General features: G+C 71.2%; 93 protein-coding genes and 4 pseudogenes (2 of these 97 running past the window's edge). 35 read left to right on the forward strand and 62 right to left on the reverse strand.

The window, feature by feature from the left end:
* The 4 genes from ACIF83_RS07565 to ACIF83_RS07580 form a co-directional block, all read right to left on the reverse strand.
* Window positions 1-127, reverse strand: the start of a protein-coding gene (locus ACIF83_RS07565) for a GH92 family glycosyl hydrolase (protein ID WP_398137905.1). The gene continues 2,195 nt to the left of window position 1, outside the view; 127 of the gene's 2,322 nt are visible here — the first part of the coding sequence; the start codon lies at window positions 125-127; its stop codon lies off the left edge, out of view.
* Between the two features lie 165 nt (window positions 128-292).
* The gene (gene glgC / locus ACIF83_RS07570) at window positions 293-1,513 is read right to left on the reverse strand and encodes a glucose-1-phosphate adenylyltransferase (protein WP_399724336.1); all 1,221 of its coding nucleotides are present in this window, start codon (window positions 1,511-1,513) and stop codon (window positions 293-295) included.
* 50 nt (window positions 1,514-1,563) lie between these two features.
* Window positions 1,564-2,715, reverse strand: a complete 1,152-nt coding sequence (glgA, locus tag ACIF83_RS07575) for a glycogen synthase (RefSeq protein ID WP_399724339.1) — start codon at window positions 2,713-2,715, stop codon at window positions 1,564-1,566.
* A gap of 40 nt (window positions 2,716-2,755) precedes the next feature.
* Window positions 2,756-3,505: a (2Fe-2S)-binding protein gene (locus ACIF83_RS07580; RefSeq protein ID WP_399725177.1), complete on the reverse strand. Its 750-nt coding sequence runs from the start codon at window positions 3,503-3,505 to the stop codon at window positions 2,756-2,758.
* 229 nt (window positions 3,506-3,734) lie between these two features.
* On the opposite strand from ACIF83_RS07580, the gene ACIF83_RS07585 reads away from it, so the two are divergent.
* A complete protein-coding gene (locus tag ACIF83_RS07585) occupies window positions 3,735-4,937 on the forward strand; it encodes a DMT family transporter (RefSeq protein ID WP_393470887.1) in 1,203 nt (400 codons plus the stop codon).
* Here the strand turns inward: ACIF83_RS07585 and ACIF83_RS07590 are convergent.
* Window positions 4,927-6,093 (reverse strand): transglycosylase family protein, encoded by a 1,167-nt coding sequence (locus ACIF83_RS07590; RefSeq protein ID WP_399724342.1) that lies wholly within the window; start codon window positions 6,091-6,093, stop codon window positions 4,927-4,929. The genes ACIF83_RS07585 and ACIF83_RS07590 overlap by 11 nt on opposite strands.
* A gap of 282 nt (window positions 6,094-6,375) precedes the next feature.
* Here ACIF83_RS07590 and gndA point away from each other — a divergent pair, with 282 nt between their 5' ends.
* Window positions 6,376-7,815, forward strand: a complete 1,440-nt coding sequence (gene gndA, locus ACIF83_RS07595) for an NADP-dependent phosphogluconate dehydrogenase (protein WP_393470882.1) — start codon at window positions 6,376-6,378, stop codon at window positions 7,813-7,815.
* Between the two features lie 490 nt (window positions 7,816-8,305).
* On the opposite strand, the gene ACIF83_RS07600 is transcribed toward gndA, so the two are convergent.
* The 3 genes from ACIF83_RS07600 to ACIF83_RS07610 all read right to left on the reverse strand — a co-directional run bounded on the left by ACIF83_RS07600 (window position 8,306) and on the right by ACIF83_RS07610 (window position 10,959).
* Window positions 8,306-8,650, reverse strand: coding sequence for a GNAT family N-acetyltransferase (locus tag ACIF83_RS07600; protein WP_393470879.1), 345 nt, complete (start codon window positions 8,648-8,650; stop codon window positions 8,306-8,308).
* Between the two features lie 32 nt (window positions 8,651-8,682).
* Window positions 8,683-9,102: an aspartate 1-decarboxylase gene (panD, locus tag ACIF83_RS07605; protein WP_189870787.1), complete on the reverse strand. Its 420-nt coding sequence runs from the start codon at window positions 9,100-9,102 to the stop codon at window positions 8,683-8,685.
* A 390-nt stretch (window positions 9,103-9,492) separates the two neighbouring features.
* Window positions 9,493-10,959, reverse strand: a complete 1,467-nt coding sequence (locus tag ACIF83_RS07610; RefSeq protein ID WP_399724347.1) for a DUF1254 domain-containing protein — start codon at window positions 10,957-10,959, stop codon at window positions 9,493-9,495.
* A 307-nt stretch (window positions 10,960-11,266) separates the two neighbouring features.
* Here ACIF83_RS07610 and ACIF83_RS07615 point away from each other — a divergent pair, with 307 nt between their 5' ends.
* Both ACIF83_RS07615 and ACIF83_RS07620 read left to right on the forward strand, forming a co-directional pair.
* Entirely contained in the window at window positions 11,267-11,911 is a 645-nt protein-coding gene (locus ACIF83_RS07615; RefSeq protein WP_399724350.1) for a hypothetical protein, read from the forward strand.
* Window positions 11,912-12,137: 226 nt separating this feature from the next.
* The gene (locus ACIF83_RS07620; RefSeq protein ID WP_393470869.1) at window positions 12,138-12,716 is read left to right on the forward strand and encodes a fasciclin domain-containing protein; all 579 of its coding nucleotides are present in this window, start codon (window positions 12,138-12,140) and stop codon (window positions 12,714-12,716) included.
* Window position 12,717: 1 nt separating this feature from the next.
* Here ACIF83_RS07620 and ACIF83_RS07625 read toward each other — a convergent pair whose 3' ends face one another.
* Entirely contained in the window at window positions 12,718-14,031 is a 1,314-nt protein-coding gene (locus ACIF83_RS07625) for a cation:proton antiporter (protein ID WP_399724353.1), read from the reverse strand.
* A 1,035-nt stretch (window positions 14,032-15,066) separates the two neighbouring features.
* Between ACIF83_RS07625 and ACIF83_RS07630 the strand changes: the two genes are divergently transcribed.
* From ACIF83_RS07630 to ACIF83_RS07640, 3 genes and pseudogenes are all read left to right on the forward strand, one after another.
* Window positions 15,067-17,847 carry a SpoIIE family protein phosphatase gene (locus ACIF83_RS07630; protein ID WP_399724355.1) on the forward strand — a complete coding sequence of 927 codons (2,781 nt, stop codon included), beginning with the start codon at window positions 15,067-15,069 and terminating at the stop codon, window positions 17,845-17,847.
* 301 nt (window positions 17,848-18,148) lie between these two features.
* Window positions 18,149-19,288, forward strand: coding sequence for an ABC transporter substrate-binding protein (locus tag ACIF83_RS07635; protein WP_393471324.1), 1,140 nt, complete (start codon window positions 18,149-18,151; stop codon window positions 19,286-19,288).
* Window positions 19,289-19,436: 148 nt separating this feature from the next.
* Window positions 19,437-19,676 (forward strand): annotated as a pseudogene (locus ACIF83_RS07640) (UTRA domain-containing protein); the annotation flags it as partial.
* 8 nt (window positions 19,677-19,684) lie between these two features.
* Here the strand turns inward: ACIF83_RS07640 and ACIF83_RS07645 are convergent.
* From ACIF83_RS07645 to ACIF83_RS07685, 9 genes are read right to left on the reverse strand one after another with little or no spacing between them, the layout of a single operon-like run.
* Complete coding sequence (locus ACIF83_RS07645; protein ID WP_393470861.1) at window positions 19,685-20,158, reverse strand: HIT family protein; 474 nt, start codon at window positions 20,156-20,158, stop codon at window positions 19,685-19,687.
* A gap of 1 nt (window position 20,159) precedes the next feature.
* Window positions 20,160-20,864, reverse strand: a complete 705-nt coding sequence (locus ACIF83_RS07650; protein ID WP_399724357.1) for a copper homeostasis protein CutC — start codon at window positions 20,862-20,864, stop codon at window positions 20,160-20,162.
* Window positions 20,865-20,867: 3 nt separating this feature from the next.
* On the reverse strand, window positions 20,868-21,536 hold the full coding sequence (locus tag ACIF83_RS07655) for an HAD family hydrolase (RefSeq protein ID WP_399724359.1): 669 nt from the start codon (window positions 21,534-21,536) through the stop codon (window positions 20,868-20,870).
* A 37-nt stretch (window positions 21,537-21,573) separates the two neighbouring features.
* Window positions 21,574-22,674 carry a glycosyltransferase family 4 protein gene (locus tag ACIF83_RS07660; protein WP_399724361.1) on the reverse strand — a complete coding sequence of 367 codons (1,101 nt, stop codon included), beginning with the start codon at window positions 22,672-22,674 and terminating at the stop codon, window positions 21,574-21,576.
* A complete protein-coding gene (locus ACIF83_RS07665) occupies window positions 22,671-23,198 on the reverse strand; it encodes a dCTP deaminase domain-containing protein (RefSeq protein ID WP_393470849.1) in 528 nt (175 codons plus the stop codon). The genes ACIF83_RS07660 and ACIF83_RS07665 overlap by 4 nt, the downstream gene beginning before the upstream one ends.
* A complete protein-coding gene (dcd, locus tag ACIF83_RS07670) occupies window positions 23,195-23,725 on the reverse strand; it encodes a dCTP deaminase (protein ID WP_393470846.1) in 531 nt (176 codons plus the stop codon). Before dcd ends, ACIF83_RS07665 begins: the two co-directional genes overlap by 4 nt.
* Window positions 23,722-24,699: a diiron oxygenase gene (locus tag ACIF83_RS07675; protein ID WP_399724364.1), complete on the reverse strand. Its 978-nt coding sequence runs from the start codon at window positions 24,697-24,699 to the stop codon at window positions 23,722-23,724. Before ACIF83_RS07675 ends, dcd begins: the two co-directional genes overlap by 4 nt.
* Before the next feature lie 29 nt (window positions 24,700-24,728).
* Entirely contained in the window at window positions 24,729-25,766 is a 1,038-nt protein-coding gene (locus ACIF83_RS07680; protein WP_399725181.1) for a methyltransferase, read from the reverse strand.
* Between the two features lie 2 nt (window positions 25,767-25,768).
* Window positions 25,769-27,010, reverse strand: a complete 1,242-nt coding sequence (locus tag ACIF83_RS07685; RefSeq protein ID WP_399724366.1) for a cytochrome P450 — start codon at window positions 27,008-27,010, stop codon at window positions 25,769-25,771.
* A 281-nt stretch (window positions 27,011-27,291) separates the two neighbouring features.
* Between ACIF83_RS07685 and ACIF83_RS07690 the strand changes: the two genes are divergently transcribed.
* Window positions 27,292-27,984: a LuxR C-terminal-related transcriptional regulator gene (locus tag ACIF83_RS07690; RefSeq protein ID WP_399724368.1), complete on the forward strand. Its 693-nt coding sequence runs from the start codon at window positions 27,292-27,294 to the stop codon at window positions 27,982-27,984.
* Window positions 27,985-28,036: 52 nt separating this feature from the next.
* On the opposite strand, the gene ACIF83_RS07695 is transcribed toward ACIF83_RS07690, so the two are convergent.
* The 12 genes from ACIF83_RS07695 to ACIF83_RS07750 all read right to left on the reverse strand — a co-directional run bounded on the left by ACIF83_RS07695 (window position 28,037) and on the right by ACIF83_RS07750 (window position 44,201).
* Entirely contained in the window at window positions 28,037-29,212 is a 1,176-nt protein-coding gene (locus ACIF83_RS07695) for an NAD(P)/FAD-dependent oxidoreductase (RefSeq protein ID WP_393470835.1), read from the reverse strand.
* A 43-nt stretch (window positions 29,213-29,255) separates the two neighbouring features.
* Window positions 29,256-30,806, reverse strand: coding sequence for a SagB family peptide dehydrogenase (locus ACIF83_RS07700; protein WP_399724371.1), 1,551 nt, complete (start codon window positions 30,804-30,806; stop codon window positions 29,256-29,258).
* Complete coding sequence (locus tag ACIF83_RS07705) at window positions 30,803-32,449, reverse strand: SagB family peptide dehydrogenase (RefSeq protein ID WP_399724373.1); 1,647 nt, start codon at window positions 32,447-32,449, stop codon at window positions 30,803-30,805. Before ACIF83_RS07705 ends, ACIF83_RS07700 begins: the two co-directional genes overlap by 4 nt.
* A 55-nt stretch (window positions 32,450-32,504) precedes the next feature.
* Window positions 32,505-34,541 (reverse strand): TOMM precursor leader peptide-binding protein, encoded by a 2,037-nt coding sequence (locus ACIF83_RS07710; RefSeq protein WP_399724375.1) that lies wholly within the window; start codon window positions 34,539-34,541, stop codon window positions 32,505-32,507.
* Complete coding sequence (locus ACIF83_RS07715) at window positions 34,534-36,504, reverse strand: hypothetical protein (RefSeq protein ID WP_399724377.1); 1,971 nt, start codon at window positions 36,502-36,504, stop codon at window positions 34,534-34,536. The genes ACIF83_RS07710 and ACIF83_RS07715 overlap by 8 nt, the downstream gene beginning before the upstream one ends.
* A 168-nt stretch (window positions 36,505-36,672) precedes the next feature.
* Entirely contained in the window at window positions 36,673-37,878 is a 1,206-nt protein-coding gene (locus ACIF83_RS07720) for a nucleotide disphospho-sugar-binding domain-containing protein (protein WP_399725184.1), read from the reverse strand.
* Window positions 37,797-38,483, reverse strand: a complete 687-nt coding sequence (locus ACIF83_RS07725) for an NAD-dependent epimerase/dehydratase family protein (protein WP_399724379.1) — start codon at window positions 38,481-38,483, stop codon at window positions 37,797-37,799. The genes ACIF83_RS07720 and ACIF83_RS07725 overlap by 82 nt, the downstream gene beginning before the upstream one ends.
* A gap of 17 nt (window positions 38,484-38,500) precedes the next feature.
* On the reverse strand, window positions 38,501-39,367 hold the full coding sequence (locus tag ACIF83_RS07730) for an ABC transporter permease (RefSeq protein ID WP_393470820.1): 867 nt from the start codon (window positions 39,365-39,367) through the stop codon (window positions 38,501-38,503).
* Window positions 39,364-40,365 (reverse strand): ATP-binding cassette domain-containing protein, encoded by a 1,002-nt coding sequence (locus tag ACIF83_RS07735; protein WP_399724383.1) that lies wholly within the window; start codon window positions 40,363-40,365, stop codon window positions 39,364-39,366. The genes ACIF83_RS07730 and ACIF83_RS07735 overlap by 4 nt, the downstream gene beginning before the upstream one ends.
* A 65-nt stretch (window positions 40,366-40,430) precedes the next feature.
* Entirely contained in the window at window positions 40,431-41,729 is a 1,299-nt protein-coding gene (locus ACIF83_RS07740; RefSeq protein ID WP_399724386.1) for a cytochrome P450, read from the reverse strand.
* Window positions 41,730-41,736: 7 nt separating this feature from the next.
* Window positions 41,737-42,972 carry a macrolide family glycosyltransferase gene (locus ACIF83_RS07745; protein ID WP_399724389.1) on the reverse strand — a complete coding sequence of 412 codons (1,236 nt, stop codon included), beginning with the start codon at window positions 42,970-42,972 and terminating at the stop codon, window positions 41,737-41,739.
* Window positions 42,969-44,201, reverse strand: coding sequence for a macrolide family glycosyltransferase (locus ACIF83_RS07750; RefSeq protein WP_399724392.1), 1,233 nt, complete (start codon window positions 44,199-44,201; stop codon window positions 42,969-42,971). Before ACIF83_RS07750 ends, ACIF83_RS07745 begins: the two co-directional genes overlap by 4 nt.
* A 309-nt stretch (window positions 44,202-44,510) precedes the next feature.
* Here ACIF83_RS07750 and ACIF83_RS07755 point away from each other — a divergent pair, with 309 nt between their 5' ends.
* From ACIF83_RS07755 to ACIF83_RS07770, 4 genes are all read left to right on the forward strand, one after another.
* Window positions 44,511-44,651 (forward strand): hypothetical protein, encoded by a 141-nt coding sequence (locus tag ACIF83_RS07755; RefSeq protein ID WP_393470807.1) that lies wholly within the window; start codon window positions 44,511-44,513, stop codon window positions 44,649-44,651.
* A 93-nt stretch (window positions 44,652-44,744) separates the two neighbouring features.
* Window positions 44,745-45,374 carry a flavoprotein gene (locus ACIF83_RS07760; protein WP_399725187.1) on the forward strand — a complete coding sequence of 210 codons (630 nt, stop codon included), beginning with the start codon at window positions 44,745-44,747 and terminating at the stop codon, window positions 45,372-45,374.
* On the forward strand, window positions 45,358-46,551 hold the full coding sequence (locus ACIF83_RS07765) for a macrolide family glycosyltransferase (protein WP_399724395.1): 1,194 nt from the start codon (window positions 45,358-45,360) through the stop codon (window positions 46,549-46,551). Before ACIF83_RS07760 ends, ACIF83_RS07765 begins: the two co-directional genes overlap by 17 nt.
* Entirely contained in the window at window positions 46,548-47,315 is a 768-nt protein-coding gene (locus ACIF83_RS07770) for an NAD-dependent epimerase/dehydratase family protein (protein WP_399724398.1), read from the forward strand. The genes ACIF83_RS07765 and ACIF83_RS07770 overlap by 4 nt, the downstream gene beginning before the upstream one ends.
* Window position 47,316: 1 nt before the next feature.
* On the opposite strand, the gene ACIF83_RS07775 is transcribed toward ACIF83_RS07770, so the two are convergent.
* Window positions 47,317-47,772 (reverse strand): hypothetical protein, encoded by a 456-nt coding sequence (locus ACIF83_RS07775; RefSeq protein ID WP_393470795.1) that lies wholly within the window; start codon window positions 47,770-47,772, stop codon window positions 47,317-47,319.
* Window positions 47,773-48,205: 433 nt separating this feature from the next.
* Here ACIF83_RS07775 and ACIF83_RS07780 point away from each other — a divergent pair, with 433 nt between their 5' ends.
* Window positions 48,206-48,904: an NADPH-dependent F420 reductase gene (locus ACIF83_RS07780; RefSeq protein ID WP_399724401.1), complete on the forward strand. Its 699-nt coding sequence runs from the start codon at window positions 48,206-48,208 to the stop codon at window positions 48,902-48,904.
* 273 nt (window positions 48,905-49,177) lie between these two features.
* A complete protein-coding gene (locus ACIF83_RS07785) occupies window positions 49,178-49,768 on the forward strand; it encodes a TetR/AcrR family transcriptional regulator (protein ID WP_399724404.1) in 591 nt (196 codons plus the stop codon).
* A gap of 140 nt (window positions 49,769-49,908) precedes the next feature.
* Here ACIF83_RS07785 and ACIF83_RS07790 read toward each other — a convergent pair.
* Window positions 49,909-50,181: pseudogene (locus tag ACIF83_RS07790) on the reverse strand (ATP-binding protein); the annotation flags it as partial.
* 420 nt (window positions 50,182-50,601) lie between these two features.
* Here ACIF83_RS07790 and mgtA point away from each other — a divergent pair.
* Window positions 50,602-53,283 carry a magnesium-translocating P-type ATPase gene (gene mgtA / locus ACIF83_RS07795; RefSeq protein ID WP_399724407.1) on the forward strand — a complete coding sequence of 894 codons (2,682 nt, stop codon included), beginning with the start codon at window positions 50,602-50,604 and terminating at the stop codon, window positions 53,281-53,283.
* Between the two features lie 275 nt (window positions 53,284-53,558).
* Here the strand turns inward: mgtA and ACIF83_RS07800 are convergent, their stop codons facing one another.
* The 13 genes and pseudogenes from ACIF83_RS07800 to ACIF83_RS07860 form a co-directional block, all read right to left on the reverse strand.
* On the reverse strand, window positions 53,559-55,943 hold the full coding sequence (locus ACIF83_RS07800) for a phosphoketolase (protein ID WP_399724410.1): 2,385 nt from the start codon (window positions 55,941-55,943) through the stop codon (window positions 53,559-53,561).
* Window positions 55,944-56,169: 226 nt separating this feature from the next.
* Window positions 56,170-57,759, reverse strand: a complete 1,590-nt coding sequence (locus ACIF83_RS07805; RefSeq protein ID WP_399724413.1) for an oleate hydratase — start codon at window positions 57,757-57,759, stop codon at window positions 56,170-56,172.
* Window positions 57,760-58,038: 279 nt separating this feature from the next.
* Window positions 58,039-58,789, reverse strand: a pseudogene (locus tag ACIF83_RS07810) (nitroreductase); the annotation flags it as partial.
* A 183-nt stretch (window positions 58,790-58,972) separates the two neighbouring features.
* The gene (ppdK, locus tag ACIF83_RS07815; protein ID WP_399725190.1) at window positions 58,973-61,606 is read right to left on the reverse strand and encodes a pyruvate, phosphate dikinase; all 2,634 of its coding nucleotides are present in this window, start codon (window positions 61,604-61,606) and stop codon (window positions 58,973-58,975) included.
* 66 nt (window positions 61,607-61,672) lie between these two features.
* A complete protein-coding gene (locus ACIF83_RS07820; RefSeq protein ID WP_393470778.1) occupies window positions 61,673-62,575 on the reverse strand; it encodes a universal stress protein in 903 nt (300 codons plus the stop codon).
* A 137-nt stretch (window positions 62,576-62,712) separates the two neighbouring features.
* Window positions 62,713-63,210: a flavodoxin domain-containing protein gene (locus tag ACIF83_RS07825; RefSeq protein ID WP_399724416.1), complete on the reverse strand. Its 498-nt coding sequence runs from the start codon at window positions 63,208-63,210 to the stop codon at window positions 62,713-62,715.
* A 16-nt stretch (window positions 63,211-63,226) separates the two neighbouring features.
* Window positions 63,227-63,958, reverse strand: a complete 732-nt coding sequence (locus ACIF83_RS07830; RefSeq protein WP_393470773.1) for a CBS domain-containing protein — start codon at window positions 63,956-63,958, stop codon at window positions 63,227-63,229.
* Between the two features lie 14 nt (window positions 63,959-63,972).
* Complete coding sequence (locus ACIF83_RS07835) at window positions 63,973-66,666, reverse strand: GNAT family N-acetyltransferase (protein WP_399724419.1); 2,694 nt, start codon at window positions 66,664-66,666, stop codon at window positions 63,973-63,975.
* Between the two features lie 220 nt (window positions 66,667-66,886).
* Window positions 66,887-67,900 carry a type I glyceraldehyde-3-phosphate dehydrogenase gene (gene gap / locus ACIF83_RS07840; protein WP_399724422.1) on the reverse strand — a complete coding sequence of 338 codons (1,014 nt, stop codon included), beginning with the start codon at window positions 67,898-67,900 and terminating at the stop codon, window positions 66,887-66,889.
* Between the two features lie 267 nt (window positions 67,901-68,167).
* Window positions 68,168-69,091: a carbamate kinase gene (locus ACIF83_RS07845; protein WP_399724425.1), complete on the reverse strand. Its 924-nt coding sequence runs from the start codon at window positions 69,089-69,091 to the stop codon at window positions 68,168-68,170.
* A gap of 4 nt (window positions 69,092-69,095) precedes the next feature.
* Window positions 69,096-70,097: an ornithine carbamoyltransferase gene (argF, locus tag ACIF83_RS07850; RefSeq protein ID WP_393470762.1), complete on the reverse strand. Its 1,002-nt coding sequence runs from the start codon at window positions 70,095-70,097 to the stop codon at window positions 69,096-69,098.
* Window positions 70,098-70,116: 19 nt separating this feature from the next.
* On the reverse strand, window positions 70,117-71,331 hold the full coding sequence (locus ACIF83_RS07855; protein WP_399724428.1) for an arginine deiminase: 1,215 nt from the start codon (window positions 71,329-71,331) through the stop codon (window positions 70,117-70,119).
* A gap of 45 nt (window positions 71,332-71,376) precedes the next feature.
* Window positions 71,377-72,792, reverse strand: coding sequence for an APC family permease (locus ACIF83_RS07860; RefSeq protein WP_398137999.1), 1,416 nt, complete (start codon window positions 72,790-72,792; stop codon window positions 71,377-71,379).
* A 764-nt stretch (window positions 72,793-73,556) separates the two neighbouring features.
* On the opposite strand from ACIF83_RS07860, the pseudogene ACIF83_RS07865 reads away from it, so the two are divergent.
* Window positions 73,557-73,927, forward strand: a pseudogene (locus tag ACIF83_RS07865) (CBS domain-containing protein); the annotation flags it as partial.
* 127 nt (window positions 73,928-74,054) lie between these two features.
* Here the strand turns inward: ACIF83_RS07865 and ACIF83_RS07870 are convergent.
* Window positions 74,055-74,750 (reverse strand): response regulator, encoded by a 696-nt coding sequence (locus ACIF83_RS07870; RefSeq protein WP_393470751.1) that lies wholly within the window; start codon window positions 74,748-74,750, stop codon window positions 74,055-74,057.
* A 288-nt stretch (window positions 74,751-75,038) separates the two neighbouring features.
* On the opposite strand from ACIF83_RS07870, the gene ACIF83_RS07875 reads away from it, so the two are divergent.
* The 3 genes from ACIF83_RS07875 (at window position 75,039) to ACIF83_RS07885 (ending at window position 78,978) form a co-directional block, all read left to right on the forward strand.
* Complete coding sequence (locus ACIF83_RS07875; RefSeq protein WP_399724433.1) at window positions 75,039-75,437, forward strand: hypothetical protein; 399 nt, start codon at window positions 75,039-75,041, stop codon at window positions 75,435-75,437.
* A gap of 217 nt (window positions 75,438-75,654) precedes the next feature.
* Window positions 75,655-78,345 (forward strand): bifunctional acetaldehyde-CoA/alcohol dehydrogenase, encoded by a 2,691-nt coding sequence (gene adhE / locus ACIF83_RS07880; RefSeq protein WP_399724434.1) that lies wholly within the window; start codon window positions 75,655-75,657, stop codon window positions 78,343-78,345.
* Between the two features lie 147 nt (window positions 78,346-78,492).
* Window positions 78,493-78,978 carry a pyridoxamine 5'-phosphate oxidase family protein gene (locus tag ACIF83_RS07885; RefSeq protein WP_399725193.1) on the forward strand — a complete coding sequence of 162 codons (486 nt, stop codon included), beginning with the start codon at window positions 78,493-78,495 and terminating at the stop codon, window positions 78,976-78,978.
* 85 nt (window positions 78,979-79,063) lie between these two features.
* Here ACIF83_RS07885 and ACIF83_RS07890 read toward each other — a convergent pair whose 3' ends face one another.
* The 3 genes from ACIF83_RS07890 to pflB all read right to left on the reverse strand — a co-directional run bounded on the left by ACIF83_RS07890 (window position 79,064) and on the right by pflB (window position 83,024).
* Window positions 79,064-79,915, reverse strand: a complete 852-nt coding sequence (locus tag ACIF83_RS07890) for a universal stress protein (RefSeq protein WP_399724437.1) — start codon at window positions 79,913-79,915, stop codon at window positions 79,064-79,066.
* A 101-nt stretch (window positions 79,916-80,016) separates the two neighbouring features.
* Complete coding sequence (pflA, locus tag ACIF83_RS07895; RefSeq protein WP_393470741.1) at window positions 80,017-80,742, reverse strand: pyruvate formate-lyase-activating protein; 726 nt, start codon at window positions 80,740-80,742, stop codon at window positions 80,017-80,019.
* Between the two features lie 20 nt (window positions 80,743-80,762).
* A complete protein-coding gene (gene pflB, locus ACIF83_RS07900) occupies window positions 80,763-83,024 on the reverse strand; it encodes a formate C-acetyltransferase (protein ID WP_399724441.1) in 2,262 nt (753 codons plus the stop codon).
* Between the two features lie 279 nt (window positions 83,025-83,303).
* On the opposite strand from pflB, the gene ACIF83_RS07905 reads away from it, so the two are divergent.
* On the forward strand, window positions 83,304-83,693 hold the full coding sequence (locus ACIF83_RS07905; protein ID WP_393470735.1) for an STAS domain-containing protein: 390 nt from the start codon (window positions 83,304-83,306) through the stop codon (window positions 83,691-83,693).
* Window positions 83,694-83,912: 219 nt separating this feature from the next.
* On the opposite strand, the gene ACIF83_RS07910 is transcribed toward ACIF83_RS07905, so the two are convergent.
* The gene (locus tag ACIF83_RS07910) at window positions 83,913-85,661 is read right to left on the reverse strand and encodes a GAF domain-containing protein (RefSeq protein WP_399725196.1); all 1,749 of its coding nucleotides are present in this window, start codon (window positions 85,659-85,661) and stop codon (window positions 83,913-83,915) included.
* Between the two features lie 310 nt (window positions 85,662-85,971).
* The gene (locus ACIF83_RS07915; protein WP_399724445.1) at window positions 85,972-86,394 is read right to left on the reverse strand and encodes a pyridoxamine 5'-phosphate oxidase family protein; all 423 of its coding nucleotides are present in this window, start codon (window positions 86,392-86,394) and stop codon (window positions 85,972-85,974) included.
* A gap of 350 nt (window positions 86,395-86,744) precedes the next feature.
* Here ACIF83_RS07915 and ACIF83_RS07920 point away from each other — a divergent pair, with 350 nt between their 5' ends.
* On the forward strand, window positions 86,745-87,251 hold the full coding sequence (locus ACIF83_RS07920) for a hypothetical protein (protein ID WP_398137860.1): 507 nt from the start codon (window positions 86,745-86,747) through the stop codon (window positions 87,249-87,251).
* Between the two features lie 55 nt (window positions 87,252-87,306).
* Here ACIF83_RS07920 and ACIF83_RS07925 read toward each other — a convergent pair whose 3' ends face one another.
* Genes ACIF83_RS07925 through ACIF83_RS07935 form a run of 3 tightly spaced genes read right to left on the reverse strand, consistent with a single transcriptional unit; the run spans window position 87,307 to window position 89,537 of the window.
* On the reverse strand, window positions 87,307-87,987 hold the full coding sequence (locus tag ACIF83_RS07925; protein ID WP_399724448.1) for a lysoplasmalogenase family protein: 681 nt from the start codon (window positions 87,985-87,987) through the stop codon (window positions 87,307-87,309).
* Window position 87,988: 1 nt separating this feature from the next.
* Window positions 87,989-88,822 carry a sterol desaturase family protein gene (locus ACIF83_RS07930; RefSeq protein WP_399724451.1) on the reverse strand — a complete coding sequence of 278 codons (834 nt, stop codon included), beginning with the start codon at window positions 88,820-88,822 and terminating at the stop codon, window positions 87,989-87,991.
* 1 nt (window position 88,823) lies between these two features.
* Window positions 88,824-89,537 (reverse strand): FadR/GntR family transcriptional regulator, encoded by a 714-nt coding sequence (locus tag ACIF83_RS07935; protein WP_393470722.1) that lies wholly within the window; start codon window positions 89,535-89,537, stop codon window positions 88,824-88,826.
* 314 nt (window positions 89,538-89,851) lie between these two features.
* On the opposite strand from ACIF83_RS07935, the gene ACIF83_RS07940 reads away from it, so the two are divergent.
* Window positions 89,852-92,950: an AfsR/SARP family transcriptional regulator gene (locus tag ACIF83_RS07940; RefSeq protein WP_399724454.1), complete on the forward strand. Its 3,099-nt coding sequence runs from the start codon at window positions 89,852-89,854 to the stop codon at window positions 92,948-92,950.
* Between the two features lie 39 nt (window positions 92,951-92,989).
* Here ACIF83_RS07940 and ACIF83_RS07945 read toward each other — a convergent pair whose 3' ends face one another.
* Window positions 92,990-93,181, reverse strand: coding sequence for a hypothetical protein (locus tag ACIF83_RS07945; RefSeq protein WP_393470718.1), 192 nt, complete (start codon window positions 93,179-93,181; stop codon window positions 92,990-92,992).
* A gap of 414 nt (window positions 93,182-93,595) precedes the next feature.
* Between ACIF83_RS07945 and ACIF83_RS07950 the strand changes: the two genes are divergently transcribed.
* The 11 genes from ACIF83_RS07950 to ACIF83_RS08000 all read left to right on the forward strand — a co-directional run bounded on the left by ACIF83_RS07950 (window position 93,596) and on the right by ACIF83_RS08000 (window position 105,709).
* Entirely contained in the window at window positions 93,596-94,837 is a 1,242-nt protein-coding gene (locus ACIF83_RS07950) for a M16 family metallopeptidase (protein WP_399724457.1), read from the forward strand.
* Window positions 94,834-95,658: a hypothetical protein gene (locus ACIF83_RS07955; protein WP_399724459.1), complete on the forward strand. Its 825-nt coding sequence runs from the start codon at window positions 94,834-94,836 to the stop codon at window positions 95,656-95,658. The genes ACIF83_RS07950 and ACIF83_RS07955 overlap by 4 nt, the downstream gene beginning before the upstream one ends.
* Window positions 95,655-96,728, forward strand: coding sequence for a hypothetical protein (locus ACIF83_RS07960; protein WP_399724462.1), 1,074 nt, complete (start codon window positions 95,655-95,657; stop codon window positions 96,726-96,728). Before ACIF83_RS07955 ends, ACIF83_RS07960 begins: the two co-directional genes overlap by 4 nt.
* On the forward strand, window positions 96,725-97,696 hold the full coding sequence (locus ACIF83_RS07965) for an ABC transporter ATP-binding protein (RefSeq protein WP_399724465.1): 972 nt from the start codon (window positions 96,725-96,727) through the stop codon (window positions 97,694-97,696). The genes ACIF83_RS07960 and ACIF83_RS07965 overlap by 4 nt, the downstream gene beginning before the upstream one ends.
* A complete protein-coding gene (locus ACIF83_RS07970) occupies window positions 97,693-98,466 on the forward strand; it encodes an ABC transporter permease (protein WP_399724468.1) in 774 nt (257 codons plus the stop codon). The genes ACIF83_RS07965 and ACIF83_RS07970 overlap by 4 nt, the downstream gene beginning before the upstream one ends.
* A 6-nt stretch (window positions 98,467-98,472) precedes the next feature.
* Window positions 98,473-99,288, forward strand: coding sequence for an ABC transporter permease (locus tag ACIF83_RS07975; RefSeq protein ID WP_399724471.1), 816 nt, complete (start codon window positions 98,473-98,475; stop codon window positions 99,286-99,288).
* Between the two features lie 32 nt (window positions 99,289-99,320).
* Complete coding sequence (locus ACIF83_RS07980) at window positions 99,321-100,133, forward strand: hypothetical protein (protein WP_399724474.1); 813 nt, start codon at window positions 99,321-99,323, stop codon at window positions 100,131-100,133.
* Window positions 100,134-100,211: 78 nt separating this feature from the next.
* Window positions 100,212-101,519, forward strand: coding sequence for an aspartate aminotransferase family protein (locus ACIF83_RS07985; protein WP_393470695.1), 1,308 nt, complete (start codon window positions 100,212-100,214; stop codon window positions 101,517-101,519).
* Complete coding sequence (locus tag ACIF83_RS07990; RefSeq protein ID WP_399724477.1) at window positions 101,519-102,778, forward strand: hypothetical protein; 1,260 nt, start codon at window positions 101,519-101,521, stop codon at window positions 102,776-102,778. The genes ACIF83_RS07985 and ACIF83_RS07990 overlap by 1 nt, the downstream gene beginning before the upstream one ends.
* Entirely contained in the window at window positions 102,775-104,106 is a 1,332-nt protein-coding gene (locus ACIF83_RS07995) for an HAD-IA family hydrolase (protein ID WP_399724480.1), read from the forward strand. The genes ACIF83_RS07990 and ACIF83_RS07995 overlap by 4 nt, the downstream gene beginning before the upstream one ends.
* A gap of 10 nt (window positions 104,107-104,116) precedes the next feature.
* Window positions 104,117-105,709 carry a class I tRNA ligase family protein gene (locus tag ACIF83_RS08000; RefSeq protein WP_399724483.1) on the forward strand — a complete coding sequence of 531 codons (1,593 nt, stop codon included), beginning with the start codon at window positions 104,117-104,119 and terminating at the stop codon, window positions 105,707-105,709.
* Window positions 105,710-105,742: 33 nt separating this feature from the next.
* On the opposite strand, the gene ACIF83_RS08005 is transcribed toward ACIF83_RS08000, so the two are convergent.
* Genes ACIF83_RS08005 through ACIF83_RS08030 form a run of 6 tightly spaced genes read right to left on the reverse strand, consistent with a single transcriptional unit; the run spans window position 105,743 to window position 112,510 of the window.
* A complete protein-coding gene (locus ACIF83_RS08005; RefSeq protein WP_399724486.1) occupies window positions 105,743-106,894 on the reverse strand; it encodes a VWA domain-containing protein in 1,152 nt (383 codons plus the stop codon).
* Window positions 106,884-107,795 carry an AAA family ATPase gene (locus tag ACIF83_RS08010; RefSeq protein ID WP_398137847.1) on the reverse strand — a complete coding sequence of 304 codons (912 nt, stop codon included), beginning with the start codon at window positions 107,793-107,795 and terminating at the stop codon, window positions 106,884-106,886. The genes ACIF83_RS08005 and ACIF83_RS08010 overlap by 11 nt, the downstream gene beginning before the upstream one ends.
* Window positions 107,788-108,714 (reverse strand): XdhC family protein, encoded by a 927-nt coding sequence (locus tag ACIF83_RS08015; RefSeq protein ID WP_399724489.1) that lies wholly within the window; start codon window positions 108,712-108,714, stop codon window positions 107,788-107,790. Before ACIF83_RS08015 ends, ACIF83_RS08010 begins: the two co-directional genes overlap by 8 nt.
* Before the next feature lie 10 nt (window positions 108,715-108,724).
* Window positions 108,725-111,097 (reverse strand): aerobic carbon-monoxide dehydrogenase large subunit, encoded by a 2,373-nt coding sequence (locus tag ACIF83_RS08020; protein WP_399724492.1) that lies wholly within the window; start codon window positions 111,095-111,097, stop codon window positions 108,725-108,727.
* The gene (locus tag ACIF83_RS08025) at window positions 111,094-111,636 is read right to left on the reverse strand and encodes a (2Fe-2S)-binding protein (RefSeq protein ID WP_398137844.1); all 543 of its coding nucleotides are present in this window, start codon (window positions 111,634-111,636) and stop codon (window positions 111,094-111,096) included. The genes ACIF83_RS08020 and ACIF83_RS08025 overlap by 4 nt, the downstream gene beginning before the upstream one ends.
* Before the next feature lies 1 nt (window position 111,637).
* Complete coding sequence (locus ACIF83_RS08030; protein ID WP_393470670.1) at window positions 111,638-112,510, reverse strand: FAD binding domain-containing protein; 873 nt, start codon at window positions 112,508-112,510, stop codon at window positions 111,638-111,640.
* A 116-nt stretch (window positions 112,511-112,626) separates the two neighbouring features.
* On the opposite strand from ACIF83_RS08030, the gene ACIF83_RS08035 reads away from it, so the two are divergent.
* Together ACIF83_RS08035 and ACIF83_RS08040 are read left to right on the forward strand one after the other, a co-directional pair.
* Complete coding sequence (locus tag ACIF83_RS08035) at window positions 112,627-113,583, forward strand: LysR family transcriptional regulator (protein ID WP_393470667.1); 957 nt, start codon at window positions 112,627-112,629, stop codon at window positions 113,581-113,583.
* 102 nt (window positions 113,584-113,685) lie between these two features.
* Window positions 113,686-114,648 carry an alpha/beta fold hydrolase gene (locus ACIF83_RS08040; protein WP_399724497.1) on the forward strand — a complete coding sequence of 321 codons (963 nt, stop codon included), beginning with the start codon at window positions 113,686-113,688 and terminating at the stop codon, window positions 114,646-114,648.
* A gap of 246 nt (window positions 114,649-114,894) precedes the next feature.
* Here ACIF83_RS08040 and ACIF83_RS08045 read toward each other — a convergent pair whose 3' ends face one another.
* On the reverse strand, window positions 114,895-115,343 hold the end of the coding sequence (locus ACIF83_RS08045) for a 2-hydroxyacid dehydrogenase (protein WP_393470661.1). Its footprint extends 526 nt past the window's final position; 449 of the gene's 975 nt are visible here — the last part of the coding sequence; the start codon falls outside the window, past its right edge — the gene reads right to left on this strand; the stop codon is at window positions 114,895-114,897.

Below are 115,343 nucleotides of genomic sequence, written 5' to 3' on the forward strand. Positions count from 1 at the left end.
AGGGGTTGACCAGGTCGGTGAGGTGGCCGTCGGTCCGCTCGGCGGCCCGTGCGGCGGGGGTGGCGATCAGCGTGGACGCTGCCAGCACCCCGGCCAGGCACAGCCGCGTGCGCCGGGTCCCTCTCATGTCGGATGACCTCCGAAGGTTCGACATCGTTGCCTGCATCGTGAAGGCCGAACGAGGCGAACCCCGGCATTCCGGGAGGGTGATGACAAACGCGTCGCGATCGGAGGCGGTCTGACGGCGCGTCCGCCTGGGGTCAGGAGCTCAGGAGGTCAAGGGGTCAGGAGCTCAGGAGACCCGCTGTCCCTTCCCCAGGGCGATCACCCCGCCCTTGGAGACGGTGTACAGCTCGGCGTCCCGCTCCGGGTTGACGCCGATCGTCGCGCCGGGCGGCACCTCGACGTTCTTGTCCAGGACGGCACCGCGGACGACCGCGCCCCGGCCGATGTGCACGTTGTCGTGCAGCACCGAGCCCTGCACGACCGCGCCCGGGTCGACCCGCACCCCCGGCGACAGCACGGACCGGGTGACCTGACCGCGGATCAGGCAGCCCGCGCTGATGATGGACTCGCTCGCCATGCCGCCCGCGTTGAAGCGGGCCGGGGAGAGCTGGTTGGAGTGGGTGTAGACGGGCCACTGGCGGTTGTAGAGGTTGAAGGCGGGCCGCTCGGCGATGAGGTCCATGTGTGCCTCGTAGTAGGCGTCCAGGGTGCCTACGTCCCGCCAGTAGCCCTGGTCGCGGCTGGTCTCCCCGGGCACGTGGTTGGCGCTGAAGTCGTACAGCTGTGCCTCGCCGCGGCCGGTGAGCTGGGGCAGGATCGAGCCGCCCATGTCGTGCACGGACTGGCTGTCCTCGACATCGCGTTGCAGCGCCTCGATGAGGGCCTTGGTGGAGAAGACGTAGTTGCCCATCGAGGCGAACACGCACTCGGGGTCGTCCGCCAGCCCGGGCGGGTCGGCGGGCTTCTCCAGGAAGCGTTCGACACTGATGCCGTCCGAGCCCGGCGTGATCACCCCGAAGGAGGAGGACTCCGAGCGCGGCACCCGGATGCCGGCCACCGTCACGCCCGCGCCGCCCTCGATGTGCTGCTGCAGCATCTGCCGGGGGTCCATGCGGTAGACGTGGTCGGCGCCGAACACGGCCACGTACTCCGGCTGTTCGTCGTGGACGAGGTTCAGCGACTGCAGGATCGCGTCGGCGCTGCCGAGGTACCAGCGCGGGCCGAGGCGCTGCTGGGCCGGGACCGGGGTGACGTAGTTGCCGAGCAGACTGGACATCCGCCAGGTGGTGGTGATGTGCCGGTCCAGGGAGTGGGACTTGTACTGGGTCAGCACGCAGATGCGCAGGACGTCGGCGTTGACGAGGTTGGACAGGACGAAGTCGACGAGCCGGTAGGTGCCGCCGAAGGTGACGGCTGGTTTGGCGCGGTCCGCGGTGAGCGGCATCAGACGCTTGCCCTCGCCGCCCGCCAGAACGATTCCGAGAACCGAAGGTCCACCACGACGCATGGCCTCTCCCCTCACCCTGGTTGAACCATGCTTGCCCCGAGCAGGCCGGACTAGGCCTGCTTGAGGATCTCCTCGTACAGCCCGGTGGTGCGCCGGGCCACCGCGGCCCAGCCGAACTCGCCCACCGCACGCTCCCGTCCGGCCTCACCCATCCTTCGGGCCGTCTCCCGGTCGCCGAGGACGCTGTCCAGCGCCCGCGCGAGGCCCGCCTCGAAGTCGTCGTCCACGTCGACGAGGAGGCCCGTCCGACCGTCCTCGACGACCTCGGGGATGCCGCCGATCCGGGAGGCCACCACGGGCGTGCCGCACGCCATGGCCTCCAGGTTGACGATGCCGAGGGGCTCGTACACCGAAGGACAGACGAACACGGCGGCGTGCGTGAGGAGTTGGATCACATCCGTGCGCGGCAGCATCTGCGGGATCCAGAACACGCCCTCGCGGACCCGGCTCAGCTCCTCGTACAGCTCGCGGAACTCGCGGTCGATCTCCGGGGTGTCGGGGGCTCCTGCGCACAGCACGACCTGTGCGCGCGGGTCGATGTCCCGTACCGCGCGCAGCAGATGGGGCACCCCCTTCTGACGGGTGATCCGGCCGACGAACAGGACGTACGGGCGGGCGGGGTCGAGGCCGGTGCGGGTGAGCGCGTCGGTGCCCCGGTGCGGCCGGTAGAGCGTCGTGTCGATGCCGTTGTGCACGACGTGGACCTTCGCCGGGTCCAGCGCCGGATAGCAGGCGAGGATGTCCTCCCGCATGGCCCCCGAGACGGCGATCACCGCGTCCGCAGCCTCGACCGCGGTGCGCTCGGCCCAGCTCGACAGGGCGTATCCGCCGCCGAGTTGCTCGGCCTTCCAGGGGCGCAGGGGCTCCAGCGAGTGGGCGGTCATCACGTGCGGGATGCCGTGGAGGAGCTTGGCGAAGTGGCCGGCGAGATTGGCGTACCAGGTGTGGGAGTGGACGAGCTCGCGGCCTTCGAGGGCGGCGGCGATGGAGAGGTCCACGGAGAAGGTGCGCAGCGCGTCGTTGGAGCCGTCGAGGACGGCCCAGGGGCGGTGGCGTACGACACCGACGCCGCGCCCCTCGCCCCAGCAGTGCACCTCCAGGTCCACCAGGGAGGTCAACTCGCGGGCGAGGAACTCCACATGGACGCCGGCGCCGCCGTAGACGTCCGGGGGGAACTCCCGGGTCAGCAGTCCCACACGCACCCGACAACCCCCTTGCCACGGTGGCACGTTCCCCTCATGGTCACCCAGAAGCGGCGTCCGGGGAAGAGTGCGGCGGGCGGGTGAAGCAGCAGTCGCCGCAGACTCCGCCGCCGGGGACGCGGTAGTACAGGCAGCAGCTGCGGCGGCGGAAGGCCGTGCCGGCGCGGGTGCCGGTGGCGCGCAGGAGGGGGTGGGCGAAGAGTTCGCCGGTGAGGCCGCGGGCCCGGTCCGCCACCTCGGTACGACCCTCCGCGCGGGCCCAGCGGTCCAGTTCGCGGGCGGCTCCGGCGAGCGCCGAGGCGGCGTTGCCCCACAGCAGCCCGGCCGCGACACCGTAGCGGGACCTCAGGGTCTCCCCTAGGGGCTCGAGATGGCCGTGCAGCACGGTGTCCGCGAGCGTCGCAGCGTCCCCGGGCAGCGGGCGCACCTCGGTCAGCCACAGGTCGTCCGGGGCGGTGGCGGCGGCGTCCCAGCGCAGCAGGCGCGGGTCGAGGTCGGGCAGGAGGCCGTACAGGGACGCACAGGCCAGGGCCGGGGACCACAGGCGGGCGGCGAGTCCCTGCTGGCTGATGGAGGCGGCGACCCGCGGCTCGGTCGTGCGCAGGCGCTGCCCCACCGTCTCGACACGGAAAGTCAGCTGATTTCGACAAACATCCGACGTCCCCGCTTCATAGGTCTCCGCGAGCGTCGGCAGGGGCACGGAAGCCGGTCCCGCCCCCGCTCCGACGGTGCGCAGGACGAAGAAGCCGCCGAGCGGGCGGAGGGCGGCGAGTTCGCGGTCGAGGTCCACGAGGAGCACTAGTACCAGGCTTGTTCGTGGCGCGGACCCCGGGGTGTCCACCCGTGGTCACCCCTCTTGGGGATGATCGAGCGGCCGGCGTACTCCATCGGTAGTAGGACGCATTGCGTGCTCAGGTACGACGACGGGAAGAGACCCGAGCGGGCAGAGTGTTGACCATGGAAGCCGACCGTACGCCGTGCCGGACCCGGGGGTCCCGGCTCACGCAGAGGAGCTGCAGATGAGCGCCCTGGCGTTGTCCGTGCTCCTGTCGTTCGTCTCCGCCGTCGCCTACGCCGGCGGAGCGATCGTGCAGGAGCAGGTCGCGGTGTCCTCCCCCGACGGTTCGTACATGCCGCTGCGCCGGGCCGGCTGGTGGGCGGCGCTGACGCTCAACGGGCTCGGCGGCGTGCTGCACGTCGTGGCGCTGGCCTACGGCCCGCTCAGCCTGGTGCAGCCGCTGGGCGCGCTGACCATCGTCTTCGCCCTGCCCATGGCGGCACTCTTCGTCTCCCGCAAGGCCGGGGCGACCGCCTGGCGCGGCGCCGTCATGGCCACGGTGGGCCTCGCGGGCCTGCTGTCCCTGGTCGGCACGTCCGACGCGCACTCCCTCGACGCCGCCCAGCGGACGGCCGTCGCGCTGGTCACCGGCGCAGCGGTCGTGGCGCTGATGATCGCGGGCCGGGCCGTGCACCGGCACCCAGCCGTGCGCAGCGTGCTGCTGGCCACCGGCTCCGGCATAGCCTTCGGCATGTCGTCCGTGTTCACCAAGACCGTGGCGGTCGACTGGGACAGCGGGATCAGCCTTGGTGACCTGTCCTCCCTCGCAGTGATCGGTGTGTTCGCGACCGCCGGCATCCTGCTCTCCCAGGCCTCCTACCGGGGCGGCGGCCTCGCCGCCCCGCTGGCCACGCTGACGGTGGTCAACCCGGTGCTGGCCGCCGCGGTCGGCATCATGATGTTCGGCGAGACGTTCCGCTACGCCTCCACGGGCACCGTGCTCGCCCTGGGCTGCGGCGTGGTGGCCGCGGGCGGTCTCATCCTGCTGACGACGGAGCGGCTCGAGCCCGCCCCGGCGGCGGAGCCGGTCACGGAGACGGGGGCCGGCGCTGCGGAGGTGCTCGGCAGCGTGCCCCGGCAGCGGTCGGCGGCGGAGCAGCCGGCGGCCGGGGAGGCCGTGCGCGATCCCGCCGCGCAGGACCTGTGCGTGCCCGACAGCTCCCTCCACCCGGACGTGCCCGCCCTCCCCGACGTACGCGCCCTCCCGGACGTGCCCGCCCTCGAGGACGTGCTCGTGGCTGCGGCTCCGGACGGCGGTCGCGAAGGGCGCGGTGGCGGCATGCCGGCCGTCTACGCCCTCCCCGCCTCGTACCTCCCGCTGTCCGCCAGCTTCCATATGCCGGTGCCCGTCGTGGAACGGCACCGCACGCGGGTCAAATCCTGACGCCGCCTGCCCGGAGATAGGCGACCGGGTCGATGTCCGAGCCGAAGCCGGGCCCCGTCCGCACCTCGAAGTGCAGATGCGGGCCCGTGACGTTTCCGGTGGACCCGGAGCGGCCGATGCGCTGGCCCGCGGACACGCTCTGTCCGGCCCGCACGGAGATGGCGGACAGGTGGCCGTACTGGGTGTAACGCCCGTCGGCGTGCCGGATCACCACCTGGTAGCCGTAGGAGCCGCCCCAGCCCGCGGCGACCACGTGTCCGGCCGCCGCCGCGTGGACGGAGGTACCGGTCGGCACGAGGAAGTCGACGCCGGTGTGGTAGCCCTTCGACCAGTGCGACCCGGCCACGCGGTAGCCGGTGCCGATCGCGGCGTGCACCGGGGCGACGAGCGAGTGGCCACTGCCGTGGCCCGGGCGCTGGTGGGTCTTCTTCTCCGAAGGTGCTTTCCGCTTCGGAGACTTGGACCTGCCGTCGGTGTGCGTGTCGGGCGCCGGGGAGGCGGCGGCGCGCAGGCTGAGCCGCTGGCCCGGCAGGATCAGGTCGGGATCGGACCCTATGGCGGCGCGGTTGCCCGCGTACAGCCGGCGCCAGCCGCCCTGGACGTGGTGCTCGCCGGCGATGCCGGAGAGCGTGTCGCCGTGCACCACCGTGTACATCTCGGCCTTGCCGGCACGGGACTGCGGGGTCGTCTGCGGCTGCACGTCCGGCACGGAGCCGGTTCTGCCGGTCTTCGCCGGGCGGGTCGCGGCACTGTCCGTGTGGAGCTCGGGCGCATCACCGCCCCGGCTCAGTCCGGCCCGTACCGAGCACACCGGCCAGGCGCCGGGCCCCTGCCCGTCCAGGACCTTCTCGGCGACGGCGATCTGCTGGTCCCTGGTGGCGAGGTCGGCGCGCGGCGCGTACCGGGTGCCGCCGTACGCCTCCCAGGTGGACAGGGTGAACTGCAGCCCGCCGTAGTAGCCGTTGCCGGTGTTGATGCTCCAGTTGCCGCTGGACTCGCAGGCAGCGACCTTGTTCCAGGTGGACGCGTCGGCCGCGTCGGCGGTGCCGGCGGCGACCAGCGGGATGGCGAGACCGGCGCCGCCCGCCGTGACGGTGAGCGAGGCGCGGTTGATCCTGTTCGGCTGGTACCGGCGATGCCGGCCGCGTACGGCCATGTCCGAAATCCCCTCGGCATGCGTCAGGAGCGGCAAAAGTAAGCGCCGCGAACAGGCCATGACAAGACGGCAAATCAGCCGCATGCCGCTCCCAAGTGGCCGGGAACGGGCCTTCCTTGACGAGATCGGCCGCGAACGACGGCGACACTGAGGAGACGGACGCCTTCCGTGCGTAAACATGCGTGGCGGGTCGGATGTGCGCTCGCCGTAGCGGCACGTCAGGATGGGCGAGGGCCCGTACTGACGGAGCCGTAGTCACGAGGCAGTTAGGGAGCAGGCGGTATGAGCACTTCAGCGCAGATCGGCGTCACGGGCCTCGCGGTCATGGGCCGCAACCTCGCCCGGAACTTCGCGCGCAACGGCTACACGGTCGCCGTGCACAACCGTACGGTGTCGCGGACGCAGGAGCTGGTGGAGGAGTTCGGGCACGAGGGCGACTTCATCGCGGCCGAGACCGCCAAGGACTTCGTGGCGGCCCTGGAGCGCCCGCGCCGTCTGGTCATCATGGTCAAGGCAGGCGGTCCGACGGACGCGGTGATCGAGGAGTTCGCCCCGCTCCTGGAGCCCGGGGACATGATCATCGACGGGGGCAACGCGCACTTCGCGGACACCCGCCGCCGTGAGAAGGCGCTGCGCGAGCAGGGTATCCACTTCGTCGGCATGGGCGTCTCCGGCGGCGAGGAGGGCGCGCTGCACGGGCCGAGCATCATGCCGGGCGGCCCGAAGGAGTCCTACGACTCGCTCGGCCCGATGCTGGAGAAGATCTCCGCGAAGGCGGCCGACGGCGCGCCGTGCGTCACGCACGTGGGCCCCGACGGCGCCGGCCACTTCGTGAAGATGGTCCACAACGGCATCGAGTACGCCGACATGCAGCTGATCGGCGAGGCCTACCAGCTGCTGCGGGACGTCGCCGGTTACTCCCCCGCCCAGATCGCGGACATCTTCCGCACCTGGAACACGGGCCGCCTGGACTCGTACCTGATCGAGATCACCGCCGAGGTGCTGTCCCACGTGGACGCGGCGACCGGCAAGCCGTTCGTGGACGTGGTGGTCGACCAGGCCGAGCAGAAGGGCACCGGCCGCTGGACGGTGCAGATCGCGCTGGACCTGGGGGTGCCGGTGTCCGGCATCGCCGAGGCGGTGTTCGCCCGGTCGCTGTCGGGTCACGCGGCGCTGCGGGCCGCTTCGCAGGGCCTGGCCGGGCCGAAGCCCTCGCCGCTGAGCGAGTCGGAGGCGGCCGCGTTCGCCGACCAGGTGGAGCAGGCGCTGTACGCCTCGAAGATCGTGTCGTACACGCAGGGCTTCCACGAGATCGCCGCGGGCAGCGAGGAGTACGACTGGGACATCGACCTGGGCGCCGTCTCCTCGATCTGGCGCGGCGGATGCATCATCCGGGCGGCCTTCCTGGACCGCATCCGTGCCGCGTACGACGCCCGGGCCGATCTGCCGAGCCTGCTGTCGGACGACGCCTTCGCGCGCGAGATCGCCGCGGCGCAGGACGACTGGCGCGAGGTGCTGATCGCGGCGACCCGGCAGGGGGTGCCGACGCCCGGTTTCGCGGCGGCGCTGGCGTACTACGACGCGCTGCGTGCGGAGCGCCTGCCGGCGGCCTTGACGCAGGGGCAGCGGGACTTCTTCGGGGCACACACGTATCGGCGGGTGGACCGGGAGGGGTCGTTCCACACGCTGTGGGGTGGGGACCGTGGTGAGGTTTCCGCCTAGGGCCGGCCGGGCTTTGTGCGCCTAGTGGGGTGCGGGGTGCGGTCGGGTCGCGTGTGCGGGTGTGTCGTGGCTGGTCGCGCAGTTCCCCGCGCCCCCTTGGGGCGCGGACCCACCCGGGGTTTTCAGGTGAGGGGTGGGCCCGGTTCCGGGTTCGGTTCGGGTTCCGGGCCTGGGGGGATCGGGGACGGTGAGGGTTCCGGAGGGCCCGGGGCCGGTGGCGGGGTGGGCGCCGGCGGTGGTACGGGCTCCGGGGCCGGAGCAGGACCCGGTTCCGGGGGCGGGACCGGGGTCGGGAAGGGGTCCGGTGGGGTGGGGCCCGGGGCCGGTGGCGGTCCCGGGGATGCTGGGTCGGGGTACGGGCTCGTCATCGGAGCCTCCGAGCAGTCGTTGGCGTCGCCTGGACTACTCCCCGCGTACCCGGCGCCCGCTCGGCCACTCACCCCGACGGCGGCGGGCGGCGGGCCCGGGTGGCCGGGAGGCGTCGGTGTGCTCAGAAGCGTCCGGGGTGGGCCCGCAGCCAGTCCTTCGCGGCCTCCAGCAGCTCCGGGTCGGCGGTCGGGGCCACGTCGGGGTGGCGCTCGGCCCACTTCACGACGTACGGGCACAGCGGGGCGACCGGGATACCCTCGCGCTCGGACACCGCGTACAGCTCACGGGCCAGCGAGCCCGCGATGCCCTTGCCCTCGTGGGCGGGCTCCACGATGGTGTGGACCGGGACCAGGGCGCGCGCGGGCGACTCGAGGACGAAGTACTCGATGTGACCGACGACTTCGCCGTCACCGACGGCCTCCAGGCGGCCCGCCGCCCGGTCGTCACGGATCTCGATGTCACTCATGGGTACGCACGCTCCTGGTCCTCGTCCGCCGGTCAGGCCGAGACGGCCTGCGGGCTGCGCTCCTGGTCCGAGCCGGGCACCGGCTCGGACGGGTCGGCGCCGAGAGCCACGATCCGGTTGTCGGCGTCCACGTGCACGACCCGCGGCCGGAGCGCCCGCGCCTCGGCGTCGGTGACCTGAGCGTAGCTGATGATGATCACCAGGTCTCCGGGGTGGACGAGGTGGGCGGCCGCGCCGTTGATCCCGATGACTCCCGAGCCACGCTCGCCTTCGATGACGTACGTCTCCAGCCGGGCGCCGTTGGTGATGTCGACGATGTGGACCAGCTCGCCGGGGAGCAGGTCGGCGGCGTCGAGGAGGTCGGCGTCGATGGTCACCGATCCCACGTAGTGCAGGTCGGCCTGGGTGACGGTGGCGCGGTGGATCTTGGACTTGAACATGGTGCGAAGCATGGAGAAACTCCCGGTTTGTCTGCTCCCTGCCTGCTTTCTGCAGGTCAAGGGCGGTCTTCGGAGGCTACCTCGTTTCTCCTGTGCGGTCAGCTGTCGGCAGGTGTCTGAGGACTCACACTGACCCGTTGCTGACCTTGCTGACGCCGCGGCGGTCGCACGAGCACGCCCGTGACGTTCCCGGCAAGCCGGAGTACATGGTCAAGGGCATCGAGCACAAGGCCCAGGGCTACGAGAACGCGCAGCGCCGGACCCAGCCGCCGACTCACCACGAAGCCGAGACGTCCGCGTCGTCGCCCGCCCGAATCACCCCGCAGCCCTTGATCAACACCGTGGTGCGGGGGTGGCACCACAGGAGGCGAGGTCATCTACCGGCGGTTTTGCCCACCCTCGTCAGTATTTACGCGTCAGAGGAGGACACTCCCAGGTCGCGTCGATCACCTCCGGGCGGGGCCGGTACATGCGAAGGGCCACGAACCAGGTGCCTTCCTTCGCGGTGGGCAGCCAGTTGGCTTTCCTGCCCTGATCAGGCGGCTCACTCTGCAGGTGGATGGTCAGTCCGCCGTCGGCGTCCCACTGCAGGCCGGTGCTGCGGTCGCCCACCGCGTAGCGATCGGCCGGGTTGGGGATGAGATTCATGTCCTCCCCGTAGGCGGTCAGCGACCAGAAGGCGTCGACCGGTGGCAGTGCGTCGCTGGGAAAGTGCAGTTCGTACCGGCCTTCGGAGGCCAGCTTTTTGCCGTCTGCGTCGTCGAAGTTGAGCAAGTAGACCGCTTCGGCAGGGTCGTTGGCGGCAACGCCGAGCAACGACTGGTCGGCGGCGCGTTTGAGGAAGTCGTCGCCGAAGCGTCCCATCTGCGCGGGCGGGTAGCGCCAGCCGTGGACGAGGTGGGCCCAGTCGCCGCTGAGAATCTGCTGTTTGAGCAGGGGCGCGCCGACGGCGGCCGCCCGGATCAGGCTTCGTTTGACCGCGTCGGGCTGAGCCTCGACGTCGAGGCCGGGGCCTATCCCGATCTGGGCGAACTGCTGGAGCAGGACGTGGTGATGGGACGGAGGGGGGTTTTCGGCCAGCATCGCGTTCAGGGTCTTCCACGGTCCCAGGGGATCCTCCTCCGCCGGAATCGGCGTCAGGACGTCACGGCTTTCGGGGACCTTCGCGTCCGGCTTGCCGAACAGGCTGAGCGGGGTGAGCCGGTACTGCTCCTGGAGTTCCCGGACGCGTGGCACGTCGTCCGGGCCGCTGACAAGCGTGCGGCCGAGGACGAGAACCCAGGGACTGGGGGCCTTCTTCAGGCGTCGTACCTCGGTGGGAAGTTTTCCCTGCCATTGCGGGCCGACGAGGGCGAAGCTGCCCGCACCGGAGCCGGTGGTGCGCTGACCGACGTAGTCGAAGTTGTCGGATGTGATGCCCACCAGTTCGAAGGTGAAGTATCGATCGCCCATGTCCGGATGGGAGAGGATGACCGGCTCGCTGCCGAGGTTCACCCAGGCCGCCGAATACAGGGTGTCATTATTGGGGCACCCGCCGTCGCGGTAGGTCGCGTCCAGCAACCGCTCGGCGTGCCAGAAATGGTTGACGGGCGCGTACGGAACGGTCGAGGGGTTCCGCGGCTGCGTCACCCAGTCGTGCCTCAGCCGGGCGTTGTAGATGTACGGAAACCCGTAGACGAAGGCCTGCTCACCGAGCGTGTAGGCGTACTCACCACGCCAGTCGTCCATGCGTCCGGTCAGGATCGGCTTCACCGCCTGCCCCAGCGCCGGCATGATGTCCGGCAGATGGCGCGCGCGATCGATCGTGGACTTCGGGTGAAGGGCTGCACGCCCGGCGGCCCGTGCCACCGTGACGGCTGCGCCGGCCACGTTCTCGGGGATCCGCCGCCAGGCAGGGCTCTGTGATGGTGCGGACATATCGACACCTCTTCGCTCAACAGCATCGAGGGCAAGGTCTCCGGACCCCGGCCGCGTAGCCCCCCAGCGACCATCCTCCCCCGCGTTGCCGGTCGACGCAGCCGGAGAGGCGCCGACCGCCTCACCATGGCAGTCACGGGAAACGACGGCTGCCTCCCGCTGTGCGGGGCGAAAAAGGCACTCGTACGCCGAACGGCGAAGCCCGTGCAAGAGCGGGCGTTTGGAGTCAGTGACCAGGAAGTCGGAAAATCTCCTCGGCGTGCCTCACGCCGAGATCATCGTCTTCACCAAAGATGCCGACGGTCCTGGAGCGACGGGGGTTGTCTACAACACCCTCGGCCTGCCGGTCGACTTCACCGACGAGCAATTCCGCGCCCTGAATCCCGCCGCCCTGGCAGCGGAGTTCCACGGAGACGCCGTGTGGATGAACGGGCCGCGCCGCGCGCTCATGGACGCCGCTACCGCGGAGCTCCGCGACGCCGGACGAGTCACCTCCGTAGAGGGCATCGCCATGCACACCGTGGCCGACATCCATGTCCCCGACCTGCAGATGTTCCTCAGCGCCAAGCGGCCGCCCTACACACAGTTCACCGTGGGGCGCACCACTCAGTGGCTCTTCCGGAAGGGCAGCGAGATCCACGAACTCGTCTCCCCCGAGGGACACCAGTACGTCATGCAAAGCCTCTCCCGGCACGTCGACCCGGACCTGAACGTGGAGCAACTGCCCACGCTCGGGGAACGCCTGCAGCTTCCTGAAGGCTGGCAGTACCACGTCCGCACGTTTGAGGAGCCGCCCAGGCCGGCGCCCCACTCCTCCCACCACTGGACGCCGGCAGGAGCGTCTCGCTCCTGCCGTGCCAGGCCGACCACTGGCCGCCTGCGTCAATTCGGCGAGCCCGGGTAGGCCGATGTCCTGCCGGGCGGGGCGTTCACCGCGTCCGGACTTCGAAACGTCCGGACTTCGAAATGCAGTCACCCGCATCTGCTGGATACGCTCGCTGAGTGGCCGGGTGATGAGGGCCCAAGGCCGCGGTGCAGCAGCCACCCCACCCCACCCCGCCCGGCGGAAACGAAGACTTCCGCAGTCCAAACCTCTGCAGTGTTCATGCCTCCACGGGAGGAAGGTTGCGATGAGGTTCACCCGCATGCGTACAGCAAAGGCCACCGCGGCAGCTCTGGTCACCATCCCGTTCGTGCTCGGAGGTCCGGCATCGCAGAGCCACGCACAGGATGCGTCTCCCAGCCCGTCGGGGACGTTCGGTCCCGGCTGTTCGGCGCTCTCCCAGAAGGCCAGCACGGTCAAGGACAAGGTTGTAGAGGCTGCAGCCGCATATCCACAGCTCAGCCAGCTGGTCTCAGCCACGGTCAGAGCAAAGCTGAGCAGTGCCCTCGACGGGAAGCCCGACATCACCGTCTTCGCTCCCAACGACCAGGCCTTCAAGAGTGTCACCGTGTCGCAGCTCGCCTCACTCCTCACCAATCAGGGGCAGCTGAAGAAGGTGCTGACCTACCACGTCGTGGACCAGCAGATCACCCCGGACGAACTCTCCAACGGCTCCTTCACGACGATGGAAGGCAGCAAACTGACCACGTCGGGCTCGGGCACCGACTTCAAGGTCAACGGCAAGGCGAACATCGTCTGCGGCAACATCAAGGCCGCGAACGCCACCATCTACGTCATTGACACAGTTCTCCAGCCCCCATCCTGACTCATGGCTCTCGTTCCCGACGCGGGGCGCCCCGGGCGGACTCGGGAACGGGAGTGCCCTCGCGCAGCTTCCGGCCCGTGGCCGTGGTCTTCTCGTGCCAGCTGCCGTACCGGTCGGCGAGGGCGACGGCGGAGACACCGTGCAGCAACACGCTCAGGCCGACAGTGACCGCCACCACTCTCGCCAGCAACTCGACTCCCTGGACGTGCTCCTCCTCAAGGAGCAGCAGCCCGAGCACGACGGATGCCAGACCTCGGGGTCCGAACCACCCGATGTAGGCCACCGTGGGAAGACATAGCCCGCTGCCGGCGAGCGCGACAGCCACTGGCAGCATCCGGACGACCGTGAGACTGAGAACCGCGTAGCCGACGATGCCCCAGCTCAGGTTCTCCAGCGTCGGGCCGAGCAGTACGGCTCCGAAGACCAGCAGACTGAGGGAGGCCAGGAGTTCCCCGAGGTGCTCGGTGAAAGCGGCGGTAGGGTCAGGGACGTCCTGCAAAGGGTCGGGGCTCTCCTGCGGCTCGGCGGCCGGGAACCGGCGCAGTACGAAACCGAAGGCGAAGCCGCCGATCCAGGCGGCGATGAAGCCACTGCCGTCCACCACGACCGCCAGTGCGTACGCGGCCGTGGCGACGGCCGGGACGAGGAGCTGCGCCCACTCACGCGAGACCCACCCCCGTGCCTGCGCCGATCGCAACAGCCGGCCGCCGACCGCGCCGACCAGGAAGCCCAGGACCGAGCTGAGCACCAGGGCACGCCAGAAGATGCCCGATTCTCCCTCTTGCGCGGCGGACGTGCCCGGTATGGCGGCCAGGAAGAGCACGAAGAACGGCAGTACCATGCCGTCGTTCAGGCCGCTCTCCACGTTGAGGCCGTGCCGGACGAGTGCGGGGACCCGTGGACTGGACATGGCGGTCTTGCCGAGGGCTGCGTCCGTGGGAGCGAGGACGGCGCCGAGCAAGGCGAGTTCCCAGAGGGTCAGCCCGGGCAGCAGGGGCCATGCCAGCAGCCAGCCTGCCCCGATGCTCATCGGCAGACCGACGCACAGGAGCCGGCCCGGCAGGAAGCCGTCGGTTCGCAGGTCCCGTCTGCGGACGGTCATGGCGTCCGTGAACAGCACCAGGGTGAGGGCCGCTTCGAGCAGTGCGATGACCGGCTCGGCGCCGTGCTTCAGGTCGATGATGTCGAGGGCCACTGGACCGAGGAGAACTCCGCAGCCGACGAACACCATCGCCGACGACACCGGTGACGATGCCAGCCGCCGCGAGCCCAGGGCGTATGCGGCCGCGACGCTCGCCACTGCCAGCCGGCCCATGCTTCGCCGCTCATCGCCGGAGCCTTCCGTCGGCGTCCTTCGCTCAGTAGCGCAGAAGGCAGATCCCCGTATTCCGGGCCTGACAGTCCGCCCGACGCCATCCTCCTGCGGTTGTCCGGCCGGCGCAGCCGGAGAACCATCCGGCGAGGAGCAACTGCCCACACTCGGTCACGTTCCAACGGCTCCGTGCAGTAGCCGCTCGGATCGCTCAGGAGACAGCTTGCCGATTTTGCTGACGCCGCATCAGTGAACAACTGAAGGCCGTTCACGGGTCTGCGCCCTGCCCGACCAGCGAACGGAACCAGGGTATGGATCGGCCCCCATGGGCGCATCAGATCCCCGTCACGTGCCCTTCGGCGCCCTGGTACTGCGGTACCGGTTCCCGTCCGGATTCGGTCCCGCGGTGCCGGGGATGCGCCGAGCACCCCGCTCGTGTACCGGCCGAGGCCGTCCAGCTGGGCCAGGGGCGGGCGGCATCGGCCGGTCCACGCTCCTCGGCCACCGGGCCGGCCTGCTCGACCTCGCCGCACTGCCCGGCCTGCTCGACCTCGCCGCACTGGAGGCCGGAATGCCGCCTCGACCGTCGGCACCACCCCAGCTGGAGCGTACGTGCCGCATCGGCGCCGAGTCGCGGGCGGAGCCCGGTCCGCTCACCGGGGCGGACGTCGACCTCCTCGCGGCGGCTGGACCTGGCGCTGCACACAAGCGCTGTTCGGTGCCGAGGGCATCCATCGAACGGAGCCGGCTCCGTTCGGTGGGCGGGCTCCGATGTCCCGTCACGTGGACACGGACCCCGCCTTCATCGAACCGACCGGACACCGGCGCTCGTGCCGAACGACATCGCCGAGCGAGCTCGAACCGGACATCAGAGGTTGTGCCTGACCTGCGGGAATCCGGCAGGGCTCATGCGCTCGTCGCCGTCCCTGCGTGGACCGGTCCGTCTCGGTCGCTTGGTGGTCAAGCACCCACAAACGATAGAAAGATTACATGAGGGAAGTTTCGGATCAATCAGGACGCGATACGCCTGATGCGTCCATGAGGACTCATCGGCCCGGTCGGCCCCGCCAGGAGAGAGGGGCATGGCGGTCCGGCTCGCTGCTGAGCGTGCACAGCCTCGCAGGCCAGGTGTTCCTGCTCGAGCTGGCGATCGTGGTGCTGCTCGTCGCCGCCGCCCTGGTGGCCCTGGTGGTGCAGGCACGACGCGATGTCATGGCGGACGCCCGCCACCGGACGCTCACCGCGGCGCAGACGTTCGCGAACTCCGCGGGGATCGTACCGGCGCTGAACAGCGCGAACCCGACCGCGGTGCTGGAGCCGCGCGCGGAGGCGGCCCGGAAGGCCGCGGGCGTCGACGCCATCGTCGTGTACGGACTGAACGGGATCACTCTCACCCACAGCGACCCGAACCAGATCGGGAAACACATCATCGGCCCTTACGCGAAGGCGGCGACGGGCAAGCCCTTCACCAGTACCTTCCAGGGGTCCCTGGGACTCTCCGTGATCTCGGCGGTCCCCGTCAGGGGTCCTGACGGCTCGGTCGTCGCCATCGTCGCCGTGCCCGTCACGGTCGAGAAGGTGCAGCACAGGCTGAACACGCAGCTGCCGGTCCTCTTCGGCGGCGCCGCCATGGCCCTTGTCGTCGCCGCAGGCGGGTCGGGCCTGGTGAGCCGACGGTTGCGACGGCAGACCCACGGGCTGGGGCCGACCGAGATGACCCGGATGTACGAGCACCACGACGCGGTGCTGCACGCGGTGCGGGAAGGAGTACTGATCGTCGGCGGTGACGGCCGGCTGCTGCTGGCCAACGACGAGGCACGACGGCTCCTGGACCTGCCGGCGGACACGGAGCGGCGAGACATCACCGATCTGGGGCTGGACGAGGACCTCGCCGGGCTGCTGGCCTCCGATCGCCCCGCCACCGACGAGGTGTACCTGGCGGCCGACCGGCTGCTCGCGGTCAGCAAGCGGCTCACCGCACCTCACGGACCGGGCGGCAGCGTGGTGACGCTCCGGGACACCACCGAGCTGCGGGCCCTCTCCGGCCGGGCGGAGGTGGCGCGCGAACGGTTGAACTGGCTCTACGACGCCGGGCTGCGGATCGGCACCACGCTCGACGTGAAGCGCACAGCCGAGGAACTGGCCGAGGTGGCGGTGCCCCGGTTCGCCGATATCGTCACCGTCGAACTGCTGGACCCGGTCCTGCGCGGCGAGGAGTCCTCCGGTGCTACCGCCGGTATCACCGAGTTGCGCCGCAGCGCCGTCGTCGGTCTGGAGGAGGACGATCTCCTCCACCCCGTCGGCGAGCTGATCCGTTTCGTCCCGGGCCACCCCGTCTCCGCGGCGATGGCCGACGGCAGACCGGTCCTGATCGGGGAACTGAGTGCCTCCGACGGCTGGCGGGACCAGCACCCCGAACGTGCCCGGCGGATCCTCGACCACGGCATCCACTCGATGCTCGTGGTTCCGTTGCGAGCCCGCGGCGTGGTGCTGGGAGCGGTGGACTTCTGGCGCGCGAAGGGCTCCCCGTCGTTCGAGGACGACGACGTGTCCTTCGCCGAGGAGCTGGCCGCCCGGGCGGCTGTGTGCATCGACAACGCCCGCCGCTACACCCGCGAACACGCCATGGCCGTCACCCTGCAGCACAGCCTGCTGCCACGCGCGCTGCCCGAGCAGTCCGCCCTCGACGTGGCCTACCGCTACCTGCCGGCCCAGAGCGGGGTGGGCGGGGACTGGTTCGACGTCATCCCGCTGTCCGGTACCCGGGTGGCACTGGTCGTAGGCGATGTCGTCGGCCACGGTCTGCACGCCGCGGCGACCATGGGCCGGCTGCGCACCGCTGTGCGCAACTTCGCCGGCCTGGACATGCCCGTGGAGGAGTTGCTGGGCCGACTGGACGAGCTGGTGGCGCAGATCGACACCGAGGAGGTCGCCGCGGAGTACGGACAGGGGATGGTCACCGGGGCGACCTGCCAATACGCCGTCTACGACCCCACCTCCGGGCGGCTGGCCGTCGCCACCGCCGGCCATCCGGGACCGGCGGTGGTCCGGCCCGACGGGACCGTCGACTTCCCTCGGCTGCCCGTCTCCCCGCCACTGGGACTCGGAGCCGGCCTGCCCGTCGAGACCGCCGAGCTCACCGTGCCCGAGGGTTCCCGACTGGTGCTTTACACCGACGGACTGATCGAGGACCGCATCCGAGACCTGGACGTCGGTCTGGAGGCCCTGCGCGATGCTCTGACAGGGCCGAACCTCACGCCGGAGGCCACCTGCGCGGCGGTGATGGAGGCCATGCTGTCCGACCGGCCCAGGGATGACATCGCGCTGCTGGTGGCCCGCACGCACCGACTCGGACCAGAGCAGGTCGCCGAGTGGGACGTGCCCCGTGACCCGGCAGCGGTGGCCCCGGTGCGTACCGCCTGCGCCCGCCGACTGGCGGAGTGGGGGCTGGAGCAGGTCGGCTTCACCGCCGAACTCGTCCTCAGCGAGCTGATCACCAACGCCATCCGCTACGGCGCCGAGCCCATCGCCGTCCGGCTGCTGCGCACCGTGCCGATCAGCAGCCCCGGCGCGGGCACCCTGATCTTCGAGGTCTCCGACGGCAGCAGCACCTCGCCCCGGCTGCGCCGGGCGAAAGCCACTGACGAAGGCGGCCGCGGACTCTTCCTGGTCGCCCGGTTCGCCGAACGCTGGGGGACCCGCTACACGCCCACCGGCAAGGTCATCTGGGCCGAACAGTCCCTCCACGGCGGCGCCACGCCGGAGGCGGAAGGACTCGACGAGGTCCTGCTCGGCCAATGGGACGACACGGCACTGTGAGGTGAACGCGTACGTTCCGTCCCTCCACCGTCGCGCACGCCCGGGTGCCCGCACGGGTGCCGCTGCGGCTCGGGGCGTACGGAACCATCGTCCAGCCGGGTAAAGATGCTGATCCGCACGCTTCCGGTCGCCATTCCGCCGTCAAGGCGGCCGGGTACCCTGGCCTCTATGACCACTTCGTCGGCGCAGTGGCCCCATGGAAGCCGGGAGGCACAGCGGAAGGACCGCCGATCCGGGCCCAGTGGTGCTGCCGGCAACCGCCCGAGGTGACCACCTCACACCCCACGCCCGGGGAGCAGTCGTGACCACACCGTGTGCCCGAGCAGCGGCGGTCTTCGGCTGCTTCGCTCTCGTGGCACTGGGCCTGAGCGCCTGCGAGAACACACCGCCCGCCACACTCACGAAGCCGTCAGTGGCCACGTCCGCCGAGAACGTGGGCGGCATGCGCGCACTGATCTCCGCAGCGAAACAGGAGGGTACGCTCAGAGCGATCGCGCTGCCGCGTGACTGGGCCAACTATGGCGGCCTGATCGACGGCTTCGAGAAGAAGTACCGGATCAAGGTCATGGTCGAGGATCCGCTGGGCCACAGCGAGGACGAGATCGACGCCCTGAGGAAGAGCGGGAACCGGCCGACCGCACCCGACGTGATCGACGTGGGCGATACGTTCGCACGGAACGCCGCGGCGCGGAATCTGCTCGCGCCGTACAAGGTAGCCGCCTACGATGCGATTCCCGGCAATCAGAAGGACTCGAAGGCCCGCTGGTACAACAACTACGGGGGCTACATCTCCATCGGCTGCGACGCCAACCGGGTCAAGGTCTGCCCGGCAACCTTCGCCGATCTGCTGAAGCCCGATCACAAGGGCATGGTCGCACTCGAAGGCGACCCGCCCCGGTCTGCGACCGCCTTCGACAGCGTCTACGCTGCCGCGCTGGCGAACGGCGGGTCGTTCGACAACATCCAGCCGGGTCTCGACTTCTTCGCCGAACTCAAGAGGAACGGCAACTTCAACCCCCTCAATTCCAACTCGGCAACGGTCGAGGACGGCCGGACCCCCATCAGCATCAACTGGGACTACATCAACCTCCATTACGCCGACCAGCTCCGCGACAAGGGCGTGAACTGGCAGGTCGCGATCCCCTTCGACGGCAGCTTCGCCCAGTATCTCGCGCTGGCGATCAACAAGAACGCCCCGCACCCGGCGGCTGCCCGGCTGTGGCAGGAGTACCTCTTCAGCCCAGAGGGCCAGAACCTCCGGCTGCGCGCCTTTGCCCGCCCAGTGCTCATGGACGCCATGAGGCGGGACGGCACCCTCGACAAGGCCGCCGCTGCACGACTGCCGACGGTTGAGGGAACACCGCAGTTCCCGACTGACGCGCAACTCGAGAAGGCGAGGGAGACGGTCAACCAGGGCTGGGCGAAGGCCGTCTCCGGCTAGCCGGGACGGTCCCCGTCGCCCATCAGTTGTGCAGCGAACGGACACCGGCAGTGACACCGTCCGGCCTCATGCTGACCATTTGCTACGAAGCCTGGAGCAACTCCCGATCTGTGGAGCGGCTGCTGCCGGCCTGACCGACCACACACCGCCCTGCACGGCGCTCGCGGAGATGTGCGGCATCCGTCCGGCAGAGGCCGAGGAGACCATCGAGACGTCCCTGGCGACCCCGCACGAGGCGGCGCTGCTGCACACCGATGCGGGCCGGCCGATGCTGCTCCTGACGCGCCGCTCGCGCACCGCGGAGGGTGAGCCGGTGGACTGGGTCCGCTCCGTCTGTCGCGGCGCCCAGTGCAAGTTCGTGGCGGCCCTGACGCGGGCGGCCGACTGAGGAACGCACTACCCGAGGTCAGGCGTCACCTCGGACGGGGTGGACTCCGCTCCCGCCGTCCCGAGGATGCGGCGGCGGGTCCTCGCCAGCGCGGCCGGATCGGCGCGGTCCACGTACCAGGGGCGGTGCAGATGGTCGGCGTCCCGCCGGGGGACCAGGTGGACGTGCAGATGGAAGACGTCCTGCCAGCCCGCCGGGCGGTTCGCCTGGAAGAGCGTCATGCCGTCCGGCTCCAGGACGCCGTGGAGCACCCCGGCCATGCGGTGGACCGTACGCATCACCGCCGCCGCGTCGTCCTCGGAGACGGCCCAGATGTCCGCCGCGTGGTGCTTGGGGATGACAAGGGTGTGGCCCTCCATGACCGCGGTGTTGTCGAGGAAGGCGACCGTCCGCTCGTCCTCGAAGAGGATCTCCGAGTGGAGTCGGCCCGCCACGATGTCGCAGAACACGCACTCGGGCGCCGTCGCGGTCTCGGACGGCATGTCAGCCGGCATCCTTCCGGGCGGCGTCGACGAGGTGTCGCCAGCGGTGTACTGCGGCCCGGTCGACCGGGCTGTCCCAGCCCTGGTACCGGACCGCTGTGCCCACGTGGAAGGCATGGACGCCCCGGGCGCGCAGGAGAGGGACGTGCTCCGCCTCCAGCCCTCCGCCCGCCATGACGGCCATGGTGTAGCCCGGCTCCCCGTGGCGGTCCGCTTCCGCCAGCAGAGTGGGCAGGCCGGCCGCGACACCGGTGACGCTGCCCGCGGACAGGACGGTGTCCAGGCCGGGCAGCCCGTCGATGACGCGTCGGACCGCCGTCCGGTCGGCCGCGTGGTCCACGGCCCGGTGGAAGGTCCAACGGCAGCCCGGAATCGAGTCGAGCACGGCGCGGACCGCGGGCAGGTCCAGCGCGCCGTCCGGTGTGAGGAACCCGAGGACGAACTCCTGAGCACCCGCCGCCCGCAGCCCGTCGGCGGTGGCGCGGAGCTTGTCGAGGTCGGCGGCCTGGAAGCCGCCTTTGTCGCGCAGCATGACGCGCAGCGGAACGGTGACCGCCTCCCTCGTGCGGACGAACTCCGTCAGCGAGGGGGCCATTCCGTCGGCTTCCATGTGGGCCGCCAGCTCCAGCCGGTCGGCGCCGCCCTCGACCGCCGCGCGTGCCTCCTCGGCGGAGGTGACGACCACTTCCAGAATCGCCTCGCTCATGGCTCAGGCCTCCGCCCGCGCCGCCGCGGCCACGGAGGGGGTCGGGGGTGGCCAGGTCATTCCGGTGAGGTCGGGGACGATGAGGTCGGCCGCGGCAAGCGCCGCCGCCGACTGGGTGGAGGTGATCGCCACACAGTCGGCGCCGGCGCGCTTGGCCGCCATCACCCCGGCCGGAGCGTCCTCGAACACCACGACGGTGGACGGCTCCACCCCCAGCGCCGCGCAGCAGGCGAGACAACCCTGCGGATCCGGCTTGCCGCGGGTCACGTCGTCGGACGTGATCAGGACGTCGAACAGGTCCAGCGCTGCGATCGCACCGAGTTCGTGGCGGGCGTAGTCCCGGGTGCCCGAGGTGACCAGTCCGAGCGGTACTCCCGACTCGCGCAGTCGGTCCAGGAGTTCCAGGGCACCGGGCACTGCCCTGACGGGGGGCATGTCCGGGAGGGCCGTGTAACCGAGGGCCTCCGCGAAGAGTTCGTCCGCGGTGTGTCCGGGGAACCGGTCGAGGTGGTCGAGCAGCGCCTCTCTTCCGGGCCGTCCGGCGAAGCCCTTGATGGTGGCCTCGTCATGGGGCACACCGTGGTTGCGGAAGAGCCGCGACCACGCTTCGAAGCTGCGGGGCTCCGTGTCGATGAGAGTGCCGTCGAGATCGAACAGCGCGGCGGTGTACATGTCGTGTTCCTTCGGACGTAGGGAGCCGGAGCCGGTCTCACCGCACCTGGGAGGAGAGGGCGGCCAGTTCGCGTGCGGTCCTGGACAGCGGGAAGCCTGCCGCGTTCCGGAATCCGGAGCGACGGAGTTCGTCCAGGGCGCCCGGGTCGTCGCGCAGCCTGGCGAGCTCGGCCAGGGCCCGCTGCGGATCGGCGAGGAGGTCGAGGGGCAGGGCCGAGTCGCCGAGTGCGTCCCGCAGCCCGGGCACCGGCCTGTAGGCCACCGGAAGCCCGCACGCCTGGGCCTCCACGGCCACCAGGCCGAAGGCCTCGAGCTTCGCGGAGGGCACCACCAGCAGATCGTGCTCGGCGAAGGCCGCCCACAGCTCCTTGCGCGGCAGCCAGCCGAGATGGTGCACGGCCGACAGGTCCAGCTCGGCGGAGAGCCGGCGGAACTCGGCCACCGGAGAGGCCATGGAGAGCCGCAGCCCCGGTGCGCCGGAGAGGGCGACGACCAGTTCGGCGGCACCCTTCTCGGTGGTGAGACGGCCGGCGTAGAGCACGCGGAGCTCCGAGTCGTCCCGGCGCCTTCGCGCGGGCGGCTCGGCGAGCAGGGCGTCGGGCACTCCCCAGGGGATGTGGACGATACGGCCGCTCTCGACCGGTGTGAGGCGCCGCAGTTGGTCGGCCATCCCGGCGGTCGGCACCACCAGGGAGCGGGCGGCCGCCACCGCTTCGCGCAGCACCTCGCCCTGGGTCGGGTACTCCGCGGCGAAGAGCAGGTCCGTGCCATGCACCAGTCCGATGGCGGGCTGCTTCGGATAGCCCCGCAGCAGTGCCGGGGTGGCGCCGAAGGCGAGGTGCTGGAGGTGGACGACGTCCTGCTCGTGGTGGGGGAAGCGCGCGGTGACCGCGTCCGTCAGCCGGTCGACGTAGTCCCAGAAGCCCTCGCCGCTCAGCTGTTTGCCCGGTACGTCCAGCAGGGCGGGAGGCGCGGTGCCGGTCTCGGCGACCGGCTGCGGACCGTCCGGGACGAGCATGAACGCGTCGGCCGCCAACGGCCCGGAAGGGTCCAGATACAGGTCCTTGAGCAACTCGACGCTGCCACCCGGACTGCCCCACGGCAGGTCGAGCCCCGTCAGCACACGCACCGCGCTCACCGCAGCTCCTCGTACAGACGCGATATGTCGATGCCGCTGGTCCGCGTGTACTTGCGGCCCAGGTTCTGGTAGCTGGACACCTCGCCCGCGGCGACCAGGAAGACGATCTTCCCGAAGGGCATGAGCGGGTAGACCCGGACGGGACGGGCCACCCGGATCTCCAGGGTCCAGCGGATCGCGTGGCCCACGTGTCCGAGCGGGGCGGACACATGCACCCAGATGCCCAGCGCGCCGAGGCTGCGGTCGCCGTTGATCATCTGGGCGTAGCGCTCGGAGTGGGTGCGCTCGTGCGTGACGCCGAGGTAGAGCTGTCCCGGCCGCAGCACCATGCCCTCGGGCGGGATGACGTGCTCGGTGACGCGGGTCGCGGCCGCGGCGTCCAGCTCGTCGCCCTCGCAGACCCGGATGCGGTCCCCGAGGCGCCAGTCGTAGGCGTTCGGTGAGATCCGGTCGGCGTCGAAGGGCTCGATCACGATGTCACCGCGCTCGACGGCGGCGGCGATGGCTTCACGGGTGAGGATCATGTCGTGGGCACCGCCAGGTCCTTCCAGTAGCGGGACTCCTGCGGGCCCGCCGATGCCTGGTACTTGCCCTGGTAGAGGTCGACCTCGCCGAGCGACACGAAGAACATGATCTGGCCGATCTTCATCCCGGGATAGACCCTCAGCGGCCGGACCGGGGACAGCATCAGCGTCCACTGGCCGTGGAAGCCGATGTCGCCGATGGGCGCCGTGATCTCCACGAACAGCCCGAGGCGCCCGACCGAGGACCGCCCGAAGAGCAGCGGTACGTAGAGGTCGGAGCCGACCTGTTCCACGGTGTGTCCGAGGTAGAGCTGGTCGGGCTGGAGGACGTAACCGTCCTCCCCGATGGTGATCTCGCGGGTGGCGTTGGGGTGGTAGGGGTCGATGACGTCATCGGTGTACGTCAGCAGCCTGTCTCCCAGGCAGACGTTGTAGCTGTTGGGGTTCACCTGGTCCGGGTTGAACGGGGTGATGACGATGCGTCCGTCGTGCGCGGCCTCGGTGATCTCGGGACCGGTGAGGATCATGCGGTCCTCCCCGTGACGCCGGCCTCCGCGGGCCCCGCGAAATCGAAGTCCACCCGGTCCTCGACGCCGAGTTCCCGCAGCATGCGCAGGATTCCGGAGAAGTCGGTGACGAGCAGATCCGCGTGCGGACCGCCGCGGGAGTCCTCGATGATGTCCCGGGCCTTCGGGATGCCGACGAACTCGAGGACCTTCAGCCACCAGTCGAAGTCCTCGGCGCAGAACGCCGTGATGCCGGCGGGCAGGGACGCCACGAAGAAGTCCTGCTGCCGCTTGCTCAGGTTGACGAAGACATCCTTCATCACCTCGACCATGACCGGGCCGTGGGCCGACTCGTCGCGGGCGTGCAACCGGGCGATGGTCGCGTGCATCGGCTGCACGGTCGCGTCACGGGCCATCAGGTCGAGGAAGGCGTTGACGCTGACCTCGCCGACCGTGGTCCACAGCAGGTGGAGCAGGTCCGCTTCCCAGCGCTCGCCCGCCGCCTCCTGCGCCTCGTACAGCAGGCGGTTGGTCACCGGGGGGCCGCAGTCGGGTTCGGCGGTGATGCCTCTGGCCTCCCGGGTGCGCTGCATGCCCAGCATGTGCATGTACGTGTGCCACACCTCGTCGATGTGGGATTGCCGCACGATCTCCTTGACCTCGAAGCGGTCCACGCCGGGGTAGACGGCGTGACCGAGCTTCTCGAAGGTGGGGTTGACGACGAACTCCTCGGCTGCCACGACACGTTCGTTGTAGGCGATCCAGCCCAGGGTGTTCACCGTGCGCCGCTTGTCCTCCGGCGCGCCCTGGAAGTCGGGATGTTCACCGAAGGGCATCAGGGTGACCGGGTAGTCGAGCAGTTCGGGGGCGTACTCCTGCGCTCCGGTGACCTTCTCCATGTCGGTGCGGACCGTGGCCCGCCTGGGCCAGGCCGCCGCGAGCCGTCGCAGCGTACCGGGACCGATTTGGCCGGTGGCTTCCTCGATGGTTCCCAACTCTCGCGTTCCTCCGTGTTCTTGGCGCGTCACTGGGCCGGTCCGGCGGCGGTGCGGGCCTCGATGACCCGGTAGCCGCTGAAGCCGAGCGGTGCGCCGATGCCGGTCAGCTCCAGACCCGCGGCCCGGAGGAGTTCGGTGAACTCCTCATCGGTGCGCTCCCGGCCGTGGGTCAGCACCATCAGGTTCAGGTCACTGACGGTGAGGAAGGGGTCGGTCGTGGCGTCCACGACGGGTGGTGCGACGACCTCGACGATCAGCACCCTGGCCGTGTCCGACATGACCCGGCGGCAGTTGCCGAGAAGCGTCACGCACCGCTCGTCCTCCCAGTCGTGCAGGACACTCTTGATCACATAGCGGTCGCCGCCGTCGGGCACGGAGGCGAAGAAGTCCTCGGCCACGATGTCGCAGCGGTCCGCGACCCCGGCGGCGGTGAGCGTGTCCGGGGCGCCGGCCACGCCCACCGGGGTGTCGACCAGGATGCCGCGCAGGTGCGGATGGTGTCCGAGGATGCCGGCGAGCAATGCGCCGTTGCCACCACCGAGGTCCACGACCGTCCGGACGTCCCCGAAGTCGTACGACCGTGCCAGCGCCTGGGCTTCGGCGCCGCCGCTGACCGCCATCGCGGCGTGGAACTCCGCACCCAGCTCGGGATCGGCCGCGAAGAGGTCGAACACCGAGCCTCCGGTGACCGTCTCCACGGACGGCTGTCCGGTGCGCACGCAGTCCGTCAGCCTGCCCCAGGATGCCCACATGGTCTCGTGGAAGTACGGCATCAGCATCGGGCGGACGGAGCCTGGCACGTCCGAGCGGAGCGGTTCGCCCGCCGGAGCCAGCCGGAATCCGTCGTCGTGCTCCTCCAGCACACCGATCGAGGCCAGGCCGCGCAGCAGCCGGCGGAGCGCGGGGGCATGGGTCGCGGTCCGCTCCGCCAGCTCTCCGGCGGTCAGGGTCCGGCCCGCGATCAGGTCGGGGATCCGCAGCCGGACGGCGGCATGGATCATCTGCGCGGGGATGAAACCGAAGGCGAGGCGGTAGAGGTTGGCTGCCGCCATCGGGTCGATCATGGTCACGTGCCACTCGTTTCCGGACGAACGGGATCGAAGGAGATGGGGAGTGCGGCCAGCCCGCACAGGATGCTGATCTGGCGCCAGTGCAGCTCGTCGGGCCGGGCCGCGAGCGCCAGGCCGGAGAACCTGCGCAGCAGCGCTCCGAGCGCGGTCGCCGCGAGCATGCGCGCGAGCGGCGCCCCGAGGCAGTAGTGGATGCCGTGCCCGAAGGCCAGATGCGGATTGGGGTCGCGCCGGACGTCCAGGGTGTCGGAGTCCCGGAACGCCCCGGGGTCCCGATTGGCGAGCGACAGACCGATGTTGACGACGGAGCCCCGGGGGATCACGGCCCCGCCGATGACAAGGTCGTCGACCGCGACGCGCAGGGAGGACTGCCCCGCGGAGCCTTCGTACCGCAGCAGCTCCTCCACGGCGGACGGCAGCAGGGACGGCTCGTCACGCAGGAGTCGCTGCTGGTCCGGGTGCAGCAGCAGGGTCAGCAGGCCGTTGCCGATGAGGTTGGTCGTCGTCTCGTGCCCCGCGACCAGCAACAGCACGGCGAGTCCGATGAGTTCGTCGTCGGTGAGGCTGCTGTGCCGCTCCTGCGCCACGATCAGGGCGCTGAGCAGGTCGGGCTGCTCGTCCGGCGCCAGGTCGGCTCGGACGGCGGTCCGCTTGGCCGCGACGAGCCGGGTGAAGTACGCGCGCAGCCGGCGCGAGCGCTCCTCGCGGGTGCGGGGCCCCGCGGCGGTGGAGAGGGTGTGCGCCCCCCAGGTGCGGAACGCCTCCCGGTCCTGGGTGGGTACGCCGAGCAGCTCGCAGATGACCAGCACCGGCAGCGGGAAGGCGAGGTCGGCGATCACATCCGCGCGCCCCGCGGGTGCGACAGCGTCGAGGAGGTCGTCGGTGACAGCCGCGGCGCGTGGAGTGAGGGCTTCGATCCGGCGCCGGGTGAATCCGTGGGAGACGAGTCTGCGCAGCCATGTGTGGTGCGGCGGGTCGTTGTTCGCCATCGGCGAGTAGGCGTTGTCCGTGTCCACCGCATGGCCGAGGCGTCGCGGGTCGTTGGAGAGAGCGGGTTCGCGAAGCGCCTGGCGCGCCTCGGCGTACCGGGAGATCAGCCAGTACGTGAAGCCGCTCTCCTCCCGGACGAGACGGACCGGCGCCTCCTCGCGCATCCGCTGGTGGACCGCGTCGGGTTCCGTGAGCAGCCGGTACGGACTGAAGTCGAGCAACGGATCGAGATCCGGCTGAGTGTGCATCTGTTCCCCCTGAGCCGACCGACCGGATCACCTTCGCACCGTGGCCGGATGATGTCGTCCGCCCCTGGACCGGATTTGCTCCTCAGACTGAGGGCTGACCCTTCGGGCGGCTCTCCACCGCTCGTCACACGGGAGTTGGAGGACGGGCGCGGTTGTCACTGGATCTTTGCCGTGCAATGTCAGTACTCTGCAAAGCGGACGAGTGGTCCAGACCATAGACGGGGGCCACTCCGCGTATGCCCGTTTCGCGGACCATGCACTCACGGGGGTTATTTCACGGTATGACGAACAAAACTGGGGCTGACTGTATACGCGTCCTGATCTGTGACCCACGGCATCTGATGCGAGCGGGGATGGTCAGCGTCCTGGAGGGAGAACCGGACATCACGGTGGTCGGCGAAGCCCTGGACGGCCCGGGGATGATCACAGCGGTACAGAACCTGCGACCCCATGTCGTGCTCATCAACCACGACGCCCACGCAGTGGCCGGCATCGCCATGGCGAAGAGCCTGCGCAGGATCTCCCCGGACACCGCACCGGGCGTCCTCATGCTCAGCTCCCGGACGGAGCAGGCGGAGCTGCTGTCGGCTCTGAAGGGCGGGGTGCGGGGACTATTGCCGGGCAACTGCGATCCCCATACGCTTCCCACCGCCATCCGCGACATCGCCGGTGGCGCGATGGTGTTGAAATCGCCGGGCGCCGTGCAGTTGGTCAGCAGGCTGGTCAGCCGTTCTCCCGAGGCCGCCTCCGCCGACTCCGAGCAGCTCTCGCTGCTCACCAACCGAGAGCGTGACGTGCTGTCGCTCGTCGCGAACGGCCACTCCAACCTGACGATCGCCAAGATCCTGTCGCTCAGCGAGGCGACCGTCAAATCCCACCTCTACCACCTGTGTCAGAAGCTGGGCCTGCGGGACCGCACCCAGGCGGTGATCCTCGCGTACGAGACGGGGCTGGTCAGACCTTGCGCGGCCTGATCGCGTGACCAGGAGGGTGGTCCCGGCGCCGTTCCGTCGGGACCACCCTCACTCACCCCGCGGCCGGGAGCAGCCGGGCCGCGTCGACATGGCTCACCGCCACCGAGAGGAACGCGTCGGACGACACCGGATCACTCGCGATCCAACGGGTGAACGCCAGCCGCTCCTCGGTCACCTCCAGCCGCGCCGTGTCGAGTGCCGTCCGGTACCGCGGGCCCATCAGCTTCCGGTGCCCCGTGGCATAGCGGTCCAGCGCCGCGCCCAGCTCCCGGTCGTCGTGCAGGTCGTCGCCGACCGACTCGGCCAGCAGCGCGGCCTGTTCGAAGGCGTCGCTGATGCCGGTGCCGGTGATGGAGTCCTTGTGGCATCCGGCGTCCCCCACCAGCACCCAGCCCGGCCCCTTGACCGTGCGGAAGAAGTTGAGCTGGCTGCCGGTGCCCCGCAACCGCTCGACGCGCCGGGCCGACAGGGTGCGCTCGGCCAGCGCGGGGGCGGTGGTCCGAATGGCGTCCAGATACGCGCGGTCGGCGTCCCGTCGTACGTCATCGAACTCCGTCTGGGGGAAGTAGGCGGCCACCAGGGTCAGTTCGTCGTGCGTGCCGACCACGCCGATGAGCCGTCCCGTCCTCTCGTACACCTCGAACTGTGCGGGCAGCCCCTCCCAGTAGCCGTAGTACACACAGGTGCGCGGGGCGTCATTCTGCTCCACCACCGCCCCGCACGGACCCGCCAGCGTCGAGCGCATCCCGTCCGCGCCCACCACCAACCGGGCCCCCACCTCGACCGGGCCGCCCCGGCCCGTCCGGCAGCGCACTCCGGTCACCCGCCCGTCCTCGGTCAGTACGCCTGTGACGGTGCAGCCCTGACGGAACTCGGCCCCGGCTTCGACCGCCGCGTCGATCATCAGGCTGTCCAGCACGTACCGGCGGGGCGCGTACACCGCGTCGATCCCTTCCTCCACGGGTACCGGTCCGCCGAGCCGAACGTCCTGGAGCGTGTAGGAGATCCGGCGCACCGGCGGGCAGCCGGTCGCGGCAAGCCGCTCCAGCAGTTCCCACCTCCTCAGCAGACGCAGTCCGGGCCGGTGGATGTGCTGGGTGGAGAGCGTGTCGCTGGGGAAGGTCGCGCGGTCGAGCAGCAGGACCCGGTGACCGGCACGCGCGAACAGCATCGCGGTCGAGGCGCCGGCGCTGCGCGCGCCGACGACCACCACGTCATAGGTCTCCATCAGTCGGTGCACCCTTCCGCCCGTCGGGCGTTCCTCGGGGCGGTCATGCGCCCGCCCCCAGCGGCAGTTGCGGATCCGTGCGGTCCGGTGACCGCGGTCCCACGGTGACCAGCACCAGCGGCTGGAGCGGCCCTGCGGTCAGGCCGAGCGCGGACCGCACGCCCTCCGGGTCGAAGTCGCAGTGGACATGGCTCTCCAGCCCGGCGGCCGCCGCGGCCAGCGCGATCCGCTGGGCGACCGCGCCCGCCGCGATGTTCTGGGCGCGGTACCAGCGGTCACCGAAGCTCTCGATGCCGGTCCGCAGGTCACCGCAGGGCGCGAGGACCGCGGTGGCGGTGCGGCACTCGTCGGCCAGCATGGGGCTCTTGGCGGCGGCGATCACCGCCGCCACGGCGTCCGCCCGCAGGGTGGCGATCAGCGCGTGACCGGCCGGGTCGTACAGATACGCGCCGGTCTCCACCCCGGGGACCCGCTGGACGACTCCGGCCAACCGGACCGCCCGGCCGACGGGGCTGTCGCCGGCGACCGGTTCGGCGGCCGCGGCGAGCAGGGCGCCGAGCGTCCGCTGCGGCACCGGGCCGGGCCGGTACCCGTAGACGGTACGCCGGCCGCCGAAGCCGTCCCGCACGTCGAGCGCGGCGAAGGGCAGCGCGTGCCGGGGGGCGCCGGGAGGCGGCGACCAGACCGGGAGAGGGCCGGAGCCACCCGGGGCGGCACCGCGGATGGCGGCGTGCAGCGCGGCCGCCTCCGCCAGGGCGGGAACCTGGGTGACGGGCACCGGGTCGGGCCGGGCGGCGGGTACCTCGCCGCGCCACCGTCCGGCCGCCGCGGCGGCCGCCCGTGGGCCGTCCGGGTCCGGCCGGTGCAGCGTGATCACCGCGAACACGCTCTCCGCGAAGGGTGCGAGACCCAGCGTCTCATCCACCGCCGTGTCGTCGTAGCGCAGATGGACGGTCGCCGTCAGCCCGGTCGCCTCGGCCGCGGCAGTTGCCTGCGCGGTCAGCACACCGACGTCGAGGCTCTGCAGGCGGTAGCCGAACACACCGTACTTGGCCGCGTTGCGCCACAGCACGCTGCTGAGCAGTAGGACGAACTGCGGTAGCTCGGCGGGCGGTTCGGCGAGCAGCGCGGTCAGCAGGTCACGTCCGTCGCCCTCGCGCAGCCTCTCCAGCGTGTGATGCACGGGGTCGTAGTGGGACAGCCCGGCCGGCAGCCCGGCGTGGTCCGAGTGGGCGACATAGACCTCCACGGGATAGCGGGACCCGGAGGACGCTCCCGTGCGGCCGGGAGACAGCAGCATTCGGCGGTCGCGGCGCGCGGCGGGGCTGCCGAGACCGAGCGGCATGATGCCGCTCATCCAGCGCATCCTGGTCAGGCCGTTGGTCTGGTGCAGCAGCCACGAAAGGCTTCGGACCGGGTCGTCGTCCCGCGGGTCGGCGCAGGCCGGCAGCGCCTGGCGGGCCGCCGACGGATAGCGCTTGTGGACCGGCGGGAGCGTGAGCGGGTCGGCGGCGGGCAGCGCGTGCGGCGGCTGGTGGCCGGAGGCGAGATAGGCCAGTGCCGCCGAGCCGAGGGACGGGGCGTGGGTGGTCATGCGGCCGGTACCGCCTTCCGAGCCGGGGAGCCGCCGTGGGTCAGGGGAAGTTGGTCCGGGACGGGCATCAGGTAGCGTTCGTCGGCGCCCGGGGTGCCGAGGGCGATCTGGAAGACCGGCTCGTGTCCCGGCGACAGTCCCAGGGCGCGCGCGACCGTTCCGGCCGCGTAGCCGTTGTGGATCCGCGCGGCGAGTCCCGCCGTGGTGCTCAGGACGCACAGCCGCTGGGCGACGGCCCCCGCCTCGTGGTGCAGCACCCTGAACCCGCGGTCGCCGAAGGCTGCCTGAGCCTGCTCGCGGGGCACCGACAGGAACACCACGGCGTTCACCGTGCGGTAGTTGATGTTGGCCGCCTCCAGGCCGAGGTCCGCGATCCGGACCGGGCCCAGATGCCGCAGACCGTGCTCGGTCACCTCGTGCAGGCCGTCCTCGGCTCCGGTGACGTCGACCGCCCACACGTGCGCCGTGACGGGCGGAGCGGTGCCCTGCGGCACGGCGTCGGACACGAACGGCGCGAGGGCGGCCTTGACGGCCCCGAGTACCGCCTCCAGCGGGACGGGCCGCCGCTCCGGGTTGAACGCCGGGGCACCGGAGGTGCGCCTGCGCAGACAGTCGGCGAGTTCCCCGGCCACCGCGGTGCCACCGACCGCCGATTGGACGGGGGACGAGGCGTGGGGCAGCCGGACGAAGGCCGCCGTGTCGGTGAGGCGGGCGGCGGTGTCCACTTCGACGAGGTCCGAAAGGGAGCGGACGCCGGTGGCGGTCGATGCGGGGCGATCGGCGACCGTACCGACCGCGGTGGACAGCTCCGCCTCGGTGTGCCGCGCCGGGGAGCGCAGGATCGTCCGGCCGTCGTCTTCGCGCCCCGGGTACAGGGCGATCACGCAGGCGATGCTCTCGTCCGGACGCGCGACGCCCGTCAGCCGCTCCAGCACCCCGTCGAGGAACTGGTGGTGCAGGTGCCCCTGTGCGCCGAGGGCGCCCGCGACCATCAGCGCGTTGCCGGCCACCAGCCCGGTCTCCTGCGCGCACAGGCGGTAGGCGTAGGCGCCGTAGCGGAAGGCGGTCCGCCAGAAGACCGTGGACAGCAGCAGCACCCCGACGGCGTCGGCGATGTCCGCCCCGAGCGCCGCTCCGAGCAGGGCCCGGAAGTCTCCCGCCCGCAGCAGGACCAGGGTGTGGTGCGCGGGGTCGTAGGCGTAGACGCCTGCGGGGACTCCCTCGTGCCCGGGAGTCCATAGATAGGTCTCTACCGGCGCGAAACACCGGGCGGAGGGGACTGCCCGGTGGTAGGGCCAGCGGGCAGTCGGTCCGAACTCCGTCCGCAGCACACCACAGGAGTAGTGGAGCAGCGCCGAGTGGAAGGCGGCGCTCGGCGCGGACACCGGCGGCGGGTCGTCCGCCCCGAGCCCGGCGCGCCGCGGGCCGAGGCACCGGCTGAGCGCGCCGAGCGTCCGGGGCGGCGGGGGCAGCGGAAACCCGGGCAGGTCGCCGAAGCGCGCGAACCTCTCCGGGTCCCCCGGTCCGCCCTCCCGGCCCCCCGGTCCCTGCCGGATCATGGCGGCGTAGTCGTGCAGCGACCGGTGCCAATACCGTGCGCCGGGCGACTCGGTGGCCCGGGCGGGCCGTTCGATGGCGGTCATCCGCTCTGTCCTCGGTGTTCTCGGTGTCTCGGGCGACTCGGGTGTGCCAGGTTTCTCAGGGGAAGGGGTGCGGGTGGGGGTTGATGTCCTCGGACGTCAACACGCGGCCTCGGTAGCCCAGTTCGTACGGAACGTGCAGCAGCCGGGGCAGGCCGTCGACCCGCCGGTTCTGGTGCCCGAACGTCATGGGCAGGGTGCCGGGCACCATGACCTTGACGCAGGCGAAGCCGCCCGCCCGGTGTTCCGGCGTCGTCTGGTCCACGACGACGACGTCCAGGCCCCGGTCCAGGTAGCGACGGAGCATCTCCTCAAGATCCGCCCGCAGATCGGTGTGCTCGGGCCACCGCCACTGCTCCTCGAAGCTCGCGAACGACCGTGCCTCGCGCTCCGACAGCAGGAAGCCGAACCGGTCGAACGCGTCCGGGTGGCTGTAGAGCACGGAGTGGTCACCCATCACCTTCACCAGGGACGGGTCGCGCACCATGCGCGCGGCGCGTTCCCGCTCCTCGGCGTCGTAGATCTTGGCGTGCTCCAGCAGATGCGCCATTTCGTGCAGGACGTTGACCACGGCCTTCTCGGCCAGCAGCGCGGAGCCGCCCGCGCACAGCACGCGCGGCCGGTCCGGGTCACCGAGGGCGTCCAGGCCCACCGCCCAGAAGCACGGGACACCCTGCTCCAGGGTCGCCGAGTACAGCTGGATCTCGTACCCGGTCCGATGGCGCAGATGCTCGATCATCATGGGGATGGAGCGGTCCCGCGCGGAGCCCGGGTCGACGCGCGGGATCGGCATCCGCCCGTACCAGGTCATCAGGAAGGCGTCCCGCTCGGCGACCTCCAGCAGACCGCACAGGATGGCTTCCTCCAGGCAGCCGCCCATGGCGCAGCCGTTGGAGATCTCGTAGACGAAACGCGGGTCGTCGTGGCTGTGCGCGGCGTAGTAGGCGTACCGCTCGGGTACGAGCACGGGCTCGGCGCGGGCGAAGGAGTACCCCCATACCCACGGCACCACCAGGTCCTCGTGGTACCGGACGTACGGGAACCCGGGCAGGTCGTGGCGGTCGTCGGGGTAGAGGCCGAAGACGCGCGGGTCCAGGGCCCGCTCCCCCAGTTCCCGGCGGCTCGCCGTGACCGTGGTGCGCCGGCCTCGCGGCTGCTCCCCGCCGAACCGCTCCAGCGCCTCCAGCACGGCGGTGAGCCGGGAGGTGCGGTAGTCGGTCGTACGGCCCCAGCCGTGCTGGGAGCTGTTGCCCCGCAGGGAGCTGAGCGGCGCCACCGCGCGGGGCAGCGGTCCGCCGCGCTCGTCGTCCACGGAGGGCACGACACCGGCGGCGCCGTCCACATAGATGTCGTACAACTCCTGCTCGCGCGCCACCACGTTCTGCACCCGGAAGACGTCGGGTGCGGGCTTCGGGCGGGAGCGCGGGGTGATACGCGCTGCCTCGGGGCCGTCGGGCGGCAGACCGCCGCAGTCCTCGCAGAGCGAGTAGGGCAGGTAGCGGTGGGAACTGACGGCGAGTGAGGCAAGGTCGACACGGACGAAACGGTCACCTGGGCGGCGCCCCTCGACGGTCCCTGCGCGGTCGGGGGCGTCCCGCGGCAGGGGACTGCCGGACAGCGTCGTGTCGAGCAGGGCCACCGCGAGCTCGGCCGCCACGGCCGCCGCCACTCCGGTCCGCAGCGGCGATGCGGACGCGGCCATGGCGGCGCCGTGGCGTGCGCGCACGGTCTCGTGATGCTGCGCCTTGTCGCGGGCGAGGCGGCCGCGCCAGTCGGCGCACGTCGGGCAGGCGTCACCGGGGCCCGTGACGACAGGCCCGACGTGGATGGCGTCCGCTTCGGTGCGGATCGGGACGAAAGGAATGCCGGCCGCCTCCGTGGCCTTGCGCACCTCGGCGTAGTGGGCGGTGTCGGGGGTGTCCGAGGGCACCAGAACTGCGGCGCAGGTGCCGAGCGCGTCGGCGAGCTCGCCGGGTTCCGGGCGGACCACCCGGAAGGCGCGGGCGGCGACGGCTTCCGTGGCCCGGTCGAGCAGACCTCCGTCGCCGAGCACGGCGACCGGACGGGTCGGGGGGGCGGGTGTGTTCTCAGGCATCGAGGAGCACCACCCGGACGAGGTGGGGCAGTACGGCGTGGACGGCCGGATCCTGGTCGAGTGGCACCAGGACGGGTTCGAGGCCGTCGGAGCGCAGGGCCTCGACGAGCGGACCTTGCCGTTTCGAGTCGGCGAGGTTCGAGGTCCACAGGGAGACCGCGGCCGAGGGAGCGTACTCGCTCTGGCCGTGGGCCCGGGACTGCCGGGCCAGCAGGAGTCGCGCCAGGCCCGCTTCGGCGGCCTCCGCGGGAGTGAAGCCGACTCCGCACTCGACCAGGCCTTTCTCGCCACCGAGGCGGAAGGTGTAGGCGGTCACCCCGGTCGGAGCCCGGAGTGCGTACATCGCCAGGTCCTCGCCGGTGGCCAGGAGCAGATCGCGGTACCAGCCCGCCGCGGGGGTCGGTCCGAGGTCGTCGAGGGCGAGACGGTCACCGTCCGTGGGCCGGGCGGCCTGCAGCCGGTGCAGGCAGTGGTCGAGCAACGCCCCCTCCACGGCGGCGGCCCACGTCGGTCCGGCAGCGGTGCCGACGGGGAGTGCGGCGCCTGCCTGTCCGAACGCCTTGTCCGCCGGTACGTCCCTCGGCGTGCCGTCGGTGAGCGCGAGTCCGGTCACCGGACCGCCGTGCTCCGCCGTCAGGAGCACCGCGGCGCGGACCGCGTACGCGGCGAGTGCGTGCCGGAGGGCGGCGTCCTGCGTCTGTGCGAAGTCGGCTCCCGCACCCCACACGGGGAAGGACTCCCCGGGACGGCCGGGGTCGGTGACGGCGACCCGTACGACCCGCAACGGGAACTGCTCATAGTGCTCCTCGGACACCCGACCCAGCACACCGAGCCGCTCGTCGGTCAACGCGCCGACGCGCCCGGCCAGTTCCTCGACGGTCACGGCGGGCGCGTCGGCGAGTTCCCTTTCCCGGACCGCGCGGGTCGGCGCTGCCGACGGGTGCGGGACGAGCGTGTGGACGGATGTCTGAAGCGTCTCCAGGTCGATGCGTACGGCACCGGCCGACGGCATGTCCCCGTCGTCCTGCTCGGCGACGCCGGTGACGTGCTCGAAGGCGCGGAACACGAGGTGGTTGGCGACGATGCCGGGGACAGGCCCGGTGAGGAAGTCGCTCCGTGCTGCCGCGTCCCCCCGAGGGCGGCCCAGCCTCCGCCACAGGCTCTCCCAGCGCGTCGCGGGGTGGTCGGCCGGGCAGACGGGGCCGATCCACGCCTCGTCGCGGAGGAGGGTCGCGGGGATCAGGGTCCGGCCGAGTTCCGCGCAGGCCAGGTCGATCGCGCCCAAGCGGCCGGGATCGGTGCGGTCGGCCGCGTACAGCACCAGGTCGGCGGCCTCGACGGCGCGGTGCAGCGCCGCCGTGTCGGTCACGGCCAGCGAGCCGGTGTCCAGACTCTGTTCCACGTCACCCCGCCGGGCGGCGTCGGCGAGTTCGTCGAGACGCGCCCGCACGGCGGGGTCCTCCGTCGGCCCGTCGCCCGTGAACCGTGCCGAGATGCGGGCCACGCCGGAGTGCAGGGCGCCTTCCACGGTGGCGGAGAGCACCGGGCCCGATCCCAGGACCAGCAGCCGTGTACGGCGGTAGCGCTGGAATCGCAGGGCGGGCGAGGTGCGGAACGTCTCGACGAACGCGATCTCGGCGGCGTAGTGCACCAGTTCCGCCTCCGACAGGGAGTGGTCCGCGTCCTGGTTCACGTCGCGGACCAGACCGGCGTCGTGCAGTGCGCCGACGAGGCGCTCAACCCTCTGGCGCGTCGCGGGCGGCAGGCCCGAGGTGAGGTCGCCGACGCTGTGTCTGCCGTCGAGGTAGGGCGACAGCTTCTCCAGCCACGCGTAGGTCGAGGCGCCCTGGAAAGTGACGATGTCGCTGCCCTTGGTCAGCAGGACGCCGTCCCGTTCCGGGGTCGGGGTGAAGAAGACGCCGGTTCTCATCCGCGGACGCATGGCCGCGATGGTGCTCTGCATGGTGAAGGACTCCGCGTTCGGCTGGTCGGACGTTCCCGCCCGGGCGAGTCGTGAGGTCGATCGTGTCAGTGGGCCCCACACCTTTTCGTCCGTCGGGAGTCTGCATTCCTGCCTCCGCCGAGGGGACGCGGGAGGGTCCCGTCTCCCACTGGTGTGGGTATCCGCTTCTCAGCTCCGCTGGTGATGTCTGGTCAGTCTCTCCAGCATCGGAACGAGGTCCGCGGGTCCAGGAAGCCGGGCGAGTTCCTCGCGCCACGCGGTGGCCGTCTCCTGGAAGCAGGGGTTCTGGAGCAGCGCCGACAGTGCCGCGTGCAGCGACCGCGGGCTGAACTTTCGGCGGGCCACTGCGACTCCGGCGCCCTTGCGCACGAGATGTGCGGCTGCCGCGTCCTCGTCCCAGGACGGCACCGGCACGATCAGCTGGGGAACGCCCGCCGCGGCGGCCGACGCGAACGTCTCGGCGCCGCCGTGGTGGACGACGGCGGAGCATCCCGAAAGCAGCTGCGGCAAGGGGATCCCCTCCAGCACGCGTACCCGTTCGGGCAGGCGGAGGTCCTTGGCGGAACCGGCGTCGACGGCGGCGACCAGTTCGACGTCCAGGTCCGCGAGGGAGCCGAGCACGTCCGCGAGGCCCGCTCCGCTCTCCCGCAGCAGCCGCCGACCCTGCTCGCCGGCTCCCAGCGTCACGCAGACCCGTGGTCGCAGCGGCCGGCTGTGCAGCCACTCCGGCACGGTCGCACCCCCGCCGTACGGCACCCAGCGCATACTCTCGTACCGGACGTCCGGTGCGGGCAGTCGCATATCGGGCGGCATCGGGTCCACCGTCCACTGGCCGAGGACGAGTTCCTCCTCGTACGGCAGTCCGTACGGTTCGAGGATCTGCTGCATCGTCTCCTCCAGCGGCTCCGGCCAGCCGCCGTCCGGAGCCTGGCCCCGGTACCGCGCGGAACGCCCGCGCAGCCAGGCGATGTTGTCCCGGCCCTGCAGCAGCCGGGCGTGGGCGGCTCCGCTGACGCGGGCGGCGACGGCGGCCGGCAGACAGAAGGGGTCCCACAGGACCAGGTCGGGACGCCAGCGCACGGCGACGCCGGTCAGCTCCTCCAGCAGCGGCCGCAGTGCCGCGAACACCCGGGTCGTCCGGAACCACTTCGCGCCCCAGTCGGCGCAGTCCCCCGGGCCGATGTCCAGACCGCCTCCGGCAAGGCCGGACAGTGCCGGGTTGAGGGTGAAGTCCGTAAGAGCGGCGAGGTCTTCGCCTCGCCCGACGGGGACGGCCGCGAGCCCCGCCTCGGTCACCACCCGCGCCGTGTCCGGGTGGGTGGCGATACGGACCTCGTGACCCGCGTTCTGGAGCGCCCAGGCGAGCGGGACCACGGGAAAGACATGTGCCGCGACGGGAAAGACGGCCAACAGGACACGCACGGGTTACTTCCTTGTCGGACGGTGGTCGATGAGCCGTGGGCGGGCCGCTCGCCGGCGGTACCGGTCGATGGTGTCCGCGAGGCCTGATGCGAAGGGGGGACAGGCTGGTGTCCCGGGCGCCGCAGCTCGCCGTCGTCCACACTGTGGCGGCGGTCGTGGCCCGTGCGGTCCGCGACCCGGCGTACCGCACCCCGGTCGGCACCGCAGCCGTCCAGAATCAGCCCGGTCGGTTCGCCGTTGGTCAGCAGGGCGCCGCTTCCCACGTTGCAGACCTCGCCGGGCGCGCCGCGTTCGAGGACGAGCCGGAAAGCCCGGCAGTGATCGGAGACGTGCAGCCAGTCGCGGACGTTGCCCCCGTCGCCGTACAGCGGCACCGGCTCACCGGCCGACAACAGCGTGACGAAGCGGGCGATCAGCTTCTCGGCATGCCGCCCCGGGCCGTGGTTGTCGTCGTCGCCGAGGAAGTCGCAGGCGATGGGGACGAGCTGGGTGGCGGAGGTGTGCGTGATCGGGTGCGGTCGCGTGCCCGCGCCGGCTCCCGGCACGAGGGCTTTCACGAGGCTCCTTTCGGTGGTCAGTGCTTCGGCGCGCGGAACGCGGCCACCGTCAGGGGGCCGAAGACCACGAGCAGCAGCAGGGACCAGCCGAGCGTGGCGGCGACCGGGTGCTCGATCGGCCACGCGGCGTCGGCGGGCACGGCGACGGGGGTGCCGAACAGATCGCGTACGGCCGACACCACCGCGCTGACCGGATTCCAGTCGGCGAGCAGGCGCAGCCCGGTCGGCAGGCCGTCGGTGGGGACGAAGATGTTGGAGATCATCGTCAGCGGGAACATCAGCATGCCGACGAAGTCCGTGGCGGACCGCGAGGGCATCACCAGGCCGATCCACATCCCCAGCCAGCTGAACGCGTAGCGGGCGAGAAGCAGCAGTGCGAGGCCCGCAAGGACGCCCGTCGGTGCGGCGGTCGGGCGCCAGCCGACGAGGAGACCGCAGCCCGCCATCACTCCGAGCGTGATGACCCCGCCCAGGCACTCGGCCAGCGACTGACCGACGGGGACGCCCGCACGGCTCATCGGAAGGGAGAGGAAGCGGTCCGTGACCCCTCGGTGTTTGTCCTCTGCCGTCACGGCGGCGCTCGCGGCGAGGCCGAAGACCGCCATCTGCGCCAGCATGCCCGGAACCAGGAAGTCGACGTACGAGACGCCGCCCGGCGCCCGCATGTTGCTGCCGAGCACATAGACGAACAGCAGCGTGAAGACCAGCGGGATCACCAGCGCCATGGCGGCCCGCTCCGGGGCGCTGCGCAGATGGGCCAGATGGCGTCGGGCGACGGTCGCCGCATCGCCGGCGCACCAGCGCAGCCGGGAGAGCGGCGGCTCGCCGGACGTCGTCCAGGTGGTCGGTGGCAAGGTGGGGGCGAGGCTCGGGCCGCGCTTCATACGGCCTCCCGGTCAAGGCTCGGCCGGCTCGTGAGGTTGCGGAAGACCTCGTCCAGCGTGGGGCGGCGCAGGGCGAGATCGTCGACCTCGATACCTTCCGCGTCCAGTGCGCGCAGCGCGGCAGCGAGCACCGCCCTGCCCGGCACGGGTCCCGCTCCGACGGTCAGGCGCACCCGGCGCGGATCGTCACCGATCCCCGGATCCCGGCCGCCCGCGCGGGCCAGGATCTCGGCGACTCGAGCGCGTTGTCCGGGGTGACGGACGGTGACGTCGATGCATTCGCCGCCGAGGGCGGACTTCAGCTCGAAAGGGGTGCCCTCGGCGATGACCCGGCTTCCGGTGCCGTCCGGATCGGCCAGCACGGCGATCCGGTCGGCGAGGTGGTCGGCCTCGTCCAGGTACTGCGTGGTGAGCAGGACGGTGGTGCCGGCCCGTACGAGTTCTCGGACGCTCTCCCAGAGCCCGCCGCGGCTGTGCGGGTCGAGACCCGTCGTCGGCTCGTCGAGGAAGATCACGGCGGGCGGTACGACGAGGCTCACGGCGAGGTCGAGTCGCCGGCGCATCCCGCCGGAGTAGGTACGCACCGGGCGACGGGCCGCGTCCGTCAGGCCGAACCGCTCCAGCAGGTCCTCGGCCCGTCGTCGCACGGCGGGACCGCGCATCCGGTACAGGCGGGCGAACATCTCCAGGTTGTCGCGGCCGCTGATCACCTCGTCCACCGCGGCGTACTGTCCGGTGAGCGCGATGCTTCCCCGTACCCGGGCGGGGTGCCGTACGACGTCGTTGCCGGCCACCCGGGCTGTGCCGCCGTCCGGGAGCGACAGGGTGGCCAGGATGCGGACCATCGTGGTCTTGCCCGCCCCGTTGGGCCCGAGCAGCCCGCAGACGGTGCCGGGCCCGACGGTGAGGTCGACGCCGTCCAGAGCGGGGGTCGTCCCGAACCGCTTGCGCAGACCGCGTACTTCGATGGCGGCGGCGTCGAGAGGTGGTGGGGGCACGGGTTCTCCTCGATGGATGGGGCCGGACGGTTGGCGCGTGCGGGTCGTGCGTGCCGTGCCCTGGGTCAGGAGGCGATGGGACCCACGGGCGGGACGGGACGCAGCAGCACCGGCAGGGTCAGCAGCCCGCGCACGTCGCCGACGGGGAGCCACTGCTGGGGCGCGTGCGGATCGGCCGCCGCCAGCTGCGGACAACGGCTGAGCAGTGCGACGAGCACGGTCTCCGTCTGGAGCCGGGCCAACGGCGCGCCCAGGCAGAAGTGGATGCCGTGGCCGAACGCGAGGTGGGGGCCGCGTGCCCGGGTGATGTCGAGCCGGTGGGGATCGGGAAAGACATCCGGGTCCCGGTTGGCGGCCGTGAGCGCGACGCTGACGACGCTGCCTGCGGGAATGACGATGTCTGCGACCTTCACGTCCTCCCGTGCCACCCTGAGCGTGGTCCGGGCGAGCGGCGCCTCGTAGCGCAGCAGTTCGTCCACGGCCGAGGGCACCAGTTCCGGGCGGCGCCGCAGCACCTCGAACTGATCGGGGTGGCGCAGCAGGGCGTCGACCGCGTTGCCGATCATTCCCGTCGTGGTCTCGTGGCCCGCGACCAGCAACAGCACCAGCAGGCCGACCAGCTCCTCATCGCTGAGCCGCCGACCCTGGTCGTGCGCCACGATGAGGGCCGCGAGCAGATCGGGTTGCTCGTCCTGGGGCAGGTCGACGCGGACTCGGGGACGCTTCGCGGCCACGAGGGAGGCGAACCACCGGTGCAGCCTGCGCGTGCGCTCCGCGGGGCCCCCTCCGGGTCCGGCTGCCCTTCCGGACACAGTGAGCATCTGGGTGGCCCAGTTCAGCAGCGCGCTGCGGCTGCCGTGCGGCACTCCGAGCAGTTCGCAGATCACCAGGACCGGCAGCGGGAAGGCGAGCGCCGTCATGAGGTCGACGGGGGTTGTACCGCCGTCCTCCGCGCCATGCTCGTCCGGAACGGCATCAAGGAGGTCCTGGGTGAGCTGTTCGACCCGGGGCCTGAGCTCCTCGACGCGGCGCGGGGTGAACGCCCCGGAGACCAGCCGCCGCAACCGCGTGTGGTCCGGCGGGTCGCTGTTGACCAGGGGCAGGAAGAAGCTGTCCGCCCCGGAGACCCCGTAGCCGGCGGCGCTCAGCGCCTGTTCGGCGAGCTTGGGGTCCTTGGAGAAGCGAGGGTCGAGCAGGACCGCCCTGGCCTCGGCGTGCCGGGTGATCAGCCAGTACCCGAGGCCCTGCGGGTTGCGGACGAGACGCGGACCCGGGCTCTGCCGCAGGCGGGCGTAGTACCTGTGCTGATCGGCGAGGAATGCGGGGGTGTCGATCCCCGTCGGGATCTCGGCAGGTCGGCTCACGGCGCTCTCACCCGTGCGCCTGTGCGGAAGGGACGAGCATGGACTCGATGACGTCGGCCGCAGCGGGTGCGCCGCCCGCGCGCCGGATGTGCCCGCGCATGTCCCGGACGCGGTCGGCATAAGAGGAATCGCCCAGCACGGTACGGGCCGCTTCCCGCAGGGAGCCGGCCGTGACCTTCGTACGATGGAGCATCACCCCGAGCCCGAGCTCCACCAGCCGGTCCGCGTTGGCCCGCTGCTCACTCATCTGCGGGATCGCCACCATCGGAACCCCGAAGGACAGCGACTCCATCACACTGCCCATCCCCGCATGCGTCACGAACAGGTCCGCCTGCCGCAGCACCTGCAGCTGCGGCACATGCGAACGCACCTCCACATGCGCCGGAACCCCCGACAACGCACCCGGATCAACCCGGTCCCCCACCGCCATCACCACATCCCACGAAAGATCCGCGAAGGCGTTCACACACGTCTGGAAGAACCCGACATCATCGTTGTGGATCGTCCCCAACGACACCAACACCAAAGGCCGTTCACCCGTCGCACGCCACTCGCCGTCCGATGCCCGCCGAGCGAGACAGGGGCCGACGAAGTGGAAGTCCTCGCCGAACGTCTCGCCCCGGAACTGGAACTCGCGCGGTATGCACACCAGCGCGGGACCCGACTCGCTCCCGGTCATCAGCTCCTTGGGCCCCAGGGGCACCTTGAGCCGGGCCAGCATGGTGGCGACGCCGTGGAACACCCGCATGGTCTCCGGGTGCAGCGGATCGACGTCCGTCCGGTGTCTGGCGAGCGACCAGTCGGGGCCCGCGGCGAAGGTGGTCCGGTAGGGCAGGGCCGGAATGCCGCGCCGCGTCGCGATCAGCCGGGCCCCCCACCCAGAGGGGTCGTCGTAGACGACCAGGTCGGGCCGGTCCTGCGCGAACGCGCGGTCCAGGGGGCCGAGTACGGCCAGGGTCTCGCGCAGCAGATCGCGCAGGACCCGCGCGAGGTCGTCACTGCCGAAACGGTCCGGGCGGTCCGCGGCACTGTCCTTGGCCGGCAGCCCGTCCATGGTGGACTCGTATCGCAGCGGTGCCGCGCCCGTCTCGGCCACGGCGGCGGCGAACCGGTCGGTCGTCGCGAAGGTCACCCGGTGACCGCGGTGCGTCAGCTCCTCCGCGACGCCGAGGGCGGGGTTCACATGACCGTGTCCGGGCAGGGCGAAGAACGCGACGTGCGCCGGGCGGGAGTCGCCGCTCACCGCTCCACTCCCGCCTGCACCAGAAGGGACTCGATGACGTCGGCCGCAGCGGGTGCGCCGCCCGCGCGCCGGATGTGCCCGCGCATGTCCCGGACGCGGTCGGCATAAGAGGAATCGCCCAGCAAGGTACGGGCCGCTTCCCGCAGGGAGCCGGCCGTGACCTTCGTACGATGGAGCATCACCCCGAGCCCGAGCTCCACCAGCCGGTCCGCGTTGGCCCGCTGCTCACTCATCTGCGGGATCGCCACCATCGGAACCCCGAAGGACAGCGACTCCATCACGCTGCCCATCCCCGCATGCGTCACGAACAGGTCCGCCTGCCGCAGCACCTGCAGCTGCGGCACATGCGAACGCACCTCCACATGCGCCGGAACCCCCGACAACGCACCCGGATCAACCCGGTCCCCCACCGCCATCACCACATCCCACGAAAGATCCGCGAAGGCGTTCACACACGTCTGGAAGAACCCGACATCATCGTTGTGGATCGTCCCCAACGACACCAACACCAAAGGCCGTTCACCCGACCCGCCCTCCGGCCGGCTCCACTCGCCGTCGAACCGACGCTCCGACCAGCACGGCCCGACGAAGTGGAAGTCCTCGCCGAACGTCTCGCCCCGGAACTGGAACTCGCGCGGTATGCACACCAGCGCGGGACCCGACTCGCTGCCCCCGAAGAACTCCTGGGCGGTGAGGCCCACACCGAGTCCGGCCAGCATGCCGGCGATCTCCCCGTACACGGCGTTCAGTCCGGGGTGGTCCGGCTCGAACTCGGCGTACTCCCCGTCCGTGCCGAGCGACCAGTGCTCGTTCGCGGCCATCGTGGGGATGCTGCGCACGGCCGGTATCCCCCAGTTGTGCGCGAGAAGCCTGCCCGTCCAGCCGGACAGCCCGTCGTGGACGAGAACGTCCGGTCGGTCACCGGCGAACGCCTGGTCGAGCTGCGGGTACAGCGCCTCGGTCTCCGTCACCAGGCCCCGCAGCACCTGCACGAAGTCGCCCGTGGTGAAGCGGTCGACACTCTCCAGGTCGTTCATCGCGTTCCGGGTCTGCCGCATTGTGGTCTCGTAGGGCACCAGCGTGGCGCCGGCCTCCTCGACCTCGGTGCCCTGGCGCGCGTTCACCGCGTAGCTGACGCGATGGCCGCGCGCCACAAGTTCCGCGACGATCCCCGCCGTCGGATTGACGTGACCGGCTCCAGGAATGTTGAAGAAGGCGATATGGGACATCGAACCACCTGTGTTTCCGGGCGGGCAGAAATTGTCATCGGACCGGCAACGTAGCAAAGGATTCAGCGCGTTCGGTATGCGATCGCCGCTTCCCTCGCCGTAATAGCAGAAAGGTGAGGCCGCATCTCACACCCGAGTGTGAGGCGGGCGGTTCGATTCATACTCGCGCGGTGACCGATAAACCAGTGGGACGGCGGAAGAATTCGCCATGCTCCCCAGACAGCATGACGACGGCTGCCCGGCCGACGGGCAGCGTCGCGGACGCCTTCAGGCATCCGTCGGAAATCACCACTGTCGAAGGAGGCAACCATGCCCGTCGCCGACCTGCTCGCCGACGACCTGCTCGAGCTGGACGCCCTGACCGAGGACGAGCTCCTCAAGGTCGAGACGGACGACACCGAGGCACAGGCCATCCTGTGCTCCTGCTGCTGCTCCTGGTGCGGCTGCTGAGTATCGGTTGGATGCACGTTTCCCGGGAGGCTCTGCCTCCCGGGAGGCGTCAGGAGGTCGGAGTGAGAGATGACGAGTGAAGAGAACTGGGGCATGCCACCCATCCCGATTCCTCCCCTCGGGGTGAAACGCCTGCTCCTGGTCGGCACAGGATCGTCCAATGCCGCCTTCCTTCCCCTCTGGGTCAACTGGTTCCAAGTCAGTTATCCGCAGGTCGAACTGCGTATTGTCCTCACTCGTTCCGCTCAGCGATTCGTGACCAGAGAAGGCCTTTCGGTCCTCACCAACAGACTTGTTTTCGAGGATTCCTGGTCCGAGGAACCACAGGCTCGGAAACTCCACGTGGAACTGGCGAGCTGGCCCGAGGCGATAGCCGTCTACCCGGCAGGGCTGCACTTCATCGCACGACTCGCCCAGGGCCTCGCGGACACCCCCGTGACGATGGCACTCCAGTGCACCGACGCCCCGATCGCGCTCGCCGCGGCGCTGCCGCCGGGCGGCTGGGAGAGCGCCGCCATGAACGACCACCGGGCCCGGCTCGCGCAGCGCGCCAACGTCGTCCTTCAGCCGCCTGTCATGGGGCTGAGCATGACGACGGGGCGCCACGACGGAAACCAGCCGGACACGCTCCCGAACCTCCTCAGGAGCCTGGAGGACCTCCGCACGCGGCAGTCCGCCGAGCACCCGGCAGGGGAGGTGGTGAACGGTGCCGGCCCCCGGTGAGGCCGGGGCCGGCCGTCATGTGGCGGTCTTCACGGCCGCCGCGTACAGCCACATCAACCCGCTGCTGGGCACCGTCTTCGAACTGGTGCGGCGCGGACTGAGGGTCAGCTACGCCACGACACGGCAGTTCGCGCCACTGGTGGAAGCCGCGGGGGCCACGCCCTTGGTGTTCCGCTCCTCGCTGCCCTCGGACCCGGGCGCCTGGCCCACGGACACCCGGCGGCTGCCGCTGCTCTATCTCGACGACGCCCGCGCCACGCTGCCGGAGCTGGAGGCGTCCTTCGCCGGGGACCGGCCCGATCTCGTCCTCACGGAGGATCCGGCCGGTGCGGGAAGCGTCCTCGCGGCGAAGTGGGGCGTTCCGACACTCCAGGTCTGGACGTATCTGGCGACCGCCCGGCACTGGTCGATGGCTGAACCGGGAACGGCGGGCGCCAACCCGGTGGTGGCCGCGGAGTTTCTGTCCCGGCTCGGCTCGATCCTGGCCCACGAGGGCGTGACGACCGAGGCACGGGACCATCTGGCCTCGGGCCTGGCGGGCGGGCTGGTCCTGATCCCGCGCTCGTTCCAGCCGGACGGGGACACTTTCGGCGAGGAGTACACGTTTGCCGGGCCTGCTCCCGCGCCCGAGCCGGAATCGGCCAAGTGGACGCCGCCCGACGGCGGCGATCCCGTCGTACTGGTCTCCCTGGGGTCCATCGACCACGCCCACCCGGAGTTCTTCGGCACGGTGGCCGAGGCGTTCAATGGTCTTGACCGGCACGTGGTGATGGCGATCGGTGACCGCTGCGAGCCCTCCGACCTGCCCCCGCTGCCGCCCAATGTCGAGGCGCACCGCTGGGTGCCGAACACGGCCGTGCTCAGGCATGCGTCGCTCGTGATCCATCACGGAGGAATGGCCACCACGATGGAGGCCCTCCAGCACGGCGTACCCTCCCTCGTCGTCCCCCGGCTGCCGGAACAGGCCCGCAACGCCAGGCGCGTCCGGGAGCTGGGGCTCGGCACGGCGATCCCCTTCCGGTCCGTCACCGCCCCCGCCCTGCGACGCACCGCGCTCGGCCTGCACGCCCACGCCGGTGTACGCCGGCGGGTGAGCGCGATGCGGGAGGAGATCCGGCGCTCGGGAGGAGCAGGGTCCGCGGCCGACGCCGTGGTACGGCGGCTCGCTCCCGTATGACCGGCGAGGTGATCGGCGACGGGTTCATCGCCCGGTACCTCCGGCGGCACCTGGCGGTGGACGGGCCGGTGACCGTTCTGGCCGCGGGAGTATCGAGAACGTCGGAGACCGCACCGGAGCGGTTCGCGCGCGAGGCGGCGCTGGTGACCGAGACGGTACGCCGCTGCCGCGAGCGGCAACGCCTGCTGGTCCTCCTGTCCTCGGCATCCTGCGGCCTCTACGGCCGACGGGGCGACGGCCGCGAGGACGCGCGGGTCGCTCCCCTGACCCCCTACGGTCGGCACAAGCTCGCCATGGAGCGGATCGTTTCCGGCTCCGGCGCCCCATGGCTCACGCTGCGGCTCAGTCATCTGGTCGGTCCGGGCCAGAACCCGGCACAACTCATGCCGTCACTGGTGGCCCAGATCCGCTCAGGCACGGTCGTCGTCTACCGCGGGGCCCGTCGAGACCTGCTGGACGTCCGGCATTTCGCCACGGTGCTGGACCGGCTGCTCGGCCTCGGGGTGCGCGGCCAGGTCGTCAATGTGGCCTCCGGGTTCTCCTTCTCGGCCGAGGAGATCGTCACGGCCCTCGAGAAGGGACTCGGACAGCGGGCGCACCGGACACTTCGCGACGTGCCGACCGAGTCGCTGCGCATCTCCAACCGGCGGATGCGGGCCTTCGTCCCCGAGACCGAGCACTTCGGCTTCGGTCCCGGCTACCTCGACAGTCTCATGGCCCGCTACGTGCCACACCTCGCGGCGACCGAGCGGGCCGGGTCCTGAGCTAGCCGCGGGCGCTGCGCGCCAGCCAGGGCGTCAGGTTGGGGTTCGTGATCAGTTCCTTGTACGTCTCGTCCCCGGGCAGCGGCACGACGAGCCACTGGCCAGGGGGAAACAGCCGACCCTTGGTGGAGGCGAGCCCGCCGTAGACGGACCTGAGAAACGCGGGGACGGAGTCGCGGGGGACGTCGTGGAACTCCACCCCGTCCACGGTGATCTTCGCGTCGTCCTCGGGGAAGAGCCGGACACTCACCGACGGCGATCCCACCAACTCCACGAACGCCTCGTGCGGCAGCGAGCCGTCGGGGTCGAACACGGTGAAGAGCTCGGCCGACGTACGACGCGACGTCCGGTCCGCGCCGATGTCGTCAGTGACCGACATCGTCAATCCGAACTCCTCCGCGATGTCGCGTATCGCGGAGACGGCAGCCTCGGTGGTGGGCAGGTGCACGTTCTCCATGACCCTGATCATGCCCGATGCAGGCGGGCGCGACCAAGGGCTCCGAGATTTGCCAAGTTCCCTTCCGGCACCAGGATGTCACTGCTCGCTGGGACCCTCGGATCACCGGCCTGGCGCTCCACCGCTCCCTGGTCACCGAACCCACCGGATCCGCGTCCGTTAAAGCCGCGCGCGAGCTTTGACACGTTGGCCCGGGGAGCGGACCCTCTCCTCCTCGGACGGCACGGCCTCGCTGCGCGCCCGGCCCTCCGCTTCGAAGGCAGACATCAGCCGATCATGCACCGGACGTGCCCGGAGGCCACCGGTGAGGGGGCTTTGGGCTACTGAGTCACCGACTTGCTCACCCCACTTGCAATACCGAACCACTCGGTTTAGTTTTTCATTCGTCGGACGGACCGGTCGTAGCGTCCGCCCTCCTCGAAAGGAACCCGTCATGCGTTACGCCGTTCTGGGCACCGGCATCGTCGGCCGGACCATAGCCGCCAAGCTCAGTTCCCTCGGCCACGAGACCGTCATCGGCACCCGTGCCCCGGCGACCACCCTGGCCCGCACCGAACCCGACGGCTACGGCAATCCACCGTTCGCGCAGTGGCAGGCCGATCACGCCGCCGTCCGGCTCGTCACCTTCGCCGAGGCAGCCGCCTGGGCCGAGGCCGTGGTCAACACGACCGCGGGCGCCGCCAGCCTGGACGCCCTCACCGCTGCGGGCGCGGACAACCTCGCCGGCAAGGTACTCATCGACGTAGCCAACCCTCTGGACTTCTCCGCCGGGATGCCGCCGTCGCTGAACCCGGTCAACACCGACAGCCTCGGCGAGCAGATCCAGCGCGCATTCCCCCACACACGGGTCGTCAAGGCCCTCAACACGATGAACTGCGAGGTCATGGTCGACCCGTCCCGGGTGACGGGCGAGCACGACGTGTTCCTCTCCGGCGACGACACCGACGCGAAGAAGCAGGTCGCCGAAGTGCTGGTGTCCTTCGGCTGGGCCGCCGCGAGCGTCATCGATCTCGGCGACATCACCACCGCCCGCGGCACCGAGATGCTGCTGCCCATCTGGCTGCGCCTGTGGGGCGCCCTCGGCCACGCCGACTTCAACTTCCACATCGCGGGCACCCGCACGAGCGCCTGACCCGCAACTGTGGTGGCCGGCACGCACACACCCGCCTGCGCCCGGCCCGCCCCCTGCTTCTCGTGCGGCCGGACACTCCCGCATGCCCACGCCGGTCATCGACCGCCGGCGCACCACCCGTGACCGACGGGGTCGAGGAGCTCACCAGCTGCCCGGCCCGCACCTTCCGTCAGCGGATCAGCGGCACCACCCACACATTCCGCCCCCCCGTACCCGTGCTCCCAGCCTTCCGTACCGAACCGCTCGGTACGGAAGCTCAACTATTCTGACCAGGTGAGTGGAACGGAAACCAAAGTCGCGGGGCGGCCACGCTCTGCCGAGAAGGAAGCCGCCATCCTGCAGGCCGCTCTGGAACTGCTGGCCTCCCAGGGCTACACGCGCATGAGCCTCAGCCAGGTCGCCGCTGCCGCGCAGGTCAGCAAGTCCACCATCCACTTGCGCTGGAAGACCAAGGCTGACCTCCTCACCGCGGCCCTCGCCGCCGCCCGCATGACAGATGCTCCCTCCCCCGGTGGAGACCTCCACACCAACCTGGTGAACATCCTCAAGGACTTCGCCGCCACCATCGAGCGAGTCAACGGCATGGCACTCATCGGCACCTGCCTCGCCGAGGAGGCCCACACCCCGGAACTCCTCGCCCTGCTGCGCGAACGCACCGTACTCCCTCGCCGGGCCCTCCTGCGCGATGCCCTGGAACAGGCGCAGCAGGCCGGTCAGATCCGCGAGGACGCCGATCTCGAAGCGGCCGTGTCGGCACTCCTCGGCCCGTTCTACGCCGACTACATGGCAGGACGGAGCGGTCACCCTCGGTGGGCCGTGCAGGCCGTTGACCTGGTCCTCGCCGGAATTCGCGTCGACAATTGATCGTCTGACCCCGCGGCCGGCACGGGAAGAGGTCCGCCCCGCGTTCGCCGGGCGGGCAGGACGCGGTGGCGCAGGCAGGGGCAGGCCGGCACGCACCGGGTCAAGGCCGCCGACCGGCTTTCAGCGTCAGAGCGCAGCAGGGGGACGGTCTGCCGGGTCCAGATGGTCTTTCCGATCGCTGTGTAGCGGGTGCCCCAGGCATCGGCGAGCTGGGCGATCATGAACAGCCCGCGGCCGCCCTCGTCGACGCTGGCGGCGTGACGCAGATGGGGTGAGGTGCTCGATGCGTCGGACACCTCGCAGATCAGTGAACGCGCGCGGATCAGGCGCAGTCGGACCGGGCCGCGGCCGTGGCGAACGGCGTCGGTGACCAGCTCGCTGACGGTCTGCTCGCCCAGCTCGACATCCTCGTCGGCCGGGCGGTCGACGCGCAGCTGGACGCGATCGATCCCGGCGCCGGTGTCGGCGCCGCCTTCTTGGACATGGGTGCGGTCGCTCACTTGCGGGACGTGGTGCCCGCGGAAGGAACAGCCTCGCGGTTCTTGGCGCGTCCTTCGCGATCCACGGCCTCCGGCATCCGGACGGGGCCAGAACCCTCGGTCACGACTGCGTGGCGCCGGCCTGCCACGACCGGCGGTCCCGGAGACAGGGCCCGAATGGCCCTGTGGGCCTGACCGGAGAAGGACGGAGGGTGGGACCATGACACTCCCCTCGGCCCACTCGCGCCCGTACCCCAGCCCCGTGGTCACTGTCAGGTGCCCGCCCGGCGCTGCGCCGATGGGCGGCCGCTCGGTGGGCGGTCGGTGATGGTGACCGCCACGCAGGTGCGACCGGTGCCCGCGGGGCGCGCCGCCTCCGCGGCCGCCCGGACCACCTCGGAGGTACTCGACGATCTCGAAGTGACCGGCGACGGCCTGTCGTCGGACGAGGCGGCACGACGGCTGAAGCGCTGGGGACCGAACGCGGTCCACTCGCACCGGGCTCGGGCATGGCTCGTCCTGTGGCATCAGTTGCGGTCCCCGCTGCTGGGCCTGCTGCTGGCGGCAGCCGCCGTGTCGTACTTCGTCGGCGAGCGCAGCGATGCCGTGATCATCGGCGCGATCGTGGCGCTGTCCGTCGGTCTTGGTTTCGTCAACGAGTACCGGGCGGAGAAGACCGCCCAGTCTCTGCATGCGAAGATCCAGCACCGTGCGGTCGTACGGCGAGACGGGCGGCCGCAGGAGGTGGAGGTCACCGGCCTGGTTCCGGGTGACGTGGTCGAGCTGCGGCTGGGTGACATCGTGCCGGCCGATCTGCGGCTGCTCGCGACCGCGGGGCTGGAGTGCGGCGAGTCGGTGCTGACCGGTGAGTCGTTGCCGGTCGCGAAGGACACCGCTGCCGTGCCGGCGGGCACGGCACTGGCGGACCTGTCCGGATGCGCGCTGATGGGCACCGTGGTGCACTCGGGAAGCGGCCGTGGGGTGGTGGTCGCCACCGGTGCGGAGGCCGAGTTCGGGAAGATCGCCGCCGGACTCAGCGGACACCAGTTGGAGACCGAGTTCCAGGTGGGGCTGCGCCGGTTCTCGATGCTGCTGGTCTACGTCGCCGGGGCACTGACCACGTCGATCTTCGTCATCAACGTGGTTCTGCAGAGGCCACTGATCGACGCTTTGCTGTTCTCCCTGGCCATTGCTGTCGGCATCACTCCGCAACTGCTCCCCGCCGTGGTCTCCACCAGCCTGGCCGCGGGCTCCCGGCGGATGAGCCGGCGCAAGGTGCTGGTCAAGCGGCTGGTGTGCATCGAGGACCTCGGTGACGTCGATGTGCTGTTCACCGACAAGACCGGGACCCTGACCCAGGGCCGCATCGACTTCATGCGGGCCGTACCCGTCGTCGGTACGTCGGCGGTCGAGGTACTGCGTCTCGGCCTGCTGTGCACCGAGACGGACGTGGACGACCAGGGCCGGCCCGTGGGCGGAAACCCGCTCGACGACGCCCTCTGGGCCTCCCCGCCTGCAGCCGCCCAGCGCCCGCTGCTCAGCGGCTGGAAGCGGGCCGGCGTCCTGCCCTTCGACCATGAGCGCCGGATGGTCTCCGTCGTGGTCACCGACCCCGCAGACACTACCGTGCTGATCACGAAAGGCGCTCCGGAGGCGGTGCTGGAACGCTGCGTGGAGGTGCCCGAGGCCGTCCGCCAGGCCCTGGGCGCCGAGTTCGCCGCCGGAAACCGCGTCGTCGCCGTGGCAACCCGTCCCGCCGAGGCGAGTACCGCACTCACCGCTGCCGACGAGCACAACCTCCGCCTGGCCGGTCTCCTGGTCTTCCTCGACCCGCCCAAATCCGACGCGGCCGACGCGCTGGGGCGGCTGGACGCGCTCGGCATCACGGTGAAGATCGTCACCGGGGACAACCCCGCGGTGGCCGCCAAGGTCTGCCACGACCTGGGGCTGACCAGCGCCGGGGTACTGACCGGTGCCGACCTCGACACCATGGACGACGAGCGGCTCACCACCGCGATCCGTGACACCACCGTCTTCGCCCGGGTCAGCCCCGAGCACAAGGCCCGCATCGTGCGGATCCAGCGGCGGACCGGCGGAGACGTCGCCTTCCTCGGCGACGGCGTCAACGACGCCCTCGCGCTGCACGCCGCCGACGTGGGTATCTCGGTGGATTCGGCCACCGACGTGGCCAAGGACGCGGCCGACGTGATCCTGCTGGAGAAGGACCTCGGTGTCCTGGCAGACGGGGTCGTCGAGGGGCGGCGCATCTTCGCCAACACCATCAAGTACGTGCTGATGGGCACGTCCAGCAACTTCGGCAACATGTTCAGCGCGGCCGGCGCATCGCTGTTCCTCCCGTTCCTACCGATGCTGCCTTCTCAGATCCTGCTGAACAACCTTCTGTACGACACCAGCCAACTCGCCATCCCCACCGACGAAGTCGACGAGGAGCAGGTGCGACGGCCGGCGCACTGGGACATCGCCTTCATCCGGCGCTTCATGATCTGCTTCGGACCGATCAGCTCCCTGTTCGACTTCGCGACCTTCGCGGTGATGCTCTGGATCTTCCACGCGGGCCCCGCCCAGTTCCGCACGGGCTGGTTCGTGGAGTCGCTCGCCACGCAAACCTTGGTGATCTTCGCGATCCGCACCCGCCGCATCCCCTTCTGGCGCAGCCGCCGCCCCAGTACGGCCCTGACGCTGACTGCGCTGGGTGTCGTCGCCGTCGGTGCCGCCTTGCCGGCCACTCCCCTGGCACCCGTCCTCGGCTTCCAGCTGCTCCCTCCGGTCTTCTTCGCCGCGGTGGCCGCCATGGTCGTCGTCTACCTGCTCCTCGTGGAGATCGGGAAGCGGATCTTCTACCGAACCGCAGGTACACCGGCTCGACCCCACCCGGCCCTCGGCCACCGCCACCTGCGCCGGCGCGCGGCACGGTTCAGTACCGTCACCCGGCTACGGCGCCCCGGAGCCACGGGCCCCGCGCCGGCCCACGGATCGCAGGCAACGCGTCCGACCGGCCCGGACGGCGCGCCTTGAATCCGACTCCGTCCGCGCTTCCGTGAAGCCCGGTCAGGCTGTTTCCGGACCGCTTCCAGAACTGCGGGGGTGGTGGGAGCACCAGGCCGGCGGCACGTGCTGTGGTGACGAACATCCCAGGATCGACGGGGTATTGACGACAGCCGGTGGAGAACGGGAGACCATGTTCACGAACAGCGCCCGTCAGGCGGTTGCCGACTCGCGAGGTGGCGCGCGCGTGCGCCCCGGCGAGGCTGTGGGCTTCGCCGGGGCGCATGAGAGTGGCAAGTGGCGGCTCAGCCGTCCCAGGTCCAGTCGGTGACCTCGGGCAGGTCCATGCCGTGCTCGCGGATCCAGACGTGGTGACGCTGCCGGGCGTCCTCCATCTGCTGGCGTACGGCCGCCGCGCGGACCGCGAGGCCGGGAACGCGGTCGATGACGTCCATGACCAGGCGGTAGCGGTCCAGATCGTTGCGGACCACCATGTCGAACGGTGTGGTCGTGGTGCCGATCTCCTTGTAGCCGCGCACATGCAGGTTCTTGTGACCCGTACGGCGGTAGGCCAGGCGGTGGATCAGCCACGGATAGCCGTGGTAGGCGAACAGGACGGGCTTGTCGGCGGTGAACAGCCCGTCGTACTCGAAGTCGCTCATCCCGTGCGGGTGTTCCTCGCTCGGCAGCAGCCGGGCGATGTCCACGACGTTGACCACCCGCACGGCCAGGTCCGGCAGGTGTCGGCGCAGCAACTGGGCCGCCGCCAGGACCTCCTGAGTGGGCACGTCGCCGGCACAGGCCAGCACTACGTCCGGTTCCCGCGTGCCGTCCTCCGTGCCGGCCCACTCCCAGATGCCGGCGCCGCGAGCGCAGTGGACCTTCGCCTCCTCCATCGACAGCCAGTCGAAGCACGGCTGCTTGCCGGCCACGACGACGTTGACGTAGTCCCGGCTGCGCAGCACGTGGTCGGCCACCGACAGCAGGGTGTTGGCGTCCGGCGGGAAGTAGACCCTCACGGCCTCGGGGCTCTTGTTCAGGATGTGGTCGACGAACCCGGGATCCTGGTGGGAGAAGCCGTTGTGGTCCTGCCGCCACACGTGCGAGGTGAGCAGGTAGTTCAGGGAGGCGATGGGGGCGCGCCAGGGCAGGCGGCGCGTGGTGCGCAGCCACTTGATGTGCTGGTTGACCATGGAGTCGACGATGTGCACGAAGGCTTCGTAGCAGGAGAACAGTCCGTGCCGGCCGGTGAGGAGGTAGCCCTCCAGCCAGCCCTGGCAGGTGTGTTCGGAGAGGATCTCCATCACCCGGCCGTGCCGGTCCAGGTGTTCGTCGACGGGCAGCGTCCCGGCCTGCCAGGCCTTGCCGCTGGCGGCGTACACGGCCTGGAGCCGGTTGGAGGCGGTCTCGTCCGGGCCGACCAGACGGAAGTCGCGGCGGTCGGCCGTGGCGGCCATGACGTCTCGGAGCATGTCCCCGAGGACGCGGGTGGGCTCATGCAGGGTGGCGCCCGGCTTGTCGACCTCGACGGCGTACTTCTCCAGCGGCGGCAGGGGCAGTTCGCGAACCAGTAGCCCGCCGTTGGCGTGCGGCGTGGCGCCGAGCCGGCGGGCTCCTTCCGGGATGCAGGCCAGTACGTCCGGGCGCGGGGCGCCGTGCTCGTCGAACAGTTCCTCGGGGCGGTAGGAGCGCATCCACTGCTCCAGCTGCCGCAGGTGCTCGGGGTTGTCCCGTACGGCCGCCAGCGGGACCTGGTGGGAGCGCCAGGTGCCCTCCACGGGCACGCCGTCGACCTGCGCGGGGCCGGTCCAGCCCTTCGGAGTGCGCAGCACGATCATCGGCCAGCGGGGCCTCTCGGTGGCCCCGTCCTCGCGCGCGGCACGCTGGATGTCCACGATACGGTCCGCGGCCGTGTCCATCGCGGCGGCCATCGCTCGATGGACGGCCGTGGGGTCGTCACCGGTGACGTGGATCGGGTCGTGGCCGTAGCCACGAAGCAGCTCGTCCAACTCGGGCTCGGGGAGCCGGGACAGGACGGTCGGGTTGGCGATCTTGTAGCCGTTCAGGTGCAGGATCGGCAGGACGGCCCCGTCGTCGACCGGGTCGAGGAACTTGTTCGAGTGCCAGGAGGCGGCCAGCGGGCCGGTCTCCGCCTCACCGTCGCCGATCACACAGGCGACGAGCAGATCCGGGTTGTCGAGGGCTGCGCCGTACGCGTGGGAGAGGGAGTACCCGAGCTCGCCGCCCTCATGGATCGAGCCCGGCGTCTCGGGCGCGACATGGCTCGGCACTCCGCCGGGGAAGGAAAACTGCTTGAAGAGCCGCGCCATGCCGGCGCCGTCCCGGGTGATGTCCGCATAGGTCTCGGTGTACGACCCCTCCAGCCACGAGTTCGCCAGCACAGCCGGACCGCCGTGACCAGGCCCCCAGATGCACAGGGCGTCCAGGTCACGGCTCTTGATGACACGATTGAGATGCGTATGGACCAGGTTGAGGCCCGGAGAGGTCCCCCAGTGGCCCAGCAGACGCGGCTTCACGTGCTCGGGCCGCAGCGGCTCGGTCAGCAGGGGGTTGGCCATGAGGTAGATCTGGCCGACGGACAGATAGTTCGCGGCGCGCCAGTGGGCATCCAGCGACCTCAGCTCGTCCTCCTCCAGCTGGGCGGGCGCCTGCTGCTTGTCGACGGACATCGGGGTTCCTTTCCGTGTCGGGGCAGCATTCGGGTGTGGTGCGTGCCGGCCCCGTACGACTCACCCTCCACCGACGCACCGGGTACCCGACAGGGCCGTTCGGGCCATGCCCGGAGACCGTCATGCCGTGGTTGAACACATCGATCATTCCGACCGGCCGTCATGGGCAGCTTCGAGCGGGCGATCGGCAAGGCAGGGTGAACCCGGAGATGTCGCTCGGCGCGGCTCAGGCCAGGGCGGCCCTCAGCACGCCGAACGCCGTCCGAGGGTCGGCCAGGGCGTGGTGGATGCCGGGGATGTCGTCGCCGAGGCCGAGGAGGCCGTGGACGGCGTGCATGGCGCCGCGGACGGAGTACTCGACGGTGAAGACAACGTCCTCGGGTATCTCCGTGAACTGGCCGAGGAAGGCGAAGTTCGCGGACCCGTGCGGGATGACGAGCGGTCGGTCATGAGGGGTGCGGGGGGCGAACTGGCTCGTGATGTAGGGCATCATCACCGGGATGACGGTCGTGGTGGCCGCGACTCGTTCCTCGATGTCCGACAGGCCGAGGTGGCCGAGGAGTTCGGTGAGGATCTCCCGGCCGGTGCACTCGGCCATCGGCTTGCCGACGAAGTCGCCCTCGTTGTCGACGAACAGGCCGTACCCCCACAAGGTGTAGACGTCCTCGGGCTGGCCCTCGAAGTGCGGGGCGTGGGGAACCACCACGGACATCAGCCAGTTGGAGTCCTTGAACGTCATCAGGGCGCCGGTGCCGGGGAGGTTTCCGGACAGTTCCTCGATGCGGTGCAGCAGCAGCGGGCTGCGCATGGTGAGGGTGAAGGACTCCCACTTGGCCTCGTCGACGTTCCCGTGGAAGGCGGCCGGCCGACCGAAGTCGTCGGCCTTGGCGGCGATCGTCTCCCACAGCCGCCAGGCGCCGTCGCGCTTGTCGCGGATCAGCTCGGGTGCGCGGTCGTCACTGCCGTAGGCGGCGTCGGCGGTCATCGAGCCGAGGGTGAGGAAGGCGTAGTCGGTGTCGGTGAGGTCGTAGGTGTCCGGCTGTCCGGCGCGGTCGAGGTGCAGGCGCCGTACCCGGCGGGTGCCGTCGTCCTTTGTGGTGAAGCCGGCGTCGGTGACCCGCACTCCGTGCTCGAAGCGCACACCGCGCGACTCCAGCCAGGCCCGCACGGGGCGGATGATCGAGTCGTACTGGTTGAGCCGGGTGCGGCGCACGCCCGCCAGGGTGTGCATGCGCGGAAACTCCTGCATGAAGCGAAGGAAGTAGCGCCTGAGCTCGATGGCGCTGTGCCAGTTCTGGAAGGCGAAGGTGGTGCGCCACATCGCCCAGAAGTTGGTCTCGAAGAAGTGCGGGGAAAAGAAGTCCTCGATCCGGCGTGCACCGATCACCGCCTCCGGGAGCACGAGCAGCCGGGTGAGCTCCAGACGGTCCTGGGTGTCGAGTCCGTAGTCGGACGCGTCCAGGATCTCGGCGCCCTTGCCGATGAGGCGGGCCTTGGCGTCGGTGGGCCACTTCGCGCTGAAGGCGCGGATCTCCTCGCGCACCGACACCGTGTCGTCGGTGAGCGTGGGGATGGTGTCCAGGAGGTTCCACAGGCAGGTGTAGGCCTCGTCCTCCAGCATGCGTCCGCCGCGGGAGACGTATCCGGCGGGCTCCCCGCGGCCGTCCATGGAGCCGCCGACCCGCGGCAGTTCCTCCAGGACGTGGACCTCCTCTCCGGCGAAGCCCGCGTCGCGGATGAGGAAGACGGCCGCTGCCAGCGAGGCGATGCCGCCGCCGACGAGATAGGCACGGGACTGCTGCGGAGCGTCGGTCATGACGTCTCTCCGTTCTGGCCGCTCGCCGGTCGCGGGCGGTCGACAGTGATCGAGGTTCGTGCGCCGGGCATCGGCCGCTCCACGGCCGGATGCGCGCACGGCACGGCGCCGGTGGTCCGGTGCCTGTGATCGTCAGTCAACTCCAGGGGTGACCGTGCGGGCTGGGGCCGGATGTCCCTGTACGGGCGCCGACGGGCCCTTCGGCGAGCCGCCCTCGGCGAGGAGGTTCTCCCCCGTGCCGGTGTTCCCCCGTCCGGACGATGTCGAGGACGACGCGGCGGGACGGCCTGGCGTGGCGGGCCCCTGGGGCCTGTAGCCCAGCCCTGGAACCATCTGGACGTGGCCTCGGCCTGTCATGGGGTCGCGGGCCGGCAGGCGCAGATCCCGGCTCTCCAGGGCGTGGTAGGTCAGGGACGTGGCGAGCGCCGTCGGGGTCGCCTCCAGCAGCACCCGCTCAGCGCCTGGCCGGCCCGCAGCCGGTCGGCGGGGGCATCGCCCGGTGTGCTCGGCAGCGCAGGTGTCGGTTCTTCTCGAAGGAGGTCGTGCCCCGGTCGGGCGCTGGGCGGCGGCCGGCGAAGCTGCGCCCGCTCCCGGTCCGCCGCCGCGCGCAACGCGGCCTGTGTGTCCTTCGGGACTCCTCGAACGGGTACCGGCTGGTGTGCCGCCGACGACCGGCTGGGTGCAGACGTGCCAGGTCGCCCTCGGCCGGGGCGGCGGGGTCTGCTTCGTCCAGCCGGACGGCTGCGAGCCGCAGGGGTTCGGCAGCGTCCGGCAGCAGGTGGACCGTGGGGGTGAGACCGGCGTGCGCGGCGGCGACGCGCAGGCTGAACAGCGCCGCACCGCAGCCGATGTGCGGGGCACGGTCGCCGGGGTCGGAGCGGGGCATGGCGCGGTCGGGATCGGCGAACATCAGCAGGGTCCGCTCGGCCGCCAGGAGGCGGAAGCACCAGGGCTGTGCGTGGCGCACGGAGGGAGCGGCCTCGGCGACCAGGTCGGCGACCGTCTTCGCGCCCGGCTGCACTGCGTGCATCGCCCTCCTTCCCACTCCGGTTCCCCCCTCACCCGGTTGTGGCGGCTGGGCCGCGCACGCGCAGGTCCTGGGCCGCGGTGCCGTGGGGCCGACTGTCCGGGGCCCGACCAGCACGTGGTCACCGGTACGGCTCGGCGTGCGCGGAGGCCGGCGCCGGTACGGAGACCGCCCGGGCCCCGCCCTTCACCTGCTGTCGCTGCTCTCGGTGCCGGCGAGAGCAGCGCGTCCGGCCTCCAGACGAGCGGCCGGGATGCGGAAGGGCGAGCAGGAGACGTAGTCGAGACCGGCGCGGTGGAAGAAGTGGATGGACTCCGGGTCTCCCCCGTGCTCGCCGCACACCCCGGTCTGCAGCGCCGGCTTGACGGCGCGGCCCGCCGCGACGGCCAGTTCCACGAGCCTGCCCACGCCCTCCTGGTCGATCGTCTCGAAAGGCGAGACGCTGAAGATCCCCTTCTCCAGGTAGAGCGGGAAGAAGGAGGCTTCGGCGTCGTCGCGGGACAGACCCCAGGTGGTCTGGGTCAGGTCGTTGGTGCCGAAGGAGAAGAAGTCGGCGACCTCGGCGATGCGTCCGGCGGTGAGCGCCGCACGGGGCAGTTCGATCATCGTGCCGATGGGAAGGTCCAGGCACCGACCGGTCCGGGCGCTGACCTCAGCGAGCACGCGTTCCGCCTCGGCCCTGGCCTGCCGCAGTTCCTCGACCGTTCCGACGAGCGGGATCATGATCTCGGCGTGCGGGCGGCCACCCGCGTCCAGGCGGTGGGCGACGGCCTCGGCAACAGCCCTGACCTGCATGGCCATGAGACCGGGGACCGTGAGGCCGAGCCGGACGCCGCGCAGGCCCAGCATCGGGTTCTGTTCGTGCAAGCGCTCGACGGCGTCCAGCAGCTCGCGATCACGGACGTCCGGGTGGGTGGTGCCCGCGAGCCGTACGGCCAGTTCCACGCGGTCGGGCAGAAACTCGTGCAGCGGCGGGTCGATGAGCCGGATGGTCACCGGCAGCCCGTCCATCGCCTCGAGGATGCCGGTGAAGTCGGCCCTCTGCAGCGGCAGCAGTGCCGCCAGGGCCTGCTTCCGGGCGGTGTCGTCGCGGGCCAGGATCATCGCCTCGACCAGTGTCCTGCGGTCGCCGAGGAACATGTGCTCGGTGCGGCACAGGCCGATGCCCCGGGCGCCGAGCGCGCGGGCGCGTGCGGCGTCTTCGGGGGTGTCGGCGTTGGCCCGCACCTCGAGGCGGCGTACGGAGTCCGCGTGGGCGAGCGTGGCGAGGACGGCCTCGGTCAGTGGGCCGGTGCTCTTGCCGGCGCCCAGCGCGCGGCCCACGTCGGACGCAGTGAGCGGCAGGGCGCCGAGGTGCACGGTGCCCGCGGTCCCGTCGACGGAGACGGTGTCCCCCTCGCGTACGACGACGCCCTCGTCCGTGGTGAACCGGCGGGCGACCGGGTCGACGGTGAGGGACTCGGCTCCGCACACGCACACCTTGCCCATGCCGCGTGCCACGACGGCGGCGTGGCTGGTCTTGCCGCCCCGGCTCGTGAGCACGGCCTCAGCGGCGATCATCCCGGGAAGGTCGTCGGGGGACGTTTCCCGGCGGACCAGGATCGTGTGCTGCCCGGCGGCGGCCCGGCGGCGCGCCTCGGCGGAGTCGAAGACGGCCACGCCGACCGCCGCGCCGGGCGAGGCGGGCACGCCGTGGGCCAGGGGCACGTCGGCGGGGGTGGTGTCGAAGCGGGGGAACATCAGCCGGGTCAGCTCGGCGCCGGACACGCGGGTCAGTGCCTCGTCGGGCGTGATCGTCTCTTCCTCGCGCAGATCGTGGGCGATGCGGAAGGCGGCCTCGGCGGTGCGCTTGCCGATCCGGGTCTGCAGAATCCACAGCCGGCCGCGCTCGACGGTGAACTCGACGTCGCACAGGTCCCGATAGTGGCTCTCCAGGGTGCGCAGGTGCTCGCCGAGTTCGACGTACGCACGCGGGTCCAGGATCTTCAGTTCGTCCAGGGGTACGGCGTCGCGGACCCCGGAGACGACGTCCTCGCCCTGGGCGTCGGGCAAGTAGTCGCCGTACACGCCGCGGGCGCCGGTGGCCGGGTCGCGGGTGAAGGCGACGCCGGTGCCGGAATCGGGGCCGAGGTTGCCGAAGACCATCGCCTGCACGTTGACGGCGGTGCCGAGGTCGTCGCGGATGTGCTCGCGGCGGCGGTAGACGCGGGCGCGTTCACCGTTCCAGGAGTCGAATACCGCGAGGACGGAACGGCGCAGCTGCTCAGCGGGGTCCTGGGGGAAGTCCTCGCCCGTCACCCGGCGGATGATCACCTTGAACTCGTCGGTGAGGAGGGCGAGTTCGCCGGCGTCGAGGTCGTGGTCGTCGTGTGTCCCACGCTGTGCCTTGTGCGCGGCGATGGCCTGTTCGAACAGGGCGCCGTCCACGCCCATCACGGTGCGACCGAACATCTGCACGAGCCGCCGGTAGGAGTCCCACGCGAACCGCTGCTGGCCGGACGCCTTGGCGAGACCGGTGACCGACCTGTCGTTGAGGCCGATGTCGAGGATGGTCTCCATCATTCCCGGCATCGAGTACCGGGCGCCCGACCGCACGGACACCAGCAGCGGGTCGTCGGGAGCGCCGAGTGTGCGGCCTGTGGCCTGCTCCAGGGCGGTCAGTGCGCGAGCCTCCTCGGCACCGAGTCCGGGTGGTTCGTGTCCTGCGGTCAGGTAGGTGGTGCAGGCCTCGGTCGTGACGGTGAAGCCCGGTGGCACGGGCAGCCCGAGCCGCGTCATCTCGGCCAGCCCGGCTCCCTTGCCGCCGAGCAGGTCGGCCATCTCCCGGCCGCCCTCGGCGAACGCGTACACGTACTTGGTCGGCGTGCTCACAGGTGCCCACTCCTCTCAGCGGTGGGGAACGACGGCCACGGGGCAGTCGACGTGATGGATCACGGCGTGGGTGACGGGGCCGGTGCGCGCGAGCGACGGCCTGTCGGTGCGGTGGCGGCCCACGACGAGCAGGCCGGCGCCGGAGGCGGCCCGCACCAGCGCGGTCGTGGCCTTCTCCCGTACGACCGTCTCCAGGACCTCGACGGCCGGGTACTTGTCCCGCCAGACCTGGAGCACGGCGGACACGAAGCCCTGCCACTCGTCCGCCCGGTAGGGGTCGTCCACCAGGGCGATGTCACCGGGGCCCAGGCCGAGGGCGGACGGCGGCTGCCAGGCGTGCACCACGTGCAGCCGGGCCCGCCGCAGCACGGCCGCCTCGAAGGCGAACTCGATCACCTCGTCGCACGGGTCCTTGACGTCGAGACCGAGCACCACGTCCCGGTAGCCGGTACCCGCGCAAGCACTGCCGTCGTCGGCCGGGAGGTGCTCGTCCTCGGCCTGTTCCTCCGCCCTGACCAGGACAACGGGGCCGAGGGCCTGTGCGACCACGCCCAGGGCGACGGAGCCCACCAGGAACCCGGCGAGCCCGGTCAGGCCGCGCGAGCCCAGGACCAGCAGGTCCGCCTGTTCAGCGGCCTTCAGCAAAGCGGCGGTCGCCGGGCCCTCGACCTGCTCGTCGGCGAGGCGCACGCCGGGGACCGCGCCGCGGATCCGGTCCTCTGCCTGGCGCAGGGCCCGCATCGCGAGGTACCGCTGAGCGGCGTTCGCAGGCTCGCCGTCGTGCGGGCGCGGATGCCAGGCCCACGCGTGGATCAGGCGCAGTGGCAGGTTGCGGCGCGCGGCCTCCCGGGCCGCCCATTCCGCGGCGGCGAGGCTTTCGGGTGATCCGTCGACTCCGGCGATGACGAGTGCCGACATGGTGCCCACCTCCTGTGTGGGGTCTGCTCGTTGGTGCCAATGTCGTGCGGTCGCAGCCCTGGCGGCAGGGCCCGTAGGGTCTCCTCCTGGCCCGTTGGGCCCTTTGTGCCGAGGCAGGTGCGCACGGTGCCGGCCGCTCAGCCGGGAGGCAGTCCGGCAGCGATCTGCGCCGCCCATTTCTCGATCGCGGGGACGTCGCGGAAGTCACCGCCCTTGCCGCCGCGCAGGAGCATGCGGGCGATCGGTCCCTTGGCGCCCGCCTCCAAGCAGCCGCCGAAGGTGACGTGTTCCGTGACCGTCAGACGGTCCATGGCGTGCCGGACGTCCGGCACGGGCGGGATGTCCCGCTCCGAGGCCGAGGCGTCGAGCGGGCCGCTGCTGAAGAGCCACAGCGGACGTTCGGCCAGCTCCCGGTGGTGACGGAGCAGGAAGCGGCGCGCGTCTCGGTGCCAGCGCCCGGCGTACAGGGCACCGCCCACGATCACCGCGTCGTACGGGCCGACACTCGTCACGGACCGGGCGGGCCGCGCCTGCGCCGTCATCCCTTCCTCGACCAGAACCCCGGCCACGGTTTCGGCGATCTGCGCGGTCGAGCCGTTCGTCGTCCCGTAGGCGACGAGCACCCTGGTGGGCATCGCCGTCCACCTCCTTTCACAGGCTGCGCAGCCAGTCCTCGGTGACGCCGTGCGGCCCTTGTCGCGCAGGCTGCTGACGGGAGTCGTCCAGCCGGTAGGTGAGCTGGTCGACGACGGCCACCACGCCGTCGATCTGTCGGGTCGTCGAGACGGCGATCTCCGTGTCGCTCTTGCGCTCCAACCGGCCGGCGAGCGTCACGACGCCCTCCACCACGGAGACGTCGACGCTCCGGGACGTCAGCCACAGCGTGCGCTCCAGCACTTCCTCGAGCACCTCGTCGCGGATCTCCGGGTCGGGCCGCAGGAAGACCTGGAGCAGGTCGCGGCGGGTGACGATGCCGACGAGCCGGTCCTCCTCGTCCACGACGGGCAGCCGTTCCACACCCTGCTCGGTCATGGTCCGGGCGGCCTCGGCAACGGTGTCCTCGGCACGCACGGTGACGGGCGGCTCGGTCATGAGCTGGCCGGCGGTACGGGCTCGGGCCTTCGCGGCGCGGCGCCGGGCGGACTTCGTCAGCGCCACACCGGGAAGACGGCGCCGCTTCCAATAGGGATCCGGGGGCTGAACTTGACGGAACATCAGATCGGTCTCGGACAGGACGCCGATGACCTTGTCGTCCTCGTCGACGACCGGCAGACCGCTGATCCGGTGTTCGGCGAGCAGCCGTGCCACTTCCTTGAACGGGGTGCCGTATTCGGCCCGGACGACCTCCGTGGTCATCACGGAGCCGACCTTGTCGTGCCTCATGGTGGTTCCCTCCCTCAGCGCAGCCGGCGCAGATACGGGTCCTGGGGCCTGCGGGGCAGCAGGCGCACGCGCGAGTCGAGCACGGTGATGCCGCCCGGCGCCGCCAGGACGGGGTTGAAGTCGACCTCGGCGAGCTGGGGCAGGTCGCTCGCCATGCGGGACAGCCGCAGCAGCAGCTGTTCGAGATCGGCGAGGTCGACCGGCCCGGCGCCGTCGGCGCCGAACAGCAACGGCGCGCAGCGTGGGGCCGTGATCAGGTCGTGGACGTCGTGATCGCTGAGCGGGGCCAACCTCGCGGCGTGGTCGGCGAGCACTTCGGTCGCGGTCCCGCCGAGCCCGAAAAGCACCAGAGGGCCGAAGACCTCGTCCTGGACGACCCCGGCGAACAGTTCGGTGCCGCGCGCCGCGAGCGGCTGGATCACCACGCCGGTCAGCAGCCCGGCGAACCGGGTCCCGAAGTCCCGGAAGGCCGCCCGCACTTGGGCATCGCCCTCGAGGTCGAGGTGAACGGCATGCTGTTGGCTCTTGTGCAGCAGTCCGGGCCAGTGGGCCTTCATCACCACCCGGCCGTCCGGGCCGCGCAGCCGCCGGGCGGCGATGACGGCGTCGTCCTCGGTCTCCGCCCACTCCCAGGGCAGTTGCGGGATGCCGTAGCAGGCCAGCAGGTCGGCGCAGGTGCGCGGATCGAGCCAGCCGCCGTCCTCATGCGCGGCCAGGAAGGTCTCGGTGAGTTCCCGGGCGCGGGTCGTGTCGATGCCGTCGAGGTCCGGGACCATGCCCGCGGGCCGGGCGAGCCATGCCGCTCGGCGAGCGGCATGGGCCAGTGCCCGTGCCGCGGCCTGGGCTTCGGCGTAGGACGGGATCGTGCCGCCCTCGGCGGCGGGCAGCAGTTTGACCGGCAGGTCCTGTTCGAGCCGTACGACGGCGACGGGCTTTCCCCGGCGTGCGGGGACCCGGGTCACCGCCCGGACGAGGTCGTCGCCGGTCGCGGCGGCGACCGCGGTGGGGACGAGGGCCACCAGGACCGCATCGACGCCGGTGTGGCCGACCAGGCGGTCCACGGCATCCGCGAGCTGGGCCTCGGTGACGGCGGCGGTGGCGTCGACGGGGTTGCCGACCGCGGCGCCTTCGGGCAGCACGGCGAGCAGGTCGTCGATCACCTCCGGGGTGAGCGGCGGCAGGGCGAGTCCCGCCTCCGTGCAGGCGTCGGCCGTCAGGACCCCGGCACCGCCCGCGTTGGTGACGATTGCGACGCGGCCTCCGGCCGGGAGCGGCTGGGCATGCATCAGGGCGGCGGTTTCGAGGAGTTCGCCGATCGAGCGGGTGGCCGTGATCCCTGCCTGTGTGAAGAGCGCCTGCCGTGTCATGGTGCGGGTGGCGGCGGCCGCGGTGTGGGAGGCGGCGGCGCGCCGGCCCGCGTCGGTGCGGCCCGCGTCGACGGTGAGGATCGGCATCCGTCGGGTGACGCGGCGGGCCGTGCGGGAGAACGCGCGCGGACTGCCGAAGGACTCCAGGTGCAGCAGGGCGAGGTCGGTACGGCCGTCGCTCTCCCACCACTGGAGCATGTCGTTGCCGCTGACGTCGTACTTGTCGCCGAGGGACGCGAAGGACGAGACACCGATCCCCAACCGGGACAGTCCGTCGAGCAGGGCGATCCCCACTCCCCCGGACTGCGCGGCGACACCCGCGGTACCGGGTTTCGGGTGGTCGGCGGCGAATGTGGCGTCCAGGCGCACGCCGGGTTCGGTGTTGGAGATGCCAAGACAGTTGGGTCCGACCAGGCGCATGCCGTAACTGCGGCACAGTGCGGGCAGCGCGTGCGCCTGGTCGACGTCGAGCCCCGCGGTGACGACGAGCAGCGCCCGGACTCCCGCTTTGCCGCACTCCTCCGCGGTGCCGGGGACTGCCGAGGCGGGGACGGCCACAACCACCAGGTCGGGCGTCTTGGGCAGGGCGCCGACGTTCGGGTAGGAGGGTACGCCGAGGATGTGGTCGGCGCCCGGGTTCACGGCGAAGAGGCGGTGGGTGTAGCCGCCCGTCTTGAGGTGGTGCAGTATCGCCCGGCCCACGGAACCGGGCTTGCGTCCGGCGCCGACGACGGCGACGGTGTGCGGACGGAGCAGCGGCTCCAGGCTGGCCACGTCGGCGGCCCGCCCGCGCGCTTCCACTGCCGACAGGTAGGTGTCGTCCTCGTCCAGCCGAATCGTGCACCGCACCTCCGGGCCCTCGAATCGGCGGGCGATACCCAGGCCGAGGTCGGCGAAGAGCCGGAGAACCTCGTGGTTCTCGCCGAGCGCGTCGGCGGTGAAGGCGGCAATACCCTCGATGCGGGCCGCGGAGATCAGGTGCTCGACGAGCAGGGTGCCGCCCCCGCGGTGGTGCAGGCCGTCGCAGACGGCAAGGGACATCTCGGCCTCGTCGCCGGTTCCTCCGGTGTCGTATTCGGCGAGACCGATCACCTGCCCGTGACGCTCCGCCAGCAAGGCCCGGTAACCCCGGTGCGCCGGAGCAGAAGCCCGATCGGCGGCCCGTGCGGCGGACAACGGGCTCGGCGAGAAGAAACGGAGACGCAGGTTCTCCGGGGACATCTCCTCGTAGAATTCCCTCAACTGCTCGTGATCGTGCGGTTCCACGGCGCGGATGCACACGGTGGTGCCATCCGCGAGCAACGCGTGAGCGGGCCGGTGGCTGAGCGTCTCGTCCACCATGGTTGGTCCTCCTTCAAGGCTCTCGGCACTTCGAGCATCAGGCGGATCACGAGGGGATCCCATGGGCTGTCCGGAGGTCTCGTGGGGGCCGGTCGGCCCTGATTCCCCGGGACGCGACAAGTCCGGGCACTGCGGGGCCACTACACGACACGGCACCGTAGAACCGCGCTGATTGCGCTGGGGCGATCTGTCTCGCCCCTGGACCTGCCGCCCCTTGCCGTCAGTCGTCGGAGACCAGCTCCGTCAGATCCAGCAGCCGGTTGGTGTAGCCCCACTCGTTGTCGTACCAACCGAAGACCTTGGCCAAGGTGCCGTTGGTCTGGGTCAGGGCGGCGTCGAAGACGCAGGACGCGGGGTCCCCGATGACGTCACGGGACACGATGGGCGCCGTCGAGACGCGCAGGATGCCGTTCAGCGGACCGTCGGCGGCTTCGGCGAAAGCCGCGTTGATCTCGTCGGCGGTGGCCTCACGGTTCAGGATCACCGTCAGATCGGTGAGCGAGCCGTCCTCCACGGGGACCCGGACGGCGATACCGTCGATGGCGCCGGCCAGTTCGGGCACCACCAGACCCACGGCCCGGGCCGCTCCGGTGCTGGTCGGGATGATGCTCAGGGCCGCCGAGCGGGCGCGCCGCAGGTCCTTGTGCGGGCCGTCGAGGAGCGACTGGTCGTTGGTGTACCCGTGGACCGTGGTCAGCAGTCCGCGGTCGACACCGAAGGCGTCGTCGAGCACCTTGACCATCGGTGCGAGGCAGTTGGTGGTGCAGGAGGCCGCCGAGATGATGCGGTCGCGGTGCCGGTCGTAGGTGTCGTCGTTGACACCCATCACGACAGTGGCGTCGACGCCCTTGCCCGGTGCCGACAGCAGCACGGTGTGCGCGCCTGTCTTCAGGTGCAGCGCGGCGGACTCGCGGTCGCGGAAACGGCCGGTGGACTCGATGACGACATCGGCTCCGTGGTCGGACCAGCGCAGGGCCGCCGGATCGCGTTCGGCGGTGACGGCGATGCGTCGGCCGTCCACGATGAGCGAGCTGTCGTCGTACGTGACCTCGCGTGCGATGTGCCCGAACGTCGAGTCGTACTCCAGGAGATGGGCGAGAGTGGCGGGCTGCGCGATGTCGTTGATCGCCACGACGTGGACGTCCTGGGTGCCCGCCTCCGCGCGGTCGAGGGCCGCACGGAGATAGGTGCGGCCGATGCGGCCGAAGCCGTTGATGCCGACACGTACGGTCATGGTGGTGAACTCCTTCTCACTGAGGCGTTTCGGCGGTGGGGCGTGTGCGCGACCCGGCGGAGCTGGAGGCCGAAGCGGTCCCCGCGGCGCTGGACGCCGACGACCAGCAGGTCACGTTCAGGTCGTCGTTTCTCCGACGCCTCTCAATCTCGCGGCGTGCGCCCCGCGGCACCGGGTGCCGAAGGGCTCCGGCGGTGGGGCCCAACGTCCCTGCTCTCCGGGACGGGCCATCAGTGGCCTGGGCGCAGGAGGCCGGGACGCTGCCGTTCAGCCGACCGCGAGATCCGGGCGGATCAGGGTGCCGGAACGGCCGTGGAGGATCTCGTACGCGGCGTCCAGGGCGCCGATCGCGGCCAGCCCTCCGGTGCGTTCCACGAATCGGGCGGCGGCCTCGGCCTTGGGCCCCATGGAGCCGTCCGGGAAGCCGCCGTGGCGGAGGTCGGCGGGTGTGGCGTCGGGGACGGGCCGCTGGTCGGGGGTGCCGTAACCCTCGTACACGCACGGCACGTCGGTGAGGATGAGCAGGAAGTCGGCCTTCAGGTCCTCGGCGAGCAGGGCGGCGGTGAGGTCCTTGTCGATGACGGCCTCGACGCCGGTGAGGGCACCGGAGTCGCGGTCGGCGGTGACGGGGACGCCTCCCCCGCCGGCGCAGATCACCAGGGCGCCGAGGGCGAGCAGGTCGTGGACGGTGTCGGTCTCCAGGATCCGTTCGGGCGACGGCGAGGGTACGACGCGGCGCCAGCCGGTGGTGTCGCGCGCGATGTGCCAGCCGCGTTCGCGCGCCAGCTTCTCGGCCGTGGCGCGGGAGTAGACCTGGCCGACGAACTTCGTGGGTCGGGCGAACGCGGGATCGTCGGCCCGCACGAGAGTGTGCGTGACGAGTGCGGCGATCCGGTGCCCGGGCAGGGTGTCGTGCAGGGTGCGGGCCAGCAGGGAACCGATCATGCCCTGGGTCTGCGCCCCGAGCAGGTCGAGCGGGTACGGGGCACTGAGCGCGGGGTCGGCCTCGCTCTCCATGGCGAGCAGCCCGATCTGCGGCCCGTTGCCGTGCGTGATGACCAACTCGTGCTCCTGGGCGAGGGCGGCCAGGGCGGTGGCGACGTGGTCGATGTTGGACTGCTGGACGGACGCGTCGGGGCGTTCGCCGCGGTGCAGCAGGGCGTTGCCGCCCAGGGCGACGACGATGCGCATGACTTCAGTCCTCCAGGGTGGCGACGAGGACGGCCTTGATGGTGTGCAGCCGGTTCTCGGCCTGGTCGAAGACGAGGGAGGCGGGCGAGGAGAAGACCTCGTCGGTGACTTCGAGTCCGCTCAGGCCGTAGGTGGCGAGCAGTTCCCGGCCGAGCCGGGTGCCCTCGTCGTGCAGGGACGGCAGGCAGTGCATGAACTTGACGTCGGGGTTCTCGGTGGCCGCGAGTGTCTTGCCGTTGACCTGGTACGGCAGGAGCAGGTCGATCCGCTCCCGCCAGGTGTCGGCGGGCTCCCCCATGGAGACCCAGACGTCGGTGTGCAGGAAGTCGGCGCCGTGCACGGCGGTCTCGACGTCCTCGGTCAGGGTGACGCGGGCTCCGGTCCGCGTGGCCAGCACCCGGCAGGTGGCGACCAGCCCGCTGTCCGGCCACAGCGCGCGAGGGGCGGCGATGCGCACGTCCATGCCGAGCAGGGCGCCCATGGAGAGGAGGGAGTTGCCCATGTTGTTGCGGGCGTCACCGAGGTAGCAGTAGCTGATGTCAGTGAGCGGCTTGGTGCTGTGCTCGCGCATGGTGAGCATGTCGCACAGGCTCTGGGTGGGATGGGCGGTGTCGGTCAGTCCGTTGTAGACGGGGACGCCGGAGCGGGCCGCGAGTTCGGTGACGATCGACTGGGCGGAGCCCCGGTACTCGATGGCGTCGAACATGCGGCCGAGGACGCGGGCGGTGTCGGCGACGGACTCCTTGTGGCCGACATGGGTGTCGCCCGGGCCGAGGTAGGTGGTGGTTGCTCCCTGGTCGGCAGCGGCCACCTCGAAGGCGCAGCGGGTGCGGGTGGAGGTCTTCTCGAAGAGCAGGGCTATGTTCCTGCCGGTGAGCCGGGGTTGTTCGATGCCGGCGCGGCGGGCCGTCTTGAGGTCGGCGGCGAGGTCGAGGAGGTGGTGGATCTCCTCGGCGGTGAAATCGAGTTCGCTCAGGTAGGAGCGGCCTCGCAGGTCGACAGCCATGGTGGGGTCCTTCCGAGGATCAGGCGGCGGAGTCGCGTTCGATGGGGCAGCTCATGCAGCGGGGGCCGCCGCGGCCGCGGCCGAGTTCGGCGCCGGCGATGGTGACGACCTCAATGCCCTGCTTGCGCAGGTAGGTGTTGGTGGTGACGTTGCGCTCGTAGCCGACTACGACGCCGGGGGCGACGGCGAGGAAGTTGCTGCCGTCGTCCCACTGTTCGCGCTCGGCGCCCCGGATGTCCTGCGGCGCGGAGAGCATGCGGACCTTGTCCAGGTCCAAAGCCTTGGCGAGCGCGGTGGCCAGGTCGGAGTTCGGGGACACGTCGAAGCCGGACTCGCGGGTGTCGCTGGGGGTGAGGGTCCAGGAGCGCAGGGAGTCGGCCAGGCCCGGGTAGATGGCGAAGGCGTCGCGGTCGAGCATGGTGAGCACCGTGTCGAGGTGCATGTAGGCACGGGTCGCGGGCAGTTGGACCGCGATCAGCCGGCTCGCCGTGCCGCTCGCGAACAGCCGGGCGGCCAGGTTCTCCACGGCCTGGGCCGTGGTGCGCTCGCCCATGCCGACCATGACGGCTTCGTTGCCGAGGACGTGTACGTCGCCTCCCTCGAGGGTGCCCACGGCACCGTCGAGCAGCGGCTCCGGCGCAATGCCCGCGAACATCGGGTGGAAGCGGTAGACCGCCTCCGCGTGGAGGCTCTCGCGGTGCCGGGCAGGCTTGGCCATCGGGTTGACGGAGAGCTGGTCGTACATCCAGCACGAGTTGTCGCGCGGGAAGAGGTGGTTGGGCAGCGGGGTGAGTGCGAAGTCGTCGGCGTCGAGCGCGCTCCACACCAGGCTGTGCGGGTCGGTCAGCGGCAGGTCGCTCTTGAGCAGCCCGCCGATGAGGTGGCCGGCGAGGGTGTCGCCGTCCAGCTCGGCGCACAGGGCGCGTACCGGGTCGATGAGGGCAGGGCCGACGACGGCCGGGGTGACGACCCGGTCGAGGAGCCAGTCACGGGCCTCGGGGACGTCGAGGGTCCGGGCGAGCAGGTCGGCGAAGTAGTGCACGCGGATGCCGCGGTCGCGCAGCACCTGGGCGAAGGCGTCGTGCTCCTCACGGGCACGCTTGGCCCACAGGATGTCGTCGAAGAGCAGGGCGTCGACGTTGCGGGGGGTGAGGCGGGAGAGTTCGAGGCCGGGGCGGTGCAGGATCACCTGGCGGAGGCGGCCGACTTCGGAGTCGACGTGGAAGGTGTTCATCGCGGGATTTCCTTCGAGCGTGGGGATGGTCGAGCGTGGGGATGGTCAGTCGTGGTGGTGGAGGCCGTTCCGCCTGCGGAGTCCGCCGATGCGGTCGGTGCGCAGGCCCCGGGAGAGCCGCCGGGTCGGCGCGAGCGTCTCGGGCACCCGCTCCTGCTGGGCCGGGATCCCCGATGCCCGGGCATCGACCGCCCGGGTGTCGGCGGCCTGTCCCCGCTTCAGCCAGACGTACACCGGCACTCCGAGAAGCAGGACGAACAGGCCGTAGTAGACGGTCTGGTAGCCACTCCCCTGGATCGACCAGTACGAGAAGGCGAGGGCGAGCACGGCGACCGTGACGTCACGGGCGAATCGCCGGGGGTTCGGCTTCTCCCCGCCGCGTGCGAGCAGCCAGTACAGCTGAGCGGCGGCGGAGAACAGGTAGGGGATCACCGCAGTCAGCACGCTCAGCAGGACGATCTTGGTGAAGACGTCGTCGAAGCGCGTGTAGCTGAACACGGTGATCAGCGAGGCCAGCACCGTGGAGGCGACGATGCCGAAGGCCGGCACGTCGCTCTCGCCGCGCAGCCGGGCGAAGGCGTGGGGGAAGAGGCCGTCTCGGGCGGCGGCGTACGGCATCTCGGCGCACAGCATGGTCCAGCCGTTGAGGGCGCCGATCCCCGAGACGATCGCGGCGCCGGCGACGACGTCACCGGCCCAGGTGCCGCCGAAGATGTTGTTCGCGGCGTCCGTGAAGGGCGCGTTCGTGCCGCCGAGTTTGCCGTGGGCGACCGTACCGAAGACGGCGAGCGTGCTCAGGATGTAGATCACCGCGCAGACGAGGGTGCCGTAGACCGTGGCACGCGGCACGTTGCGTCCCGGCTCCCGGACCCGCCCGGCGACGACCGAGGCGGCCTCCAGACCGAGGTAGCTGAACAGGGCGATGGCGCCCGCGGCAGAGATCGCGCCCAGCGCCGACTGTCCGCTGGCGTTGAAAGGGCCGAAATTGCGGGAGTCGATGAAGACCAGCCCGACGGTGGCCATGAAGACGAGCGGGACGAACTTCAGCACGGTCGTGAGGACCTGGAAGGCGCCCATGTTGCGGACACCGGTGAGGTTGATCGCGGCGGGGATCCAGAGTCCGACCAGCGCGAGGAGCACGGAAATCCACTTGTCGTGACCGGTGTTGACGAACACCTCGACGTAGCCGACCCAGGCGACGACGATGGCGGCGTTGCCGGCCCAGGCGGTGATCCAGTACGACCATGCGTTGAGGAATCCGGCGAACTCGCCGAACGCCTCGCGGGCGTAGACGTACGGTCCGCCGCTGGCCGGCACCCGCTCGGACAGCGCGCCGAGGGTCAGCGCCAATGCGAGCGCGCCGAGGGTGACGACGACGAACGCGACGAGGGAGATCGGTCCGTAGGGGGCGAGAGCGGAGGGCAGAGCGAAGACTCCGGTCCCGATGATGCTGCCGATCACGAGGGCGGAGGCGGCGGGAAGGCCGAGCGCCGCCGTCGGCGCCGTCCCCTTTCCGCCTCGTCTGGATCCGGGCATGGCGTACTCCTTGCGCAGTTCGTCAGGGTGAGTCGATCTGCGGACGATCTTTCTGCGCCCCGCCGCACAAGGTCAGTGACCGCAAGGCCCGCGCTCCCGGCCCGATGGTCCCGACCCCGGGGCCCGCCCAGCCCAGCGGACCGCAGCGACGGCGGGCAGGCGGGAGCCGGATCCTTCGGCCGACGCCACCGGGTCTGCCGGCCGCTTCGGAGCACAGGGCCGCCCGGGGCAGGAGCACGGCGCATGCCGGCCACGCCGCGCGCGGGTGCCCGCCCGTACTCTGCGCCGCGGCTCGGGGCGGGTGGCCGGCGTCCCGGGGGTCCGAGGGCCCTCGTCCGGTCCCGCCGGGAACGCGCATCGTCAACGCGGGCGCCTGAGCGGGCCGGTGCTGGATCGGTCGCGCGGCTGCGTCGAGCTCGACGCCCATGTGCGGGCCGGTGCGGCGCCGTCGTCGAGATCCTCGTGGGCGGATTCGCGGACCGTCCTCGCTTTGCCGCGCCCTTGATGTGGCATGCGGGCGCCACGGCCGCAATACCGGTGCGAGCCGACGAGTTCGACGCCGCTGCCGTCCGCTGCCTGTGCGACGACCACCCGACGCTCGGTCAGGCCGTCACCCGGTGGGCCGGCGAGGTGCTCGCCCACCGACCGCGGTCCACCGGGACCCCGATGCTCGGCCTCTGTACTCCGTACTGCGCCGACAGCGCCGTCCGACGACGTCGGAACATCGCAGGAGTCACGATGGACGGCACCCCTCACATCGTCAGCGACGTCATGTCCCCCACGGTCGCCTCCGCGGCCGGCGCGCCACCCAGCTGCGTCGTCCCGGCGATCCGGCGAAGGCGGGCGGACTCACCGCGCAGGACCTGCTGACCTCCCCGGCCGTGACCGTCCGGGCGGACGCAACGCTCACGCCGCCCACGTCATGGCGCACGCCGAAGTCGAGCGGCTTGCCGTCGTCGACGAGGTGGGCATGCCGGAGGGCATCGTCAGCCGCGGGGACCTGCTGAAAGTGTTCCTGCGCGAGGACGAGCAGATCGCCGAGGCGGTCGGCCACGAGGTGCGGGTGGACCGACGGCGCGCGCGAGGGTGCCGGGCCGATAAGACCGGCCGGGCACCCTCGTCATGCATCACGGCGAAGAGCGTAGGTCGCGGCGGGGGTGGATGTGGCGCCGAGCCCCGCCCTGCCGTCAGTGGCCGCCCTGCTGCTGCCGGTCCCTCGCCTGCGTGGCGATCACGGCCGCCTGGACGCGCCGCTCCACGCCGAGCTTGGCCAGCAGGCGGGAGATGTGGTTCTTCACCGTCTTCTCGGCCAGGTAGAGGCGCTGGCCGATCTGCCGGTTGGTCAGGCCTTCACCGATCAGGGCCAGGATCTCGCGCTCCCGGTCGGTCAGGCCGGGCAGGCCGTCCGGCTCCTCCTCCTGCTGCTGCTGACCGCTGCGCAGCCGGGCCATCAGCTTGGTGGTGGCGCTGGGGTCGAGCAGGGACTGGCCGGCGGCCACGGTGCGCACGGCGGAGACGAGATCCGAACCCTGGATCTGCTTCAACACGTACCCGGACGCGCCCGCCATGATGGCGTCCAGCAGGGCCTCCTCGTCGTCGAAGGAGGTCAGCATCAGGCAGGCCAGCTCCGGCATGCGCGAGCGAAGCTCCCGGCATACGCTCACGCCGTCGCCGTCGGGCAGGCGCACGTCCAGCACCGCCACCTGCGGGCGCAGTGCGGGTACGCGAACCAGGGCCTGCTCCGCCGAACCTGCCTCGCCGATCACCTCGATGTCCGGCTCGTCGTTCAGCAGGTCGCGCACGCCACGCCGCACCACCTCGTGGTCGTCCATCAGGAAGACCCGGATCGGGTTTTCGGGGCCGTGCTGCTCGCTGTCTGCCATCAATCGCTCCCTGTTCCGGCGCACCTCGCCGCTGTCCGACGTGAAGGGTGTCCTCTTCCGTCCCGAGATCCTGCCCCCGTCCGGGCGGAAGGACCAGGGCCGGAAGGCCCTGTGTTCCCACCCAGTCTCCCGTACCCGGAGCGGTCACAGCTGTCATGTGGGGCCAGAGCAGGAGCCGACCGACCGGGGGACTTTCGGTCCGCTCGCGGGGTCCTGACAGCCCTGGGCACGGGACGGACCGCGCAGAAGTCTGGAGCCGCCACCGACGATCAAGAAGGAGCAGAGCACATGACTGCCAAGGACACCGTGGCGCGCGCCGATACGACCGTCGCCGTACAAGTGCGGACCGAAGGAGACGTGGACGAGGAGGCACTGGCATACGTCCGGACCAAGATCGACACGGTCCTCGGCCGGCCGGGAATGCCTGCCGTCAGCGGCGAGGTGAGGATCAGCAGGGCGGCCGCACACCACACCCGGCAACCCTGGTCGGGCGGGGCCGAACTGGTCGTGGGGGACGCCCGCGTGGTCGTGCACGCCCAGGAGGCGACGGCACATGAACTCGCGGACCGGCTGCAGGACCGGCTGCGCAGTCAGACGACCAGGCTGCTGCACCGCCGGGAGGCGGCCCGCAGGTCGGCCACCCCGCCCCCGTGGCGCGGCGGTCCGGACGGCGACCGACGCGGTTAGGGCCTTCGACAACGGTCGGTCGGGGATGTCAACCGGCTGACGAGCCGCCCCATTTGGAGCCGTGCCGGTCAGGCCCCCGGAAGGGACCATCGGCACCTGGGAGCGAAGGGCGGACCGCACGAGAGTCGAGGGTGAGCGGCACCGGTCGAAGCGGTGCCGCTCGCACCCGCCCGCCGCCGACCGTACCCGGCGGCTCCGTCAAAGGGAGGCTCACCCCATGACCCGTCACGACGCCGGAACCGAGGCGGCGACCAGCGTCGGCGCACCCTCCGACATCGCCATCACAGTGGACCGGCTGGTCACCAACGGACTCAAGGCGCTCGCCGACTACGACGCCCTCACTCAGGAGCAGGTCGACCACATCGTCAAGAAGGCGTCGGTCGCCGCCCTCGACCACCACACCGCGCTGGCGCGGCTGGCAGTTGAGGAAACAGGGCGCGGGGTCTTCGAGGACAAGGCCGCCAAGAACGTGTTCGCGTGCGAGCACGTGACGCACAGCATGGGCCGGATGAAGACCGTCGGGGTCATCGCCCGGGACGACATCGAGGACATGGTCGAGGTCGCCGAACCGGTCGGTGTGGTCTGCGCCGTCACACCCGTCACCAACCCGACATCCACCACCGTCTTCAAGGCCCTGATGGCACTGAAGACGCGCAACCCCGTGGTGTTCGCCTTCCATCCCTCCGCCCAGCGGTGCAGCGCGGAGGCGGCCCGGATCGTCCGGGACGCGGCCGTCGCCGCAGGTGCTCCGGAGCACTGCGTGCAGTGGATCGAGACCCCCTCCGTCGAGGCGACCGGCGTCCTGATGCGCCACCCGGGCGTCTCGCTGATCCTCGCCACCGGTGGCAACGCCATGGTCAGGGCCGCCTACTCGGCGGGCAAGCCCGCTCTGGGGGTGGGCGCGGGCAACGTGCCGGCGTACGTGCACAGGAGCGCCAGGCTGCGGCGCGCCGTCAACGACCTGGTGCTCTCCAAGTCCTTCGACAACGGCATGATCTGCGCCTCCGAACAGGCCGTCATCCTGGACGACGAGATCTACCACGCCGCACTCTCGGAGTTCCGCACGCTGCACGCCCATCTGGCGACCTCCGAGGAGAAGGCCAAGCTGGAGGCGTTCCTGTTTCCGGCCGACGGCACGAACGCGGGCTGCGAGCCCAAGGTGAACGCCGCGGCCGTCGGCCAGAGCCCCGCGTGGATCGCCGAGCAGGCCGGTTTCACCGTGCCCGACGGCACCTCGCTGATTCTCGTCGAGGTCGAACGGGTCGGGGCGGTCGAGCCGTTGACCCGGGAGAAGCTCTGCCCGGTGCTCGCCGTGCTGCGGGCCGGCTCCGAGCAGCAGGGCTTCGACCTGGCCGCCGACATGGTCGCCTTCCACGGCCAGGGGCACAGCGCCGTCATCCACACCGAGGACCCGGCGCTGGCGGAGGCGTACGGAAGGCGCATGAAGACCGTCCGGGTCATCGTCAACTCCCCTTCCTCGCAGGGGGCGATCGGCGGCATCTACAACAGCCTGCTGCCGTCCCTGACCCTCGGCTGCGGCTCTTGGGGCAGCACCTCGGTGTCCAACAACGTCTCCGCCGCCCAGCTGCTGAACATCAAGCGGGTCTCCACCCGCCGCAACAACCTGCAGTGGTTCAAGGTTCCGCCGAAGATCTACTTCGAGCCGCAGTCCATCCGCTACTTGACCTCCATGCCGGACGTCCACCGCGTCACGATCGTCACCGACGCGACCATGACCCGCCTCGGCTTCGTCGACCGCGTGGGACGCGTCCTGCAGCGCCGCCCGGAACCCGTGACCGTGCAGATCATCGACAACGTCGAACCCGAACCCAGCATCGACGCCGTCCAGAGCGGTGCCCAGCTCATGCGCGACTTCCGTCCCGACACGATCATCGCGCTCGGCGGCGGTTCCCCGATGGACGCGGCCAAGGTGATGTGGCTGCTGTACGAGCACCCGGACATCGACTTCGCGGATATGCGGGAGAAGTTCTTCGACATCCGCAAGCGCGCCTTTCGCTTCCCGCCGCTCGGCACCCGCGCCCGCCTGGTCTGCGTTCCCACCACTTCCGGCACCGGAGCCGAGGTCACCCCCTTCGCCGTCATCTCCGACCCGGCCACCGGCAAGAAATACCCGTTGGCCGACTACGCGCTCACGCCGAGCGTGGCCATCGTCGACCCGCTGCTCACCGCCGACCTGCCCCCGGCCCTGGCCGCCGACAGCGGCTTCGACGCGCTCACCCACGCCGTCGAGGCGTACGTGTCCGTGTATGCCAACGACTTCACCGACGGCCTGGCCCTGCACGCGATCCGGCTGATCTTCGACAACATCGAAGCGGCGGTCAACGACCGCGCCGCACGCCCCGACGCGCGGGAGAAGATGCACAACGCGGCCACCATCGCCGGCATGGCCTTCGGCAACGCCTTCCTCGGCATCGTGCACGCCATGTCCCACACCCTCGGAGCCACCTTCCACATCGCGCACGGTCGCACGAACGCGGTCCTGCTGCCGCATGTGATCCGCTACAACGGCACCGTGCCCACGAAGCTGACGGGATGGCCGAAGTACGAGAGCTACCGGGCTCCGGAGCGCTTCCAGGAGATAGCCCGCACCCTCGGCCTGCCGGCCGCCACTCCCGGCGAGGGCGTGGAGTCCCTCGCCCGTGCGATCGAGCAGCTGCGCGACGCCGTCGGCATCGAGCGGTCGTTCCGGCAACTGGGCGTCGACGAGCGGTCCTTCCTCGACGCGCTGCCCCAGCAGGCGCTGAACGCCTACGAGGACCAGTGCGCCCCTGCCAACCCGCGAACGCCCATGCTCGACGACATGCAGAAGATCATGCGCACCGCCTACTACTGCGGCGGCGTGAAGGGCCGACCGGACGCGGACCAGGGCCGAACGGCCCTGGTGTGAGGAGTTGCGGTCCGGTTCCAATGATCTGATCGCGTCTGTCCGCGGCGTGCGCGTCGGCGTTCCGCTGCGGACGGGCGTGCGTTCGCATCCCGGCACGTCGAGCAGAGACACACGGCAGTGAGCAACGAGACCGCACGGAAGCCCGCCATGACCGTCGACCGCACCCGGACACTTCCCTCCGGACCACGTCAGAGCGTCGAGCTGGACCGCGACGAGGCCCTGCGTCTTCTGGGCAGCGTCTCCTTCGGCCGGATCGTCTTCACCCGGCACGCCCTACCGACCGTGCGCCCGGTGAACCATGTCCTGGACGACGGCGACGTCGTCATCCGTACCCATGAGGGAGCGGCCCTCACCTCGCGCGCCCGCGAGGCCGACGGCTCCGGCGTCGTCGTGGCCTACCAGGCCGACGCCATCGACCCGGACACCCATCTCGGCTGGAGTGTTGTGGTCACCGGGTACGCCCATCTGGTGACCGACCAGGAGAAACTGGCGCGCTACCGGGATCTGCTGGTGCCCTGGGTGCAGCGGACCATGAACTACGCGGTACGCATCCACCCCGATCTGGTCAACGGGATCCTCCTGACGGCCGATGACCGCGCGCCCGTGGCGGACAGTCCCACCGGTGACGCCTGACCGCAGTGCACCTGCCCCAGGCAGCGTCTGCCATACGTGAAACCGCCCGTCGGCCGGACAGCCGACGGGCGGTTCGTGGACGGGCTCAGGGGTGCGGGACCACCGCCACCGGTGCCGAACCGTGCTGCAGCAAGGCCTGGGTGACCGGTCCGATCGCGGCGCCGACGGGCATGCGGCGTTCGGTGCGGCCGACCACGACCAGCGACGCGCTGCCGGAGGCCTCGGCCAGGTGCGTCCCTGCCGTGCCGATCACGGCCTGCTCGGACACCTCTACTCCGGGAAACTTCTCCCGCCAGCGTTCCAGGAGTTCGGACAGGGCGCGTCCGCTCGTCACCCCGCGCGGTCCGGCGTGGGAGGCACCCACCTCGCCGTGAGCGTACGGATCCGCACTCCAGCCGTGGACCACACGCAGCCCCGCCGCGCGGCGCAGGGCGGCGTCGAACGCGAACTCGGCCACCGCGTCGTGCGGGTCGGTCAGATCCAGGCCCAGGACCACGTCGGGAACCGCGGTTGTCTGCGAGACGGTGCCGCCGGCCCCGGTCCGGTGCTTCTCCTGGCCGCGTCCGACCGGCACCAGGACGACGGGCCGCCGGCTGCGCGCCACGACCCCGTCGGCGACGGACCCGGCCAGAAGACCCGCGACTCCGCCGCCCGGACCGGGCGAGCCGAGTACCAGCAACTCGGCGTCCTCGGCCGCCGTGAGCAGCGCGGGGACCGGCTCGGCGGCAACGAGGTCGCTGTCGATCCGCAGGTCCGGATGGCGGCGCGCGATCCTTGCCTCGGCTTCCCTGAGCGCGTCATCCGCCTCGGCAGGGTGCCGTACGGCATGGACCAGACGCAGCGGGACATCGCGGTACCGGGCCTCTCGGGCGGCCCAGTCGACGGCGACGAGGGAACCGGGTGAACCGTCCACGCCGACGATGACGGTGCGGGGCATGCTGACCTCCTTCTCGGTGTGAACACAGTTTGTTCTCGGCGCCGTCGAGGTCGCAGAGGCCACTGGTCCCGGTGTGGGGGCCGGGCGGCCCCGGACGCGGCTCACAGCGCCCGCAGGCCGTGCTCACGGAACTGCCGCCGCACCCGTTCCACCAGCTCCGCGTCGGGTACGGGCGTGTCGCGCAGCGGGAAGTCGATGCCGAGGACGTCGTACTTGTGCGCACCGAGCTTGTGGAACGGCAGGACGTCCACGCGGTCCACGTTGCCGAGCCCGGCCAGGAAGGCACCGAGGCCGTCCACGGCCGGCGGGGCGTCGGTCCAGCCGGGGACCAGGACGTAGCGGATGTGCACGGGGATGCCGAGCCGGTCCAGGCGGGTGGCGAAGGTGAGCGTAGGGGCCAGTCGGCCGCCGGTGAGCCTGCGGTAGGTGGGGACGTCGAACGACTTGATGTCCAGCAGCACCAGGTCGGTGTCGGCGAGGAGTTCGTCGGAGGCACGCTCGCCGAGGAAGCCGGAGGTGTCCAGGGCGGTGTGCAGCCCGGCCTCCTTGCAGCGGCGCAGGACGGCGCCCGTGAACGCGGGTTGCAGCAGCGGTTCCCCGCCCGTGATCGTCACCCCTCCCCCGGCCTCGGTCACGAAGCTCCGGTACTTGTCGATCTCCGCCATGACCTTGTCGACCGACGTCTCCCGGCCGTCCCGCATGTGCCAGGTGTCGGGGTTGGCGCAGTACAGGCAGCGCAGCGGGCATCCACTGACGAACAGGACGAACCGGGTCCCGGGACCGTCCACGCCGGTGGAGAGGTCCCAGGAGTGGATCCGGCCGGACACCGCCGGCACGGTCGTGCCTTTCACAGCGACCCGTGGAAGGTGCGGCTGATCACGTCGAGCTGCTGCTCACGGTTCAGGCGGACGAAGTTGACGGCGTATCCGGAGACCCTGATGGTCAATTCAGGGTATTTCTCCGGGTGTTCCATGGCGTCCTCCAGGGTCGCCCGGTTCAGCACGTTGACATTCATGTGGAAGCCGCCCGCGGCCATGTAGCCGTCGAGGATGCCGGCCAGGTTGCCCGCACGTTCTGCGGGGTCGTGGCCGAGCCCTTCCGGGGTGATGGTCGTGGTCAGCGAGATCCCGTCCCGGGCCTCCTCGTACGGCAGCTTCGCCACCGACAGCGCCGAGGCGACGACGCCGTGCCGGTCCCGGCCGTTCATCGGGTTGGCACCGGGCGCGAAGGGCTGTCCGGCGCGCCGGCCGTCGGGGGTATTGCCGGTGTGCTTGCCGTAGACCACGTTGGAGGTGATGGTCAGCACGGACTGCGTGTGCTCGGCGCCCCGGTAGGCGGGGTGCTTGCGCACCTTCGCCATGAACGACTCGACCAGGTCGACGGCGAGGGCGTCGGCGCGGTCGTCGTTGTTGCCGTAGGCGGGGAAGTCGCCCTCGGTGGCGTAGTCCACGGCGAGCCCGGTCTCGTCCCGGATCGCCTTCACACGGCCGTACTTGACGGCGGACAGGCTGTCCGCGGCCACCGACAGGCCCGCTATGCCGCAGGCCATGAAGCGGTGCACGGGGTGGTCGTGCAGCGCCATCTCGATGCGCTCGTAGGCGTACTTGTCGTGCATGTAGTGGATGACGTTGAGCGCGTCGACGTACGTCTCGGCCAGCCAGTCGAGCATCCGGTCGTACGCCGCCGAAAGCTTGTCGTAGTCCAGGTAGTCGCCGGTGAGCGGGGGCATCTCGGGCGCGATCTGCTCGCCGGTCATCTCGTCCCGGCCGCCGTTGATCGCGTACAGCAGGGCCTTGGCGAGGTTGACCCGTGCGCCGAAGAACTGCATCTGCTTGCCCACCGCCATGGCGGACACGCAACAGGCGATGGCGGTGTCGTCGCCGGTCCGGGGGCGCAGCAGTTCGTCGGACTCGTACTGGATGGAGCTGGTGTCGATGGACACCTGGGCACAGAACCGCTTGAACCTTTCCGGCAGCCGTGGCGACCACAGCACGGTCAGGTTCGGCTCCGGCGCGGGCCCGAGGTTGTACAGGGTCTGCAGAAGACGGAAGGAAGTGCGGGTGACCAGCGGGCGGCCGTCGGCGCCGATGCCGCCGATGGACTCGGTCACCCAGGTCGGATCGCCGGAGAAGAGGGCGTCGTACTCGGGGGTGCGCAGGAACCTGACGATCCTCAGCTTGATCACGAAATCGTCGATCAGTTCCTGGGCACGCGTTTCGTCGATGCGGCCCTCGTCCAGATCCCGCTGGAGGTAGACGTCCAGGAACGTCGAGGTGCGGCCCAGCGACATCGCCGCGCCGTTCTGCTCCTTCACCGCGGCCAGGAAGCCGAGGTACAGCCACTGCACTGCCTCCTGCGCGGTTGCGGCCGGCCGGGAGACGTCGCAGCCGTACGACGCAGCCATCCGCGTCAGCTCACCCAATGCACGGATCTGCTCGGCCAGCTCCTCACGATCGCGGATGACGTCGGGGACGGAGGGCTGTTCGTCCAGCAGGGCCCGTTCGGCCCGCTTGGCCTCCGTCAGCCGGTCGGTGCCGTAGAGCGCGACGCGCCTGTAGTCGCCGATGATCCGGCCCCGTCCGTAGGCGTCCGGCAGGCCGGTGATGATGCCTGCCTTGCGTGCGGCCCGCATCCGGGGGGTGTAGGCGTCGAAGACGCCGTCGTTGTGGGTCTTGCGGTAGGTGCCGAAGACCTTGGTCACGAACGGGTCGGGTGTGTAGCCGTACGCGTTCAGGCCGTTCTCCACCATCCGCAGCCCACCGTTGGGCATGATCGCCCGCTTCAGCGGGGCCTCGGTCTGCAGGCCGACGATCAGCTCACGCTCCTGGTCGATGTAGCCGGGCGCGTGCGAGGTGATCGTCGAAGGGGTGACGGCGTCCACGTCGAGGATGCCCTTGCGGCGCTCCTCGGGGAACAGGGCGCTGACCTTGTGCCAGACGGTGAGCGTGCGCTCGGTCGGGCCGGCCAGGAACCCGGAACCCCCTTCGTACGGCGTGTAGTTGGCCTGGATGAAGTCACGCACGTCGACACTCTCGCGCCATCGCCGTCCGATGAAGCCCCGCCAGGCCTCGGCGGGCGCGGCCACGTCCCGGTGGGCTGCCAGCGTCATCTCTGCCTCCGCATCGTTCGCGACACCGCTCAGGGCGTCTCCTGGGCGGCTCCCCTTTCGATGCTCGTCACTCCTCACTGCCGGGGGCAGGGCCTGCAGGAGCCCGTCGCCGTGCCATCCGGCCCCGCCGCGCCAGGGACGTTCGGTCCCGGTCAGGAAAGGCAGTGACCGGTGGTCGGCCCGGCAGGGGTACGCGGGAGAGCGGCCCGGGCAAGCGCGTTGGCGAAGAGGGCCCAACGGCCCTTCCGGACTGCCCGTCCGCCCGGCTTTGCTCTGACCATGGTCGAAACGTTCATCAGGTCCGAATGCCGCCTCACGGAACGCGCCGTCGGTGGAACCACCGTCGTGGAGCTGTACGGCGAGATCGACATACTCGCGGCACCCTTTCTGACGGCGTGCCTGGACGACCTGACGGCCGCTGTCCACCCGGACCTCGTGGTGGACCTCCGCGCCGTGTCTTTCATCGACTGCGCGGGACTGACCCCGCTGTGCCGGGCGCGGAACCGGATCATGCGACGGCACGGCCGGCTGCGCCTCGTCTCCGCCGGCGATCGGTTTCTGCGCGTCATGAGCGGGGCAGGGCTGAGCGACTTCTTCGAGATCCACGACCGCCTGCCCGAAGCTCTTGCTGTCGCACCCGGGAGGGACCTCTGCTCCGCAGCGAGCTGACCAGGCCACGGACGATCACGGACGTCGGAGGCCCGCAGGCCTCCGACCCGGCGCCCTCACGCACCGACGGCCGCGCGGCGACCACGATCACTCACGCGACCGGTGCATCAGGCCAAAGGCCGGCCGACGCACCCCGTACGCCGCGGAGCAGCGAACCGCTGATGGCGTGCAGGCGCGACGGTGGTGCGGCGGGCCCTGTGTGGTGCCTCGTCTGGTGAATCAGTCGCCCTCCTCGGCGGTCTCGCTGCCGGCGGGCAGGGGCACGGTCCATTCCAAGAGCGTGCCGGTCGGCTCACGGCGACTGACGCCGAAGGTGCCGCCGAGCTCTTCGGCGCGGCTTCGCAGGTTCGCCAGTCCGCTGTTGCGGGTGGCGGCCGGGTCGATGCCACATCCGTTGTCGGCGACAGCCAGCCGGAGCGTCCGGGCGGAGACTTCGGCAGTGACTTCCACAGTGGTGGCCTGGGCGTGCCGGGCCGTATTGGACAGTGCCTCCCGCAGGACGGCGAGGAGGTGGCCGACGTGGGCGGTGGGCACCTCGGTGTCCAGCAGGCCGGTCATGCGCAGGGCCGGGGCGAAGCCGAGGAGCTGCGCGGATTCGTCGGTCAGGGCGAGCAGTTGGGCGCGCAGGCCACCGGTCCGTTCCTGCCGGTCCCGGTGCTGAAGCGCGAAAATGGTCGCACGGATGATCTTGATCGTATCGTCCAGATCGTCCACGACCTGCAGGATGCGCTCGGTCGCGATGGGCTCGTCGCGGACGCGGCCGAGTACGGCTTGCAGGGTCAGCCCGTCGGCGAAGAGCCGTTGGATGACCTGGTCGTGCAGGTCACGGGCAATACGGTCGCGATCACCGAGAAGCGTCAGCTGTTCGGCTTCCCGACGGTGCTCGGCGAGCTTCAGTGCCAGGGCGGCCTGGTCGGCGAAGGTGAACACCATGTCGATGGTCGCGTCGCTGAACGAGGGGCCGCCGGGGACGTTGGCCACCTGCAACACCCCGCGTACCCTCTCGCTGTCGCCCACGGGCACGAAGAAGGCAGGACCCAGGCGTACCAGGGAGGCGCTGCCGCCCGATCCGCGGGGATCGTCGCTCAGTGCCTCGCTCCTGATCGGCTCTCCGGTGGTGAACACCTTGGCCGCAAGCGTGGTTGCCGGCAGCGCCAGGCCGAGCACCCGGTCGGCTGCCTCACCTGCTGCCGCCTCCACGGTCAGGTCCGGTCCCTCCCCGACCGGAAGGGCGAGCGTGACCAGGTCGGTTCCGGTCATCTGCCGCACGGTGTCGGCGAGCGAGCGCAGAATCTCCTCGGGCGGTGCGCCCGACAGCAGGGATCGGGTCATGTCGGCACTGGCGGAAAGGCGACGCTCACGGTGGCGGCTGTCGTCGTACAGACGGGCGTTGTCGATCGCCACACCCGCCGCGGCGGCCAGACTCTGCAGGACCACTTCGTCGTCGGCGTCGAAGGGCAGCCCGCTGAGCTTGTCGGTCAGATAGAGGTTGCCGAAGACCTTTCCGCGCACCTGCACCGGGGCGCCGAGGAACGTGCGCATGGGCGGATGCCCCGGTGGAAAACCCACCGACTCCGGGTGCCCGCCGAGATCCTCCAGACCCAACGACCGGGGCTCACGGATGAGGAGACCCAGGATGCCGTGTCCTTCCGGGTAGTGCCCGATCTCCGAGATCGTCTCCTCGTCCATACCGACGGTGATGAACTGCCGGATCGTGCCCTCCTCGCCCAGCACGCCCAACGCGCCGTACGAGGCGTCCACCAGATCGACGGCGGACTGCACGATCCGTCGCAGCAGAACCTCCAGCTCGAGGTCGCTGCCGATCACCATCACGGCGTCCAGCAGGGTCTGCATGCGGTCCCGGCCACCGCGCACCCGCTCGACATGCTCCTGCAGCTCGCTCAGCAGCGCGTCCATCCGCAACGGCGGTGCCGATCCGGGACGCTCCACCCCCGGCTGTTCGCCCATACCGGTGCCCTCGCCCTCTCTCCTGACCATGGGGTACAGCATGCCCGAACGGCCCTTCCGGTGGACAACCCACTCTGCTACGGCAGTGTTGAGAAGTGTTCTCCTCGCCGTGCGGTGGCAACCTGGTAACGGTCACGCCGCGGCCTCAGGTGAACCAGAAAGCCGGAACGGGCCCATGGTGGTACGACGAACCCACCTGCACGTCGGTGGCATGCGTATGACCCGCGCGTCCGTGCACGGCCGACCAGCCCCCGAACCGGGGACCGGTCGCCCCCGCTCGGAACGACAGCGGCGGCAGCGGCCCCGCCCGCTACAGCTCGGTGCTTGCGCCGACGAGCTCGCGGCCGGTGACGAGTTCCGGCTCGATGCGGATGAAGACCTCATCCGGCGCCGGCCTCCAGGAGGCCGGACCAGTACGGGCCAGGCGCTCGTGCTCGACCCGATCAGTCACCACCGCGGCCGGGCCGACGATGACAACGCTCCAGCCCGAGTGCCGGGCCAGGTCGACGTCGTCGACCTCGAAGGCGACCACCGCGCCGTCGATCGCGCGGACCAGGTCCGAAGCTGCGGAGGTGCACAGCAGGACAGCTCCGTCGACATCCTGGCCGAAGTTGACCGGCAGCACGGCGGGCAGGGCTCGGCGCGTGAAGACGATACGGCCGACGGTCACCTTGGCCATCAACCGCAGGCACTCGTGTCGCGCGAGTTCGCGGAAACCGTCGTGGGAAAACATCGACCAGCCCGTCCTTCGCCTGGGTACAGCGGTACTGCGTGCTTCCATGGTGAGTCGGACATGGCTCGGACGTGATGGTCCATGGGTCCCGACCGTCGCGAAGAAAGACCCGCGTCCCACCGTCCCCATTCCCCGCTGCATGGGCTGAACGGCCCCGACCAAGGCCTGCGACCGGGACCGGTCGCCCCTGCGCCAATGCCTGGACGGCCCATGCCGTGGCCCGCTCCGGATTGACACGCTGCGTGAGCGTCACAACCTGGAGGAGGGGCAGGCTCATGAACAGTGGCAGGCGTACCAAGAAGGCACTCTGGCGATGGCGGAAGAACCCGCTTCGGCGACGTGGCGACATCATGGAAGCTTGGGTCGTACTGTCCATGTGGGCTGTCATCGCGGTGGGCGGTACGGTCATCGGCCTGGTGACGGACCACGCGGCCAGTGAGGTGTTCGCCCGACAGCGAGCGGAGCGTCATTCCGTGGGCGCCGTGCTCCTCACCGACGTGCCGCGAAGCATCGCGGGCACCGGGACCACTGACGAGAGGATCGCCGCCCGAGTCCGGTGGACGGCCCGCGACGGGTCCCTCCACACCGACAAGACCCTGGTGGACAGCGGGCTGAAGGCCGGAGCCGGGGTCCGTCTCTGGACCGACAGCCGCGGTGAGATCGTCGCCGAGCCACCTGGCCCCACCGAAGCCGCTGTGGATGCCGGGCTCCTGGCCACTGCGGCCGCACTCGCCTTCGCCGGCCTCGCCTTCGCCGCGGGAGCCCTCGTCCGGTGGAGGCTCGACCGGCAACGCATCGAACTATGGGACAAGGAGTGGAACCTGGTCGGCCCGCGGTGGGGTCACAAGACCGGATGAGGCGTGTTCGTCGCCGCAGGAGTCGTCCGGCGATCCCTTCCACAGCTTCTTGTCCTCACCACGGCTGTTCGCCGTACGGATGCACCGTCACCGAGAACGGCGCCCCGTCCGCCTGCCGTGCCTCCGCGGTGCTGAAGGCGGTCGCGATCAGGACCAGGGCGACCGTGTACGTCACCATGACGAGCACGGCGCGTCCGGGGAACTCGGTCCCCGCGGCTCCCAGCCCGACGAGCAGGTCCGAGCCGAGGAACACCAGCCCGCCCCAGGCCGCTCTGCGCCCCAGCACTCGCGCGGTCAGTGCCATGGTGACCAGGGCCGATGCGTAGACGGCCACCACTGTGCCCAGTACTGGCCCGAGGGCAGGAGCCAGAGCGGCGACCGCGGCGACCCACACCGCGAGGTGGACGGCGCACAGCCGGTGGCGGGGGCGCAGATACCGCAGGGCGCCCGCGCGCAGGAACGCGGCCGTCCAGCACAGCTGCGCGCCCAGGAAGAAGGCGATGCCGACGACGAAGGCCACCCGGCCCGGCAGCATCAGCGCCACGTCCCCGGCCGCGGCGAAACCGAGGCCGACCAGCACCGGAACGTGCCGCGTGCCGGTCAGGCGCCACAGGTGTACGGCGAGCACGGGTGCCAGCAGGGGTTTGGCGACCCACTCCAGGGGCGGCAGGCCCGCCGCGACCCCGGCGATGTCGAGAGCGGCCGGCGCGGCGAAGGCGACGATCAGCGGCGGCATGTCACCCGTCCGCCCTGGGCGCCCAGCCGGGCGGCCCGACCAGATACCCGGCACGGTCGCGCCAGCGTCGCGCCGCGCGGACGTCGTGCCAGACGGCCGCGAACTCGTGGAAGGCCACCCGCACCGGGTTGTAGGTGCCGATGTTCTTCGTCAGGCCGTACACCACCCGCTCGCCCTCCGGTTCGAACGTGCCGAAGAGCCGGTCCCAGACGATGAGGATGCCGCCGTAGTTGCGGTCCAGGTAGACGTTGTTCGAGCCGTGGTGGACGCGGTGGTGGGAGGGCGTGTTGAAGAACCACTCCACGGGCCGCCACAGCTTGTCCACGCGCTCGGTGTGCAGAAAGAACTGGTAGACGAGGCTGAAGGCCTGCTGGAGCAGGATCATCCACGGCGGAATGCCGAGCAGCGCCAGTGGCAGCCAGAACGGCAGGCCCGTCATCGGCGTCCAGCTCTGGCGCAGGGCGGTCGAGAGGTTGAACCGGAGGCTGGAGTGGTGGACCACATGGCTCGCCCACAGCACGCGCACCCGGTGGTGGGCGCGGTGGAAGGCGTAGTACGCCAGGTCGTCGCCGAAGAACAGCAGCACCCACGTCCACGCGGAGGACGGCGACAGATGCCAGGGGGCGCCGGCGAAGAGAGCCGAGTACAGCACGATCGTCACCGCCTTCCAGGGCATCGCGACGACCTGGCTGCCGGCGCCCATGGACATGCTGGTGGCGGTGTCGCGCAGCTCGTAGCCGCGCTCGTCGTCGTCCGGGAGGAAGCGGTAGGACAGTGCCTCGACGACGACCAGCAGCACGAACGCGGGTATCGCGTAGACCACGGCCGGGATCATGTCAGCGCACCGCCTTCCGCGGCGTCGCGGGCACGCTGCGGGACAGCAGCTCGCGCGCCAGCCGTTCGGCCGCCTCGGCCTCCCGTGCCGCGATGTGCGCTGCCAGCCGCTGATGTGCTTCGACGTCGAGGAGTTCCGCGGCCCGCAGGTCGTCCGGCACGTCGGCGACCGGGAGTGTGCCGCCCACCAGGCTGTTGAAGGCCAGCAGGTAGGCGACGTTCCCGGAACCCTCCACGATCAGCCGCCACCAGGCGACGTCCGCATCGGCCAGCTCGGTCAGATCGGGCCCGGTGCGCGCGTACCGTCCCGCGGCCTCGACGATCTTCCCGGCGGTGTCCTCGGAGCACCTGATCGTGCACAGCCGGGCCGCGTCGGCGCCGATGCACGCCCGCATCTCCAGGGCGTCGCGGGCGAGGTCCTCCACCGAGGGCCCGGCGTCGGCGGCCGCGATGCCCATGGCGAGGTCGAGGCCGGCGGTGTGCCGCCAGTCCAGGACGAGTGTGCGGCCGCCGTGGCTCACCTCGACCAGCCGTGCCTGCTGGAGCCGCTTGACGGCCTCGCGGACGGCATGCCGGTTCACCCCGAACTCGGCTGCCAAACCCCGTTCGGCGGTGAGTGCGGCACCGGCCGGCAGTTCACCGCCGAGGATCCTGTCGCGCAGCAGGGCGAAGAGCTGGTCGGAGACCGCCTCGCGCCGGATGAGTCCCTCGTTCATGGCGATCAGGGTGAACGCGAGCGGCCCACTGGTCAACTGGTTGGACCAGTTTTTCTGCCTGGGTCCGCGCGCCGGTAGTGCGCTCGGCCGCACCGGGATGCCCGCCGCAGCCCTTCGATCTCCTGGTGCTGTCCGTCGCGCCGCGTTGTGCAGTGTTCTGTCTTTACATAACCATGTGTCACCGATCGCAACCTGTGACGAAGAGTGATCATCTATGAAGATGAAGTGACAGTGGTGTGCAACATGCGAGGCCGTGTCGATGAATCGCGCGTGACGGAGCAGTGACCACCCGTTCCAGCCGAGGAGACAGAGCATTGAGCGCACGGGCAGCCGAGGACCTGACATTCCGGGTACTGGGAACAGTGCGGGCCTTTCGCGGTGAGGCCGAGATACCCGTGGGTCCGCCCCAGCAGGCGGCCGTCCTCTCGGTCCTGCTGCTGCGTGCCGGACACTGCACGTCCTTCGACGAACTCGCCGACGCTCTGTGGGAGGGCGATCTCCCCAAGTCCGCGGCGACGACGATCCGTACGTACGTGTGGCGGCTGCGCCGGGTGCTGGAGGCGGACCCCTCGGTCCCGGAGACCCTGTTGTCCGCGGGAGACGGCTACCGTCTCGCCGTGGCGGACAACGCTGTCGACGTATGGCACGCCGAGTCGCTGGCCCGGCAGACCGCCCGTCTCAAGACCGAGGGCCGTACGCAGGAGGCCGAGGAGAGCGCCGGCCGCGCCCTGGCCCTGTGGAAGGGCACCTCCTTGGCTGGTGTCCCCGGCCCCTTCGCCGAGCGCAGGCGCGACAGTCTGGAGGAGCTCAAGGTCTCGCTCCAGGAAGAGCGCCTCGCGCTTGCCATCCAGCTTCACCGCTTCCAGTTCTCGCTTCCCCGCCTGGCCGAGCTCACCGCCGAACATCCACTGCGGGAACGGCCTTACGCGCTCTTAATGCGTGCCCTGTGCGCGACCGGGCGGCAGTCCGAGGCACTTGCCGTGTACGACCGCGTGCGCCGCCGCCTCGCCGAGGAACTCGGCGTCGACCCTGGGCACGAACTGGCCGCGGAGTACGCGCGGATCCTCAACGGACCGCCCGCCCCCGACGGCACTCCTCCAGAGGTTCCCGGAACCCGGCCTCGGGCCGAGGTCCGTCCGGCTCTTCACGGCACACCCGACCAGCCGGAGGAACGTGACGCCGCGCCGGAACCGGCGCCCGTGCCCCGACCGGCCGCAGACGGGCCGCGCGCGGCGTTCCTGCCCGCCCCGGCCCAACTGCCTGCCGACATCCCGTCCTTCGTCGGCCGCGAGGCGCTCACCCGACAGATGTGCGAGCTGCTCACCGCTGCGAATCAACGCGCGTTGACCACGGTGGCCCTCACCGGCATGAGCGGGGCGGGCAAGACGACCCTCGCCCTGCACGTGGCCCATCGCGTCCGGGACCACTACCCGGACGGTCAGCTCTACGCCGATCTGCGCGGCAGCAGCGTCTCACCGGCCGATCCGTTCGTCGTTCTGGGCAGTTTCCTCACCGCGCTCGGTGCACCGGCCGACGAACTGCCCGAGGAACTCGAGGACCGGGGACGGCTGTTCAGGTCCCTGCTCGACCGCCGGCGGATCCTGGTCGTCCTGGACAACGCTCGTGACACGGTGCAACTACGACCTCTGATGCCCGGCAACGCCGGCTGCGCGGTGATCGCCACCAGCCTGCCCCGTCTGTCGGGACTGGACGCCACCGCCCACATCAGTCTGGAGGTCTTCACCCGGCAGGAGGCGCTGGACCTGCTGGAGGCGGCGGTCGGCGGCGCCCGTCTCGCCGCCGAGCCGGACGCGGCCGGGGCGCTGGTCGCCGCATGCGGTCATCTGCCGCTGGCCACGCGGATCGTGGCGGCGCGGCTGGCGGCTCGTCCGGCCTGGTCCATCGCGTCCCTGGTCGGCAAGCTCGCCGACGAACGCGGTCGCATCGCCCAGCTGCGCCTCGGCGATGTCGCCATCGACGCGGCCTTCGAGCTGGGATACCGGCAGCTCTCCGCCGCTCAGGCCCGTGCCTTCCGGCTGCTGGCGCCGGTGGCGGAGCCGGACATCGGGCTGCCCGCGGCGGCAGCGGTGCTCGACCTCGACCAGGACGGCGCCGAGGAGGTGATGGAGTCCCTGGTGGACGGCTCCATGGTGGAGTCACCCGCGCCGGGCCGGTACCGGTTTCACGACCTGCTGAGGGACTTCGCCCGCACCCTGCCCGCACCGCCGGATACGGAGTCGGCCGAGGCGACGTTCCGTCGTCTGCTCGACTTCCTGCTGGCCGGCGCCTGCTCCGCGTTCCGCCATGTCGTTCCCGGCGACCCGGTGAGTGACTCCCTCGGACCGTTTCGTTCACCGGGCCTGCGCTTCGCCGACGCGCCCGCGGCCCGCGCCTGGGTGTCCGAGGAGGCCGACGGAATGCTGGCCGCCCTGATGCGCACGGTGCACGACCCCACCGCGCTGCGGATGGCGGCGGATCTGCTCATCGCCCTCAGCGCCTTCGGCCAGGAAGTGCCCTTGTCCCGGTTGGTGACGGGGGCGCAGGTTCTGGCGGAGGCCGCCGAGGCCCACGGAGACCGGCGGACGCTCGGCCGGGCCCGGTGGCTCAGCGGCGCCCTCGCGCTGCGGGTCGGTGATCCGGCCCGGGCCGAGCGGCTCTCCGCCGAGGCGGTGGCGGCCTGCCGTGACACGGGTGACCAGGTCATCCTGCGGCAGGCTCTCAATGATCTCGGACTGGCGGCACAGTTCCTCGGCCGCAACGAGGACGCCCTCGCCCACTTCGAGGCGTCCCTGGAACTGGCCGAGGAACTCGGACACCGTTCCGGCAAGGTGGCGACCACACTGAACGCGGCACTCACGCGGATCCGCAACGGGCAGGCCGCCGCCGCGGTCGCCCCGTGCGAGGAGGTGCTGACGGATCTGCGGTCGCGGGCCGACGACGCCGGCATGCTCGCGTACGCGCTCTATGTCCTGGGGCTGGCCCTGCACGCCCAGCACCGGTGGGAGGCGGCGGCCGGACGTTTCGGGGAGTGCCTGGAGGTGTGCCGTGACGCGGGCATCCGGGACCGCGCCGCGCACGCGGGCTATCGGCTCGCGGACACGCTGTTCCGCATGGGTGACCTGGACGGTGCTCTCCGGCACGCGGAAGAGGCGGTCACGATGTTGCAGGAGACCGGCGGGGACCGTGATCTGGCCACCGCCCGGTTGGTACTCGGCCGCCTCCTGTCCGAGCGCGGCGACGTCGACCGGGGGCGGGCTCAGCTGGACGAGGCCCGCAAGACGTTCACCCGTCTGGGCCTGCCCGAGGCGCGGCAGGCCGTCGACGCACTCGCGGCCATGGGCGGGTCCGCGACATCCACCTGTGCCGGCGAGGGAGGGCCGGCCGGCCTCGATCGGCAGGCAGGCCGGCCGTGAGAGAGAGGCCGGCCCCTCCCTCACCCCTCTGAAGACGCCTCAGCTCGTGACCGTGCAGGTGGTGCAGCTGGACCCCGTGCTGTTCCAGGCGGCGACGTGGTGGCCGGTACGGGCCCCGGCTCCGGCCTCCGCGCTCGCGGCGGTGCCGATCATGCCGGTCAGGAGGCCGACGAGCGCGAGGGCGGCCGCGTAGTGCCACCGGGTCGGCTTCCGTGTCTTCGTGCGCATCATGTCGCGTGTCTCTCACTTCGTGCGGCGGGGCCGCTTGGTACCTGTCGGCGCTCAGGGTGGCATGCGCGAGTCAACAACCGATCAACGAGTGATCGAAGTCGGTCACCGACCGGCTGTCGACGGCCTGTTGACACGCGCTGCCTAGCGTTCTCGTCGGTCGGGCCTTCCGGCCACGTACAGAACCGAGAAATCGAAGGAGAGCGACATGACTCGCAACCACGCCGTCGGCATGCGTCCCCGCCTGGACAAGGTGAAGGTCAAGGCCGCCAAGGCCTGACGCCCCATGGTGCGCGGCTGCCGGGGAGTTCCGTGTCCCCGGCAGCCGCCGGTGCGTAGCACCTCCCCCTTTTTTCATCTCGTTCATCCGCACATCGCGCCGGCCCGCCGCCGCGTACGGCTCCGGGAGAGTGGCCCTTGACCGACTACGACCGCACCACCCGTCTTCCGGGGCCGACAGCTGCGTCCGTCCCTCTGCTGACCGTGGTCGACGAACGACTGAAAACCACCAGTTTCTGCTGGGCGTTGGCGCACGGTTCCCGCGACGACCCGGAGGGCCGCGGCGGGATCGCCCACCTCCTGGAACACCTGGTGATGTCCTGCCCTCCGGTCAACGACGGGACGCACCTGTCGTTCAGCGAGTACGTGGAGCGCCGCGGCGGTCAGGCCAACGCCCAGACGGGCCTCGAAGTGATGCTCTACTACGCGCAGGTGCACGCCGACGACGCGGAGGATGTCGCCGCCGCGCTCCTGCGGGCCGTGCTCGAACCGGAGTTCGGCGACAGCGCCCTGGACAGCGAACGGGCCGTGGTGCTGCAGGAGCTGGCAGCGGCGGCCGCCGACCCCTCGGACGCCGTCCAGGACGCGATCCTCGCCCAGCTCTTTCCCGGACATCCCCTGGGCCGCCCGGTCGGCGGTGAGCCGGACCAGCTGGGCGCGGTGACCACGAGCGACCTGCGAGCCGTCCACCACGAACGGTTCGTCCGGGCCCGGAGCGTCCTGGTCGTCGTGGGCCCGAGCGTCCCCCTGGTGCTGACCCGGGCCGCCGCCCCCGCGACCGGCCTGCCGACGGGCCCGGCACCGCACGTGCCCCTGGAACCCGTCGACGCCGGCGATCCATTGCCGGATCCCGCGACCTCCGACTTCGCCTGGCTCTGCTTCGGCGCACGCTCCCCCAGGGCGGGCGCCCCTGGGCGCGCCGCCTACGGCGTCCTCGCCCACCTTCTCGGCTCCAGTCCCTCTTCCCTGCTGTACCGCACACTGCGCAGCGAGCACGGGCTGTCCTACTCGTTCCACGCATGGGACCGCGGGTACCGGGAGGCCGGTGCCTGGCGGCTGCTGATCGGCGCGGAGGCGTCCGCCGCCGACCGGGTACGCGCCGTCGTGCAGGAGTTGCTGACTGCCGTCGCCGAACAGGGCCCGTCACCCGACGACTTCGACGCGGCGGTGCGGCAGGCGGAGATGAGTCTCGTCCTGGAGTCGGAGACACCTCTGGAGTACGCCAAGCTGATCGCCGAGCGCAGCTGCTCGGCCGGACGTCCGTGGAGCCTCGAGGAGGAGATCACCGAGCTGCGCCGGGTGAGCGCCGCGGACGTCCGGCGGGCCGCCGCAGACGTCCGGCGGCATCTCCTGCTGACCGTTCGATCGGTGGCCGCATGATGTACGCCGTCGAAAGCTATCTGGAGGCCGCGCGCGAGGCCGGCCTGCTGCGCACGGTCTCCGGACTGCCCTGTGTGGCGGGCGTCTCCACCCATCCCCTGTCGGACGTCCGGAGCCTGCTGGTGGAGTACGCGGACCCCGAGCTCCTGTCGGACCCCGGCACCGCACCGTCCCTGTGGCGAGCGCTGCTCACCGACCAGCCCGAGGTCTCGGTCGTGGTCGTGCGCGCCGGTGCCCAGGTCCGGCTGCCGCGACCGTGGCAGCGCGATCTCACGTACGTACGGCTGGCCGCGGACGCCGACGTCCCGGTCGCCCCGGACGGCCCCCGCGTCACCCCGGCCGAGGAGGAGCACCGGCCGCTGCTGGCCGACTGGCTGGTGCGTGCCATCCTGCACGCCGCGCGTGAGCAGGGCCGGCCGGCGGATCCCGGTGCGGCGGCCGCCGAAGCCGACGCACTGCTCGACACTCCGTCCCGGCGCTCCCTGCTGGTGTGGGAGCACGGTGTGCCCGTGGGGCACGCGACCGTGATCTGCGGGGCCTGGGACGAGATCTCGGCACAGTCCCACATGGAGCTGGTGGACGTCCTCGTCGAACCCGACGCCGACGCCCCCGCGGGCCGCGGGGCCCTGGTCGCCGCCGTCGCCGACCTCGCCCGGGCAGCACGGACGCCGTTGATCGGGCACGTGGTGCACGGCCCCGACGGCAACGGCGACCGGGTCACCGAAAGCCTGTGTGCGCGGGGCTGGACGGTGGACCACCGTTACTGGAGGGCCCGCACCGAGGAACTGGCCGCGGCACTGAAGGGAGCAGGGCGGGCATGACCGTCACACGACTCGACCTCGGGCTGCTGCACCGGCTGCTCGGAGTCCCGGAGCACGAGGGCACGTACCGTCTGGTGCGGCGCGCCCAGCAGACCTCGGGCACGCTCGCTCAGTTGGTCGTCTCGCTGGCCGTCGCGGAAGGCGCCGAGGCCGGCAGCGGCAGCAGGGATCTGCTGGCCAGGGCGGCCTCCCGCGCCGCCCGCTACGCCGGCCTCCGTACGGCGCTGGCCAGCTGCCCCGGGGTGCGTACCGTCAAGGGGCCCTCCCTCGCCACCCACTATCCGCCCGGCGTCCGGCGCCCGGTCGGCGACCTCGACCTCGTCGCGTCCGACGAGGAGCAGCTGTGGCGGGCCGTGGGCACCCTGTGCTCACTGGGCGGCGAGCCGGCGGAGTTGTCGCTGTTCACCGCCGGTGGGCGACTGCACGTCATGATCGCCGTCCTGTGGCCCTCCCCCGACGCGCTGCTGGAGGAGGAGATCCGTGTGGAGCTGTGCACGGCCGCGTTCTGCGGTGACTTCGCCGCCGTGCCCGTCCGCCCGGACCTGCCCGTCGAGCAGTATCTCGCCGACCTGCTGTCGGTGGCGGAGGAGCGCTTCCAGCGGGAGTTCCATGCCAAGGACGCCGTCGACCTGCTGATGCTGCTCGACAGCAGTGCGTGGGCACCGGCGGCGGTCGCGCAGGCGGCGGCCGACTACCGACTGGCGCCCGAGCTCCTGGAACTGGTCGGCCTGCTGAGCGACGCCGTCGCGCACCCGGGAGCCGGGCGGCTGCGGCAGGCCCTGGCCGCAGCCGCGGCTCAGGAGTCCGCTCGCCGTGCCGCCGCGTCCCGGCCGGTACCGCAGCCGGACCGCCTCGTGGCGGCGCGGGTCGAGGCGGGGCAGCCGGTCTGGGGCATGCCCCTCACCCGTACCGCACGCCCTGGAGAGCGGTGCGTCCTCGAACACCGGCCCGAACTGTCCCTGGCCCGCACCCCGGTCGGTGACTTCCTGCTGGTGGCGGACGAACTCGTGGATCCGGACGCGTATGCGGCGGCCCTCGCCGCAGCGACGGACGGGGAGGCCGGCGCGTGACGAACCCGGACGTACCCGCGATCGAAGTGACCGCCCTGACCCGCGTGTTCGGCTCGCGCCGGCGGCCCGACGCGGCGGTCTCCGCGCTGCGCGGCATCGACCTGACCGTCCGCACCGGCGAGGTGCACGGGCTGCTCGGGCCGAACGGCGCCGGGAAGACGACCCTGTGCAAGATCCTCACCACCGTCCTGCTGCCCAGCGGCGGCACGGCCCGGGTGTGCGGGCACGACGTGGCCGCCGCGCCGCGGGCCGTCAAGCCGCTGATCGGCATCGTCTTCGGCGGCGACCGGGGCCTGTACGGCCGCATCACCCCCCGCCAGAACCTCACCCTGTGGGGCGCGCTCTACGGCCTGCACGGCCGCGAACTCGCCCGCCGGGTCGACGGGTTGCTGGAACGGGTCGGCCTGAGCGAGCGGGCGGGAGACCGTGTCGACGGCTTCTCCCGGGGCATGAAGCAGCGCCTCCACCTCGCCCGCGGGCTGGTCAGCGATCCCCGGGTCCTCATCCTCGACGAGCCCACCACCGGTATGGACCCGCTGGCCGCCTTCGACTTCCGCGCGCTGGTGCACGAGCTGCGCACGGAGGGCCGTACCGTGCTCATCACCACGCACGACATGGCGGAGGCCGAAGCCGTGTGCGACCAGGTCACGCTGATCGAGCGCGGTCAGGTGCTGGTCACCGACCGGCCGGAGGTGCTGGCCCGGCAGATGTCCGCGTACGAGCGCGTGGAGGCGGCCGGGGTGCCGGCCTCCGTCGCCGAGGAGCTACGGCAACTCACCGGCGTCTCCTCGGTCGACCGGACGCCGGACGGACGGATCACCGTGGAGATCTCGGCCGTCGAGACCACCTCCGAGGTGCTGCGCAGGCTGGTCGCGGCCGGCGTCACCTCGCTGGCCACGGTCAGCCCCGGGCTGGCCGAGGTCTACCGGCACCTGGTACGGGACCGCGGGATGCGGGTGGGCCGGTGACCCCCACCCTGTTCTGGCAGGTGTTCCGCCTGCAGGTGCTGATGACCCTGCGGACCCCGGACACCCTCCACGTCTTCGTGACGGCGCCGCTGTACACCTGTGTCTTCCTCGCCATCACCGAACACGCCGACCGACGCGACCTCGCGGGATTCGCCGTACTGGCACCGGTGCTGATGTCGCTGTGGTCGATGGCTCTGATGGCGGGCGGAGAACTGATCGGCCATGAGCGGGAGCGGGGCACGCTGGAGGCCGTGGTGGCCACACCGGCGCGCTACTCGGCGGTGGTCACGGCCCGGATCGCCGCCGTGACGGTGCTGAGCACGCTGAGCCTCGTGGAGGCGTGGCTCGTCGCCTGGGCCGGCTTCGGCCTGGTGGTGACGATCGCGCACCCGCTGCTCTTCGTGGTCGGTGTCCTGCTCACCGCAGCCGCCATGGCGGGCACCGCGAGCTGTGTATCGGCGCTGTTCGTGCTGGCCCCCTCCGCCCGGATCCTGCAGAACACACTGAGCTTTCCCTTCTTCCTGCTCGGCGGGGTCCTGGTGCCCGTGAGCTACCTCCCGGAGTGGCTGCGCCCGGCCGGCAAGGCCGTGTTCCTGACCTGGAGCGCGGATGTCCTGCGGGACGCCATGAGTCCCGGGCCGGCCCGGGACACGACCGGCGGTCTGCTGGCCGTGGCGCTGCTGGGGCTGGCCGGCTACGCCGCAGGAACGCTGCTGATCGACCGAATTCTGCGCAGGGTCCGGGTCACCGGCACCCTGGCCCGGATGTGAGGCCCCATGGACATCACCTCCTCCCGTGTCATCGGAGTCGGCCGGGTGGTCGGCGCCGCCGCCGCCAACGCCCTCGCCGACTTCCGTGCGACCTACACCTGGTACAGCTGGACGTTCGGCTGGCTGGGCCGGATGCTGTGCCAGGTCACCTTCTTCGCTCTGATCGGCTCCTACCTGCACTCGCCCGGGCAGACCCGCTATCTCGTCCTCGGCAACTCGGTGATGACCTGCGTCATCGAGGCCATGACCGTGGTGGTGTCGACCAGCTGGGAGCGCGCGCACGGCACGTTGGCGCTGCTGGCCGCCGCGCCCAGCGAGATGGGGTGGGTCTTCCTCGGCCGCAGCCTGCAGTGGCCCGTGAGCGGCTGCGCGACCTCGCTCGTCGCGCTGGTGCTGCTGGATCCGCTGTTCGGCGTGCAGTTCGCGGCGGCGCGGCTTCCGACGCTGGTGGTACTGGTGCTGCTGACCGCGTTCAGCACGTACTGCTTCGGGCTGTTCCTCGGCGCTTTCGTGCTCGCCGCGCCGGCCGTCCGCAACATCGTGTTCAACACCGCCTTCCTCGTCACCATGGCGATCAGCGGGGTCCAGGTGCCGACCGGTTTCTGGCCGTTCGGCGTGCGCCTGCTGGCCGACACGCTTCCGGCGACGCACGGCGTGGCAGCGGTGCGCGCGCTCGCCGACGGTGCCGGCCCGGCCGCCGTCGCGCGGCCGGCGGCCTGCGCCGCGCTCGCGGGCGCGCTGTGGCTGGCCGCCGCGCTGACCGCGTTCCGGGTCTCGGCACAGCGAGCCCGCCGGCACGACGGCTACGAGTTCGCCGTATGAGCGGCGAACCGTTCGAACAGAAAGGTCAACCCATGTCCCACCCGGCGGCGCCGGGGGAGCTGAGCGTCCTGGTCGTCAAGCCGGACGGCTACCGCTCCCCCAAGGTGCGCGACTACGTCGACGAACTCCTTCAGGCGTCGCGGCTCACCGTCGAGCTGCGCTACGAGGTCTGTCTGGAGGACGAGGACGTGATGGACACCTGGCCCAAGTTCGCCGGGCCCAAGTACCCGATCACCGCCGAGTTGCTGAGGCTGTACCTGACCAGCGGACCGTGCGAGGTCATCGTGGTGCGCGGGCCGGACGTGGTGCGCCGGTGCGCGCAACTGCGGAGCAGGGTGCGGGCGCGGTTCGGCACCTCGGCGTTCGCCAACTGTGTGCACACCCCGACGGAGCCCCACGAGATCGGCCCCAACGTGGAGAAGTACCTGGTCAGTCTCCCGACGGGGCAGCCGTTCACACGGCACCACGACGAGGGCACCACCGAGGGTATCGGCGGCCGGCTGGCCGCCCTGCCCCGCGCCGTGCTCCGCACGGAGGCTCGGGCCTTCTGGAAAACCGCGCAGGAGGAAGGCTGGCGCGCGGCCTGGCGTCCCCGGCCTGAGGGAGGTGGCTTCGGCGCCTGTCTGCTGCCCGGCGATCCGCATTCCGTGGACCACGGCATGTCCCTGATCGCCGAGGCCCTGCCCGAACTGACTCCGCGGGAAGTGATCTCCGCCTACGTGGAGGCCGAGGTGGAGGGCTGGTCCTGCCTTCTGTCCGGTACCGACATGCAGGCCCGGGAACTGGCCCACCTGCTGGCGGCGCAGGGCCTGTACACCGAAGTCAGGGCTCTGACCCCCGTCTAGGCCCTGTCGTCGAACTCCCGTCTGCCCCGCCTCCCGCGTCCCCGTCGAAGAGCGTCAATGAGCCTGGAGAGCCTTCGTATGCCCCTGCCCCCTCATCTCGTAGCCCCGGACCTCGTGCCCGAGCAGCAGGTCGACGACACCAGCGCCGTCTACTATCCGGTCTCCGACACCCGGATGGTGGCCGGTGAGGGCATCTACCTGTACGACTCCGAAGGACGCGGCTACATCGACTGCGCGTCCGCGACCTTCAATCTCAGTCTCGGCTACCGCCACCCCGCTGTGGTCCGGGCCATCAAGGAGCAGGCCGACCAGCTCATCCATGTCACGTCCGGGTTCCAGACGGCCCCCATCAACGCCCTGGCCCACCGCCTGGTGAAGCTGGCCCCGAAGACGATCAGCAAGGCCCACCTGAAGGTGGACGGGGGCTCGGCCGCGAACGAGGGCGCGGTGAAGATGGCGCAACGCGCGACCGGACGACGGGATGTGATCACCCTCTTCCGCAGTCACGTCGGCCAGACCGTGATGATGGCCAGCCTGTCCGGCAACGCCTTCCGCAAGCAGCCGCTGGCCCAGCTGTACCACGGCGGGCTTCAGGTGCCGGACCCGTACTGCATGCGCTGCTTCTACGGCCAGGATCCCCGCAGTTGCGGCCTGATGTGCGTGGACCGCATCAACGACTTCCTGGAGTACGCCAGCAGCGGCAGCGTGGCGGCGGTGCTCGTGGAGCCCATCTCGGGCAACGGCGGCAACATCGTTCCGCCGGACGGGTACTTCGCCGCGCTGCGCGACCTGTGCGACACCCACGACATCAAGCTGATCTTCGACGAGGTGCAGACCGGCATCGGCCGCACGGGACGCATGTTCGCCGCCGAGCACTTCAGCGTGGACCCGGACGCCATCACCGTGGCCAAGGGGCTCGGCGGGTCCGGCACCCAGGTCGCGGCCATCCTCACCAGTGACGAGTTGGCGGGCCTGCCCACCAACGACCACTCCTTCACCTACGGGGCCAACCTTCTGGCCGCCGCCGCGGCGCTCGCCACCCTGGACGTCATCGACGACCCGGGCTTCCTCGCCAACGTGCGTGCCACCGGCGCGCACATCCTCGGCCGGCTGGAAAGCCTGCGCCACACGCACCCGCACCTCGCGGACGTGCGGGGAGTGGGTCTGATGATCGGCGTCGAGATCGTCGACGAGTCGGGCCGCCCCAGCGCCGCGCTCACCAACCGGCTGGCCGAACGTGCCCTGGACCACGGTCTGGTCCTGCGGACCTCGCGCTACGGACACGGCAACGTGCTGAAGGTCCGCCCGCCCCTGATCCTCACCCTCGAAGAAGCCGACGTCATCTGCGACCGGTTCACCGAACTGCTGCTGGCGGAGGGAATCTGATGTCCCATCGGCCGGCACGTCCGACGCCGCGACAGCCCGCCGCCGACAGCGACATCGCGTTCGTCGGAGGTGGCTTCCGCACCACCACGTTCCTCTCCTCCGCCCCCGGCCTGCTGCGCCGCCGGATCCGCGTCTACGAGCGCGGCGCCACGGTGGGCCCCGGCGGGTTCGCCCGGTACGGGATCACCACCACCTCCATCGGCTCCCGCTTCTTCAAACACCTGGACCCGAGCGGCCCGTTCGCGTCCCTGGCCCACTCCCCCGCGCTGGCCGACGTCGTCCACGCCGAGCAGCCGGTGGCCATGGAGCGGCTGGCCACCGCCCTGACCGCACTCGGCGGCACGCTGGCGGATGCCCTCGGACCGGACGGGTTGCGGCTGGGCAGCACGGTCGTCGCGGTGCACGCCGACAGCCGGCAGCGGCGGGTGGTGCTGCAACTCTCGGACGGCAGCACGGAGTCGGCACGGCACGTGGTGCTCGCCACCGGGCGCACCGAGCGGCCGCATCCGGAACTGGCCCCCTGGCGGTCGAAGGTACTGGCGTCGGGAACCGTGATCTCCGTCGGCCACCGTCAGGACATCAAGGACAGGCTCCTCGCGGCCGCCGGCCGCCCGGTCGTCATCGCCGGCTGCTCGCACAGCGCGATGTCCGCCCTGCAGACCCTGCTCGATGCGCGGGCCGAACTGCGCGCCGAGCACCCCGACGCGCCCGTGCCCGCCTTCCGGGTCGTCCGGCGTGGTCCGGCCCGGCTCATGTACGACAGCGCGGACCTCGCCCGGCTCGGTCAGGTGCCGGGCCGGGAGCGCCCGTTCGACCCGGCCGCCGATGTATGCCCGGCCACCGGCATCGTCTACCGGGACTCGGGGCTGCGTCACCAGTCACGCGCCCTGTACTGCGCCCTCTGGGCGGGCGAGGTGCCCGGCGCCGCTCTCGTGGACGCACCCGTGCTCGCCGACGCGGCCGACGGCTTCGACGAGGCCGCACTGATCGTCCAGGCGCTCGGTTACCACGGCCAGGCGCCGGACATCCACGCGGACGGCGTACTGGCGCGCCCCGGCGACTCCCCCGCCCGGCTGCTCGCCGACGACGACGGCGCCCTGCTGCTGACCCGGACCGCGCACCCCCTGATGTCCGTGCTGCGGGTGGAACCCACCCCGCTCGACCGCAGGGACGCCACCGCCTACGCGAGCGACCTGTACGAGCGGCTGGCGAGCCGCCTGGACCTCCTGGCAGCACGGGCGGCGGAGGTGGGCGCATGAGCGGCGGACCGGTTCTGGACGCGCTGGCCGCGCTGATCGGCGAGCGGCGGACCGGCGTCCCGACACGTCCGTACGTGGTCGGCATCACCGGAGTCGACACCGCGGGCAAGTCGAGGCTGGCCGAACGGCTGCGGGGCGCGCTGCAGGTCAGGAGCGTGCCCGCCGCAGTGGTGCACGTCGACGACTTCCACCGCCCGCGGGCCGAACGTTACGACCCCGCGCTGCCGGAGCCGCGCCAGTACTACGAGCGCAGCATCGACTTCACCCGGCTGGCCGCCGAAGTCCTGGCCCCCCTGCGGGCCGACGGGCGGTTGCACCGCACCGTGGCGCGCCTGGACCTGCCCACGGACGAGTGGACCACGATCCGCTACGACATCGATCCCGGCAGTGTGGTGATCCTGGAGGGCGTCTTCCTGTACCGCGCGGAGACCAGGCCCCATGTCGACCTCTTCGTGCACCTGCACGTGGACGAGCACACGGTGCTGGAACGGGCCCGCTCGCGCGATCTGCCCGCCCAGGGCGAAGAAGTGATGCGGAAGTACCGCGACAAATACTTGCCGGCCCAACGGGCGTACCTGGACGAGCACTTGCCAGGGGCACTCGCGGAGGTGATGCTCGACAACTCTCGCTGGCAGGAGCCCGTCGTACTGTCCTGGCCCGGCGAGCCCCACGCCGTGCTGTTCGACCTGTGGAAGACACTGGTGCCGCTGCCGGACGACCTGAAACGGCGTACGTTCGAGGCCACCGCCGTGGCGCTCGGGCAACGGCCCGACGATCTCGCGGACGCGTGGAAGCGCACCAGGGAGGTGCGTGAGACCAGGCCGTTCGCCGACTACCTGGACTGGCTGCGCGACCATCTGGCGGGCACATGGTCGCCGGCCCAGGCGGCCGAGGCGGCGGCAACCCGCCGCCGACTGCACGGCGAGGCCTTCGCCACCCCGCTGCCGGGCGCCGTCCAGGCCGTGACGGTGGCGAGGCAGTTGGGCCTGCGCACGGCCCTGGTCTCCAACTGCACCTCCGACGTACGGGAGATGGTGCGCGAGTCGGCCTTCGCGGACCGCTTCGACGAACTGCTGCTCTCCGCGGAGGTCGGCGTCATGAAACCGGATCCGGAACTGTTCCGCACCGCCGCCGACCGGCTCGGTGTTCCACCTTCGGCCTGCGTCTTCGTCGGTGACGGCACCGACGGGGAGCTTGCCGGTGCCGCCGCCGCGGGCATGACCGCCGTCCTCGTGGAGTGCGGTGAGCCGCGCTCGTGGACCGGGCCCAGGATCGCGGCCCTGCCCGACCTGACCGACCTGCTCGTGACCGTCCTCGCCAAGGGGTGACCCCGCTCCCATGCACATCCATCACAAGGTCCTGCTCGTTCCCATGCAGCCGACGCCCAACGGCCGGCTGCACATCGGCCACGGCGGCGGCACCTATCTCCGGGCCGACGTCATCGCCCGGGCGCTGCGTGCCCAGGGCCACGAGGTCGCGGTCATCACCGGCAGCGACGCCTACGAGGACTGGGTGGTGGCCGCCGCCCACAGCGAGGGCCGCTCCCCGGAGGAGACCTACCGCGACCACCACGCGGGGATCGCACGCGACCTCGCCCGCCTGTCCATCGACCTGGACGTGTGGATCGATCCGGCGGGCCCCGACCACCGGGACGCCTACCGGCGGCTGCACGAGAACGTCCTGAACCGGCTGCGGGCGACCGGCGCCGCCCGTCTGGAGAAGGAGCGGATCCCCTACGCACAGGACACGGGCCGCCCGCTCGTCGGCCCGTGGATCGCGGGCGACTGCCCGCACTGCGAGCGCCCGTGCGGGGGCAGCACCTGCACCTACTGCGGCGAGTACTTCGTCCCCGAGCAGATCCTCCGGGCGCGGTCCCGGCTCACGGACAGCCCGGTCGAATGGCGCACGGAGGAGAACTGGTTCGCGGCGGCCGCCGATCCCCAGGCCGTCACCGACCGGCACCGGGCGGCCGGACTGCGGCCTGTGTTCCTCGCTCCGCTGCTGCGTGCCCTGGACAAGCACGGCGGCCGTGTCCGGCTGACCGGACAGGGCGACTGGGGCGTCCGAAGCGGGACACTGCCCGTGGGGAAGGTCATCAGCAACGGTTACTTCCTCTACAGCGTCTACTGCGGTGAAGTGCACCAAGCACTGACCGGTGCCGCCGTGAACCCGTTCGCGCCGAACAGCGGCGTCACGACGGTCGGCCTGTTCGGCAGCGACAACTCCACCCCTGGGCTGCTCGTCCCGGACGTGCTGGCACAGGGCTCGCAGGGGGCGCTGAGCCCGTTCGACGCCACGGTCGTCAACGGCATGCTGCACTTCGAGGGGCGCAAGTGCTCCACCAGCAAGCGGCACGGTATCTGGCTCTCCGAGCTGCTGGAAGGCACGTCCGTGACCTCCGACGAGCTGCGCTACGCCCTGCTCCACGCGCCGCTCGACCACGGCCCCGCCGAGACGTCGACCGAGACGTTGACCGGGCACGTCAACGCCCTGCGCGAGTGGGACGCCAAGGTACTGCGCCCGGCCCTCGACCGGCTGAGTGAGCAGTCCGGTCCGGTGCGGCGGGCAGACCTGGCGCTCAAGGCTGCGGCCGACCAGTACGCGCTGCTCACCCCGTACTCACCCGACCTGACGGCCGCCGTGCGGGCGCTCGAGGACTGGGCGCGCACTCCGCTCGACGCCGACGCGGAGTGGCTGGTCGGCCTGGCGCTGCTCGGCCGGCCGCTGCTGCCGGACCTGGCCGGCCTCGTCTGGGCACGGCTCGGCTTCCCCGGCGAACCCGAGTTGGGGCAGGCGGAACGCTTCGAACCGATCCCTCGGCAGTTCCCGGACACCGCTCCCGCACCGGCCCACGGGCCACTGGACGCGGCGGCACTGCAACCCTACGTCCACCTTCAGGAGCCGGACGGACAGCCCGGTGCCAGCAGCTGACACAGCGGGGTCACGGGCTGTTTGCAGCGGTGGTCATCGGCGGCGGCGCGGTGCGGACAGCGCGGCGGTGAACTCGTCCAGGGCCGCGAGGTCGTGGGCGCTGACGACGGCGTCGCAGTAGGGCAGTGCCGCGGCCATGCCGGCCACGAGCGGACGGTAGCGCGGGCTCGCCGTGCGCGGGTTGACCCAGACGACGCGGTAGGCGACCCGGGACAGGCGCGCCATGTGGGTGGCGAGGTCGGCGGGCGGGCCGGTGTCCCAGCCGTCGGAGACGATGGCGACCACGGCGCCGTGCGCCATGCCGCGCCGTCCGAACCGCTCGTTGAACTCCGCCAGGCACTCCGCTATCCGGGTGCCCCCGGACCAGTCCGGGGCCGCCCGTCCGGCCCGTGCCAGGGCGTCGTCCGGCCCGACCCGCCGCAGGACGGGCGTGAGGCGGGTGAGGCGGGTGGCGAAGGTGAAGACCTCGGCGCGGGTGGCGCGGGCGGCGCAGTAGAGCAGTTGCAGCATCGCGCGGGCATAGGGCTCCATCGAGCCGGAGATGTCGCAGAGCACGACGAGGTCGCGGGGACGGGTGCGGGGCACGAAGCGGCGCAGCCGCAGCGGGTATCCGCCGGTGCGGCGGCTGTCGGAGAGGGTGCGGCGCACGTCGATGCGTGCACCGCGGTGTGCGGTGCGGTGCCGGCGGGACGGCCGGGTCGGGGTGCGGAGCACGAGGGTGCGCATCACCTCGGAGAGCCGTGCCAGTTCCTCGTCGGACAGGTCCGCGAAGTCGCGGTTCGCGAGACGGTCGAGCGGACTGGCGGCGAGGGGGACCGGAGCCTCCCGCGGCTGTTCGTCGGCCTCCCGGCCGCGTCCGTCCGCGGTGGCCTCGCGGGCGCCGGGGACGCGACCGGGAAGGGTGCGCGGGAGCGAGCGCGCCGGGTCGCCGGGCTGCCCGCGCTGTACTTCGCGGTCGGCGGGGCCGCCGAAGACCTCCCGGAAGACCGCGTCGAACGGCTCGATCTGCTCGGGGTCGGAGACCAGGGTGGCGAGTGCGCAGTGCCGCAGTTCGCGCGTCGTCGACGGTGCCAGCAGGGTGAGCGCCCGGGCGAAGCTGCGGGTGCGGTCGGGGCCCGCCGCGATCCCCGCGTCGTGCAGGGCGGCGGTGAACGAGGCTGCCAGTTCCGGTAGGTCAGGAGGCATCGGGGCCCGCTTCCGCGTCGATCAGCTCCGCCAGTCCGGCCCGGCGCACGGCCTCGAGGTCCTCGGCGTACTTGAGCACCGCTCCCAGGGTGCGGTCGGCGGCGTCGGCGTCGAGGACGGACAGGCCCAGTGTGTGCAGCGCGCCGGCCCAGTCGATCGCCTCGGCGATGCCGGGCGGCTTGGTGAGCTCCTGCCGGGCGCGCAGGCGCGCCACTCCGTGGGCCACGCGCGGAGCCAGCCACTCGGCCGACTCCGGCACCCGTCTGCGGATGATCGCGGCGACTCGTGCGGTGTCCGGGTAGTCGATCCAGTGGTAGAGGCAGCGGCGTTTGAGCGCGTCGTGCAGATCCCGGGTGCGGTTGGAGGTCAGTACGGCCACCGGTGGTACCGCGGCCGTGCGGGTGCCCAGTTCGGGGATGGTGACCGCGGCATCGGCGAGCAGTTCCAGCAGGAACGCCTCGAACTCGTCGTCGGCGCGGTCCACCTCGTCGATGAGGAGCACCGCCGGCCGCGGTCCCGGGTGGCAGATCGCGGCGAGCAACGGCCGTGGCAGCAGGTAGTCCTCGGTGAACAGGTCGGCGTCCCGCAGAGGCTCCCCACGGGACTCGGCCAGCCGGATGGCCAGCAGTTGCCGTGGATAGTTCCACTCGTAGAGAGCTTCGGCCGAGGACAGGCCCTCGTAGCACTGCAGCCGGATCAGCGGGGTGTCCAGCACGGCGGCGAGCGCGCGGGCCGCCTCGGTCTTGCCGACGCCGGGCTCGCCCTCCAGCAGGATCGGCTGCCGCATGCGCACGGCCAGCAGCAGCGCCGTGGCCAGGGCGTCGTCGGCCAGGTAGCCGACCGCGTCGAGACGCGAGCGCAGGGCGGGGACATCGGGTACGAGGAGGTCGAGGTCAGGCATGCGCGTAATGGGAGGGGTCGTCGGCGAAGGCGTGCCGGCACCCCGGCCCGCAGAAGTACACCCTGCTGCCGGACCGGTCCAGCGAGAGGGTTTCGGGCGTGATCGCCACGGTCATGCCGCACACGGGATCCACGCCTTCGGCCACGGCCTGCGGCGCGGCGGTGTCGGTCCCGGGGCGCGCTGCCCGGGCCGTCTGCGGCCGCAGGGCGATGATCTCGGCGTACACCGACAGCGCGATCTCCCCCGGGGTCCGCGCGCCGATGTCCAGACCGGCCGGGGTGTGCACGTGCGCGCGTTGGTCCTCGGTGACGTCCAGCCCGGCGAGCACCGCCGCGCCGCGCCTCGGACTGGCCACCAGCCCGATGTACGGGACCCCGGCGCGTGCGGCCTCGATCAGCACGCTCTCCTCGTCGCGGCCGTGTGTGGCGATGACGACGACGTCCAGGTCGGGCGGCAGCGGCTCCCCGGGCGAGGCCGGCCGGGCGTCGAGGCCCAGCACACGACCGACGTCGAGCAGGGCGCGGGCGATGGGGGCGTGTCCGTAGACGTACGCCAGCACCGGGGGGAGGTTGGCCTCCAGGAAGATGTCGAGCGTCCCGCCCGACAGACAGGGATTGGCCACCGTGACCAGGCCTTCGCCGGACTCCTGCGCGCCTTCGGTGCCGGTGTCCACGCCGGGCGTGATCCTCAGCAGCAGCGACTCGCCGGTCTGCAGCACCCGCAGCCCCTGCAGTTGCACCGTCGTCTCGGCGCAGCTGCCGCCCACGAAGCCCTCGATGGTGCCGTCGGGCAGCACCAGCGCGCTGTCCCCGGGCTTGGCGCTCGTGGGCCGTTCCGCGTGGACGACGGTGGCCAGCACGAACGGGGTGCGGCCGTGCCGGAGCGCGTCCGCCCGGGTCAGCAGTTCGGGGTTCGTCATCGCGGGCGCCTCAGGTGATCGCCAGGTCCGTGCGCAGCGGTCGGCCCTGGGCGGCCCGCCACACCGCGGCGGGCGTCAGCGGCATGTCGACATGGCGTACGCCGAGCGGCTTCAGCGCGTCGACCACGGCGTTGACCACCGCGGCGGGTGAGCCCACCGTGGCGGACTCGCCGACGCCCTTGGCTCCGATGGGGTGGTGCGGGCAGGGGGTGACGGTCTCGCCGAGCTCCCACGAGGGGCATTCGACGGAGGTGGGCAGGAGGTAGTCCATGAACGACCCGCCGAGGCAGTTGCCGTCCTCGTCGAAGGCGATCACCTGCATGAGCGCCATGCCGAGGCCGTCGGCGAGTCCGCCGTGCACCTGACCCTCGACGATCATGGGGTTGATCCGGTTGCCGCAGTCGTCCACGGCGACGAACCGGCGGACCTTCACCTGGCCGGTGCTCGCGTCCACGTCGGCGACGCAGATGTACGCGCCGAAGGGGAAGGTGAGGTTCGGCGGGTTGTAGACGCAGGTGGCGTCCAGGTGGCCCTCGACGCCCTCGGGCAGCTCCAGGGTGGAGTGTGCGGCGAGCGCGATCTCGGCCATGGTCCGTCCCTGGTCGGGGTCGCCCGTGACGAACCAGCGGCCCTTCTCCCATTCCAGGTCGTCCGGGCTCACTTCGAGCATCGCGGAGGCGACGATCTTCGCGCGTTCGCGCACCTTGCGGGCGACCATCGCGGCCGCCGCTCCGGACACCGGCGTCGAACGGGATCCATAGGTGCCGAGCCCGAAGGGGGTCTGGTCGGTGTCGCCGTGCACCACCTCGACGTCCTCGGGCGGGATGCCCAGCTCCTCGGCGACGATCTGCGCGAAGGTCGTCTCATGACCCTGGCCCTGGGTCTGCACGGAGATCCGCAGTACGGCCTTGCCCGTCGGGTGGACGCGCAGCTCGGCGCCGTCGGCCATGCCGAGGCCGAGGATGTCCATGTGCTTGCGCGGCCCCGCGCCGACCGCCTCGGTGAAGAAGCTGACCCCGATGCCCATCAGCTCGCCGCGCTCGCGCTTTTCGGCCTGCTCCCGGCGCAGCTCCTCGTAGTGCGCGATGTCCATCGCCAGCCGCAGGGCGCGCGGGTAGTCGCCGGAGTCGTACTCCCATCCGGTCTGCGTCCGGTACGGGAACTGCCCGGGCCGCAGCAGATTGCGCATCCGCAACTCGGCCGGGTCCATGTCGAGTTCGGTGGCGAGCACGTCCACCATGCGCTCGACCAGGTACACGGCCTCGGTGACGCGGAACGAGCAGGCGTAGGCGACACCGCCGGGCGCCTTGTTGGTGTAGACACCGGTCACGGTGCAGTGTGCGGCGGCCAGGTCGTACGAGCCGGTGAACACCCCGAAGAAGCCGGCCGGGAACTGCGTCGGCTGTGCGGTGGCGTTGAACGCGCCGTGGTCGGCGATCACCTGGACACGCAGGCCCAGGATCTTCCCGTCCTGCGTCGCCGCGATCTCACCGTGCATGTGGTAGTCGCGGGCGAAGGACGTGCTCATCAGGTTCTCCGAGCGGTCCTCCACCCACTTGACCGGCTTGCCGGTGACGATCGAACCGACGACCGCGCACACATAACCCGGGTAGATGCCGACCTTGTTGCCGAAACCGCCTCCGATGTCCGGGGAGATGATGCGTATCTTGTGCTCCGGGATGCCGGCCACCATCGCGTACAGGGTGCGGTGGGCGTGCGGGGCCTGCGTGGTGGACCACACCGTCAGCTTCCCGGTGATGGCGTCCATGTCCGCGACGGTGCCACAGGTCTCCAGCGGGGCCGGGTGCACCCTCGGGTACAGCATGTCCTGCGCCACCACGACCTCGGCGCCCGCGAAGACCTCGTCGGTGCGCTCCTTGTCGCCCGCCGACCAGTCGAAGATGTGGTTGTCCCGCTGGCCCTCCTTGTCGTCGCGGATCACCGGTGCGTCCGGCTCCATCGCCCGCAGGGCGTCGACGACCGGTGGCAGCGGCTCGTACTCCACGTCGATCAGCTCGAGAGCGTCCCGCGCGGCGTAGCGGTCCTCGGCGACGACGAAGGCGACCTCCTGGCCCTGGAAGCGCACCTTGTCGGTGGCCAGTACCGCCTGGGTGTCGTACGAGATCGTGGGCATCCAGGCCAGCCCGAGACCGGCCAGGGTCTCCCCGGTGATCACGGCCTTGACCTTCGGGTGCGCCTCGGCGGCGCTGGTGTCGATCGACACGATCCGGGCGTGCGCCAGCGGGCTGCGCAGAACGGCGCCGTGCAGCATGCCGGGCAGCCGTACGTCGTCGACGTAGGTCCCGTGACCGCGGACGAACCGCGCGTCCTCCTTGCGGGGCATCCGGCCGAAACCGACCGGCCGCTCCTCGGTGGTCGTCATGCCCGCACCTCCTCGCGGCCGGGCGCCGGCTCTTCGCGAGCGGGCGCCGGCTCGGTGCCCGCGTCGGCGCTCTGCCGCCCACCGCCGTGCTCGGCGGCCCAGCGGATGGAGCGCACGATGTTCTCGTAACCGGTGCAGCGGCACACCTGTCCGGAGATGGCCTCGCGGATGTCCTCCTCGGACGGATCGGCGTCGTGGTCGAGCAGCCAGCGGGCGGTCATCATCATCCCCGGCGTGCAGAAGCCGCACTGCAGCCCGTGGCAGGCGATGAATCCCTGTTGCACCGGGTCGAGTTCGGCCCCGTGCGCCAAGCCCTCGACGGTGCGCACCTCATGGCCGTCGGCCATCACCGCGAGCACGGTGCAGGACTTGACCGGCGTCCCGTCCAGCCAGACGGTGCACACCCCGCAGTTGGAGGTGTCGCAGCCCCAGTGGGTGCCGGTGAGTCCGAGTTCGTCGCGCAGGAAGTGCACGAGCAGCAGCCTGGGCTCCACGTCCCTCGTGTGCTGCTCGCCGTTCACGGTCACGGTGATCCGCATGTCACGCCTCCTGCCCCTGGGCACGTGCGGCGGCGGCGCGCAGCGCCCGCGTGGTGAGCTCCCCGGCCAGATGCCGCTTGTAGTCGACCGGGCCGCGCTGGTCGGCCGTCGGCCTGCACTCCTGCGCGGCGATCCGGCCCGCCTCGGCGAAGGCCTCGTCGTCCGGCCGCCCGCCGCGCAGGAAGTCCTCGGCCCGCTCGGCCACGAACCGTGGGGCGCCCACCGCGGTCAGGCCGATCCCGGCCTCGGTGACGACCCCACCGGAGATCTCCAGCACCGCTCCCGCGGCGACGACGGCCCAGTCGCCGACCCGGCGCTCGACCTTGCGGTAGGCGCTGGCGTGCGAACGGATGGGCACCCGGATCTCCACCAGTAGCTCCGCCTCGTTCAGCGCGGTCTCGTACGGTCCCAGGAAGAACTCCCTGATCGCGATGGTGCGCCTGCCGGCGGGCCCCTGGGCGACGAGGGTCGCCCGCAGTGCCGAGAACGCCGCGGACAGGTCCTCCGACGGATCGGCCTGGCACAGCGAGCCGCCCACGGTGCCACGGTTGCGTACGAGCGGGTCGGCGATGACCCGTTCCGCGTCCCGCAGGATGGGGAAGTGCTCGCCGACGACCGGCGACGCGAGCAGCTCCGCGTGGCGGACCATCGCCCCGACGGCCAGGTCGTGCCCGTCCACCCGGATCAGCGCCAGCTCGCCGAGGCCGTTGATGTCGATCAGGGCTTCGGGCTGCGCCAGCCGCAGCTTCATCATCGGCAGCAAGCTGTGTCCGCCCGCCACCACCCGGGCCTCGGGGCCGTACCGGGTGAGCAGCTCGATGGCCTGCTCAAGGCTGGTGGCCCTCTCGTACTGAAATGCGGCCGGTACTTGCATCGGGCCCTCCTGGATCGCTGTGCCCGTTGCTGAAGTGATGCTGCGCTCTTCCGTACCGGCCATGCAATGGGTGGATAAGCATTCACTTATCACCTCAAACGCGAGAAAATCGGACGGTGACCGTCACGCAGCTCAGCACCTTCGTGCTGGTTGCCCGGCTCGGTTCGGTGGGCGCCGCGGCGCGGGCTCTGGACGTGAGCGAGTCCGCGGTGTCGCAGGCGCTCGCCGCGCTGCGGACCCACTTCGGCGATCCGCTCATCCGGCGCACCGGCGGGGGTGGGATGCGGCTGACGCCCGCCGGGGCGCGGCTGCTGCCGGTCGCGTCGCGGATGGTCGCACTGAGCGCGGATGCCGAGGCCGCGGTGCGGGCGGCACGGGGTGCGCCCGACGAACTGCGGGTCGTCGCCACGAGCACGCTGGCCGAGTTCGTGCTTCCGTCGCTCGTGGAGGCCTTCGCCTGTCGGTCGGGGCGCAGGACCGAGACCTCGTTCGGGGTGGCCACCGGCAACGAGATACGCGTGCTGGTGGAGAACCGGCTGGCCGACGTCGCGCTCGGGCCGTATCTCGGTGCCGCCCGCAGGGGCGAGCTGGTCAGCGAGCCGCTGTTCCGCACCCAGCTGGTCGTGGTGGCCGGCGCCAGGTCGCCGCGGCCGCCCGGTCCGCCGCCGCAGTGGTCGTGGCTGGTCGATTCCTCCGGGACCGATCCGGACGCGGACTCCGGCCGGCTGCTGCGTCGGCTCGGAGTGGCCGAAGGACACGTGTGGGTGTTCCCCAACCAGGCCGCGACCTGGGCGGCCGCCGCCGGGGGCGCGGGAGTGGCACCGGCCTTGGCCCATCTGGTGTCACCCCGCATCCTCCGGGACGAGCTGCGCATCCTGGAGACCCCGGCCACGCCGTCGGACGCCACGTGGCACGCCACCGTCCTGCAGCCGGAGCAGCGTTCCCCGGCCACCGACGCGTTCCTGCACTTCCTGCACACGCCCGCGGCGACCCGCATCATGCGCGCACCCGGAGCGGGCGTCCCGCCCTCCCGGTTCCGCCCCCCGGTGTACGTCACTCTCTGGGGCGCGTGAGAGAGCAGGCGCTCCCCCCGTCGGCCCAGCGGCGCGCCCGGCTCGGGTCCGGTCGGCGGATGAAACCGCCGGCCGAAGATCACGGCGCCTACGCTCGGACGCATGGTTGAGCATCGCATGGTTGACGTGAACGGCGTTCGGCTGCACATCGCCGAGCAGGGCGACGGCCCCTTGGTCGTGCTGCTGCACGGCTTCCCCGAGTCATGGCACTCCTGGCACCACCAGTTCGGCCCCCTGGCCGATGCGGGGTTCCGAGTGGTAGCCCCCGACCAGCGGGGATACGGACGCAGCGACCACCCCCACGATGTCGACGCCTACACCATCCTCCACCTGGTCGGCGACGTCGTCGGACTGATCCAGGCCCTGGGTGAGGAGCAGGCGTACGTCGTCGGGCACGACTGGGGCGCGCCGGTCGCCTGGCACACCGCCCTGCTGCGACCGGACCTGGTGCTGGGGGTGGCCGGGCTGAGCGTGCCGCCCCCCTTCCGCGGTACCCAGCCCCCGCTGGCCGCCATGGACGAGCGGTTCGGCGGCCGCTTCTACTGGAACTACTTCAACCGGCCGGGCGTCGCCGACGCCGAGCTCGCGAAGGACACGCGCACCGCTCTGCGGAAGATCTTCTACTGGGCTTCCGGTGATGCCCCCGGCGCCGGCGAGGGCCGGCAGCCGCTGGTCGACCCCGAGCGCGGCTGGCTCGCGACCATGTCCGACCCCGAGGTACTGCCCGTGTGGTTCACCGAGGACGACCTCGACGCGCTCACCGAGAGTTTCTCCCAAGGCTTCACCGGGGCGCTCAACTGGTACCGCAACCTCGACCGCAACTGGGAACTGACCGCTCCGTGGCACGGCGCCGTCGTCACCCCGCCCGCCCTGTACGTCTACGGCGACCGTGACGTCGTCCCCGCCTTCCCCGGCACGCCCGAACTCATCGAGCGCCTGCCCGCCCTGATGCCCAACCTGCGGCGCAAACCTCTCGAGCTGGCGGGCTGCGGCCACTGGACCCAGCAGGAACGCCCGGACGAGGTGAATGCGGCGCTCATCGACTTCCTCAGGGCGACTTCCTGACGGTGCCCTGTGGCGGAGGCTGCTCGGTGGAACACGGAGACCACTGCCGACTCCGTCCAGGACGATGCGGGGCCGGCGGCCGCCGGCCCACCTCGCTCCTGCGGTCGATGCCGTGGCCGAGGATCCCCCCTTCACCGACGGCGAGTTCGACGCGGCGAGAAATTCGGCCACCTGCGCGATCAGCCGACGCACGAAGGTTCGCTCGTGATCGTGCGCGCAACCCCGTAGCGGCACACCGCCGCCGTGTCACGCCCGTCGGACTCCCCCATGGTCCTGGGACGCGGCCACCACGTTGGCCAGGGGCTCTCCGGCCGTGTACCGGGCCAGCTGGGCACGGACCAGCGCCAGCGCCCGGGGGCGGAACGCGGAGGTGGTCGCGGCCGCGTGCGGGCTGATCAACGTGTGGGGGGTCGTCCACAGGGGATGACCTGGCGGCAGCGGCTCCGGGTCCGTCACATCGAGTGCCGCGTTCAACCGGCCGCTGCGCAGGGCGCTGACCAGTGCCGTGGTGTCCACCACCGGGCCCCGGGCGATGTTGACCAGCAGGGCTCCGTCCCTCATCCGCGCCAGGAACCGTGCGCCGACCAGTCCGCGGGTCTCGTCCGTGAGCGGCACGGTCAGCACCACCACGTCGGCCTGCGGGAGGAGGGACGGCAGCTCGTCCATGGAGTGCACCGGCCCCTGCGGCAGCTGTC

The organism is Streptomyces sp. NPDC085866, assembly GCF_044541035.1.
Lineage (GTDB): Bacteria > Actinomycetota > Actinomycetes > Streptomycetales > Streptomycetaceae > Streptomyces.

Bases quoted from the DNA above. Each gene is read 5' to 3' on its own strand.
- glgC (WP_399724336.1), bottom strand. From the start codon at position 1,513: ATGCGTCGTGGTGGACCTTCGGTTCTCGGAATCGTTCTGGCGGGCGGC.
- ACIF83_RS07585 (WP_393470887.1), top strand. From the start codon at position 3,735: ATGAGCGCCCTGGCGTTGTCCGTGCTCCTGTCGTTCGTCTCCGCCGTC.
- ACIF83_RS07590 (WP_399724342.1), bottom strand. From the start codon at position 6,093: ATGGCCGTACGCGGCCGGCATCGCCGGTACCAGCCGAACAGGATCAAC.
- gndA (WP_393470882.1), top strand. From the start codon at position 6,376: ATGAGCACTTCAGCGCAGATCGGCGTCACGGGCCTCGCGGTCATGGGC.
- ACIF83_RS07600 (WP_393470879.1), bottom strand. From the start codon at position 8,650: ATGAGTGACATCGAGATCCGTGACGACCGGGCGGCGGGCCGCCTGGAG.
- panD (WP_189870787.1), bottom strand. From the start codon at position 9,102: ATGCTTCGCACCATGTTCAAGTCCAAGATCCACCGCGCCACCGTCACC.
- ACIF83_RS07620 (WP_393470869.1), top strand. From the start codon at position 12,138: ATGAGGTTCACCCGCATGCGTACAGCAAAGGCCACCGCGGCAGCTCTG.
- ACIF83_RS07625 (WP_399724353.1), bottom strand. From the start codon at position 14,031: ATGGGCCGGCTGGCAGTGGCGAGCGTCGCGGCCGCATACGCCCTGGGC.
- ACIF83_RS07630 (WP_399724355.1), top strand. From the start codon at position 15,067: ATGAGGACTCATCGGCCCGGTCGGCCCCGCCAGGAGAGAGGGGCATGG.
- ACIF83_RS07645 (WP_393470861.1), bottom strand. From the start codon at position 20,158: ATGCCGTCCGAGACCGCGACGGCGCCCGAGTGCGTGTTCTGCGACATC.
- ACIF83_RS07650 (WP_399724357.1), bottom strand. From the start codon at position 20,864: ATGAGCGAGGCGATTCTGGAAGTGGTCGTCACCTCCGCCGAGGAGGCA.
- ACIF83_RS07655 (WP_399724359.1), bottom strand. From the start codon at position 21,536: ATGTACACCGCCGCGCTGTTCGATCTCGACGGCACTCTCATCGACACG.
- ACIF83_RS07665 (WP_393470849.1), bottom strand. From the start codon at position 23,198: ATGATCCTCACCCGTGAAGCCATCGCCGCCGCCGTCGAGCGCGGTGAC.
- dcd (WP_393470846.1), bottom strand. From the start codon at position 23,725: ATGATCCTCACCGGTCCCGAGATCACCGAGGCCGCGCACGACGGACGC.
- ACIF83_RS07680 (WP_399725181.1), bottom strand. From the start codon at position 25,766: ATGATCGACCCGATGGCGGCAGCCAACCTCTACCGCCTCGCCTTCGGT.
- ACIF83_RS07685 (WP_399724366.1), bottom strand. From the start codon at position 27,010: ATGCACACTCAGCCGGATCTCGATCCGTTGCTCGACTTCAGTCCGTAC.
- ACIF83_RS07690 (WP_399724368.1), top strand. From the start codon at position 27,292: ATGACGAACAAAACTGGGGCTGACTGTATACGCGTCCTGATCTGTGAC.
- ACIF83_RS07695 (WP_393470835.1), bottom strand. From the start codon at position 29,212: ATGGAGACCTATGACGTGGTGGTCGTCGGCGCGCGCAGCGCCGGCGCC.
- ACIF83_RS07700 (WP_399724371.1), bottom strand. From the start codon at position 30,806: ATGACCACCCACGCCCCGTCCCTCGGCTCGGCGGCACTGGCCTATCTC.
- ACIF83_RS07705 (WP_399724373.1), bottom strand. From the start codon at position 32,449: ATGACCGCCATCGAACGGCCCGCCCGGGCCACCGAGTCGCCCGGCGCA.
- ACIF83_RS07710 (WP_399724375.1), bottom strand. From the start codon at position 34,541: ATGCCTGAGAACACACCCGCCCCCCCGACCCGTCCGGTCGCCGTGCTC.
- ACIF83_RS07715 (WP_399724377.1), bottom strand. From the start codon at position 36,504: ATGCAGAGCACCATCGCGGCCATGCGTCCGCGGATGAGAACCGGCGTC.
- ACIF83_RS07730 (WP_393470820.1), bottom strand. From the start codon at position 39,367: ATGAAGCGCGGCCCGAGCCTCGCCCCCACCTTGCCACCGACCACCTGG.
- ACIF83_RS07750 (WP_399724392.1), bottom strand. From the start codon at position 44,201: ATGTCCCATATCGCCTTCTTCAACATTCCTGGAGCCGGTCACGTCAAT.
- ACIF83_RS07755 (WP_393470807.1), top strand. From the start codon at position 44,511: ATGCCCGTCGCCGACCTGCTCGCCGACGACCTGCTCGAGCTGGACGCC.
- ACIF83_RS07760 (WP_399725187.1), top strand. From the start codon at position 44,745: ATGCCACCCATCCCGATTCCTCCCCTCGGGGTGAAACGCCTGCTCCTG.
- ACIF83_RS07770 (WP_399724398.1), top strand. From the start codon at position 46,548: ATGACCGGCGAGGTGATCGGCGACGGGTTCATCGCCCGGTACCTCCGG.
- ACIF83_RS07775 (WP_393470795.1), bottom strand. From the start codon at position 47,772: ATGGAGAACGTGCACCTGCCCACCACCGAGGCTGCCGTCTCCGCGATA.
- ACIF83_RS07780 (WP_399724401.1), top strand. From the start codon at position 48,206: ATGCGTTACGCCGTTCTGGGCACCGGCATCGTCGGCCGGACCATAGCC.
- ACIF83_RS07800 (WP_399724410.1), bottom strand. From the start codon at position 55,943: ATGTCCGTCGACAAGCAGCAGGCGCCCGCCCAGCTGGAGGAGGACGAG.
- ACIF83_RS07805 (WP_399724413.1), bottom strand. From the start codon at position 57,759: ATGACCGACGCTCCGCAGCAGTCCCGTGCCTATCTCGTCGGCGGCGGC.
- ppdK (WP_399725190.1), bottom strand. From the start codon at position 61,606: ATGGCCGACCTGCTCGGCGGCAAGGGAGCCGGGCTGGCCGAGATGACG.
- ACIF83_RS07820 (WP_393470778.1), bottom strand. From the start codon at position 62,575: ATGTCGGCACTCGTCATCGCCGGAGTCGACGGATCACCCGAAAGCCTC.
- ACIF83_RS07825 (WP_399724416.1), bottom strand. From the start codon at position 63,210: ATGCCCACCAGGGTGCTCGTCGCCTACGGGACGACGAACGGCTCGACC.
- ACIF83_RS07830 (WP_393470773.1), bottom strand. From the start codon at position 63,958: ATGAGGCACGACAAGGTCGGCTCCGTGATGACCACGGAGGTCGTCCGG.
- ACIF83_RS07835 (WP_399724419.1), bottom strand. From the start codon at position 66,666: ATGGTGGACGAGACGCTCAGCCACCGGCCCGCTCACGCGTTGCTCGCG.
- gap (WP_399724422.1), bottom strand. From the start codon at position 67,900: ATGACCGTACGTGTCGGCATCAACGGCTTCGGCCGCATCGGCCGCACC.
- ACIF83_RS07845 (WP_399724425.1), bottom strand. From the start codon at position 69,091: ATGCGCATCGTCGTCGCCCTGGGCGGCAACGCCCTGCTGCACCGCGGC.
- argF (WP_393470762.1), bottom strand. From the start codon at position 70,097: ATGGCTGTCGACCTGCGAGGCCGCTCCTACCTGAGCGAACTCGATTTC.
- ACIF83_RS07855 (WP_399724428.1), bottom strand. From the start codon at position 71,331: ATGAACACCTTCCACGTCGACTCCGAAGTCGGCCGCCTCCGCCAGGTG.
- ACIF83_RS07870 (WP_393470751.1), bottom strand. From the start codon at position 74,750: ATGGCAGACAGCGAGCAGCACGGCCCCGAAAACCCGATCCGGGTCTTC.
- ACIF83_RS07875 (WP_399724433.1), top strand. From the start codon at position 75,039: ATGACTGCCAAGGACACCGTGGCGCGCGCCGATACGACCGTCGCCGTA.
- adhE (WP_399724434.1), top strand. From the start codon at position 75,655: ATGACCCGTCACGACGCCGGAACCGAGGCGGCGACCAGCGTCGGCGCA.
- ACIF83_RS07885 (WP_399725193.1), top strand. From the start codon at position 78,493: ATGACCGTCGACCGCACCCGGACACTTCCCTCCGGACCACGTCAGAGC.
- ACIF83_RS07890 (WP_399724437.1), bottom strand. From the start codon at position 79,915: ATGCCCCGCACCGTCATCGTCGGCGTGGACGGTTCACCCGGTTCCCTC.
- pflB (WP_399724441.1), bottom strand. From the start codon at position 83,024: ATGACGCTGGCAGCCCACCGGGACGTGGCCGCGCCCGCCGAGGCCTGG.
- ACIF83_RS07905 (WP_393470735.1), top strand. From the start codon at position 83,304: ATGGTCGAAACGTTCATCAGGTCCGAATGCCGCCTCACGGAACGCGCC.
- ACIF83_RS07910 (WP_399725196.1), bottom strand. From the start codon at position 85,661: ATGGGCGAACAGCCGGGGGTGGAGCGTCCCGGATCGGCACCGCCGTTG.
- ACIF83_RS07915 (WP_399724445.1), bottom strand. From the start codon at position 86,394: ATGTTTTCCCACGACGGTTTCCGCGAACTCGCGCGACACGAGTGCCTG.
- ACIF83_RS07920 (WP_398137860.1), top strand. From the start codon at position 86,745: ATGGAAGCTTGGGTCGTACTGTCCATGTGGGCTGTCATCGCGGTGGGC.
- ACIF83_RS07925 (WP_399724448.1), bottom strand. From the start codon at position 87,987: ATGCCGCCGCTGATCGTCGCCTTCGCCGCGCCGGCCGCTCTCGACATC.
- ACIF83_RS07930 (WP_399724451.1), bottom strand. From the start codon at position 88,822: ATGATCCCGGCCGTGGTCTACGCGATACCCGCGTTCGTGCTGCTGGTC.
- ACIF83_RS07935 (WP_393470722.1), bottom strand. From the start codon at position 89,537: ATGAACGAGGGACTCATCCGGCGCGAGGCGGTCTCCGACCAGCTCTTC.
- ACIF83_RS07945 (WP_393470718.1), bottom strand. From the start codon at position 93,181: ATGATGCGCACGAAGACACGGAAGCCGACCCGGTGGCACTACGCGGCC.
- ACIF83_RS07955 (WP_399724459.1), top strand. From the start codon at position 94,834: ATGATGTACGCCGTCGAAAGCTATCTGGAGGCCGCGCGCGAGGCCGGC.
- ACIF83_RS07960 (WP_399724462.1), top strand. From the start codon at position 95,655: ATGACCGTCACACGACTCGACCTCGGGCTGCTGCACCGGCTGCTCGGA.
- ACIF83_RS07975 (WP_399724471.1), top strand. From the start codon at position 98,473: ATGGACATCACCTCCTCCCGTGTCATCGGAGTCGGCCGGGTGGTCGGC.
- ACIF83_RS07980 (WP_399724474.1), top strand. From the start codon at position 99,321: ATGTCCCACCCGGCGGCGCCGGGGGAGCTGAGCGTCCTGGTCGTCAAG.
- ACIF83_RS07985 (WP_393470695.1), top strand. From the start codon at position 100,212: ATGCCCCTGCCCCCTCATCTCGTAGCCCCGGACCTCGTGCCCGAGCAG.
- ACIF83_RS07990 (WP_399724477.1), top strand. From the start codon at position 101,519: ATGTCCCATCGGCCGGCACGTCCGACGCCGCGACAGCCCGCCGCCGAC.
- ACIF83_RS07995 (WP_399724480.1), top strand. From the start codon at position 102,775: ATGAGCGGCGGACCGGTTCTGGACGCGCTGGCCGCGCTGATCGGCGAG.
- ACIF83_RS08000 (WP_399724483.1), top strand. From the start codon at position 104,117: ATGCACATCCATCACAAGGTCCTGCTCGTTCCCATGCAGCCGACGCCC.
- ACIF83_RS08005 (WP_399724486.1), bottom strand. From the start codon at position 106,894: ATGCCTCCTGACCTACCGGAACTGGCAGCCTCGTTCACCGCCGCCCTG.
- ACIF83_RS08010 (WP_398137847.1), bottom strand. From the start codon at position 107,795: ATGCCTGACCTCGACCTCCTCGTACCCGATGTCCCCGCCCTGCGCTCG.
- ACIF83_RS08015 (WP_399724489.1), bottom strand. From the start codon at position 108,714: ATGACGAACCCCGAACTGCTGACCCGGGCGGACGCGCTCCGGCACGGC.
- ACIF83_RS08020 (WP_399724492.1), bottom strand. From the start codon at position 111,097: ATGACGACCACCGAGGAGCGGCCGGTCGGTTTCGGCCGGATGCCCCGC.
- ACIF83_RS08025 (WP_398137844.1), bottom strand. From the start codon at position 111,636: ATGCGGATCACCGTGACCGTGAACGGCGAGCAGCACACGAGGGACGTG.
- ACIF83_RS08030 (WP_393470670.1), bottom strand. From the start codon at position 112,510: ATGCAAGTACCGGCCGCATTTCAGTACGAGAGGGCCACCAGCCTTGAG.
- ACIF83_RS08040 (WP_399724497.1), top strand. From the start codon at position 113,686: ATGGTTGAGCATCGCATGGTTGACGTGAACGGCGTTCGGCTGCACATC.